This is a genomic window from Thermogemmatispora argillosa (genome assembly GCF_059696725.1).
This window is the reverse complement of the sequence record NZ_AP019377.1, coordinates 1,668,086-1,783,428: the sequence shown is the minus strand read 5'-3', so window position 1 is coordinate 1,783,428 and position 115,343 is coordinate 1,668,086. Positions and strand designations below refer to the sequence as shown.

Genomic DNA, 115,343 nt, shown 5'->3' with positions numbered 1-115,343 from the left:
GATGCTGGCGGCGTGACCTCACACCCGGCGGTCGTCTCGCGCGAATTCGGCATCCCGGCGGTGGTCGGCACCTCTGACGCCACCCAGCGCATCAAGACCGGCGATCGCCTGCGCGTCAACGGTGCCACCGGCGTAGTGGAGGTTCTTGCTTGACGCTGACACGTAAAAGCCTGCGTCAGCAGATCAAAGAGATCCTGCTGACGCGCATCCTACAAGGGGAATACCGGCCCGGCGACCGCCTGATCGAGCTACAGATCGCCCAGGAATTCGGCACCAGTCAAGCGCCCGTGCGCGAATCCCTGCGCGAGCTAGAAGCCCTCGGCTTCGTCGAGTCGGTCCCCTACCGAGGAGCGCGCGTCCGCGCCGTCTCACAGCAGGAGCTGGCCGAGGTCTACCCCGTGCGCGCCGCCATCGAAGAGGTGGCGGCGCGAGCAGCGGCGGCCCGCCTGGCCGGCAATGTCGCAGCCCTGGAGGCCGAGATCAGCGCCATGCACCGTGCCGCCGACGACGGCGACCTCTACGCCCAGGTCTGCCACGATGTGGCCTTCCACCGCCTCATCGTCGACGCCTGTGGCAACCGCGTCCTGCAAGAAGTCTGGCGCTCGCTGCGCATTGAGGCCCGCACCCTCATCAGCGTCGTCAAAACTGAAATCGAGCCGCATCACCTGGCCGAGATGCACCGCCCCATTCTGGAGGCGCTGCGCGCCGGCGATGGCCCCCTGGCAGGTCGTCTGCTGCGCCAACATGTCGAATTCTTCGGGGAACTGGTCCTGAAAGGAGAACATGCATGACTCGCCTTGTCGATCTCTCGATGCCAGTGCACAAAGGCATGATGACCTTTCCGCGGGTCGTCCCGCCAGCCCTGCTGATGTACGAAACCTGGCAGGAGTTCGCCGAAGGCATCGGCGCCGCCCAATACGGCGCTACCTGGTTGACCGCCTCCTACGTGGTCATTCAGGGCGACCACATCGGCACCCACTGCGATGCCCTCAAGCACGTGCGCGGCCCCGAGGCGCCCGGACCCGAGGGCATCCCACTGGAGTATTGCTACTCCGATGGCGTCGTTCTCGACTTCCGTGATAAGCCCTACGGCTACGGCATCACGCGCGCCGATATCGAAGAGGCTCTGGCCAAGATCAACTACACCCTGAAGCCGCGCGACATCGTCCTCATCCAGACCGGGGCCTCAGCCTACAACACCGAGCCGCGCTATCTGACCGACCACTGCGGCATGACCGCCGAGGCTACCCGCTACCTGATCTCGCAGGGTGTACGCATGATGGGCACCGATGCCCCCACCTTTGACCCGCCCGTGTGGGCCATGTTCGAACGAAAGCAGTTCTGGGAAGCCCACCTGGTCATGAAAGAAGAGGACTACTGGCATCTGGAGAACCTGGTGAATCTCGATCAGCTGCCGCCCTGCAACTTCAAAGTGGCTGTCTTCCCCATCAAATGGGTTGGCACCACTGGGGCGCCCGTGCGCGCCGTCGGTATCATCGAGGATGAGGGCTAGCGCCTGCTGCAAGCGAGCGACGAGAGAGAAGGAGTGCATGTATCATGCGACAGCAAGTGCAGGGGGCTATTCTCTGGTTCGACGAAGCGGCCTGCTGTGACGTGCGCCAGGCTGGCGGCAAAGGGGCCAGCCTGGCAGCCATGACCGCCCGTGGCCTGCCCGTGCCGCCCGGCTTTGTCATCCCGGCCTATATTCTGGAGCAATCAGTCGACCGTGAGCGCCTCCTTGCCCTGGCCCTGGACCAGCGCCACGCCGAGGCCCAGGCGCTGGTACGCCAGGCCGAACCGCCGCGCGAGGCCATCATTGCCGCCTACGAGCGCCTCGCGCCCGGCAATGGAGCGGTGGCCGTGCGCTCCTCGGCCTGCGCCGAGGATTCCGAGGCCGCCAGCTACGCTGGCCAGCAAGAGACCTATCTCAACGTGCGTGGGGCCGACGAGGTCTGTCGGCGCGTCGTCGACTGCTGGGCCTCCTTCTTTAGCGAGCGCGCCCTGTTTTACCGCGCTCGCAAAGGCTCGCTCCACGACCTGGGCATGGCCGTCGTCATCCAGAAGATGCTTGCGCCCGAAAAGTCCGGCGTCCTCTTCACGGTTGACCCCGTCAACCGCCGCCGCGACCGCCTGATCATCGAAGCCGTCTTCGGTCTTGGGGAGCAGGTCGTCTCGGGCGAAGTCACCCCCGACCACTATGTGGTCGATCGGGCCGGCAGCCTTAAGCGCGAACAAATTGTCGGCGCGCGGCGGGTCCTGGAGCCGGAGGAGATGCGTCGCCTGACGGAGCTGGGCCTGCACCTGATGGAGCTGTTTGGCGTCCCCCAAGATATCGAGTGGGCGATCGAAAATGGACAGCTCTACCTGCTCCAGTCGCGTCCCATCACGACCCTCTGACTCGCGACTGTGCGGCTCTTCTTCTTCTTCGTTCTTGCCAAGGCTCGCCCGCCGTGCGCGGCGCCTTGCCTGGGTCTGGCTGGCCCAGCGCGACAAGGCGGGCGAGCCGGGACAATCAAGCCCAAAGCGGCTAACAGCCAGGCGTCTGCGCCATCCCAGAGCGCAGCAGGCAGCGACTGAACCTGCAGACCAGTCGCCGCGTAAGGTAAGAGAGAAGAGAGAGCCAGTCAGCGAGCGAGCTAGAAAGAAGCAGAAAGCCCTATGGCCAGACACATTCCTGTGTGGCTCGCACCGACATCCCTGGAGGAGGCCCTGGAGCTGCGTGCCCGCTACGGCGAGGAGGCCACGGTTGTGGCCGGCGGGACCTTTGTCGGCATCCTGATGAATCAGGGACTGCTGCAGCCGGCAGCTCTGCTGAGCCTGCGCCAGATCCCGCAGTTGACCTATCTGCGCGTCGAAGACGCCCAGGCCAGTGGCCAGCCGCTGTTACGCATCGGCGCCATGACCACTCATCGCGCCCTGGAGCGCTCGCCGCTCGTCCAGCGGGGCTGGCCCGTAGTGGCCGCCACCTTTGCCCTGGTCGCCAGCCCGCGCGTGCGCAATCAGGCCACCGTTGGGGGCGTCCTGGCCGATGCCGACTACGCCTCTGATCCGCCGGCCCTCCTGCACGCCCTCGAAGCCAGCGTTGTCGCGCGCAGCCTGCAGGGTGAACGGCTGATCCCCGTTGAGGAGCTGATCATCGGCCACTACGAAACCAGCCTGCGCCCCGATGAACTACTGATCGAAATCCGCGTTCCCGGGGCCATTGAAGGCGCCGTCTATCGTAAATTCCGCTCGCGTTCCAGCGAAGACCGTCCCTGTGTGGCCGTCGCCGCCGTGCGTCGCGGGGGCCGTCTGCGCGTCACAGTGGGAGCTGTCGCTGAGCGCCCACAGTACTTTCCCGGGATCTGTGCCCTGGCTGAGGGGCAGGCCTTCCTTGAGCCAGCCCTGGCGCGCGAGATCGGCGAACGCTACGCCGCGGCCATCGAGCCGATCAGCGACGCCCGTGGCTCGGCCCACTACCGACGGCGCGTCATCGCCGTCGAGGTGCGCCGCGCCCTCGAAGATCTCAACCGGATGCTTGCGACGGAAGGAGGGAGCCAGCGCCATGCCTGAGCCTGAGATGCCAGCCGTTACCGCCGGCACGAACCACACCTATGGACCTGAGCCTGACCCGCGCGTGACCGGGGCCATCCGTTATGCCCAGGACGTCGAGCTACCCGATATGCTCTACGCCTGCGTTGTGCGCTCGCCCTACGCACACGCGCGTGTGCTGCGTGTCGATACCTCGGCCCTACCCGCCGACGTTGTGGCCCTGACCCCCGATGACGTGCGCGCGCTCGGCCTCTACGGCTGTCAGATCAAAGATCAGCAGGTACTGGCCGTTGAGCGCGCCCTCTATATCGGCGATCCGGTGGCCGCCGTGGCCGCTGCCACACCACGGGCCGCCCGCGAGGCCGCCGAGCTAATCGAGGTCGACTACGAAGAGCTGCCGGCGGTCTTTGATGCCGTAGAGGCCATGCAGCCCGGGGCGCCGCTTCTCCATCCAGAGTTGACCATCTCCGATAACGATGCGGCCTACTTTGGCATGCGCCCCGAGCCGCAGCGCAACGTCTGCCACCACTTCCGCATTCGCCACGGAGACATCGAGCAGGGCTTTGCCGAAGCCGACGTCATTGTCGAAGAAACCTATCATACGCCTGGCGCCCAACACGTACCGATGGAGCCACACGCCTGCCTGGCGCGCTGGACTGCCGACGGGCGCCTCGAGGTCTGGACGGGGACACAAACGCCCTTTAATCTGCGTATGGACCTGGCCGGCATCTTCGGTCTGCCGCAAGAACGCATTCGCATCATCGCCCCACCGATGGGCGGCGCCTTTGGCTCTAAAACCTTTGTGCGCTATGAGGCCATCGTTGCCTGCCTGGCGCGCAAAGCCGGGCGCCCCGTCAAGCTGGTGCTGCGGCGTGATGAGGAATGGCTGACCCTCAACCGGCACCCGGCGACCATCCACGTCAAGCTTGGCGCTAAGCGCGATGGGACCCTGGTCGCCAAGCAGGTCACCTGTTGGGCCAACACCGGCGCCTATGCCGACTGCGGCCCCGGCGTTGCCCAGAAGATGGGCTTCGCCTCGCCCGGCCCTTATCGCATTCCTCACGTGTGGGTCGACTCCTATTGCGTCTATACCAATCTGCCGTCTAACGGCGCCTTCCGCGGCTACGGGGCCACTCAAGCCGTCTGGGCCTCGGAGCGGACGATGGACCTGCTGGCCGCGCGCCTGGGCCTGGACCCGCTGGAGCTGCGCCTCAAGAATGTGCTCGTTGACGGCGATCGCTACTGCACCGGTGAGGTCATGCACGATGTCCATTTCGCCGACTGCCTCAAGGCGGTGGCCGAGCGCATTGGCTGGCAGCAGGGGCGGCGTGGGAAGGGCCTGGCCGTGCTGCTCAAGGGTATGCAGACGCCAAGCCGGGCCTCGATCGTGGTCGAAGCTAACGACGACGGCAGCTACACGCTCCATTGCGCCACCGCCGAAATGGGCCAGGGAGCCTGGCGCGCCATCCGCATGCTGGCCGCTGAACAGCTCGGCGTCCCTGTCGAGCGCGTCCACTTCCCTGTACCGGATACCGACATCGTACCCTACGATACCCGCACCACCTCCAGCCGCTCGACCTACATGATGGGGCGGGCCCTGGTGGAGGCCGTGCGCCAGCTCAAAGAGAATGGCGAGCTGGGTTACGGCGAGTGCGTCAACGAGGGCGGCCTTGATCCTGACACCGGCCAGGGCATCGCCTCGACCCACTGGCATCAGGGAGCCGCTGCCGCTGAGGTGCGCGTCGACGAAGAGACCGGCAAACTGGAGGTCGTCCATCTGCACACGGCCATCTACGCCGGGCGCGTCGTCAATCCGCCGGCGGCCCAGCTACAAAACGAAGGCTCTATGATCATGGGCCTCGGCAGCGCCCTCTTTGAAGAGATCACCTTTGCCGATGGTCAGGTCACCAATGCCAATCTCTCTGACTACAACATTCCGGCGGCGGATGACCTGCCGCGCATCAGCTACGATCTGATCGAGCGCCCCGGCGCTGAGATCCACGGCCTGGGCGAAACCGCTCTCCCGCCGGTGCCCGCCGCCATCGGTAATGCGCTCTTCTCGCTCGGCATTCACGTCTGCGACCTGCCGCTCACGCCCGAGCGCGTCCTGGAAGCCAGCGAGCGCCGCAGCATACCCAAAGCGATGCCGGTCTGAGCCACCAATCAGCCAGCCAGAAGCGAGAGGAAAAGCGAAGGGAAGGAGCGCCATCATGGCTGCAATGGAGATCCATTTCACGCTCAACGGCCAGCCAGTCGCGGTGCAGGCCGAGCCAGATGAAATGCTGCTCGAGGTCCTGCGGCGCGAGCTGGGTCTACGCAGCGTGCGCGAGACCTGCGGGCTGGGCATCTGTGGCGCCTGCACGGCGCTGCTCAATGGCCAGCCCATCTCGACCTGCATTCTGCTGGCGCCGCTAGCTGAGGGCTGTGACATCACCACGGTCGAAGGCCTGGGCGGTCGCCACCCTGTCCAGCGGGCCTTTGAAGAGGTGCAGGCTTTTCAGTGTGGCTACTGCACCCCCGGCATGATTCTGACCATCACGGCTCTGCTGGAAGAGCAGCCGGAGCCAGACGAGGGGACCATCAGGCGCGCCCTGGGCGGCAACCTATGCCGGTGCGGCTGCTATCTCAAAATCATCCAGGCCACACAGCGCGCTGCCGCCCTGCTGGCCGAAGAGCGGCAGCGCCAGACGGGGCCCAGTGCGACCTCGATCTCATAAGATCGCTGTGCTATCCTGAGCTTACGGATGGAGAGCATCAAAGGAGTCGCCGACCATGAAATTTGTGACCTATGATGCCGGCCAGGGGCCGCGCGTTGGCCTGCTGGAAGGGGAGCAGATCTTTGATGTGGGCTTCTCCGGCGATATGGTGGCCTTCATTGAAGCCGGGGCCCCCATTGCGCAGCGGCAGCCCGTCAAAGGGGCACGCCTGCTGGCGCCACTGCGTCCGCGCTCACTGCGCGATTTCCTGGCCTTTGAGGGCCACCTCAAAAACGCAATGACGCGCCTCGGGCGCCCCATCGCCCCCGAATGGTACACGGTGCCTGCGTACTACAAAGGGCTGCCTGATACGGTCATCGGACCCGACGAAGAGATCCCCTGGCCGGCCTACACTGAGCGTCTCGACCACGAACTAGAGCTGGCGGCCATCATCGGGCGGCGCGGCAAGGACATTCCCAAGGAAGAGGCCATGCACTACATCTTTGGCTATACCATCTGGAACGATGTTTCGGCCCGCGACGTGCAGACGCGTGAGCTGCCCGTTAATATGGGGCCGGGCAAGGCCAAGGATTGGGATGGCTCGAATGTGTTGGGGCCGTGCATCGTGACTGCCGATGAAATCGATCCCGGCAATCTGCGCATGGTCGTGCGCGTCAATGGCGAGGTCTGGGGTGAGGATAACTCTGGTCACATGCACCATACCTTTGCCGATATGATCGCCTATGCCTCGCAGGCGCAGACCCTCTACCCAGGCGAGGTCTTCGGCTCCGGCACGGCCGCCGGCGGCTCCGGTCTGGAGCTGGATCGCTGGCTGCGCGAGGGCGACCTGATCGAGCTGGAGATCGAGGGCATCGGCGTTCTGCGCAATCGCGTCGGCAAAAAGCAGCAACAGCAGAGAGGAGTGTAACGCAAGCAATGGCCTACATTGTGGCTGCCTATTGGCGTGCAAAACCCGGTCAAGAGGAGACCATCCGCCGCGTGCTGGAGATCATGACGCCCCTGTCGCGCCAGGAGCCTGGCTGTCTCTTCTACCAGCCGCATCGCTCACCGGATGACCCGCGTCTCTTCTTTATCTATGAACAGTATGTCGACGAGGCGGCTTACGAGGCCCATATGGCCACACCCCATTTCGAGCAGTATGTGAAGGGCGAGGCCATTCCCAACCTGGAGAGCCGCGAACGCCACTTTTTCTGGACGCTTTGAGCTGCCCCTGTCCATCCTCCCTCAGCCCGCTGTCACACACACAAAGGTAGGGAGGATGAAAGCCAGAGCGTCGCGTCAGCCTCACGTGTCTGAAGAGCAGCGGCACGGCACCAGCGCAGCGGGCGAAGAAGCAGCGCCCACCAGCAGGCTTGCCCGCCTGACCGGCGCGCGGGCCTGCTGCTCATCCCGGCTAATTACATAAAATAAGGAATCCATTGAGTGCAACGAAGGCGAGGCTATGACCAAGATCATCGATCTCACGCCCGCGGTCCCCGAAGGCTTCAAGGGGCCGCCGTCGACCAACATCGGCGTTCACTTTGAGGTACGTACCAGGTTTGGCGAGGGGGCCGTTGGTGAGCGCCCCTACTGGCAATCGGGCCAGGTGACGATGAGCCTGCATACAGGCTGTCACGTCGAATCGGCCCTGCACTGCTTCGAGCGCGGCGAAGCCATTGATCAGGTGGCCCTCGAGCGCGTCATCGGCAGCGCCGTCGTCCTCGACCTCACGCCCGTTGAGGAGCGCATGCTCATAGACGTGCCCATGCTAGAGCGGGCTGTCGAGCGGTTACGCGCCCAAGGGGAAACGATCCGTCCCGGCGATATCCTGCTCCTGCGTAGCGACTGGGCCCAGCGGGCCATCGGCACGCCCATCTACTTCCCGCGCTCACCGGCCCTCACCGAGGCGGCGGCTCGCTGGCTGGTAGCTCAGCAGCCCAAGAGCATCGGCTGTGACTTCTTCGAGGAGCCGGCGGCCCGAGAGCAAGGCTGGACTGCCGATCAATTCGTGGTCCATCGCACTATTCTGGGGGCGGGTATCCCCCTCATTGAGGGCCTGGTCAATCTGGCGCAGTTACCGCCGCGCTGCCAGTTCTTCGCGCCCTTCTACCACTTCGCCGGCATCGACAGCGCCCCAGCGCGCGCCTTTGCCGTCATCGCTGACGAAGAGCGGACGGAGGTCCGGCCATGAGCGAGCGGCCTGCGCCGCTAGCCATCCACCTGATCCGTCACGGGCGCGTGGCCTCTCACCGGGGCGATGTGCCGATCACCCCAGAAGGCCGGCAGGAGATCGCCCACCAGGCGGAGGCCCTGGCGCAGCATCTTCTGCCCGGCGAAGAGGTCTTTATCCTGCATGCCGCGCCCCGGCGCGCCAGCGAGACCGCCCAGGTTCTCTACGCGATTCTGGCCAGGGCAGCGCGCGCGCCCGACCTTGCCAGCAAGGGCCTCCGCGTCCACCAGCCGCAGCGCTGCGACGCTCTGCGCACCCCCGATCTCTACCTGGCTGGCACGCGCGTCGAAATGGTCAGCAGTGCCACCGCCCTGGTAGAGCAGCTACCACCTGAGAGCGGCCTCAGCGCCGAAGACGTCGCGCGTCATCCCTTCTGGCAGGGCTTCTGGAGCACGCCCGACCGCATCGGCTACTGGGTCAACCTACCCGATCCGCCGGGCGAAGACTCGCTGAGCGCGGCGCGGCGCCTGTGGTCCTTTGTGCGCAGCCTGGCCGATCTTCCCCGCCGCCAGCCGCGGCGCTATCTCTGCGTCTCCCATTCGCCGCTCCTGCGCGCCTTCCTGCGCCACTACCTTTGCGAAGGCGACGACCCCGGCGAACCCGGCTACGGCGAAGCCATCGAGATCGAAGCCTTGCCCGAAGGGACCTTCGCCGTGCGCTATCGCCAGCAGCAGCGTCACCTGAGCTGAAGACTCGCCCCGGCACGGCAAGCCATTCCCGCGGTCAGCGAGTCCACTTCAGCCCGGCCCGGCCTGCGCTCCCAAGCCATGCGTTCAGGCAGGATCAGCATGGCGGGCAACGGACAGGCCGGACCGGCCCCCCGGTGCTAGCACGTGGGCGCCTCGGGGGTAAACTCGACCACCCCATGCTGACCGCCGCTCTTGCGGGCGACATAGGCCTGCTCCAGCGTAATCGTATGATCGACCGCCTTGCACATATCGTAGATCGTCAGGGCCGCTACTGTCGCCGCCGTCAGCGCCTCCACCTCGACGCCCGTCTTGTAAGTTGTTCGGGCGCTGGTCTCGATCAGAATCAGCCCCTGCTCGCGCTGCAGCTCAAAGTCTACTCCCACATGCGTCAACGGCAGCGGATGGCAGAGCGGAATCAGTTGCGGCGTGGCCTTGGCCGCCATAATGGCGGCAATGCGCGCCACCTCCAGCACATTGCCCTTAGCGATCTGGTGCTGCTCGATCAGCGCCAGCGTTTGGGGCCGCAGGCGCACGCGAGCGCGGGCAATAGCCTCACGCAGCGTCTCCGCTTTCTCGCTCACATCGACCATGCGCACATGACCGGCGCTGTCTACATGGCTCAACTCAGGCGGCCTCTCCTCCGGCGAAGACATCGCAGCGCTTCCCCCTTTCTGGAAGAACTCTTCTCTTGTCTGACCTACCTTAGCTTGCCTGCCAGCCCGAGCAGCAACGAGCCTCGTCCCTCGGGCAGCCCGCTTCTGCCGGCAGTATATCATCACGGTCTACAGCAGAGCCAGCAGTGGAATCAGCCTGCGACCAGCGGCGCTGGCGGGCCGGGCCGCGATTCTAACATTTCTCTAACACAATTCCTACGGAACTCTAACGCTTCTCTTGTGTTGTTCTAACGGCGGATGTGGCATCTAGTATAGGCGGAGAGAACCCAGGACAGGACAGCAAGCCAAGAAAGAGACTTCCTAAACGGTCGAGGTCGAGTAACAAACGGACGGTGAGCGGCGGTCAAGACCCTGTGGCGTGCCGTCCTGAGTGGAGCCACGCCGAGGCGAGCCGGGTGGCAGTCTGGCAGGCCCGGCAACGCGGACGGTGCGGGCGCTGCCCGGAGCGGTGCGACAGGTGGCGAGGCTGCGCAGCCGTCCTTTTGTGAGCTTACTTCTTTCCCTGACCGGAGTTCGCGAACGAAGAGCGAAGGGAGTGTGTGCGCATGGCGAAGATTCGTCCCGTAGGCGACCGCGTCGTGGTCAAGCCGCTTCCGAAGGAGGAAGTGACCAAGAGCGGGATCGTCATCCCCGATACAGCCAAAGAGAAGCCGCAGGAAGGCACGGTGATCGCCGTCGGCAGCGGGCGCCTGCTCGATAATGGGGACCGGGTGCCCATCGAGGTGCGCGAGGGCGATCACGTCTTGTTTGCCAAGTACGGCGGCACCGAATTTAAGCTCGACAACGAAGAATATCTGGTTCTCAAAGAGAGCGATATTCTGGCTGTGCTGAGCTAACCAGGGCTGCCCCTCCAGTGGACAGCTCCGAGCGAAATCGCGCTCATCTCTCTTCTCATCCGTCTCATCTGCTCTGCTGAGCAATAGAAACCTGTTACTTCTTGCTGCTGTACTGAGAAAGGCTTGTCCGTCGGTCAGCGCCTGTTTGCCTCAGCGCAGCGCAGCACACGGCAAGCCCTTGACGAGTAGAGAAGGCTGTCGGGATAGGTAGGTAGGTAAGTAAGTAAGTAAGCAGGCAAGTAAGTAAATTCATCAGAAGAAGGACGCAGTAGTAGTAGTCGTCGTAGTTGTTTGAAAGCGAGGTGGAGTACAGCGATGGCGAAGCAGCTGGTTTTTGACGAACAGGCGCGTCATGCTTTGAAGAAGGGTATCGACGTATTGGCGGAGGCCGTCAAGGTCACCCTTGGCCCCAAGGGACGCAATGTCGCGCTGGATAAGAAGTTTGGCGCGCCCAGCGTCACCCACGATGGCGTTACCGTCGCTAAGGAGATCCAGCTAGAGGACCCCTTTGAGAACATGGGTGCTCAGCTCCTGAAGGAAGCGGCGACCAAGACCAACGACGTCGCTGGCGATGGTACGACGACCGCCACCGTGCTGGCGCAGGCCATCGTGACTGAGGGTCTGAAGAACCTGGCCGCCGGTGCTAACCCGATGCAGCTGAAGCTTGGCATCGACAAGGGTACCGAGGCCGTTGTTGAATATATCCGCTCCAAGGCTATCCCCGTCGAGGGCAAGAAGGAAATCGCCCAGGTCGCTACCATCTCCGCTGCGGATGAGACCATCGGTAACCTGATCGCCGAGGTCATGGAAAAGGTCGGTAAGGACGGCGTCATCACGGTCGAAGAGTCCCGCGGCATTAACTTCGAGACCGAGTATGTCGAGGGTATGCAGATCGACCGCGGCTATATCTCCCCCTACTTCGTGACGAACTCCGAGAAGATGGAGGCCGTTATCGACGAGCCTTACATCTTGATCACCGATAAGAAGATTAGCGCCGTCCAGGATATCCTGCCCATTCTGGAGCAACTGACGCAGCAGGGTAAGCGCGAGATTGTGATCGTGGCCGAGGATGTCGATGGCGAGGCCCTGGCGACCCTGGTAGTCAACAAGCTGCGTGGTGTGCTGAATGTGCTGGCTGTCAAGGCTCCGGGCTTCGGTGATCGCCGCAAGGAGATGCTGCGCGATATGGCCATCCTGACCGGCGGTCAGGTGATTAGCGAGGAGATGGGCCGCCGCCTCGATAGCACGACGCTGGCTGATCTGGGTCAGGCTCGCCGCGTGGTGGCCACAAAGGATAATATGACGATCGTTGAGGGCCGCGGTAATCCTGCCGATATCCAGGCTCGTATCCGCCAGATTAAGGCCCAGATCGAGGAGACCACCAGCGACTACGATCGCGAGAAGCTGCAGGAGCGCCTGGCGAAGCTGGCCGGCGGCGTGGCGCTGATTAAGGTCGGTGCCGGTACCGAGGTGGAGCTGAAGTATCGCAAGACGCGCGTCGAGGATGCTCTGTCGGCGACACGCGCCGCGGTCGAGGAGGGCATCGTCCCCGGTGGCGGCGTGGCTCTGCTGAACGCGATTAAGGCTCTCGATAATGTGAAGCTGGAGGGCGATGCGGCGACCGGTGTGTCGATCCTGCGCCGCGCTCTGGAGGAGCCTATGCGCCAGTTGGCGATCAACGCGGGCCGCGATGGCTCGGTGGTTGTCGAGGGCGTGCGCCGCGCTCAGCAGGAGCAGAAGAACGAGAACGTTGGTTACAACGTGCTGACCGATCGCTATGAGGATATGGTCGCCGCCGGTATCATCGACCCGGCCAAGGTGACCCGCTCGGCCCTGCAGAATGCGGCCAGCATCGCGGCCATGATCCTGACAACCGAGGCGCTGATCACCGATATCCCAGAGAAGGAGAAGGCGCAGTCGACGCCGGCTCCCGAGTACTGATCGCCCTCGGTCAGCCAGGCTTCAAAGCGTTAGCGCTTCCGCTTCTGGATACCTCAAGGAGACTCCCTAAAGCTCATTGCCGTGCCCCTTCCCCACGCCGCGGCGTGAGGAAGGGGCTTGCTTTTGGGTCACCTTCCTTCCTCCCCTCCCTATCGTCGGCCTGCTCCTTAACCGGCTTCTCTCCTTACTTAGCGCTGCTCAGCTCCCCGCCTTGCTTGCCTCCCCGTCTCGCCGCTTGACGCGCTTCAGCGTTGGCGGATAGACTAAGCGTGTCAGCAGGCTGCCACGTTATGCTAAGGCTGTCTGCACATCCTGTCAGTTCTATCCCAAAATGCGCTTACAGCTCCCAACTCAGAGGCTGTAATCCTTCCCCCCGATGGAGAGAGGGAGCAGCGCCCTGCCTGTCTTTCTGGCCGATTGATTGGCTGATTGGCTAACTGACTGGCCATAGCCTGTACAGGCAAAAGGGAAGAGGAAAGGACAAAGGTGTGTTATGGCTACGGTTGTTCTGGTTGGCACCCTCGATACGAAGGGCCACGAGTACGCCTATCTGCGTGAGCGCGTGCGAGCTGAGGGCTGCGATGTACTGCTGGTCGATGCCGGCGTCAAAGGTACGCCGCTGACGCAGCCGGACATCAGCCGCGAGGAGGTAGCGCGTGCTGCTGGGGCGGAGGTAGCAGAACTGGCGGCCCGGGGTGATCGCGGCGCGGCGGTCGAGACGATGGCGCGTGGTGCCACAGCCATCTTGACCGACCTCTTTGCTCAGGGGCGTTTGCACGGCGTTCTTGGCTTGGGCGGCTCTGGTGGCTCAGCCCTCGTGACTCAGGCCATGAGGGCCTTGCCCATCGGCGTCCCCAAGCTGATGGTCTCCACGCTGGCCTCGGGCGACACCCGCCCCTATGTCGGAGCGGTCGACATTGCCATGATGTACTCGGTCGTCGACATTGCCGGCCTCAATCGCCTCTCGGAGCGCATCTTGAGCAACGCCGCCGCCGCCATTGCCGGCATGGCGCGCGCCTATGCCTCCTTCCAGCCGACGCCGAGCACGCGGCCCCTCATCGGCGCCACCATGTTCGGAGTCACCACGCCCTGCGTAACGGAAGCGCGGCGCTACCTCGAAGAGCATGGCTACGAAGTACTGGTTTTCCATGCCACAGGTACTGGCGGCCAATCGCTCGAAGCGCTTGTCAAGGGCGGCTTCCTGGCTGGCGTCCTCGATATCACCACGACCGAGCTGGCCGATGAGCTGGTGGGCGGCGTCCTGAGCGCCGGCCCTGAGCGGCTGGAGGCTGCTGGCCAGGCGGGACTACCGCAGGTGGTCTCGCTCGGGGCCCTCGACATGGTCAACTTTGGCCCCATAGAGACAGTCCCCGAGAAATTCCGCCATCGCCGCCTCTACAAGCACAATCCGACCGTTACCTTGATGCGCACTACTCCCGAGGAATGCGCGGCCCTCGGCCACATCATTGCCCGCAAGCTCAACCAGGCACGTGGCCCTACGGCCCTCTTCATCCCACTGCGCGGCGTCTCGCTCATCGACACCGAAGGGCAGCCCTTCTACGATCCCGAGGCTGATCAAGCCCTCATCAGCGCTCTCAAGGCCGACCTGCAGCCCCATGTCGAGGTCCATGAGCTGGACATGGACATCAACGACCCACGCTTCGCCCAGGCGATGGCGCGCCGCCTTGATGAACTGATTCAGCGGCAGCAACAACAGCAACAACAGCAGACTGTCTCGCCAGCAAAGCAAGAATCTCAAGCGCCCAATGAAGAAGGAGGAGCGGCATCATGAATCGAGCAGAAGCACTGGCACGCTTGCGAGAGACCGTCAAGCAGGGGGGAGTGATCATCGGAGCCGGTGCGGGTACCGGCCTGTCGGCCAAGTGCGCCGAGGCCGGCGGCGCCGATCTCATCATCATCTACAACTCGGGTCGCTACCGCATGGCCGGACGCGGCTCACTGGCGGGCCTGCTCCCCTATGGCGACGCCAACGCGATTGTTGTCGAGATGGCCGGCGAGGTCTTGCCGATCGTCAAGCAGACGCCCGTCCTGGCCGGCGTTTGCGGCACTGATCCGTTCCGGGTCATGCCCTATTTCCTGCGCCAGCTCAAAGAGATGGGCTTTGTCGGCGTCCAAAACTTCCCCACCGTCGGTCTCATCGACGGCGTCTTCCGGCAAAACCTTGAAGAGACCGGCATGGGCTTTGCACTGGAAGTCGAGATGATCCGCCAGGCGCACGAACTGGACCTGTTGACCGCGCCCTACGTCTTCGATCCCGAGCAGGCGCGAGCGATGGCCGAAGCGGGGGCCGATGTGCTGGTCCCCCACATGGGACTGACAACGAAAGGCACAATCGGAGCCCAGACGGCCCTGACGCTAGACGAGTGCGTCGAGCGCATCCAGGCTATGCACGATGCGGCGAAGGCCGTCAATCCCGATATTCTGGTGCTCTGCCACGGTGGCCCGATCGCCGAGCCGGAGGATGCCGCCTACGTGTTGGCGCGCACGCGCGGCGTGGTCGGCTTCTTCGGCGCTTCCAGCATGGAGCGCCTGCCGACTGAAACAGCCATCACCGAGACCACCCGGCGCTTTAAAGCCTTGCGTCCCGGTCAGCCTGCCTGAACTAGCACAGCTTCAGGCTAGCCTCCCCGCCAGACAGCGCTGAGGGAGTCAGGACAGAAAAGCAGCGAGCCGACCCAACTTCAAATGATCAAGGGCCGGCTCGCTGCCGTTCTGCCTGCTGCTGGGCACCGGTCAGCACCTTTGCGCAGCAGCAGGCTGAGTTAGAGGCGGTAGACGCGGCGCGCGGTCTCGGACCACAGCAGGCGCTGCTCAGGCACCGGATAGGCGCTTAGCATCGCTTGCAGCGTCTCATACCAGCGCCGATAACTGGAGGCCAGCAGAACTACCGGCCAATCGCCACCGAAGAGCAAGCGCTCGGGACCGAAGGCCGCCATGACCGTTGCCAGGTAGGGGACCAGGTCGGCGACGCTCCAGCGCTCGTGGTCGGCCTCTGTGACCATACCGCTCACCTTGCAGACCACGTTTGGCAGCTCGCCCAAGGCCCAAATGTGCTGCTGCCACGGTTCGCGCTCGCCCGTGCGGATCGGGGGCTTGCCCAGATGATCGAGAATAAAGCGCGTATCGGGACAGCGCCGCACCAGCTCAACCACGCTCGCAAGCTGCTGATGACGCAGGCACAGATCGCAGGAGAAACCATAGTCGGCGAGCAGGCGCACGCCGTCGATGAAGGCCGGACGCAGACAGAAGTCGTCTTCTGCCTCGTTCTCGATGTTGCGGCGTACGCCCTTGATCAGAGGAGAAAGCGCGCGCAGCGCCTCCAGATGCTCGCGCACCATCAGGCCCTGTTCTAACGGCGCCGCCGCGACAATAGCCTTCAAGCGCGGCTCCGTGCGCGCTAGCTCGACAATCCAGGCCGCCTCACGTAGCGCCTCCTCGGGCGCGACCACCACCTCAACGTAGACCAGAGCCTCGATCGGCAAACCCTGCGTCTGCTCGCGGTAGTCCGCCGGCCCAAAGGCTCGCTTTAGCTGTGGGACAGCTTCCAGCCAGGGCATGCGAAAGCGCTGCGGGTCCCAGAAATGCACATGGGCATCAATGATGGAGAGCTGCTCATCTGCTCCCATCTGAGGGAGAACATCGCTCATCGAGGCTCTTGCTCCTTTCTGCAGGCCCCCTGTAGCCAGCGACCTGCTGACCTCTCTCTTTGTCTGCCTGTCCGACGATGACGGCACCTGGCCTTAAGCCAGCCAGATGAGGCGAGGTCGGGCCAGACCAGGGGTCAGGCGCTCTGGCCCTGATAGATGGCCTCCAGCTCCTGCCATAGCGCATCAGGGACGGGCAGCTGTGCCAGGGCCAGCGTCTCCGCGATGCGCTCGGGGCGCGTCACACCGACGATCGTCGAGACAATGCGTTCATCGCGCAGCGAGAACTGCAGAGCCGCCGCCGCTAACGGCACCCCATAGCGCGCACAGGCCGCCTGCATACGGCGAGCCTTCGCCAGCAGCTCCGCGCTGGCCGCGCCGTACATATAGCGCGGATAGGCCTCCGGCCCCTTTGCCAGCAAGCCGCTGCCGTAGGGAGCGGCGTTCAGCGTGGCCACCCCGCGACTGCGACACAGGTCCCAGAAGCGATCAGCTTCGCGGTTGAGCAGGGTATAGCGATTGTGCGAGATGGCCGCCTCGAAAAGACCAGTTTCCACAAAGCGCGTCATCATCTCGATCGGGCCGCCGGCGATCCCCAGGTGCTCGATCAGACCCTCCTCTTTCAACTGGAGCAGGACCTCAACCGGGCCGCCCGGCGCCATCATGACCTCAAACGGGTCCTGCGAAGGATCGGGAATGTATTCGGGATCGTGCAAATAGACCAGTTGCAGCCGCTCCAGGCCAAGCAGCCGTAGACTGCGCTCAACACTGCGGCGCATCTGCGGACCACTGAATTCACCCGTCTGCAAGTTGCGGTCGGCCTTGGTCGCCAGGACAAAACCGGCGGGCAGCCCGCCCAACTCGCGCAGAACGATACCGATGCGGCGCTCGCTCTCACCGTCACCATAGGCCGCCGCCGTATCCACAAAGTTGATCGGGCTGGCAAAGACCGCGCGGATCGTCGCCAAAGCCCGGTCCTCGGGTACCTCATAGGCGAAGGTCTCCGGCATATTGCCCAGAGGGGCGCAGCCAATACAAAGCGGAGTCACCTGCAACCCCGTCGTGCCCAACGCTCGCCGTGGTAGTGAAGCCGCAGCACCCGTTTCAGACGACATAGCCACAAACAGACCTCCTCTGAATGCGCTCAACACTCTCAAATTCAGACGCGGCATAGGCCCGGGCAGAGCCGGGCAGGCCTCAGTCCCACCTGCGCGGTCCGCCCCTGCTGCGGCGGAGCTGGCCAGGCGCACGCACGGCCTGCGCTCTCCTCGCAGGGGCAAGAGCAAGCGAGCAGAGTTCAGATGGCCGTCCAGCCGCCATCGATCACCAGCGCAGAGCCGGTCACAAAAGCCGCCTCATCCGAGGCCAGGTACAGGGCCGCCGCCGCGATCTCCTCGGGCCGCCCCATGCGTCCTAGCGGCTGGCGGGCGTGCAGTTGCTGGCGTACCTCAGCCTCACGGCCCGCGAAATCGCGCGCCAGATAGCCCTCCACAAACGGCGTATGTACCGTGCCCGGGCAGATCGCATTGCAGCGAATACCCTGCTTCACGTAGTCGGCGGCAATGGTGCGCGTTAACGCCAGAACCGCCCCCTTGCTTGCGCTATAGACCAGGCGACGCTCAACGCCGATCATCGCCGCCACCGAAGCCATATTAATGATCACCCCGCCGCGTGGCTGCTGGGCCAACATCTGACGCACTCCCTCACGAGCGCAGAGAAAGACGCCGCGAGCATTGACGCGCATCACCCGCTCCCAATCCTCTAGCGAGGTCTCCAGCACACTGCCCACATGGCTGGTGCCGGCGTTATTGACCAGAATATCCAGCCGGCCCTCGCGGGCGGCCATCTCCGCCATCGCCGCGCGGACCTGCCCCTCCTCGGCCACATCCAGCGTCGAAGCGCGGGCCTGGCCGCCAGAGGCGACAATGGCCGCCGCCACGCGCTGCGCCGCCTCTGGACGCACATCGGCCACCACCACGCGCGCCCCCTGGCGCGCGAACAGCAGCGCAATCTGCTCGCCGATCCCCGAGCCAGCGCCCGTGATCAAAGCCGCCTTCCCGTCCAGGCGAAAGACCACGCTCGTTCCTCCTTTCCGATCGTCTGAGGCAAGATCTTCCATCTCAGTCTGATAGAGCGCATCTCTGCATGGCGCCGCGACAGCCCTCGCTAGTCTGTATGGAAGACCTCGCGCATCGTAGCCCACCACTCGCCGGGCGCACGCGGTTCCACAGGCTCCTGGAGGGGATCGGTCAATTTCCACCACTCCTGAGTTTTCGGATCGGCAGCCATCTTCGCCATATCGGCCTCGTAATCAGAGCCGACATACTCAAAATAGGCGAAAAGTAGCGTGCCGTGGCGGAAAATCGTATAGTTGCGGATATTGCAGGCGTGAATAGTCGCCAGCACCTCGGGCCAGACAGCGGCATGCAGCCGCTCGTAGGCCTCGATGGCATCTGGCTTGAGGCCGATGATCTGTCCGACTCTGCGCATAACTGGTAATCCTCCTGATATTGTAGCGCGCGCGGCAGGCCCAAAGAAAGCCTGCCCTCGCCGCTGCAGACGCGCCGCGCACTCAGCCAGTCCGCTGGCCCCACATGTGCGCCCCCTCATTGTCCCTCAGCGCCCGCCCCATCGGGCCAGGAGCGACGGGCCGCCGCCCAGACCGGTCCGTCAGGAAAAGAGTAAGCGGCAAGCGAATCCGCGCGCATAGTCGCGCTGTAGCCCGGCGCCAGCGGCGGCAGATAACGAGCATGGCGCATCACCACCGGATGGACGAAATGCTCATGCAGGTGAGGCGTATATTCGATCATGCGCCCCTCCAGCGAGCCGCTGACGGCAATATAATCGAAGATCGCCAGGTGCTGCACATACTCGGAGAGGCCTACACCGCCGGCATGGGGGCAGACCGGCACCCCATACTTAGCGGCCAGCAAGAGAACGGCCAGCACCTCGTTAACACCGCCCAGGCGACAGGCGTCGATCTGGCAGAAACCGATGGCCTGGGCCTGGAAGAGCTGCTTAAAGATAATGCGGTTCTGCACATGCTCGCCCGTTGCCACACGCACCGGAGCGATGGCACGCGCGATGGCCGCATGCCCGAGAATATCATCAGGACTGGTCGGCTCTTCGATCCAAAGCGGCCGGAACTCGGCCAGCTCCTGCATCGCGGCGATCGCCTCGTCAACCTCCCAGACCTGATTAGCGTCCATCATCAACGTGCACTGAGGGCCAATCTCTTCGCGCATAATGCGAGCACGCTGACGATCGCGCTCGGGACCAAGGCCGACCTTGAGCTTGAAGTGGCGCCACCCTTCGGCCAGCGCCTGCCGACAGAGGACCCGGAGCTGCTCGTCGCTGTAGCCTGACCAGCCGGCGCCGGTAGTATAGGCAGGGTAGCCCACACGCAGCAATTCCGCCTCACGCTCAGCGCGCGTCGGCGCCAAACGCTCAAGCATCTCGACCGCTTCCGCAGGGGAGAGTACATCGCTGAGGTAGCGGAAATCAATACAGGCTACCAACTGCTCGGGCGACAGGTCAACCAGTAGCTTCCAGAGCGGCTTGCCCTCCACTTTGGCCCATAGATCCCAGACTGCGTTCACCAGAGCCGCCGTGGCCATGTGGATGACGCCTTTCTCTGGCCCAATCCAGCGTAGCTGGCTGTCGCCAGTCATATGCCGCCAGAAAGCTCGCATGTCGCTGGTGAACTCTTCCAGCGCGTGCCCACGAACCCGCGGCGCCAAGGCCCGAATGGCGGCCACACAGACCTCGTTGCCGCGCCCGATAGTGAAGGTGAAGCCGTGGCCCTCCAGTCCATTGGGATGATCGGTTCGCAGAATAACGTAGGCCGCCGAGTAGTCGGGATCGGCATTCATGGCGTCGGAGCCGGCCAGCGTGCGTGAGGTGGGGAAACGAATGTCGTAGGCCTGGACATCAACGATGGTTACTGTCAATACACCACTCCTTTTTACCTGGCTGGCAAAAGGCGCTGCCAACACCTCAGAGAGGGCTGTGTGAGCCGCCCTGCATTGGCCGAGCCACAATGACGCGCGATCGATTGAAGGCTCACCGTGCATGGCGGCAGGGCTGGCAATCCCAGGAAGGCAGCGCTTGCCTTGACGCTGCACCGCCTGAAGGTATACTATATTCTGTATTCAGAATACAGTACCGCGGGCAACAAAGTCAAGCAGACTAGAGCGGCGCAAGCCACAAAGTGAAAAACTCTCAAGAAATGCTGCGAATCGGAGGAAGCCCTCATCGCCGAGAACGAGGGCGCCAGATGAGCCAGGCGATGATCGCCACCGCTTACGACCTGCCCGGGCTGTGCCGTGCCTGATCATGATGAGGAGTGAAGTTCCCCAACTGATCGCGAACAGCGTCACCTAGTAGACCCGCTAGACTGAGGTGAAAACGGACCGGGACAGGTGACGTCCGCCTTGACCGCTGCCGCCGCTTCTGGGTATACTATATTCTGTATTCTGAATACAGCACACCCTTTACAAAGTTGGGCGGGCGCGCCAAAATAGAGGAGCGCACCGCGGACAGGCTCGGAGCGAGCCAGGCCAGAGCAAGGCGACGTAGGCAAAGGCGGGCCGCTGGAGCCGCGAGGTGCGTCGGGCCTGGTCCTCTCTCCAACCGGGAGAGCACGCGCGTCAAGCGGTGGAGAGGCGAGAGAGGGGAGGGCCTGGCGAGACCAGCAAGACCAGCAGAACAGGAGCGAGCGGGAATGATGCACTCGGAAGCCGAGACCAACCATCGGCAAGGCGCGGCGGTGGCCAATGTCGTCGATGAACAATTTGTCAGCGAACTCTTTGACCTGCTCTGGGGGCAAGAGCGCACCGCCACCCCGACTGTTGCCGACTATGCCTACGAGCAACTCTGGAAGCGAGTCATTCTGCTCGGGGGCAGCGAAGAGCAGCGCCTCTCGGACGTGGCTCTTGCCGAGCAACTGGGTGTTAGCCGCACGCCTGTGCGCCAGGCGCTAGAGCGGCTGGTCCAGGAGGGGCTAGTACGCTCCGATCCGCGGCGGGGCTACTGGACGCGCACCTTTACCGCCCAAGACATTCACGAGATCTACGACCTGCGCGAGGCGCTGGAGGTGCTGGCTCTGCGGCTGGCGGCGCCTCATCTGAAGCGCGAAGAGCTGCAGGCTCAACTTGACGAGCTGGAGGCCATTCGCTCAGAGCTAGCGAGCAATCCCTTTCTGCGCTTTCTCAAGGTCGACCTGCTCTTTCACCTGCTGATCACGCGCGCCTCGCGCAACGGGCGCCTGATCCACTGTCTCTCAGAGCTGCGCAGCCAGCTCTGCATGTTCCAAATGCGCGATAGCTTTTATCCGCGCCGCATCGAAATCGCGCTCAACGATCATGAGCAGATCTTGCGGGCCTTACTCGCCGGCAAGCTGGACGAGGCGACGGCCCTCTTAGCGGCCCATATTCGCCACTCCAAGGAGGGAGTGCTTGCCGATATCTTTGCCGAAGAGAGCCAGCTTTCCTCGTAGTCAGCGGCGAGCGGGCGAGGCGCTCGATCCGTGGCGTGGCGCGCTCGCCGTCCCTGCTGGTCGCGCCGGGACCGGCGAGCAGGCAGCCAAAGAACAGGTTTCGCTCGATTGCGCTCCCACGAGGAGATGAAAGCGCTGCTTCTCAGTCGATCAGTCAGCCAGGCAGGCAGAGAAGCAAGCGCAGTCTCCCGCGTCCCCGATCGGCGTGGGAGTAGCGAGGCGGGCCTGAAAGCCAGCTCAGCAAAAGGAGAGGGGTGGGAGGTGCGCGGTTCAGGAGGGCAGGCGGGGCCATGTATGCAGCCACTGCCATACTCGCAGGGAGGTCGTCATGCCTTCGACTTCGATGGAGACAGCGCAGTCACCGATCATTCGCCTGCGCAAAATTACCAGGCGCTTTCCGGGCGTCACTGCCGTCGCCGAGGTTGATCTTGACATTTATCCTGGCGAAGTGCACGTCGTGGCTGGTGAGAACGGAGCCGGCAAATCGACCCTGATGAAAATTCTCTATCAGGTAGAGCGCCCTGATGCTGGAGAAGTCTATCTCAACGGCGAGCCGCTCAGTTTTCGCGGGCCACATTTTGCCCGTGCCCTCGGCGTCGCTATGGTGCATCAAGAATTTGCCCTGGCGCCGCATCTCTCCGTCGCCGAAAACCTCTTTCTGGGACGCGAGCCGCTGCGCTTCGGCTTCATTCGCCGGCGCCGCGAGCTAGAAGAGGCGCGCCGACTGCTGGCGCAGATTGGCCTGGACCTGGACCCGCGTCGCCTGGTGGCCTCGCTCTCCGTTGCCGAGCAGCAGCTTGTCGAGATCGCCCGCGCTATTAGCTTCAATGCCCGTGTTCTGATCCTCGATGAACCGACCGCTACCCTCACCGAACAAGAAATCGCCCGTCTCTTTGCCGTCATTCGCCAACTCACCGCCCAGGGTGTAGCCGTTCTCTACATTTCGCACCGTCTCGACGAGATTTTCCAGCTTGCTGATCGCGTGACCGTCATGCGCGATGGGCGCGTTGTTGCCACCCTGCCGCGGACCGAACTGAGCGAGCAGAAGCTTGTCCAGCTCATGGTGGGGCGCGCCATCACGAACCTCTATCCGCGGCCCGAGACCCATCCTGGTTCTGTTCGGCTGCGCGTCGAAGGGGTGAGCCGTCGCGGTTTGCTCTACGACTGCTCATTCGAGGTGCGGGCTGGCGAAATTCTGGGCTTTGCCGGTCTGATCGGTGCGGGGCGCAGCGAACTGGCGCGCGCCGTTTGTGGAGCTGACCCCATTGACAGCGGGCGCATCGTGCTCGACGGTCAAGAGCTGCAGATCCGTCGGCCTGCCGATGCCATTCGGGCCGGCCTGGTCTATGTCACCGAAGACCGTAAGCGCGAGGGGTTGGCGCTCGACCTGGGGGTTGACCAAAACATCACGCTGGCCAGCCTGCCTGTCCGTCTGGGCCTGCTGCTCTTGCGGCGCGAGCGCACCGTAGCCGTGCAAGCCTGTCAGCGTCTCAACATCCGCACCCCTTCGGTGCGCCGAAAGGTGCGCCTCCTCTCGGGCGGCAACCAGCAGAAAGTTGTGGTAGCCCGCTGGCTAGAGACGCAAGCCAAAGTCATCTTTTTCGACGAGCCGGCGCGCGGCATCGACGTAGGGGCCAAGGCCGAGATGTTTGCCCTCATTGGTCGGCTAGCCAGCGAGGGGCGGGCCATTGTTCTCATTTCATCCTACCTCCCCGAGCTGCTCAACATGTGCGATCGCATCGCGGTGATGCGCGAGGGGCGTATCGTCGGCACGCTCTCGCGGGGACAGTTCAGTGAAGAGCGCATCATTGCCCTGGCAACTGGGGCCAGCGAGGTGACCATTCCATGAAGGAATTTCTGAGCAGGAACATCGCGGATGAGCCGGGGATGGAGGCCGGCCTGTCCTGGCGGCGCTTACTGCCGGTCCAGCTCTCTGATCTTATTTCTCAATTTGCGGCGGCGGGGGCACTGATCGTCATCTGTATCGCGCTCTCCATCGCCTCGCCGGTCTTTCTCACCCTCGACAACCTCTTCAATATTGTCTCGCAGACCGCTGTCACGGCTATCATTGCCCTGGGTATGACCTTTGTGATTATCACCGCCGGTATTGATCTCTCGGTCGGCTCAGTGGCCGCGCTGGCTGGGGTGCTTGGCGTCAAAATGATGGTCGATCTGGGCCTGAGCTGGCCGCTGGCGGTACTCGGCGGCACCCTGGTCGGCGGTCTGGCCGGCCTGGCCAACGGCCTGCTGATTACCCGCGCGCGGCTGGCGCCCTTCATTGCCACGCTGGGCATGATGAGCGTCTCGCGCGGCCTCGTGAATCTTGTCACCGGGGCTACGGCTGTCTTTGGCGTCCCGGACTCCTTCCGCCTGCTTGGGCAAGGTATGATCGATGGCGTGCCCATTCCGCTGATTACGCTGGTGGTGCTGGCCGTGGCGGCTCACCTGGTGCTGAGCCGCACGCGCTTGGGGCGCTATGCCTACGCTATCGGCTCAAATGAGGAGGCGGCACGCCTGGCGGGCATTCGCGTCGGCGCCTATCTGGTGGCGGTCTATGTTCTCCAGGGCCTGCTGGCCGGTTTCGGCGGCATGGTGGCGATGTCGCGCGTGGCCTCGGGGCAGCCGAATTTTGGCGATGGCCTGGAGCTGGATGTCATCGCCGCCGCAGTGATTGGAGGCTGCAGCCTCTTCGGCGGCCAGGGCACGATTCTGGGAACTCTCATCGGCGCCTTCTTGATGGCAGTGATCCGCAACGGGGCGGTGCTGCTCAATATCGATACCTTTACGCAGAGCGTCATTATCGGAGTCATTATCTGGCTGGCGGTGATCTGGGACCAGTTTCGCCGCCGCCGCTTTGCGACGAGCACGCGCTAGCCTGGCTCGGCTCGCATGCTGGCTTGCCCGCAGGCAAACCCAGCCCGGCGGCGGCTCAGGCACCGGGCTGGTGGGAGGTGCCCTGCGCTGCCAATGCCACGAAACGAAAGGGGGTGGCCGCTCTTTACGTCCACAGTCAGCCTGCTCTGGACATGGCTGGGCAGCGCTCATGACGGAGCTGCCTGTCTGTCTCTCTCTCTCTCTCTCGCTCTGCTTCTGAGCGGGGGAGCTGAGCAGCTAGTGCTCTTGATCTGGAAAAAAGGACCTGCGGTATGAGGCGCAGCGCTCTGAAGAGAGGGCATCAAGGATGATGAGCAATCGGCGTGGCCTGTATTTGAGACAGCAAGAGGTCCGCCGCTTCAGTGAGGAACCGGGCGACCGCGGCGCGCCGCGGTCAAAGGCAAAGGAGGCTGTTCTGATGCGACAATTTCTGCGCAGATTGGTGCGGGATTGCGTCTTTCCTCTCTGGCTGCTGCTGGTGATTTTGCTGGTCACGGCTTGCGGCAGCGTTACTGTACAGTCATCAGGCAGTAATAACAACACAACTGCCTCTGGACCGCTCAAGATCGCCGTCATTCCGAAAGCCATTGGCTTTGACTTCTGGGAGCAGGTGCACAAGGGGGCGGAGTGCGCTGCCTCGAAGCAGCAGCAGGTCTCAGTGATCTGGAACGGCGTCACTGCGGAGACCGACGTGACTGGGCAGATCGATCTGCTGACCAACTACATCACGCAGCATGTCAACGGTTTGATCTACGCTGCCACCGATGCGCGCGCGCTCTACCAGGTAACGCAGCAGGCTCTAAAGGCCAATATTCCCGTGGTCAATATCGACTCGGGCACCTATCCGCAGCCGGCCAATGTCCCCCTCTTCGCGACCGACAATGTTGCCTCAGCGCGCAAGGCTGCCGATCTGCTGGCCCAGCAGCTCAACGGGCATGGCAAGGTCGCCCTGATCGAGTTCCAGCCGGGCAGCGCCACCAACGATCAGCGCGTCCAGGGCTTCAAGCAGGAGCTGGCCAAGTATCCTGGCATCCAGCTTGTGGCCGACCAATCCAGCCGCAGCGACTATAACCAGGCGCTCAGTGTGGCTGAAGACATTCTGACGGCTCACCCCGATCTGAACGGAATCTTCGCCGCCAATGAGCCGAGCGTACTCGGGGCGGCGGAAGCCGTACGCCGTATTGGTAAAGCTGGCCAGATCACTATCATTGGCTGGGATGCGGCTCCCGATGAGGTGAAAGGCGTTCAGCAAGGGACCATCTCAGCGCTGATCGTTCAGAACCCCTTCAGGATGGGCTACGATAGCGTGAATGCAATGGTGCGCATCTTGCGCCAGCACGCCACCGTTCACAGCGAGGATACGGGCGTGACGATCCTGACGAAGGCCAACCTCAACGACCCCAAGGTGCAGGCCGTCCTCAATCCAAGCTGTCAGAATCCCCCGCTGTGAGAGAGGCTGAGCTGCGTTGTGCTGAGCTGAGCTGTCTGGACCTGGCGGTGGCTGAGGCAAGCAAGGGCGATCGGATCGCTGAATCAGCGGCTGTCTCGCGCCACAATCCGCCGGGTCTCAGGTGACCAGAGAAAAGGCCAGCGCCCAGGGGGTGGGCAATGAGCAGGGGCAAGGCTGGTAGATGTCCTGCGCGTGCTCCTGCTTGCCCATAGGCTCCCGCTGGGCCTGGCCCCTCTTGGCGCTTGTGCGGTCAGCTAGCCCGCTGTTGTATCCTTGCGTTTGTGCTCGCCTGGAAGCACAAAGAAGGCCGTTACCCGCGATAGGCTGGAGCGCAGCGGACGAATGGTAGATTGCGCCCACTGGCCGGCTGCCAGGGGCGAACGCGTGGGCTGCTCGACGTTGATGGCCCTCCTGCAGGCTGAGCAGACTGTCGGTCAAACAGTCGGACAGCCAGGCCAGATGATCAATCTTTGATCAGGCTGACCGGCTTCGCTCTCGCTGTGCTTGTGAAGCCCTGCGTGTGCCTGCACTGTCCGGCACAGGCATGACGTTCCTTGGTCGTTCGCCCACCAAGGGGTGAATACCTTGAATTGACGGTACGCGACACCAGGCTGTGTCAGACTTTTGCCAAAGCAGACGCCCATTCAAAGCAGATAGGCTGAGCGCTGTCTTGCCCGCTTCCTCTCAAAGAAAAGGCGAGCGGCAACATTCTTGGCGCTCAAGGGCCACGTGCCAACCAGCCAGCCAGCTACTACTCAGCCACTCCTGACCCGTCAGTGACTCTCCAGTCGCTCGCTGCACAGCGATCGTCGCTGCTGGACGCGGACCGGTCGCAGTCAGTCAGGTCCGATCACGATTCAGACGCGAGATTGCCGTTGCTTGCCGTACTGGCTTCGGTCTCTGCTGGGCTACTAAGCGGTCAGACCAGACAGGGCTATCCGAGTAAGGATGGCCTGCCCGCACACGCGCTCAGGGCTTAATCAGGGCCTCGTAGTAGTCTGCACAGTCGTCGCAGAGGATGGTCGTCATCTTGGTAATGTAGTCACGAGTAGACTGTTGATGCTCAGGGCACACGGGCATCTGGCAGCGCGCACATAGAGCTGTCGCCTTGGCCCCACACACGTAGCATTTCGTTGGATCGACCTTACCGCCCTCATTCTCGGGGGGGATCTCCGTGATCTGCTCTTCTAACATGGCTCCTCCTTCGTGTCCATGATGACGCGCTGTTTCGGCTCGTTGCACTGACCGACCCAACCGCCCTGCGTCCTGACTGGCAGGCGCAAAAAAAAGCCCTAACTCCTATCGTTGTACGCGAAAATCTGCTCTTCTGTCAAGCTGCTGCAAGCTGTGCCATGACGGTTCTACTGTGCCCGCGGGCCATGCCCCTCACCGGCTGCTGAGAGCGCCGCTCGGGCCCACCTCCTCCCGGCCACTCCCCCAGCCTCGCGCTGACGCAGCTCTGCCCCTATTGGTAGGCAGCGAGGCACTGGGGCGCCGTGGGCGCAGCAAGATGGTGCGGCGGAGAGCACTGTCGCCGGTGTTACCCTCTTATTTTATACCGTGCTTTCAAGCATCCGAGTTTCAGCCTCGCTAAGGCCATAGAGGTCGAACACCAGGGCATTGATACGGGCTTCTAACTGCAGGCGTCGCTCTTCCAGGAGCTGGCGCTCTTCGCCACAGCGCGCGGCGGCCAGTTGGGCCTGTAGGGCCATCATCGCGCGGGCGGCGGCAATCAGTGGCTCCTGGTGCGCGCTCAGACGTCGCGGCAGGGGGAGAGCGGCCAGCGTCGTCTGATTAAGCTGGGGAAATAATCGCTTATAGGCCGTGAACGTCTTATAGAGGTAATAATCGATCAAGCGACTATTGAGAATGGCCAGTAGCGCCTCATAGGAGAGACGCCTGTCGAGCAAGTGCAGATTGTAGAGCGACTGCATCGTAGCCAGACCGGCGGTTTCCAGAGCTGCCACGCAGCGCCGGCCCGTTTTGACCACCACGATTTTCGGCGCCTGGTAGAAGCTGGTGGGCTTTGTCAAAGCGGAGACGAAGCGCGTTGGCGGAGCGATATAGTAGCGAGCCACGTTATCGCCGGCCAGAATCGGCAGCGAACCTGTCGTTGTCACGTGCCGCTTACCGATCTCCTCGCCGCGCGAAATATGGACATATTGGCCGAGCGGCTCCCCCTCGCGCTCAAGGCGGGCCAGCAAGGCCGCCTCTTCATCGCTGACATGCACTAGCAAGCGGTGACGGCTATCATCCAGAAAGCGTCGGCGGCTGCAGAGAGCGCGTGTCTGCACCGGCAAAACTGGCAGGCCTGCAAGGCCGGCGGAGGCTGGCGCGGGCACATCGCAGGCAATCAGGGACGGCTGAGCGCCGCGCTCGACAACCAGCACAGCGGCGGAGACACAGGCCCGAAAGACCGGGCCACAATGGTAGACGCGCAGCAGGCCCTCACGCAACAAAGTGGCGCGGGCCTGACGTGCCTCATCGCGTGCCAGCAGGGCATCGGGCACCACGAAAGCAAAGCGCCCGCCGGGGCGAGTCAGCTTGAGGCCCTGCTCAATAAAGAGCCAGCACGCGTCGTACTGCCGGCGGGCCAGACTAAAAGCCGCCTCCAGATAGGGACGGGCCAGTTGTGGACGCTGCTCACCGAACAAATAGGGCGGATTGCCGATCACCGCATCGAAGCCAGCGGCCTCTGCTCCGGCTGTCCCCCGAAAGACCTCTGGAAAGGCCGCCTGCCAGTCGAAAGGGGCAAGCTCAGCCTGGCTTGCCCTGGCTGCCGCTACGCCTGAGCCGAAGGCACTACCTAAGGCGTTACCGCAGCGGATAGTCGCCTCCAGACGCGGCAGCACCCTGCAAACCTGCGCTCGCTCGCGCGCGCTTCCCTCGCACTCCTCCAGGAGCAGCAGAAAGAGCGCGAGCCGTGTCACCTCGACCGCGCAGCGATCGAGGTCTACGCCGTAGATCTGCTCTAGCAGAATACGGCGGCCCTCCGCCAGAGTCAGACGCCAGCGACCCTGAGCATCGCGACGCAGCGCCTGCGGGAAGCGCTCCGGTCCCGCCGCCACATACTGCTCACGAAACCAGAGCAAGAGCAGACGGTAGAGGCGCGTCAGAAAGGAGCCGGCGCCGCAGCAGGGATCAAGAACACGCAAGCGGGCCGCACGCGCAATCTCTCTCTCTCGCTCAAGCAGGGCCGCCACGCTATGGGCGAGAATATAATCGACGATCGGAGGGGGCGTATAATAGATGCCCTCAGCCTTCTTAGCTGTCCGCTCCTCGCTCAGAACCAGGTGACCAGCGGCATCCGTGGTCAGCGTCTTCTCCAAAAAGTGCTCATAGAGGCGACCAAGCACAGAAGGCGAGAGGCGAGCAAAATCGCAAGGAGCTGCGGGGGGATAGAGGGCCTGCAGGAGCTGGCGCAGCGTCTCATCGTCCAGTGTTAGCGCTGACAGTTGCTCCTCTGTCAGCGTGGAGAGAGAGCCAGACTGACCCATTGCCGCCATATTGGCCGTTGCCGCTGGCCTGACACAGAAGAGGCCGGCGGCATAGCGTCGCGCCGCGGCCTGAAAGCGCCGCTGCAAGCGCCTGTAAATCATCCGCTGCTTGCTCAGGCGATGGAAGCTCCCCGCTGGCTCCAGACCGCGCTCCTCGCAGAGGCGGAGGAACAACAGACGGGCTAACAGCAGCTGCACAGCGCGATTGAGATCATCCGGCGCCAGAGCGGCATTACACCTGGCCAAAGCCGTGCTCAGCCACAGGCGCCACTCCGTTGCCGCACGCAGCAGCGCCTCCTCCGCCGCTGTGCGCTCCGCATCCTCTGCCAGCAGAGGAGCCATCAGGGCCATAGCCGGAGTAGGGACTGACGACTCTCTCCCAGACCCCGAGAATGGCTGCGAGAGGCTTTGCAGCACGCCTTGCTCTTCCTCCTTCTCTCGCTCTCGATTCTGGGGCAGCACAGCACAGCGAGCGCAGCCCCGCTCTTTCAGGGCCGCTGCCTCGTCTCGGGGTCGGCGCGAGCGAGGCAGTACCTATGCGCGCCGCCAGGCCCGGCCCAGCCCGGCCAGACCAGAGCATCCAGCCAGTGGCAACAGGCGGGAGGCTGGCTAGCGTCCACGACGAGCCTGAGCGCGGCGAATCAGCGCGTCGGCGGCCACAGCGATCACCAGGACCACGCCCTCTACCATCTCTTTCACATCGGTGCCCTGGCTCTTCAGATCAAGGCCATTTTCCAGGCTGCCGATAATCAGCGCACCAAGAATCAAGGACCAGACCGAGCCTTTGCCACCGAAGAGGCTAACACCACCAATCACCGCCGCCGCGATCGCATCGAGAAGCAGCGTCGGATCAATCTGGCTGGCTACCGCCAGACCGCGCGAAGCGGCCAGCACTCCGCCGATCGCCGCCAGCGTTGAACACATCGTAAAGACCGCCACTCGGATGAGCGGTACATTGATGCCCGCGCGGCGCGCGGCCTCTGCGTTACCGCCGACGGCATAGACGTAGCGACCAAAGGGCGTCTTCGTCAGTAAGAGCCAGCAGAGCAAAATCAGCCCGATCAAGAAGACGACAGACTGAGGCACGCCCAGGTAAGACTCAAAGAGAGCCACCGCCCCCTCCACGATCACCGCGACGATCACAATCTGCAGCAGCAAACGTGGCAGCGGCTGCGTCCGTAGACCCGCGCGCTGGCGGCGCACATAGTTGAGCACTACGAACCCAATATAGAGGAGAAGCACCAGCGTTGGCAAGCCGATGCCCAGGACATCAGGAAGGTAGTTATTCGCCAGCGACACAATGAAAGCATCGTGGATAATCAGCGTGCTCTGTCCAGCGAGCAAGTACAACAGCAGACCGGAGTAGCCGATCGAGGCCGCCAGCGTCACGATAAATGAGGGGATGCGTACGAAGGCGACCAATAAGCCATTAATGAACCCGGTAATTGCGCCCGTAACCAGCGCTGCCAGGATAGCCCAGCCCGCCGGCACGCCATGACGCTCGACCAGCACGCCCATCACCACCGCACAGAGCGTGCTGACTGCCGCCACCGACAGATCGATCTCGCCCAACAGCAGCACCAGCGTACTGCCCAGGGCCAACACACCGATCTGCGTAATCTGCAAAACCAGATTCGAGAGATTGCGAGGCGTTAGAAAGAGACCGTTGGTCGTTAAAGCAAAGTAGGCGGCAATGACCAGCAATGTCAGCAAGACAGGCAGAAAGCCCAGATCGGTGCGCAGGAGCTGGCCCACTGTGGGACGCGGCAACCTGGAGGGCACCTCAACGCTGGTCGCCGGAGCTGGTTGCTTCTGCTTCACAGCTTCACTCATGACTGTGAACCTCCTCCATTCGAGCCATTCGCGTCCACCTCAGCGCCAAACTCCGCGCCGGTGATGGCCGCCACCACGCGCTCGGGCGTCGCCGACTTCACATCGAAGGTTGCCACGCGCCGCCCCAGGCGCAGCACAATCACGCGGTCCACGACCTCGAAAACATCAGCCAGATTATGCGAGATCACCACGACCGCCAGGCCCTGCTCACGCAAGCGCTTAATCAGATTGAGCACCTGGCGCGTCTGAGCCACCCCCAGGGCTGCCGTTGGCTCGTCCAGGAGCACCACGCGCGCCTGACGCAGGATCGTCTTGGCGACCGCGATCGACTGACGTTGACCGCCCGAGAGCAGCGAAACGGGCACGCGCACCGAAGGGATTTTGACATCGAGCACGCTCAGCACGCGCAGAGCCTCGCGCTCCATCTCTATCTCAGAGAGCACGGGCCACAGGTCAAGCTCCTCGTGTCCGAGGAAGAGATTAGCGACCACGTCGAGATTATCACAGAGTGCCAGATCCTGATAGACTGTCTCGATGCCGAGGCGCGTCGCCACGCTGGGGCCGGTGATCTTGACCGGCGTGCCCTCCAGGAAGATCTCGCCGCTATCGGCCTGCTCAACGCCCGAGATTATCTTGACCAATGTCGATTTACCGGCGCCATTGTCGCCCACGAGGCCGACGACCTCGCCGGCATAGACTTCGAAATCGACATTCGAGAGGGCCTGCACAGCCCCGAAGGCCTTGCTGATACCGGTCAGGCGCAGACGTGGCTCAGCAACGCCCGTCTGGCCGGGCCGAGAAGGTGCAGTTGGTGTGCTGGTAGAAGAACTGTCTGCCATGTGGCCTCCACAATGAGAGAACTAGTCATACACACGGCTCATCGGCGAGCAAGAGGAGAAGCGGAAGGAAGACAGGCCGACCAGGTGGTCAGCCAACCGGGCGCCCCTGCTCACCGATGAGCTGGTGATCCTGCCCGTTTCGCCTGCCGGTGATTCACGCCTGCGATTGCTGTCTGTACTGCTATTATATAGCAGCGCCAGGATCAAAGGCAGGCGGAATCACTGACTGGCCTGAGCGGCAGGCGGCCAGGGAGAGGAAGATTAGCAGATACCTCCGGTCCCAGGCGGGAGACCCTGACAGATCTGCTCTTTGGTCACAAAGCCATCGGCCAAGACCGTGGAAGCAATGTTTGACTTATCGACGGCCACGGGCGTCTCCAGGACCGACGGAATATTGCCACCGTCCTTGGTCTTGGTATGGCCGTTGATGAGCGAAGAGGTGTCCTGACCCTTGCTGATAGCCGCCACGAGCTGGGCGGTAGCGTTCGCCTCCTTAGTGATGGCCTTATAGACCGTCATGGCCTGCTCGCCCGTCAGGATGTTCTGGATACCGGCGACAGTGGCATCCTGGCCAGTCACCAAAACCTTCTTATCCAGATGCTGAGCCTTCAGAGCGGCGATGACCGAGTTCGCCATGCCATCATTGGCCACATAGGCGATCTGGATATTGTTCTGATTGGCGGTCAGCGCCTGATCCATCTCGGTGCGAGCTGTATCGTTGTCCCAGCCAGGCGTGTAGGTCTCATAGACCAGCTTGAGTTCACCGCTCTGGAAGAGCGGGTCAAGCGCCTGATGGGCACCCTGGCGGAAGAGAATGGCATTGTTATCGGTCTGCGAGCCGTTGATCATCACCACGCGGTCGCCCTTGTGATGATGCTGAACGATGTATTGGCCCTGCAGATAGCCCACGCGCACGTTATCGAAGGAGACATAATACGATAGGTCCTTGGACTGGATCAGGCGGTCGTAGGCAATGACCGGGACGCCCTGCTGCTTGGCCTTGAGGACGATAGCGGCAGCCGCGTCGCTATCGACGGCACCCACCACCAGGATGCAGTCGCCACGTGTCAGATCGGCCTCGGCCTGGTTGAGCTGCTCGTCCTTATTGCCCTCGGCATTGTTGTAGTCAACCGTGGCCCCAGGCAAAGCCGCCTTGATGCCATTGATCAGGGCCGGCTTGTCTTTGGCATCCCAGCGCTCGGAGGTGGCTGTCTCCGGCAGGAGAATGCCGATCTTCATGCACCCTTTGCCATTGGCGGCGCCAGAGGAGGTACCGCCAGTACTGCCGCTGCTGCCGCAGGCGGCCAGCAAAAGAGATAAGAGCAGAGTAATCGCTATAGCAGTAAATCTGCTCTGTCGACTAAATAACCTCATCGTTCGCACCCTATCCTTTCGTAGAGAACTCCATGCAATGAGTTATGCACCATTGCTTGCTGGTAAGGCAGGCTGCGGCGGGTGAGAGTACCAGGCTGCCTGCCCCATTGAAGATGACTCCTCGCTGCCCCTGAAGGGGTAAGCGAAGCGCGCCGACCCTGGCTATGACCGCGGCGCTCGCGCCAGACGCATGAGCGAGAGAACGGCGCTCATGCATTTGTCCGTTTGTTTGCTCGTATGCCTGTCCTCACTTGAATACAACCAGCCAGCCAGCCAGATCAGCGAGGAGGAACCCTGCGGTTCCCCCACCTGTCTGGGGGGCCTAACGCCGACCTCCTTTCATCTCAGCGCGCCGGCGGCTGCCTGGCCTGCCTGTCTGCCTGGACCGTAGCGGCGGCCAGCCTGGTCGCCACCTTAGTGAGAGCGACGACCAGCGGTCCGCGCTAGCGGCTCACTGGGCTACGGCGGGCCGAGCTGCCGACCGCGGGCGTAGTTGCCGCCACGGCAGGGCGCTCGCTTTCGCCGCGGGCCGCTGCCTCCTCGCGGGCGATCAAAATGCGTTCCCAGGCCTTAAAGAAGGGATAATAGAGCACAGCGGAAACAGCGAGATCGAAGAACTGCAGGAGGCTGCCACGAATATCGCCTCCGGTAGCCACGAAGCCGCTGATCCCGACGGGAACGGTGAAGGGCTGCATGACCATCGGCACATGGACCAGACCGAAAGAGAAGGCCAGGTAATTGATGGTCACGATGGTCACAGGAACCAGCACGAAGGGGATCATCATCAGCGGATTGAGCGCCATTGGAACCCCGAACGTCACTGGTTCATTGATATTGAAGATCGCCGGTCCCAGCGCGACCTTGCCGACGGTGCGTAGCTGGGCCGAGCGTGAGCGTAGCATATAGATCACCAGCGGCCAGGTTGCTCCCGAACCGCCCAGGTGGGCGAAAATATGAAAGAACGGCTCGGTCACGATGCCGTGGGCGTGAGCCGGACCGGCGGCGGCGTTCGCGGCCAGCGTGCTGAACCAGAAGGGGGCCGCGATAGCCGTCACGATATTCATCCCGTGGATGCCCACCGACCACAGCAGCATCATCAAGATGATCTCCAGCAGCGCCGCCGGATAGCTATCCTGCACCACAACCAGCGGCTCAAAGACCTTCATCAGCAGAATCGGCAGCGTCAACTGCAGCGTCACGCGGTGGCCGCTGCTATCGGTCGTCGTTACCGTATGCGAGCTGACGAACCACTCTAGCAGCCAGATTGCTGTGATGAGCAGCACGGCAGGCACCAGCGCCTCGAAGGCGCGCTTGACATTGGCGGGCACGCTCTTCGGCAGGCGAATGGTGAAGCGAGAGCTACGGAACCAGCGCATGACCTCGCTGGTGAGAATGCCGATCAGGATGGCGATGAGCAGCCCCTGACCGCCAAGGTAGGGCAGAATGGTCCCCAGCGTGAGGCTGTTGAGGTTGGTGACCGGCAGGCTGGCTATCAGGAAGAGGACCATCGCCAGGACGCCCGGCTGTACTGGCTCGGTGCGCCGGTACTGGGCGACGCTGTAGGCTACGCCGAAGGCCAGGAAGAGTGCCATTAGCCCAAAGGACAGGTTGAAAGGGACCAAAATGGCATTCTGAATGCCAGGATGGGTCTGCAGAAACTGGGCAAAGGCCGGAATAGGCGGATTGGCGATGATCAGAAAGATGCTGCCCGCTATGATCAGCGGCAGCGTGAAAATGATGAAGGCGTCGCGAATAGCCTGCAGATAGATATTGCTGGCGAGCGCGCTCAGCGGCGGCACCAGGTAGCGCTCAAACCAGGCGCTGCCTTTCTCAATCATCGCATTCATGGCTGGGCCTGACCTTCCTGCGTCCCTTGCAGGAGCAAGAGCACTTGCTCCAGCACGGCTTCTCCGTTCATCGTTGCATAGTGAAATGGCTCAATCAATGCCACGGGCTTGCCGGCTTCCTGCGCCAGCTTCTCGATGCTCTTGCGCAGATGGCGAATCTGCGGAGCTATGAGTACGACATCGCATTCGTCCAGCCGGTCCATGTATTCTCCGGCGCTCAAGGCCTCAACGCTGAGTGTGTAGTTGCGTGCCGCTGCCGCTTCGAGCATGCTTTCCACCAGCAGGCTGGTGGACATGCCCCAGCTGCAGACAATCAGGACTCGGATCATGCTCGCTCCTTCCCGCCGCACGCCGGCTCGCTTCTCCCCCTCCTTCCCTCTCTGGCCTGCTCCTGACCTGTTTGCTGGCTTGAGCGCCTGGCGATCTGCCGCCCCGCCGACATTGGCGCTCACGCCGATCATCAGGCGCCCTTCGCTGCATACGGTCGGAAACAGTGCTTGCTTGCTCGCGTGATAGAAGGAAGAGAGCCAGAGCGAACCACCGCGCTGCGGGGTCACTCTTCTCCTTAGCAAGAACTATGCCAGAAATGTGTGTAGCACAGATAGCACACTAGCGGGGCGCACTCGCCTCGATCGGGCCACGCGCAAGACATAGCGGGGGACCGGGTGAATATGAACACCTGGCGATCAGCACGCCCCTGGCTCCCTTGTAAACGTCGCTCGCTACAATCAGAAGATGCGGTACTCCCTTTTGCCCTTATTATACGTAGCCTGGCAGGGACCTGCCGCATGGTTCGGCGGTGAGCTGGATGGACGTCGACCGGAGGCCAGGGTAGCCAGGGCGGCGAGCGCTGCCAGACCCCGCCTGAACTCTGCTGCTGGTGCGCAGCCAGGCCAGGCCAGGGTCAATGCCTGATTGCGATAGAAAGAGAAAGCTGGAGGGCTAGGAGCGGGCGGCGAAAATATCGAGCTGGCGCAAGATACAGACAATATTGTAAGCCTCTTCATCGGGGAGAAAGCGCCCGACCTGCTCGCCGAGGAGCTGCAGGGCATGCCGGCAGATCGACAGATCGCGCGCGAACTGCTGTTCGACCTGGTGGCGCACTGCCTCACTGACCAACATGCCTTTGTAGGGGACGCCGCGCTCCAAAATACAGGCAAGGTGCAGCATCAGCCCGGCCAAGACCTCCATAGGAAAACTCTCGCCGACCTCGACTTCGATCAGCTCGATCATACGGTCAAGCAAGGGCATGATGCGCGCCGGGTTAAGGAAGATCATGCGCTGGCTAAGGGTCTCTGTAAGCTGGCGCACCAGATCGGCGCGGCGTGAGAAAAGCTGAACCGGCCGTGGCTGGGGCTGGCTGTGATGACCATCGTAGCCGGCCTGCTCTGGAGACCTGGCGTCTGAAGCGCTGACCATCGGCAACTTGAGCGGCGCCGGGTCCGGTCGTACCTGATCGCCTTCAACCTGCAACAGCGCTGGATCGATCAAGGTCTCGCCGAGCAGCGTACGCAGACGGGCCAGCCCGTCGCCGAAGAGCAGATCGGTCAGCGGGATAAAAGGATAATCGTCCAGATGCGGGTTAATCGTGCCTACGACAGCAATCACCTGGCGATTGCCAACGAGCTGCCGGATATCCTCGCGCGTTTTATAGGACAGGGTAATATCCATGCACAGGATATCGATGCCCTGTTCGCGCAAGCCGGGCAGAGCGTCACTGATCAGCTCGGCGATCTTCGCAGCGCTACCGAAGCCGGTCAGACAGACCGAGAGAATGACGCGCCCGGCCTCACGGCTGGAGCGTCCTAAACCGGAGCTGGCAGCGGGCAGCGGCTCAGTATGGCGCTCGCGACTACCGCTGCGGTTACTGAGTGCACGCGTCATCGTCAAGCTCTCGGCCAACTGATCGAGGCTCAAATCGCGCGAGCGCTGGGCCCGACGCACGGCTTCGATCACCAGCGGAGCACTCACATCGGAGACTGCACGCACACGGACCCCAGTCTGTTGCTCGACCAGCTCGCTCAGAGAAAGCAGGGAGACGAAATCGACGAGCAGCAGAACGCCGGCCCCCTGGTCGGCGACGCGTACCCAGCTTGCTACCTGAGCCACCAGCTCATCGGGCGACTGCTCAAGTGACAGCTCAACCCAGCGCACTGTTCTGACACCAACCAGCGTATTGGCCAGCTCTGCCAGGCCAGAGGCGATGCCACGACCGTGGGCGGCGACCACGATGCCGACGCCGGGCTGCTCGCTGCTGAGCAGGCTGTCGGCGTGAGCCAGCAAGACGGCCAGGACATCAACCTCGCTGTCGGGCAGGGGGGCCTGGAGGGCACCACGTAGCTGGGCCAGTGCGGCACGTGCCACCTCATATTCGCGTGGATAGGTATCGGCGACCGATTCGATCACAGAAGCCGGAACCTGGTGCCCACGGGCCAGATGTTCCAGCGTACTGGTCACGTGCATGGCCAGGACCAGCGCCAGCTTTTCGGGCAAATCGCGCTCCAGGCGCTGAGCGGCGTAGTCGACGACGGCGCGACAGGCGGCGGCCACCTGCTCGTCGACCAGGTGAGGAACCGCCTCCTGACGGGCACGCGCCACCTCGTCGGCGAAGCGTTGGAAATAGTGCTGAAGCTCCAATTGGAGCAGGCGATTGACCTCACTATCGGTGAGGCCGCTGCGGCGCAGAGCGCGGATCTCCTGGCTGATGGTCTCGTAGAGGTCGCGCGCTGAGTGGGGCAGGACATCCAGACTGAGGCCGGTGGGCGTGAAAATATGGGTAACCCTGAGCACGTCAAGCAGCGGCTCCAACGAACGCTGTAGCTCGGCGGTGCGCAGCAGGCCGCGGCGCACGTGGTCGGGCAGCATACTGACGTCAATATGCAGCTCGCTCAGGTTATGCGTGCGGTAGTCCAGGTAGGCGCGCGCGCATAGCAATTGGATGTCGGTGCGCAACTGGCCGATATTGCCCGGGCACTCGTAGAGCAGCAAGGCCTGGATGACCTGCGGCTCTACGTGAATGTTGGCGCCGATGCTGCTGCATTCGGTCGTGAAGAAGGCGCGGATGAGGGCGTAGCGCTCCTGCATGGAGCGCTCGGCCAGGCCGGGCAGCGTAATCAGCATCGGAATGCGCCGGCGGAAGGTGGGCAGCAGCGTCGTATTGGGGTCCTCGGTAGTGGCAGCGATAAGCAAAATGCTGGCCTGGCGCTCCTCGACGTCGCCGAGGCGGCGGAAGCGCTCGCGATCCATCAGGTAGAAGAGCATCTCTTGCCCCTCGGGTGGAAGGCGATGCACTTCGTCGAGAAAGAGAACGCCACCGTTGGCCTGCTCGACGAGGCCCGGGCGGTCACGCTCGGCTCCGGTGTAGGCGCCGCGGACGACCCCGAAGAGGTGGGCCATCAGCAGTTGAGGATTGCCGGCGTAGTCGGCACAGTTAAAGGAGACGAAGGGGGCATGAGGGGGCAAGGCCCCAAATTCGACGGCAAAGGCATGCATGAGGCGGGCAAAGGTCGTCTTCCCCACGCCGCTGGGACCGCAAATAAGGGTATGCAGCCCGTGGGGAGGATAGAGCATTGCCGCCTTGGCCTGCTGAATAGCGACCTTCAGTCCTTCGTCGCTTCCGACCAGCGTTTCGAAGCTGGTAACTACGGCTCCACTCTGCATGGAGGCCACCACCACCGGCAGCTTGTTAGGAGCCTCCGATCTGACCAGCTTCGGCAGGTCTGGCTGGCGGCTGGTCGCCGCCGCGCTTGTCTGGGCCTGCTGGACTTCCCGAGCCGGCTGTGGCTGTGCTCCGACCGACGACGGTGGCGGTTGGGGGGCGAGGCTCCTGACGGTAAACAGGACGGGGCGGCCTGGAATACGCTCGACCTTCCCCTCCTGGGCTAACTGGTTGAGGTCACGGCTGGCATTCGTGCGGTCAATGGCGGCGCGTTCCGCGACTTCTTCGGCGCTGAACCCTCGCTTGCGCCTGAGCGCCGTGCCTTCGGGGGCGGCAGCGGCCTCCGCACACATGGCGCGCAAGATTTCAAAGACGCGATCTTTGCGCAGCAAGCGATGTCTTCCTTCTGACTGACCAGCTCAGCGGTTGTCCTGTCTGTTCAGTGTTCAGTTTAACATCACTTGCCCGTAAATACAACCGGGCGGCATTGTTGTCCCGGAACAGGGACGATCGCGCTCTTGGCTGCCCTTGCCTGCTGCTAGCTGCCATTGCGCGAGAGAGACGAGAGAGCCGGCCGGGTCTGGTTCACCGTTGGCTGGATGTCGGGCTTGCTGGATCGCACGGAAGCGGTACCGTCCAGGCCGGCCAGTGCGGGCTCTCTGGGTGCTGACCGAACAGGTCCCGGCTGAGCGCACCGCTGGAGCCTGGTGTGCCAGCACTGGAGCGCCGTTCTGTCAGCTTATCATTCCTCGCAGAGATTGTAGAGCTGCCTGAGCGCCTGGCGGAAGGCGGGATCTGTCGGCGAGACATTGTGATCCGGCGTAATCACGACCATCAGTTCCCAGCCGGGCACCGTGGGAAAGCGTTTCAGCGTGTAGCGCCAATGTTTTTGCTGCAGTGCCTCTACAATAGCTGGTTGGCTATTATTCTGGCGTACAAAGAGCAAAAGCGCATAGTGAGCTGCGTGGAGCACTCTCTGACTATATTCCGGCAAGCGCGCACGTGGCTCAGTTACCAGGATCTGCTGATTAGTGATGAACGTGATAGGATTGCCGACCCAGGCGGTTGCCAGCGCGTAACTGATCTGCTGTTGGCGCAGATAGGTGATGATGGGTGTATAATCGCCCGGGGCCTTCACGCAACCGGAGGTCTCGAACGTATTATGAGTGTTCGCCACAGCGTAGGCCGAAAATTGCGTGCTAAAGTAGCAGGCCAGCAGTAGGAGCAAGAGGGCGGGGCGCAGCAGAGACTGCCAGATGGGCCGCTGCTCGCTGACTGGTCGGGGCGCCGGCGGCTCGGCTTGCGGCTCTGAGGGAGGCGGAGCCAGGCTAACAGACGAAGGCTTGTTCTCGATCGCGGCGGAGCCGTACCAACAGAGCGTAACAGCTGAGGCCAGGAAGAAAGGCAAGACGATGACCAGCGGCACCACATAGCGCCCGGTCAGGTCCCACGGGCCGCAACCTGAGTAGACGCTTGCCACCGCCAGCGGATCGAGGCAGTAGATCACCGTCAGACAGAGCGCGAAAAGAATGGGCAGCAGCGTCAGGCGGCGCAGGCAGAGCAGCGTTGGCCGGGGCCAGATCCGTGAGAGGAGCAAGGCAATGACAGCTAAAGCCATCGCCAGGCCGTTGATGACCAGCCCGGGTGTAAGAACGGCGGGATGATTTTGGGTAACATAAGGCTCAGTTGGCAAAGTGCCGCCGATGACGCGCGGAGCAACACAGCGGACGTAGAAAGTGACGACTTCGCGCAAGACGTGGAGACGGCTGCCGGGGGCGGAAATAGGATGCCCGCCTTGCAACATATAGAGAACGTTCGCCCAGTTATGCTGTGCACCATAAATAAGAGCTGGCCCCAATCCCAGCAGCAGAGAAGGAAGCGCTACCGGCGCTGCCAGGAGGCCTTCCTTGAGGCGTGTTTGGGGTTCGCTAGCGGGCTGGTGCTTCTCTCCTTTCCCGGGCTGCCGGGGCCGAGACTGCCAGAGGAAGGCGGCGAGCCAGAGCGTCATTGTTGCCAGGGCATAGACGATCAAAGGATCGATCCAGAGGCCCAGCCCGATGAGCAGGCCGATGCCCGCCCAGCGCCAGGCCAGCTCATGCCGACTGGCGCCCTGGCGCCAACGCTGGGTCAGACGCAGCGTGGCCCAAAGGAGCCAGAGCATCACGATCATGGCCTCAGTATAGCCGCCGTAGGAGCGCAGTTCCAGAACGGTGTCGTAGAGAGGAGGCAAGGCAGCGATGGCTGTCGCTACCGTTACAAAGAGTCGGCGCGGTCCTGCTCGCAAACCGGCCTCATCAGCGAGCGCTTCACCGCAGCCCCAGGTGAGCCAGACCAGTAGCAGCGACGTGCAGGTCATCGCAATGCGCAAGACCAGCACCGATGGCCCAGCGATGGCAAAAAAAAGGGCGATGATGTAGGCTTCCAGGCTGCCCATGTAGGGCTGACCGTAGTAGTAGATTGGCCACTCGCCGCGCAGGATGTTCTCCGCCTGAATGCCGGTGAGGGCCTCATCTCCTTCGATGACCGGATTGTGACGAATGGCTAAAAAAAGGCGCACAGCCAGCGCCAGCGCCAGACAAAGCCAGAGTGGCCAGCTTGCTGCCAGGCTCTGGCTCGTGGTACGAAACAAGATCAGAAGCCGCTGGCTTGACCCTCTGCTCTGGAGCTGCTGGGGCATCTGTGAGGCCTGAGTACCTCCCGACAACATCGGGGCTATTGCTCCTTACCACGTTTCTCTACTGTCAGTGCTGTTGACAAATATACTCAGTAGCAGCTAGATTTGGCAATATTGATCACTATTCTTGACTAAATATATGTGCGTAAACGCCTCTCTTCCTATCTCCGGGCCTCGGAAGGGAACATCTCAGAGATTGGTATGCCTGCCAGGGCTGACGCAGCATGGCCTGGCGGGCGAAATCTCTGCTCTGTGGCGGAAGTGGCGCTAGCTGCTCTGTTCGCATGGGCGAAAGGAGTCACAGATGACGGCCTATGTTGCCTTTTTTCGCGCGCTCAACGTCGGCGGACACGGCATGATTTCCATGCCGGCCCTGAAGGCCATGCATGAGGCTCTGGGGTTGCGGGAGGTCAGCACCTATATCCAGACTGGAAATGTGCTCTTCGGTAGCGACGAGGGGGATACCGTTCGCCTTGCGCATCAGATCGAGGGGCGCTTTCTAGAGGAGTTCGGCTTTGCCTGCCGGGTTGCCCTGCGCTGCGCTGCTGACCTGGGGGAGACCATTGCGGCGAATCCCTTTCCATCAGAGGCCGGGCAGGCACCTGAGCGCCTCGTTGTGCTCTTCCTGGTCGCGACCCCGGTGGCAGAGGCAGCCTCGGCCTTGCGGCGACTCGCTGCCGCAGGACCCGAGAAGCTGCAGCTCTCGGCGCGCGGTCAGGAACTGTATCTCTGGTATCCCAATGGAATCGGGCGCTCGAAACTGACGCCTGCCGCGCTTGAGCGGGCCCTTGGTTGTCCGGCTACGGGACGCAATTGGAAAACGGTACTGCAAGTCAGCCAGCTTCTCCAGCGAAAGCAGGAGGGAGAGCGGAGTAAGCGGCGTAACTCATTCTCTTAGGTGATCGCCGTCTGCAGAGCTGAAAAAGCAGCTCGCCCGCCCCGCTGTCGGCGGAGTGCTGGGAAGGGCGTTGCCGAAAAGCGGGTGCGGGCGAAACAGAGCTGGATGGGACAAGTCTCCAATGCTGGCTGGCGTTGGGGCTGTCTCAGGCTGTTCCCAGGCGTGTCAGCAGGTTGTTCAGCCGATTGACGAAGCTGATAGGGTTCTCCAACTGGTCGCCGCTGCTGAGCACGGCCTGATCGAAGAGGACCCAGGCCCAGTCAGCGAAGCGCTCCTCATCCTGCTCATGGCGCAGGCGCTGAATAATCGGGTGCTGCGGGTTAATCTCCATGATCGGCTTATCGGCGGGCACAGCCTGGCCAGCGGCCTGCAGCAGGCGTTTCAGGTTCGGATCGATGCCGCCCTCGTCGACCACCAGACAGGCGGGCGACGTTGTCAGGCGGCTTGTTGTGCGCACATCCTTGACTTTTTCGCTGAGCACCTTCTTGAAGCGCTCTAACAGGTCGCGGGCCTCATCGGCGCTCTTCTGGCGCTCCTCCTGCTCCTGTTTATCCTCCAGTTTGCTTAGATCAACCTCGCCGCGGGCGATTGACTGGAACGGCAGGCCACCGTATTCGTGCAGCTCATGTTGTACGAAGTGGTCGATAGGATCGGTCCAGATCAGGACCTCGACGCCCTTCTGCTTAAAGATCTCCAGCAAGGGGCTATCCTTGGCTGCCTCATAGCTTTCGGCCAGCAAGTAGTAGATCTTATCCTGACCTTCCTTCTTGCGCGAGACATAGGTTTCCAGCGAGACCGACTGCTCAGGGCCGCTGGTAGTCGACGCGAAGCGCAGCAGGCGGGCGATCAGATCACGATTGGCCTTATCCTCGACCAGGCCCTCCTTGAGCACGCGCCCGAACTCGCGCCAGAAGATGGCGTACTTGCCCGGCTCCTTCTCGGCCATATCGCTGAGCAGGCCCAGGATCTTCTTCGTTGCTGTGGCCCGCATCGTATCAATCAGGCGGTTCTGCTGCAGCATCTCGCGCGAGACGTTGAGCGGCAGATCGTCGGAGTCGATGATACCGCGCACGAAGCGCAGATAACGCGGCAGCAGTTTATTCTCTATATCGTCCATGATATAGACGCGGCGCACATAGAGTTTGACGCCGTGATGGCGCTCGCGCAGCCAGAGATCGAAGGGCGCCTGAGAAGGGATGAAGAGCAGCAGGGTATACTCGTGGGTGCCCTCCATATGGCTGTGGACCCAGGCCAGCGGATCGGCGAAATCGTGGGAGACGTACTTGTAGAAGTCCTTATACTCCTGTTCGCTGATCTCGCTCTTGGGGCGGGCCCACAGGGCCGAAGCTTTATTAACAACCTCCTCTTCGTCTTTCCCCTCGACCTTCATTACGATCGGTAGCTGGATATGGTCCGAGTATTTACGAATAATCGAGCGCAGGCGATAGCCATTGAGAAGCTCGTCCTCGCCTTCGCGCAGATGTAAGATGACCTCGGTCCCGCGTGTTGGCTTCTCGATGGTCTCGATTGTGTACTGGCCCTGGCCATCGGACTCCCAGCGTACGCCTTGCTCGGGGGGTAGGCCGGCGCGGCGTGTCAACAGGGTCACGCGGTCAGCCACGACGAAAGAGGAGTAGAAGCCGACGCCAAACTGACCGATGAGCATGGCGTCCTTGCGCTGGTCGCCGGTCAGCGACTGGAAGAATTCGCGTGTGCCTGACTTCGCAATGGTGCCGATATTCTGAATGACCTCCTCGCGCGACATGCCGATGCCGTTGTCGCTCACCGTGATGGTGCGGGCGTCGCGGTCGTAGGAGACGCGGATCTTGAAATCGGCGTCGCGCTCGTAGAGGTCGGGATTCGAGAGCGCGTCGAAGCGCAGACGGTCGATAGCATCTGATGCATTAGAGATAAGCTCGCGCAAGAATATCTCTTTATTGCTATAGAGAGAGTGAATCATGATGTCAAGCAGTTGCTTGACTTCTGCCTGAAAGCCCAGCGTTTCCTTATGCGTTTCAACTGGCATGGCACACCTCCATGTTAGCTACGCAGGTCCCCGGGAAGCTTGGTGAGTCGCGTCGGTCGTCCGAGTCAAGTGATGTGTGGCCTCTTCCGCTCTGCGGTGGTATGGTACATCTCCCCACGGTACATATGATGCCATAGGCTGTGTTAGAAGAGTGTGGGAGGAACGTTAGAATTTTGTTAGCACCTGGGGCAAGGGTCAGGGGTGCCGCCCAGGCACTAGTGAGCTGGGCACAGGCTCACTCTGGCCCGTGAGCGCCGTTCGTGCGCCTGTGATGTTGTCGTACGGGGCAGGCGGCCATTCATTCAGTGGCTGCACTCCTCTACCGGCGGTGCTCTGCTCTCAGGAGACATGTTGGCAGAGATGAGCTGAAGCCAGAGGAAGATGAAGGATGTACTACCAGCGCGAAGGTGGCGATCGATCTCTGGGTGCCCTGGTGGCAAGGTCCGCCGCGTGAAGAGCATAGCCATCGGCCGCTCGGGGATGGTTTTCATCCCGCTGCGGAGAGAAGCCTGATTTCTTCCAAGGAAGAAAACGCGCTGGGCGGGGGGGCTAATTCCGAAGATGGATGGGGTCATCTGTCTTCTGAGGCGTAGTGTCAGGTGGGGCCGGCTTTGAGCAATCCGATGAGCTGGTGCAGAGCGTTGCGGCTGAAGCCCTGGATTCCGCGGCTCTGGCAAGAATCTCCAGGCTCGAAGGTGGGGCATACAGGTCGGGCTCATAGGCGCGGGTGAAGCAGAAGTTGAAGTCACCGGAGCCATAGCGGTAGCTGGTGTTGCCTGAGCTGAGGAAGATGGGAGGAAGTCGCCAGGTCAGGAGGTCCTCGTGGATGGGAGGTTGGAATAGGGTGGCGCAGGGCAGTGGTTTGACGGGCTCCTGTAAAAGGTTTTCGAGGAATTGGGCGACGAGCGTGAGACGGTGGGGAGAAATAGTGAGATAGCCGGCCCTGGCTTTGGGAGAGGTTCAGCCTGAAGAAGGCGATATCGTTGGGGAGAGGGGGTCAAGTCGTTCCTGGTCCATACTGTGCTCCTTACTCGAGAAGTGGGCCGTAACTAAGTTAGCGCTTTGCCCGAGTTACGAAGTCTATTCTTCCTGGCTGTGGCTGCTTTCTAGATAGCGCACTGATGCTGGTAGTTCCTAGGGGTGGGGGTAGGCTATAGAGTGCTACCGGCTAAGGCAGTTTCTCTGCCCATGTTGACTGGCCTGGGTGCCTCTTCCATTTGCGGGCGGGCCTGCGTCTGACCAGGCCCGCCCGCCGGTTTTTGGGGGTTGGGGGGCTGCCAGGCCTGATCGTAGTTAGGGGTGCGAAGGGGAGAGGAGGGAGCCGACGGGCCAGAGGTCGACGGAGAAGGGGGAGAGGGAGGCGAGGAAGGAGCCGTCGGGGGACCAGGCGCAGGGGGAGGAGGCAGGGAGGAAGAGGAGGGGGAGGCCGGAGCGAACGGAGCGGAGTTCGAGGCCGTGGGGGCCGTCGAAGGCGAGGAGGGAGCCGTCGGGGGACCAGACGGGGGGGAGGGAAGAGTGGCAGGGCCAGCGCTGGAGGAGGTGGCCCGAGGAGGGGTCCCAGAGGTGCAGAGAGTCGAGGGAGGAGGAAGCGAGGAGGGAGCCGTCGGGGGACCAGGAGACAGAGAGGATCTCCTGATCGAGGCCGTGGTAGTGCAAAAGGGGCTGAGAGGAGTCAGTAGGCCAGATAGAAACGGTGGGAGGGGTCAGATGGGAGCGGAAGGCGATGGCGAGGCGAGAGCCATCGGGGGACCAGGAGAGGGAGGGGGACCAGTCTTCGGGATTGGGAGGCTGGGTGAGGAGCCTTCTCCTGGTGGGGAGGTCCCACAGGTAGATCGGACCATCCCGGAAGGCGATAGCGAGGCGGAAGCCGGTGGGGGACCAGGCGAGAGCGGAGATGGGGCGAGGAGTATGCTGCGGGGCGAAGGCGATGCGCTGACCAGAGGTGGTCTCCCACCACCGGTCTTGAATGAAGACGACGGGGTGGGTTTGCCAGATGGCGATGGAGCCGTCCTCGGAGGCGGAGACGGCCTCCGAGCCGTCGGGGGAGCAGGCGAGAGCGGTGATGGGCTGGGAGTGGAGGCTGAGGAGCAGGGGGGGCTGAGTATCGTGAGGGTGCCAGAGGTGGAGGGAGCCGTGCCGGTCGGCGGAGAGGAGGCGGGAGCCATTAGGGAGCCACAGGGTAGTGGTGAAGTGGTGGGAAGAGGGAGGGAAGGAGAGTATTGGCTGCTGAGAGGGGAGGGACCAGACGGAGAGGGAGGGGTCCTTGTGGGAGGAGGCAGCGAGGAGGGAGCCATTGGGAGACCAGGCGACGGACGAGATAGGGGCAGGGGTAGGGAAGGAGAGGAAGTGGAGGAGGGAGCCATCGAGGGACCAGATGGCGATGGAACCGGTCTGGGAAGCAGCGGTGAGGAGGGAGCCATTGGGGGACCAGGCGAGCGTAGAGATGGGGGAGAAAGTAGGAAGAGAGAGGCGTAGCAGGAGCTGGCCGGAGGAGGGGGACCAGAGGGAGACGGAGCCGTCGGAGGAGGCAACGGCGAGGAGGGAGCCATTGGGGGACCAGGCGAGCGTAGAGATGGGGGAGAAAGTAGGAAGAGAGAGGCGTAGCAGGAGCTGGCCGGAGGAGGGGGACCAGAGGGAGACGGAGCCGTCGGAGGAGGCAACGGCGAGGAGGGAGCCGTCAGGGGACCAGGCGAGGGCAGAGATGGAGGAGGAGGAAGGAGAGGAGAGACGGGGCAGGAGCTGGCCGGAGGAGGGGGACCAGAGGGAGACGGAGCCGTCGGAGGAGGCAACGGCGAGGAGAGAGCCATTGGGGGACCAGGCGAGAGCGGTGCAGGAGTGAGGGAGGGAGAGCCGCTGGAGGAGGAGGCCGTGGCGGGTGTCCCAGAGGAGGAGGGAGATGGCAGAGGCGGCGGCGAGGAAGGAGCCGTCAGGAGAGAGGGCAGAACAGGCGGGTTGAGCAGGGAGGCGGAAGAGGAGCTGGCCGGAGAGGGGGTCCCAGAGGTGTCCGGAGCTGGAGAAGAGGAGGGAGCCATCAGCGGACCAGGTAAGCTGTGAGGCAGCGGGGGAGGGCCAGGAGCGCAGGAGGGAGCGGGAGGAGAGGTCCCAGAGCTGGAGCTGGTCGTGAATGGTGGAGAGAGCGAGCAGAGAGCCGGAGGGAGCCCAGGAGCAGGCGGTGACGCCGGAGGAGTGAGGGCCGAAGTAGCGGAACTGAGGCTGAAGCATAGGCAGAGGCTCCTTTCTTGCTTGGTTGGTTACTAGAGGAAAAAAGAGCGACATGCCAGAAAGGCCGCGGGGGCCAATGAGTCCCTCGTGACCAGGAAGAGCGCGAGCAGGGAAGGGAGCTGGCCAGAGAGAGGATACGGCGTGTGGGGGAGAAAATCAAGGGGAGGGGAAGGAAGAGGAGAGGAGGGAGCCGACGGGCCAGAGGTCGACGGAGAAGGGGGAGAGGGAGGCGAGGAAGGAGCCGTCGGGGGACCAGGCGCAGGGGGAGGAGGCAGGGAGGAAGAGGAGGGGGAGGCCGGAGCGGACGGAGCGGAGTTCGAGGCCGTGGGGGCCGTCGAAGGCGAGGAGGGAGCCGTCGGGGGACCAGACGGGGGGGAGGGAAGAGTGGCAGGGCCAGCGCTGGAGGAGGCGGCCCAAGGAGGGGTCCCAGAGGTGCAGAGAGGCGGTGTTAGGATCGTAGAAATCGCTGTCTGAGACAGAGGCAATCAGGGAGCCGTCGGGAGACCAGGAGACAGAGAGAATATCGTAGTTATGGCCAGAGTAGTGTAGGAGGGGCTGGAAAGAGTCAGCCGACCAGATAGAGATCGTGGGGGGGAATAGATCGGAGGAGGCAGTAACAGCGAGGCGAGAGCCGTCAGGGGACCAGGAGAGCGAGGGGGACCAGCACTCGTGCTCGAAGGGCTTGGTGAGGAGTGTCTGTCCAGTGGAAGGGTTCCAGAGATGGATAAGGCCATCGTCGTCGGCAGAGGCGATGCGGGAACCGTCGGGGGACCAGGCAAGGGAGACGACGTCGGCAGTATGGGCGGTATAGCGGCGGAGGAGCTGGCCCGATGAGGTGTGCCAGATGGCGACAGTATTGTCCTTGGAGGCGGAAGCGAGGAGAGAGCCATCGGGAGAGCAGGCGAGAGCAGTAATCGGCTCTGTGTGGGCACGTAGGCGGAGGAACAGCTCACCAGAGGAGGGGAGCCAGAGATGGAGGAAGCCAGCTTCATCTGCAGACGCGATGAGGGAGCTGTCGGGCAGCCAGAGGGCAGTAGTAGGATAGCCGCCGTGACTAGGGAAGTGGAGTATGGGCAGACCAGTGGGAAGGTGCCAGACGATAGCTGAGCGATCGCCGTAGATGACGGCGATGTGCGAACTGTCGGGAGACCAGATAAGGGTATGGACGGGGGAACGCTGCTCAGGCAGGCGGAGCAGGGTTTGGTCGGTCTGGGGCTGCCAAAGGAGGACGGTGCCGGTTTGATCGCCGGCAGCGAGGAGGGAGCCATCAGGGGACCAGGCGAGGGCAGAGATGGGAGAGGGAGTGAAGGTACGGGGAGGAAAGTGATGGAGGAGCTGGCCGGAGGAGGGGAGCCAGAGGAGGAGGTGGCCGTGGCTATCGGCGGAAGCGAGGAGAGAGCCATCGGGAGACCAGGCGAGAGCGGAGGGAGAGCCGACGTGGTCGGTGAGGCGGCGGAGGAGCTGACCGGAGGGGATCAGCCAGAGGAGAATGGCTCCGTAAGGGTAATTGAGAGAGATATAGGAGGCCAGAAACGAGCTGTCGGGGGACCAGGCGAGGCTATGCACGGGGCTCGGGTGTGGAAGACGCTGGAGGAAGAGACCACGGTGACTATCCTGCAATAGAATAGCAGTCCTGGAAGGAGCGGCGATGAAGGTACCATTGGGAGAGAGAGTTGCTCGGTGGCCAGGACAGCGGGAAAGAAGCTGGCCGGAGAGGGGGTTCCACATCTCTCCTGAGCCGGAAAGCAGGAGGGAGCCGTCGGGGGACCAGGTGAGCTGTGAGGCAGCGGGGGAGGGCCAGGAGCGCAGGAGGGAGCGCGAGGAGAGGTCCCAGAGCTGGAGCTGGTCGTGGATGGTGGAGAGGGCGAGCAGGGAGCCGTCGGGGGACCAGGAGCAGGCGGTGACGCCGGAGGAGTGAGGGCCAAAGTAGCGGAACTGAGGCTCAAGCATGGACAGAGACCTCCTTAAAGATCCTTAGACTTTGGGTTCTAGATCTCTACACTTTTTCTGCGTCCACATAGGCTTGATTTCCAAATATTCTCTGGATATCCGCTAAGTATTTTCATACTATTAAAAATTAATATCGCTCAAATTCATCATATAGTTCTTTTTTGCTCGACTCTCTGGCATCTTCCTCTCTAGCCCCTTGGCAGAAGAGGCCAAGAACTTCTCCTGACCTGGTTCTATCTCCTCCAATAGAGGATCACTAAGAGATAGTCCAAAGATCTCCTGCTGTAGGACATTAGGGGAATAAAAGATGACCACAGCCTTATAAAGGAATCTCCGAAGTCAGAGGCGCGATCCTTCATCCACGTCTTTAAGCAATGCGGCTCCTTGAAGGCTACGACAGATTAGGATCTATGCTGCCCCCATGACTCATTGGGGTAGACAGCGCCGCTCGGCCAAAGCAATGCTCTCCTCTAGCTGGGCCATCACAAAATCACTAAGATGACGATGCCACCAGTCGAAACGAGGCTGGCGCGGATCATCCAGATGGCCGTACACAGGAGGGTCTTCCCCCTCACTCAGACGGAAAAAGCCGAAAGCCGACTCATAGCGCTGATAAAAGACAAAAGCATCATCGGGCAAACGAATCGGCACACGATCTGCTTGCAGCCAGGCCCGCGCCTGCTTTTGCAACGGCAAGAGCGTGTCGGTCGAGATCGCCAGCTCGCCCAACAGACCACTGTGATGATGACCAAGCCAAAGGAGCAGCTCGCGATAAGCCGCCGGTAAACGGCGCCGCAGTATGCGCTCCAGCTCGGCTATTTCCTGCTCAGAACATCCCTCAATAGGACCCGGAAGTAGCCCTGCCATCGCCTCATAGCGCGCACGCACACGCCCCAGATAACCGCCCGGCGGTAGGGTACGACGGGTCAGCGCTTCCTCCAGCGCAGCCCGACGCCTCAGCGCCTGCTCAAGCTCTTGCTCTATAAAGGTCACAAAGCTCTTCCCCGTAGGCTCCCAGGCACTTGGCTTGTCGGCCAGACGCTGCCAGCTATAGACAGGCGGATCATCTCCCTCACCGCTGCGGAAGAAAGCAAAGCGGTCATAGCCCTCGCGCCAGAAGATCAGCGCGTCTGGTGGCAGCGCATTCACTAGCGTCGGCAACCGCAGCGGCTCTTGCTCCACAAGATCGCCCCGTGCCCAGCGCTGATTAAACTCAAGATGCATCCAACAGCAAGAGATACCATCGAGCAGCCCACCGCTCCAGTGCCCAAGCCAGAGCAGAAACTCACGATAGGCTGGCGGAAAGCGCAAACCTAGCTGCTGCTCTAGCCAGTTTGCCCACGAAGGATAGCAAGGCTGCCAGCGCCCGTAAAGCTGCGGATACTGCCTCACACGCGCCTGCACTCGGTCCAGATACATTCAGCAACGACTCCTTTCCTGACCAGCACTCAGCAGACGCCACTTGCTCATCGCAGGTCGACTCATCCACCTGCCACGACCCCGCTCCATCAATTCAGGCAAAAAAGAGGAGACGGCCACGATAACTGGTGCTGGAGGATGTCTGGCGACTCCTCTGATCGACTCGCTTGGTTCACGGGCTGGCTGCCCAGCTAGAAAACTGGCTCGAAATCGTAGTTTACGGTCAGCTCAACGTGAGGAAACATGCGCCGGAACTGCCTGATCAGATCCTCGCACGCTGAGCAGGGCTGACGCTCACTGTAGAGGTGTACCCTGGCTTTGACAGAACAGACCGGCTCGCGGCGCGGATTAAAGCGACGAGCCAGCTCATTCAGCAGCTTATCCTCAGCATCGGCCTCGTGAAGAGCTGTCCCAACCGTGTGAGCCAGACGGATGGGAAAAAAGTAGCGCGCCTCGGGAGCTGGCGTCGGTACCGTGCCCGGCAGATCACGCAGGCTGCTCTCTGCCACCAGCGTCCCGCGCTGACCTGGCCCTAGCTCGTACTCGGCAAAAGCCCAGTTACGGCGCGGCCACGAATCAGGCCGGTCCCCGGCTGACTGCGATGAGCCTGCCATCACCTTTCCTCCTTAGCCTGAAAGGCACTGATCAATCGTTCCTCTCTATTCTAGCTCGCTCTCGCTTTGCACAAAAATAGATCCCTTCCTGCCTGACCAGGCAGGTCATCCTATGACAATCGTCATTGCTACCTTTTCCCTGCTTCGCTGCTCTTCTTCCCATTATAGGGTAGCAAAACGGGAGAGAAATGACAAGCAGACAGTGGAGGGACAGAGCAGCGCCTGGGAGTCCAGGCCCAGGCGCTGAGAACTATCAGACGACTGCTGATGCAGCTCAGCGCTGCGCCAGAGGCACTTCAATCAGCAGCGGGCGTGCCTCCCCCGGCGGCAAAGTCAACCGCATGCGCAGCAGCCCAGCCAGCTCCTCGGGGGTCGAGACGCGCTGACCCTCAATGTGGAAGGCCCGGGCCAGGGTCACGAAATCGGGCGGCTCCAGCGTCGTCGCAATGCTGCGTCCGGGAAAACGCTGCAACTGATCATTCTTCACCGCCGTGTAGCTTGCATCGTTAAAGACAAGGGTAATCACCGGAATACGCTCCTGGGCCGCCGTCGCCAGCTCACCCACATTCAGCAAGAAGCCCCCGTCACCGCAAAGTGCCACCACCGGACGCTGTGGCGCCGCCAACTGAGCCCCCAGCGCCAGCGGCAGGCCCGTCCCAATGGAACAAAGCTCAGAGGCATGAATGAAGCTTCGAGGCTCATAGACCGGAAAGGCCTGGGCGGCAGCATAGCCAGCCAGCGTCATATCGGCTACCACGATCCCCTCACGCGGCAGAGCTGTCCGCAGCGCCTCCAGCCAGGGCATGACCTCGCCATAGATCTGCTGCGTTCGCTTGCTCAGAGCGGCGCGCACAGCAGCCACCTCCTCCCGGCGATCTTCGTAGGTCCCCGCCCTTTCCTGTAGTCCTGTCAAGAGGGCGATCAGGGCCTGACGCGCGTCGGCGACCAGGGCCACGCTGACCGGGTAACGGCGGCCAATCTCGCCCGCATCAATATCGATATGGATCAGCTTCTCTGGCAAAGGCAGACGGCCTGTTTCCGCCTGCCCGCTGCGGCTACGCTCCAGGGCCGGCAGCGTCGTGCGCTGCATACCCAGCTTGCTGCCCACAACCAGCGCCAGATCGGAGCGGCTCAGCAGTGGACCAAGCGTACGCGACGGGGCGCCGCGCGTTGTGATGACCAGTGGGTGATCATTAGGGAGCACATCGTGGCTTTTGCCGCCGAGCAAAACCGGCGCCTGCAACAATTCGGCCAGGCGCAGCAGCTCATGATTGGCGCCGGCGGCGCTCACACCGGCCCCAGCCAGAATCACCGGTCGCTGCGCCGTTCGCAGCAGCTCCAGCGCCGCCCGCAGCGCTTCATCAGCGGGGGAAACGGCGGGCGGCTCCTCTCTCTCCTCCAGGGCAGGCAACGGAATAGTCTCCTGAGATTCAAGGACGTCTAGCGGAATCTGCAGAAAAGCCCCGCGGGCCCGCCCGGTGCGCATCTGACCCAGAGCCTCAGCGATGGCCTCGGGGATCTCTGCCACACGCTGCACTTCATGACACCAGCCGACCAGTGCGCGCGCCAGCCCAAGCTGATCCTTGAGTTCATGCAGGCGTCCCCACGAGCGCCCGCCGGTCTCGCCCGGCAAACTGGTCGCGATCACCAGCAGCGGCAGCGAATCAGCATACGCATCGGCCAGCGGCGTAGCAATGTTAGTCACACCTGGTCCCGTGATCACCAGGGCCACCCCAGGACGCCCGCTAATCCGCGCATAGCCATCAGCCATGTAACCGGCACCCTGCTCATGGCGCGCCAGAACGTGACGTATCCCCGGCTCGTCGTAGAGCGCATCGTAGATCGGCAGATTGTGTACGCCAGGAATGCCAAAAACAACCTCAATATGGTGGGCGCGCAGGCTGGCGACAACGGCCTGCCCGCCAGTGAATGATACCATTGGCCGCATTGCTCTCTTGCTGCTCCTCAGTGATCTTCCTTCGCGCCCCGTTGGTTGGATCTGGCCGCTAGAGTCTTCTATCCAGCAATACGCGTGCGCCAAGCAGGCCCCGAAACGGCCTCATAGTAGAGCTTCCTTGCTCGCCCAGGCGGTGAGAGCAGACTGCAGCCTCATAGCGGCAACAAGCCAGCTCTTCCCTGGTCTCGCCTGCCAGAGACGGAGCGCTACGCTCTTTATCATAGTACAGGCCGCTCCCCGCTGCCACCCTGGCCGATGCTCTTCCCTCGGGTAGAAAGGCAACATAGGCAGACGCTGCCCCATGCTGTATAATGAGCAACAAGCTAGCAGCTCTAGCAACATTGACCTGCCTTCGTGCATTCGGGAAAAGATCGAGCAGTCCTTAACCTCAGTAGGCCTTCCGCAAGCGAGAGGAAGGGGGGACCGGCATGAGCAGGCGCCTGGCCCAGGTAATCGTATTGCTTGCCCTGATCGTCATTCTTTGCTTGTTCTGCTACAAAGCGAGCGGCTCCGCTCAACTTACGACCTTTATCGGGCTAGCCAGCGGCATCATCGGCATTGTGCTCCAGTTTCACGAAGCGCGCGGCGGTCTCATTCGGCTCCTGAAGGCACTCAGAGAAGACCTGGCCACGCTGCTCGCCCAGACGCGCTTTTGGGTGATTGTGACGGCGATGCTCCTGCTGGTCTTTATCGGCTGGAACATTCTCCCACGTGTCTGGCCACACACACCCGCGACCCCAGGCTGCTCCCTGCCACGCAATAATCTGGCAGGCTCGGCCTATATCGGCGTAACCAGCGCCCCCGATGGACAGCTCATCGGCATCAGCGATGGCTCCGCCATCTTAGACAGGAACTTGCCCGATCTGGCCCGCAAGCAGGAGGCGGCTCAGTTGTATCAGGCCGGCAACCTCTCCGAGGCCCAGTCTCTCTGGCAGAACGCCACCGAGCAGGTGACCAACGATGCCGAAGCACACATCTACGCCGAAAATGTGACCGTTGAGCAGAGTGGCCTGCCGGCTGTTACTCTGGTGGTGGCCACCCGTTTCACTCCCCAATACCTCGGCGGGGCGCGCGATATTCTCCAGGGGGCCTATATCGCTCAGCGCATCTTTAATGAGACGCATACGCTGCGCGTGCGTCTCCTGCTGGCGAACGCCGGCAGCAGCGACGCTGCGCAGGTGACTTGTCAGATCATCCGGGCAGCCGGAGCCACCGCCCCCTCTTCCGGCGCTGGGCCCCTGGTGGGCATCATCGGCTGGGAACTGAGCCGGGATGTCAGCGAGAGCGTCACGCTGGTTGATGAGGCCCATCTGCCGATGCTCTCGCCGACCGCCTCGGGCAATGACCTGCGCAACTTGCCCTACTTTGCGCGCATCGCGCCACCTGATGCTCTCCAAGGAGAGGATGCCGCCCTCTATGCCCGCCAGACGCTGGGAGCGCACCGCGTGGCCCTCTTTGAGGACCCGCGCGACAAATATAGTCAGAGCCTGGCCTCCTCCTTTCGTCTGGCCTTCGAAGATGCTGAGCATAAGGTGACGGCCACCGAAGAATACCGCGTTGGTCAGCCCGATAACCTGCCCTATCTGCTCCTTCAAGCGCTACATACCCAGCCCGACCTGATCTACTTCGCGGGCTATTCTGCTGATGTCAGCGTGCTGCTGGAGGCGCTGCCGCCCTGCCAGCCCCCCGCAGAGAGAGCGACAGTGGCCTGTCCTCTTGTCCTGGGAGGCGACGCCCTCTACATCTATGGCAACTATGCCCAGGAGGCGCGTCCCGTCTTTCGCAGCGGGCGGCTCTACTTTACAGCTTTCGCCTTTCCCGATGAGTGGCAGGGGCAAGCCTTGCCGCAAATGCAGACCTTCTTGCAGACCTACGCGGCCAGCTTCGGACCGCAGCCGCCCGGTCGCAGTCCCTATGGCTATACCCGGCCCGATGCCGATAGCATGCTGGCCTATGATGCCGTCTCTGTCCTGGCAGAAGCCTGCTATCGCCTCTTCCAAGAAAACCAGCCCTTAACAGGGGCGCGCGTGCAGCGAGCACTGCTCCAGATCAGCGGCGGGCAAGCCTGGCAAGGCATTACCGGGATGATTGCCTTTGGCAGCGATGGCAATGTTCTCAATAAGCCAGTGCTCTTGCTCCATCTGGACCAGGCCGGTCATACGCAGGTCAAGCGAGTCTGGGGCTGCCTGCTCCGCGAGCGCTGCTCAGCCTGAGCGGGCCGAGGGAGGAGGCTCGCGGCGAGCGCCGTCAGGTGAAGCGCTCGCCCTCGGCACTCCGGCTGAAGCCCGCGCTCAGCGGGGAGCGGCTGACAACAGCTATGGCGGCGGTGCCCGGTCCAGTGTTGAGAGCCAGGGCGGCTCCCAACGGATACAGCGGTAGCTCGCCGGAATAGATGGCCTGCAGCTCGCTGCGCAGCTCGTCGGCGGCCCCCGGACTGGACTCGCCCAGGATGACGCGCTCGATGGGGCGCATTGTTCTGACCAACTGGGCGATTTGGTGGCAGGCGCGCCGCCGACTCCGGGCCAGGCCCGCGGCGACGATGTCCCCGCGCTCCAGAACCAGGATCGGTTTCAGGTCAAGCAAATCCCCCAGGGTTGCCAGCACCCCATTGAGGCGTCCGTTACGGCGGGCGAACTCCAGCGTGTCGAGGACCCCCAGGAAGTGAGTGCGCGCCAGCACTTCTTGAGCATGGGCGCGGATCTCGGCCAGCGTGTGCCCCTGTCGCGCCTCCTCGGCGGCTTGCAGTACGGCGGGCAGCATGCCAATGGCGGCGCTCTGCGAATCGATGATCTCGATCGGCACCTGACGCAGCTCATCGGGCAGCAGCTCGCGGGCTAGCTGCGCCGTCTGATAGGTGCCGCTCAGGCGCGCGGACAGCACAATGACCAGAATGCCCTCGGCTCCCGCGGCGATCAGGCGACTATAGGCCTGGACAAAGGCGGCGGGCGAGGGCTGAGAAGTATGGGGGAAGACCGGCGCCGCCTCCAGGCGGCGGAAGAGGGCCGCACTGTCAAGGTCGACGCCGTCAAGGACTGCCTCCTGATCGAAGAGAATGACCAGCGGCACGATGGTGATGCCGAGCGACGCAGCCACAGCCGGCGGCAGCCCCACCGTGCTATCGGTGACGATCCCTATCATTGTTCGGCTCGCCTCTTCTCAGCTCCTTCTTGCGGCAGGTGGCGGGCTGATCGATCCTCTCTCCCTCTCTGACCTGGCTGACCGACGCGAGACCGGCTAGCCTGCTTGCTGAGAGAGCCTTAGTCGGGCGTATTGCGATCGTAGAGCAGGCGGTAGAGCAGGGCCGAGGGCCGGCGCGCAGGACCGTGCTCGGCGTCGTCGGGCAGCGGGGCGGTCAGGCGGCGGAGCAGGAGTAAGGCGGCCAGCAGGGGCGGAATGAGCTGCTGGCGCTGGGTGCGCTCGTGCTCGCGCAGGCAGACAAGGGTAAAGAGCAGGATAGCGGCCAGACCGCTCAAGGGTACAACCTTGCTCCGGGTGGTCGTGGTGCTGAGGCCGCGGCCAGTCCAGGACCAGTGAGCGGTGTGCAGCGGCGCACGATGGTGGGAGAACAGCGACCAGAGTCGCCAGAGGACGCCGCTGGCCAGGGTCGAGAGGGCCAGCAGGCCGGCGCGGCGGTTGATCTGCAGGGAGGCCCCCAGAAAGGCGCTCAAGCCGCGTCCGCCGTTGAAACGCAGGAAGAGCGGCCAGCACTGACCCATAACGCCGCAGACGCCAGCCAGTTCGGCCACCTCGCGCGGGTAGCCCAGGCGGCGGCAGATGCTGATCGGCAGATAGCCCTTGGAGGCGTCGAAGAGCGCCGCCGGCACCGCCCAGCGGCGACCTCGCTTGCTGCTGCTGAGCAGATTGGAGACGCCGACATTGCCCGAACCGCTCTGGCGCAGATTGACGCCGCTGCGTCGTCCGAGCCAGTAGACGAGCGGTAGTGAGCCGTAGAGGTAGGCTGTCAGCCAGGCGAGTACGTAGCGTGGGAGAGCGGAACGCCGCCAGGCGGGAGCCCGTTGGCGCGTGACCTGGACTGCCCGCCGACTGGCGCGGCCCAGGGTGCCAAGGTAGCGAACGTAGCGCACATAGCGGGTCGACCGGCCCTGTCTGAAACGGCTGGTCCGAGGGCGACTGCGGCGGGCGGGGCTGCGGACTTCTCTGATGAGAGGGCTGCTCACAGGTTCGCGGACCTCCTCTCCTGCTGCATGCATGCATGAGCCATGATGCATGACTGACTGACTGGCTGGCTGGCTGGTCCTTCAACGGCCAGCCAGGCGCCTGTGGCCGGGCTGCTCCGCTGCGCTGACGGCGCTGTCATGAGTGAGCTGGGAACAGGATGGGATCAGATCGGTCATGAGTCCAGATGTGTGCTTTCTTGCTCGCTCGCTTGTTTGTCTGTTCTGCCGTTCATGGAGGCCGCCGGCGCTGTGCAGCCTCACAGGCCGCATTTTCTATCATTGTACCGGTAGAGGCCGCTTCCCTGCAAGCGTCGCTGTGCTGCAGTGAGGAAACGCTTATTCTCAGTTCGTCGTGAATCTGCAGACGTTTCTTGCTAGCGGGAAAGGGCAAAAAAAGACGACCAGGTTGAAAGCAGCCGCGGCTGCCGCCCCTGACAGGTCATAGTCCTGCCAGCCCACGACGGACACGCCCGGTACCAACCTGGCCGTCTCCCCTCGCACAGAAAAGGGACGAGCTGCGAGTATACACTAGCTGAGGAGACTGAGGTCGCGATGATGCGCCCTCACCTGGGAAGAACTCTGCTCTTCTGTTCTACTTCCTGTCCTTGACAGGCACACGACGGAAGAGCCTCCCCATTGGTTGCCCCTCTTTGCGCGCCTTCTTCTTTCTATGATGAAGGACGAATAACAAGACCGACAGTAACAGTCTCTAATGTGCCCTTCCTGTTACACAAGCAAAAGAGAAAAGACAAAGAAGCGGCCTGACTAAGCCGTCCCAAAAGTCACCCCCAGACGGCGCAGCCAGCGGCGATACGCAATCGCCGTGCGATCCGAGCGCAGATGCAGCTCCGCCTGCAGATCCAGCGGCAGCAACTCAGGACGCTGCGACTCGATCACCCGAATATCCTGCTGCATCACCATATCCTCAAAGCGCCGGATCTCCTCGTCAGTCTGCTCCCCATAATTCAAGGCCACATACTGCCAGGCAATGCAGCGGCGCTCGCTCACCGGCGTCACCGTAAAGAACATGGCAAAACGGGGCCCCTGCGACGTCTTCACAAAATAAGCCGTCAACGGGCGCAGCACCCGATAGGTATAGGTCACCTCAGCGCCCTGACCACTGCCATCAGGGTTCGGCTGCCAGACCGTAATATCACGCGCCGTAATGCCATCCTCACCCGTCTCCACCGTATAATCATTGATCGCCGCATGGCCCGGGTCGCCCAAGAGGCCCGCATGCACATAAGGGAAATGCGCCACATCAAGAAAATTCTCGATAGCGCGCGGCCCACTGGTCTCAATAGAGTACGGGCCAGTATGCACCTTGCGGAAACTGGCATCATCCCACTCGGGAAAAGCCGGCACATCATGCTGAGGCTCACCCAACGTCACCCACACCCAATCATAACGCACACAGCTCCGATAGACACGCGCATGCGCCGTCGCCGGCGGCTTCTGCTCAGGATGCGCCGGGAAGCGCACACAATGCCCCTCCTCATCGTAGGTCCAGCCGTGGTACGGGCAGATCAAACACTCCCCCTCAACGCGCCCCAGCGAAAGCCGCGCCCCACGATGCACACAGAGATCGCGCCAGACATGCACGCGACCATCAACCTTCCACAGGACCAGATCCTCATCGAGCAAGCGCGCCGCCACCGGCTGGCGCTCGGGTAAGGCAGGCGCATAGGCCACCACATGCCAGTCGTTGAGCAACACAGGATCGTTCAACATAAAGCCTGCTCGTCGCTCCTCCTTCCCTTGCAAACTCGCTGCTGACCAACGCCAGCCAGTCAATACCTGGCCTGGCCAACTGACATGCTTCAGTATACCGGGTGACCACCGTCAGCGACAACTGGCGGCTGTCCCCCTGTCAGACAAGCGAACGGGCGACAAAACCAGTGCCATAAGTACTATTTTCTCCCGTTCAATGGGACTTTTGTCCCGAAAAAAAGGGAGCGTACGCTATAATAAGCCCGAGGAGGGCGGGAAGGCGGCTGCGCTGGCAAAGCGCAGCACAGCGAGACAACGCGAAGCAGCACAAAGCAGAGCGAAGCACACAAAGAAAGCAGGCAATGCAACCATAGGATAGGGTTCGAGACGGGCCGATGATAGACTATGCAGGGCAACGACTCGGTAACTACCGTCTACTCAAGGTACTCGGCAGCGGCGGCTTTGCCCGCGTCTACCTGGGCGAACATATCTATCTGAAGACGCCGGCAGCGATCAAGGTACTGCAGACGCGCCTGACGCAGGATGCGCTGAACCATTTCCTGGCCGAGGCGCGCACTATCGCACGCCTCTCGCATCCGAACATTATCCGCGTGCTAGAGTTTGGCATCCAGGACGAGACTCCCTATCTCGTCATGAACTATGCCCCCTACGGCTCACTACGCCAGCGCCATCCGACCGGCAGCGTACTGTCGCCGGGGCGCGTGCTCTCCTATGTGCGCCAGATGGCGGCAGCTCTGCAGTATGCCCACGAGCGCCAGATTATCCATCGCGATGTCAAGCCGGAAAATATGCTGCTCGGCGATAATTTTGTGCTCCTGCTAAGCGACTTCGGCATCGCTATGCGGGCGCCGGGGGCCGGGGTGACCCGCACACCCTACGCGCCACCCAATGCCGCCGGCACGACAACCTATATGGCGCCAGAGCAGATCGATGGGGCCCCAACGCCGGCCAGCGATCAGTATGCCCTGGGTGTGGTGGTCTACGAGTGGCTCTGCGGCAGCCCGCCCTTTGTCGGCGGGGAGATGTTGGTCGCCCTGCAGCATCTGCAGTCGCCACCGCCACCGCTGCGCGAGAAGCAGCCCTCCCTCTCACCGGCGATTGAGGCGGTGGTCCTCAAGGCCCTGGCCAAGGACCCGCGCGAACGCTTTGCCAGCGTTGCCGATTTCGCCCGCGCTCTGGAAGCCGCCCTGGCTCAGGCCGCTGACGAGCCAACGGTTGAGGTTCCGGCAGCCCGCCTGTCCGTCTCCGCTACTCCCTCGGCTGCCAGCACGGCAAGCGCTGGACCCGAAGCAGAAGCCTGGCGACCAGGCCGGCCCCTGCTCTTGCCCGCCCGCCTGACGGCAGCCAGCGATACCGGACGCCAGCCAGCTCAGCCCCCAGCTCCGGCAGTCGTGGAACGCGCAGAGCGCATAGAACGAGCAGAATACTCAGAACGGTCAGGGCCGGAGGGCAGCGAGCCGCCGGCGGAAGGCGGGCCGTCCGCCGCGGCCCAGGCGGCGATAGCATCACCCGTCAGCGCCGAGGTCAAGGCGGCCAGTAACGGCGCCAACGCCAGCCAGCCAGGCACAGCCCTGCTGCCAGCCGCCCCTGTGACGCCCGCGCCTGTCTCGCCGACGCTGCCGTACCTGCCTCGCTGGCTACAGGCCTCGCTGGAGGCGCTGCCCCTCGGTAAGCCGCTGCCTCCGGGTCAGCCGCTCTCGCGCCGGCAAGCCCTGCTCAGGCTCGGCGCTTTGGCCCTGCTCGGCGCTGCCACCTGCGATCTCGCTGCGACTTCGCTGGCCGAGTCATTCGCCTCGCTGCGTAATCTGGGCCAGCATCCCAACAAGCCGGCAACGCCGCCGCGCCCTAGGGCTACTGCGCAGGCCAAACCATCGCCTTCGCCAACCAGACGCCCCGCTAGCCCCACGCCGGAGGCCCAGGCTACCGCCCAGGCCCTCATTATGGGCATTAATAGCCGACCGGCATTGGCCTCCTGGGGCGTGCGTCAGCTCGACCTCTTTATTCGGGCCGCGGATAATACGCTCTGGCATCGCCATTTCGATGGGCGCTGGCATGCCTGGGAGCGTCTCATCGGCTCGCTGGCCTTCGATCCCGTGGCCGTGGCCTGGGGACCCGAGCGCTTCGATCTCTTTGTGCGCGGCGTCGATAATAGTTTGCTGCATTGCTGGTTTGATGGCTCCTGGCACGATTGGGAAAGCCTCGGCGGCTCGCTCACTTCTAATCCGGCTGTGGCTTCCTGGGGCGCCGGGCGCCTGGATGTCTTCGCCCGCGGGAGCGATAACGCCCTCTGGCATAAGTGGTACGATGGCCTCTGGCATGAGTGGGAGTCGCTCGGCGGCGTGATTACCTCCGCCCCGGCTGCCGTCTCCTGGGGGCCAGGCCGCCTGGATGTCTTCGCCCGCGGGAGCGATAACGCCCTCTGGCATCGCGCCTTCGAAGCTCGCTGGGGACCGTGGGAGTCCCTCGGCGGGAGCTTCATCTACGATCCTACCGCCGCTTCCTGGGGCAGCCGACGCCTCGATGTCTTCGCTTGCTCGCCTACCGGCTCGCTCTGGCATCTGGCCTACGATGGGCGCTGGCAGTCCTGGGAATCCTTCGGCGGGCGCCTGGCCTCGTCGCCTACCGCCCTCTCTTGGGGTCCTGCCTATATTGATGTATTTGCTCGCAGCGATACTAATGCACTGCAGCACCTGTGGTTTGACGGAAGCTGGCACCCCTGGACCGTGCTCAACTAGCCCGGCGTGCCAGATCTGCCTATTCTGCCTTCCCTGACGCCTCTGCCCGCTTGACTTGCTCTGCCTGATGGTCTATCCTGAGTCCTGTCTTCCGTGGCTGGGTGGCTTGGGGTAGGGTGAGGTGGGTTGGCCACTGACTGGGCTGTCTGGGTCGTCTGAGATGCCGCGCCCCTCTGGCCTGGCTGCTGGCCCGCCGGCCTGGACTGGGAGCGTGAGCGCGATCACGAGCGCCGGGTCTCGCCCGCCTATCTGCTGGCTTGCCTGCCTTCGATGTGCTGCGCCGCGCCATACCGCGCTGCGCCCACTCTCAGCGTTCGCTGCACTGCACCGGAGTTCTAGAGAAAGGACGGAACGGAAACAGAATGGCTGCCTCTGATCCTGCTGTCTCCTCCTCCAGGCCCTCAACGCCGAGCCTGTATACGATCGATGCCGAAAATGCTGCCGAGACCTCGCGCCTGATTATGCAGGACCAGTTGCTGACGCAGGCGATGGGGGGCCTGCTGCCCGAACTGACAGCAGAGGAACTCAGGAGCGTGCGCCGTGTCCTTGATATCGGCTGTGGCCCCGGTGGCTGGGTGCTGGCGCTGGCGGCTGCCTACCCCTCTCTGGAGGTCGTCGGCTTCGATATCAGCGAGACGATGATTCGCTACGCCATCGCTCAGGCCCGCGTGCACGGCCTGACCAATGTCTCTTTCGAGGTGATGGATGCCCGGCAGCCCCTGGCCTTTCAAGACGCCTCCTTCGACTTGATCAATGCGCGCTGGATCTTCGCCTTTATGGATCAGGCAAGCTGGCGCTCGCTGATCGCTGAGTGCTGGCGCCTCTTGCCCCCCGGCGGGCTGCTGCGCCTCTCGGAGCCCGAGCTTACGGTGACCAATAGCCCCGCTTTTCAGACGCTGATGGGCTATTTCTACGAGGCCCTGGCTCGCCTGAAACGCACGTTTTCGGTCGATGGCCACAGCAGCGGCGTGCCCTCGCTGCTCGGCAAGCTGCTGCAAGAGGCCGGCTTTGTGGCCATCCGTAAGATCCCCTATGTGGTCGATGGCTCCTATGGCACCGAGATGTATGCGATCAGCGTCAAGGATGCTGAGGTGGCTTTGGCCCTGACAAAGCCGTTTTTGCTGCGCCACACTTCGCTGAGCGAGACCGAGTTTGAGGCTCTCTATGAGCGCATGCTTGTGGAGATGCTCAGTGAGGAGCATGTCGGCCTCTGCTATGCGCTGACCGTCTGTGGCCGCAAGCCTGGTCAACTGCATGAACCAGCCAGGCGCGGCGCAGAGGGGCAAGGTGAGGCTGACGGCGCAGGAAGGAATGGGAGGTCCGACTATGGCTGAAATGAAGGCCCTGGCGATTGAAACCCGTAGTAAGGATCAGATTATCGATATCACCGATACGGTGGAGAAGTATCTGCATGATGTGCAGCAGGAAAGCGGCCTCTGTACGATTTTTGTGCCGCATACAACCTGTGCGGTGGCGGCGATGGATCTCGATCCGGGCACCGATCTCGATTTTCTAGAGGCCCTGCGCCGGCTCTTGCCGCCGATGCGCTATCGCCATCCGCATGATCCGTCCCATACGCCCGATCATATTCTGGCGACGCTGATCGGGCCGTCGCTGGTGGTGCCCTATGCGCACCGGCGCCTGTTGCTGGGTACCTGGCAGCGCGTTGTTCTGGTCGAATTGGACGGGCCGCGCCGCCGCACACTCCATTTAACCTGCGCCGGCTGAGGCCTCGGCTGGCCGCACCGCCTCGCACCAGCGCACCGAGAGGAAAGGCGGCGCACTCTCTGGGGCCGCCTCTCCTCTCGGTGCGCCTTTCCTCACTCTGGCGTTTTTTAGTAAAAATCATGTAGTGTGAGCTGCGCTAGCTTCACTGCAAGAGTAAGCGTGCGCTTGAAGAGCAAGCGCTGCTATGCTATGCTACTAAAGTAAGCTGCCGGCAGTACAATAGAGACATGTTTGCGTTGCAATACAGATGAGCGTGCAGGGTCACTCTAGTGGACTGGCTTCCATTGGGCGGCCACATCTCCCGACCCTGTCCGTGGGAGGTGTGGCTAGCCGGCGGTGCGTCCTGGCGAGTGCTCTGCTCTGAAGGCGAGAGAGGTCCAGTCATGGAAATCGATGGCGAGGCGCTACTTGGCCAGCAGGTCGGTCCGTATCGACTGGTCGAGGTCCTGGGCAGCGGCGGCTTTGCCTGCGTCTATCGTGGCCGATGGGGGACGGGTCAAGAGGTAGCGATCAAAATCAGCCGACGCTCGCTGGATTCGTTGGAGAGCCGGGAGGACTTTGAGCGCGAGGTGCGCATTATCTCGCGCCTCAGCCATCCCAACATTATCCGGCTCCTTGACTATGGCATCTATGAGGTGGAGCTGCACGGGCAGTGGCTCGCGTTGCCCTATCTGGTCATGCCCCTGGCTCCTGGGGGGAGCCTGCGTCAGCTTGTCCCCCGGGGCCGGCGCCTGCCGCTAGAAGAGGTCGTACGCTATGTACAGCAGGTGGCGGCGGCGCTGCAGTATGCCCACGACTTCCGCGAGCCTGACGGGCGCGAGAATGCGATTCTGCATCTCGACGTCAAGCCAGCCAACATGCTCATTGGCGAGCGGGGGCAGATCTGGCTCAGCGACTTCGGCATTGCCATTATCGGTCACAAGACGCTCCGGGTCAGTGATCCGCTGGCTGCGGCGCAGTCGGTGGGGAACACAGCGGTCTGGGGCTCGCCCGAGTACATGGCGCCCGAGCGTTTTGAGGGCCTGCGCCGTCGCGCCAGCGATCAGTATGCGCTCGCTGTGACCTGCTACGAGTGGCTGGCCGGCGCTCCCCCGTTCAGCAGTGCCGCCCCAGACCTGCAGGCGCGCCAGCAGGAGCTGAGGCGGCTCCATCAGACCCAGCCGCCGCCCCCGCTGACGGCGCGCTTTGGCGATATTCCCCCAGCGGTGGAGCGAGTCATTTTCAAAGCGCTGGCGAAAGATCCCGATCAGCGCTATCCGACAGTCAAGGCCTTCGCCGAAGCGCTTGAGCAGGCGGTCAGCGAGCAGCGTCGTCCGCCGCAGCCGGAACCGGGTCACGAGCCAGCAGCCGCGTCGAGGTCCGCGCCGGGCTTCACGCCGGCATTTACCCCCGGTCCGGTGCCAGCGAAGCTCTTCCTGGGGGGGCGATCGTTCTCCCCAGGCGGGAGCCTGGCCTCAACCACGCTTCCCAATCTTCCCACGCACTCCTCGGCTGCCCTCCTGGGTCCGGCCTTCTCGCTCAAGTCGCCGCCAGCCAAACCGCCCCATCTCTTCAGCGGTCACCGCTCCTTTCTCTACTTACCTGAATTTCGTCTGTTCCGCTTTACACATTTCGTGCTAATTATTCTGGCCGGGATTCTCCTCCTCACTGCTCTTCGTGGGCTGTGGTGGCTGATCTTGCTCTCCATCCCTCTGATGATGGCCCTCTTCCTACTGGCCATCAGCCGTCGGCAGCCACTCGTCGCCCAGGCGTTGGGCCTGCTGGTGGCTTGCTATTACGGGCTGAGCGGTTGGGTGTGGGCTTACAGATTCATCGCCCACGTTGGGGGCGATCGCCTCCTTGGAGGCGTGATCGCCAGTCTGCTGGCTCTGGCTGCCTGCGCTGCCTGCCTGTATGCCAACTATCGCTATGTCAAGCTGCGCCTCCGCTGGTGATTGAGGAGCGAGATGAGGTAAGGGCGGCTGCCGGCCCGGTAATGTAAAAATAGGCAAAATCGTCGAGTATCTGGCGTTCTCCCAGTAGAGTGGCTCCAGTGTAACAGCAAGCGGTGAGAGAGGAGCAGGATTGTTATGCCATATATGCAGCCCTGGAGCAGCCGCCAGCCTGGCTGCCTTATTCTGCTACTTGATCAATCGGGATCGATGAATGAGCCATTCGGGTTGCAGCAGGCTGGAGGTGGGCGACGCAAATGCGAGATGGTAGCGACAGTAGTCAATGGCTTCCTGAACGAGCTTATCACGGCCAACACAGTCATTGACAAGGAAGGCATTCCCGAAGTACGCCCGCGGGCGGAAATTGCCGTTCTGGGATACAGTGGCACGACGGTGACGTCGGCCCTCAAGGGGGGACTTGGGCGGAAAGAGTTTGTGACCCTGGGGGAGCTGCAAGATCAGCCCCTGGCTGTGGAGCGGCGCAAGAAGCGCGAGCTTGACGAGACGGGCGCGGTCTATGAGCTAGAGGTCTCTTTTCCGATCTGGGTCAAGCCGGTCTCCAGAGAAGGCACGCCGATGTGTGCCGCATTGCGGTATGCTGCCGAGCTGGCCCAGCGCTGGGCTGCGGCCCATCCCAACAGCTACCCGCCGGTTGTCATCAATGTGACCGACGGGATGGCCACCGATGGCGATCCGACGCCGATCGCGCAGGACCTCTGCCGGGTGGCCACCGCCGATGGCAACGCCCTCCTGTTCTCCGTGCACATCACCAGCCTCAATTACGCGCCGGTGGAGTACCCGGCAACGGAGAGCGAGCTGCCCAACGATCCCTACGCCCAGCTCCTGTTTCGAATCAGCAGCCTTGTCCCCGAGACCAGTCGGGCGCAGCTAGCGGCCATGCTGCAGCGCGACATCAGCCCACAGGCCCGCGGCCTGATCTTTAACGGTGACGCTGTTTCCGTGCGCCTGATGTTTAACTTCGCCAGCCTGCCAGCCACTCAACTGCTGGACCCGAATCGCTGAGAGGTGAGGCGGAGCGCCAGCGAGAGGGTCAATTGGCTGCCTGTCTGGTCGACTGCCGCAACCGTCCGCTGTGAGGTCCTTGTCGGTAGCCGTGAGCTGGAGACAGGGGAGAGACCTGCCGATGTTTGCCGAGATCAGCATTCTGGAGTACTGGAAATCGGAGCATGAACGCGAAACCAACGAGGATGCCTGTGCGCTGGATGCCGGGCGTGGGCTGTTTGCCGTAGCCGATGGGGCCGGTACGACCTTGTTCGCCCGTGAGTGGGCCCTGACGCTGGCGGAGCTGTTCGTGACCTATCCGCTCTTGAGTGCTCACCCCTTCGAGGTAGAGTGGTGGCTAGACCTGGCGCGGGCCCGCTACGCCAGCTATTTCTCGCCAGCGGAGCAACTGCCGCCGGAGCTGCGCTACAAGTGGCTGCGTGAAGGCAGTCAGGCGACGCTGGCGACACTGCGCGTGGTCGAGTCGGGACCAGAGCGTGTGGTGGCCAAGGCGCTCGCTATCGGCGATAGCTGTTTGCTCTGGCGCCGGGCGGGCAGCGAGCTGGTCGAGTCCTTTCCTCTGCGCTCGCCCGCCGAGTTCGCAAAGCCGCCGCTCTGTCTGCCTTCGCGGGCGGCCCTTTTCCGCCGCTCCTTTCACCGCGTCCAGGAGCAAGAGCTGACGCTTGGACCGGACGACTGCCTGATGCTGGCGACCGATGCGCTGGCGCACTGGGTCTTGGCCGGCGGCGATGGGAGCCTGACTCCAGGCCAGTGCTTTAGCCTGGTGGCCCAGCAAACGCCATCTTCCTGGGAGTCCTTTGTCGCGAGCTGCCGGGCCGATCAGGGGCTGGCCGATGACGACTGCACCGCGCTGGTTCTGACCTGTCGCCGTGCGGCGAGCGCGCGGGTCTTCCTGCTGGGCGCAACGCAGTCCTATCAGGGCGAACTTGTGCAGCAACGCCAGCGCGAGTTCGAGGCGGCCCGCCGCGCTGGCGACCGTCGACGGATGGCCGTGCTCTACGGCGATGGAGGCGCTTTTCAGCAGCCTCCGGGCCTGACCACAGATGAGGAAATCGCCCAGGCGCGGCGAGTGGCCGAGGCCCTCGATGAGCTGCTCTGGCAGCTCCGCCCGCTCCTGAATCGCGCCGATGCTGCCTGGCAGGCGGCTCGCCTCTGGGAGAGCTATGCGCCGCTGCTGGCTGCCGAGCCATGTGCCGCATCGCTGCGCCGGACGCTGAGCGCCTTGGGCGTGCGCGGGGTCGAAGCTGGCGATGAGCCGGAGCAAGCGCTTCCGATCCAGGGAGAAAGGACGGAGTAGCCTCTATGCCCGGGCGTCTGGCTTTCGATGAGGCCATGCAGTTTGCACGTAGCCGTCTCCTGGTGCCTGATCCTGATCTGCGCGAAGGCCAGGTCGAGATGGTCGAGATTGCTACGCGCCGGGGTCCCATCAGGCGCCCCTGGGGACTGGAGGGCGGCTTTGCCGTTGTCTACAAGTTCCGCACACGCAGCGGAGAGATGCGCGCGCTGCGCTGTTTCCATGTAGACATGAAGCCCGATACCGAGGAGCGCTATCGCCTGATCGCCGACTACTTCGCGTCGCAGCCGGCGCTGAGGGCCATTACGGTCTCTTTCACCTATCATCGTGAGGGCATCCTGGTGAAGGAGCAGGACCGCAGCGAGGTCTGCCCTCTAATCGCAATGGAGTGGGTCGAGGGGCGCACGCTCTGCGAAGCGGTCCACGACTATGCTCTCCAAGGCGATCGCGTGGCCCTCAGCCGGCTCAGCCAGCGCTGGCAGGAGATCGTTTGGGCCATGCGCAGAGCACACATGGCACACGGTGACCTCGCTGGCAGCAATGTGCTGGTCCGCGAGGATGGGCGGCTGGTGCTGGTCGACTACGACGGCGTGTATATTCCGCCTCTGGCCGGCTATCGACCGGTGCTGGCTGGCCAGCAGGACTACCAGCATCCGCAGATGTATCTGCGCCCGTTTAGCGAGGAGACCGACGCCTTCTCGGCCCTCGTGATCACAACTGCTCTCGCCGCTCTGGCTGGTGATCCCTCGCTCTGGCGACGCTACGCCCGCATCGATGAACGCGGCAGGCCGCCTGAGTCGCTGCTCTTTACCGCTGAGGACTTTGCCGACCCCTCACACTCGCGCCTCTTCCAGGAGCTGGGGAGCTGCCGTGATCCGGTGGTTCGCCAACTGGCGCGGGAGCTGCAAGCGGCCTGTCTCCAGCCTATCCAGGACGTACGCTTTCCGTTCCGCCTGCTCGACTCCAAGCACGAAAAGCGGCAGGCCCTGAGCGAATTGAGGGAGGCCATTGCTCGCGACGATGATGAGGCCATTGTCCGCGCCTGGCTGCCGCTGCTGGAGCAGTATGGGCCGGCCCAGTCCTATCGAGAGCGCGCGGAGCTGGCGCGTCGGCGTCTGGAGGCGCTGGCCCGTCTGCGCCAGGCCATTGCTCAGCGCTCCTCGCTGGGGGCCATTCTGGCCAGCTACGAAGCTGTGCTTGATGGCTGCAGTGCTCTGACCGAGCGCGAGCGGCTCCTGATCACTGAGGGGCGGCGCTTCTGCCAGGCGCTGCAGGACCGCCGTGACAAGGAGCTACTCGCCGCGGCGACAACCTTGATCTCGCTCTATGGCCCCACGATTCTCAACGCGCAGGAACAGGCTCAGATGCAGGCTGCCCGCGAGCGCTACAAGGCGGCCCGGGCCTGGGCTCAGGCGCGCCGGAGCGGTGAGGTTAAGGCTCTGGCAGCGGCCTATGAGCAGTTGCAGCGCTGTGAACTCTCCCTGCCGCCGGAGGAGGAGATGATCGGCTGCCAGGCGGCCCGCTTCTGTGCCCTGGTGGCCGATCCCGAGGCCGACGACGAGGCCCTGCTTGCGGCCTATGAGGCTCTGGCCCTTGGTCCGGCGGGGGCCCAGCTCTCCTTTAGCGCCGAGCAGCGCGCGCGCGCTGAGCTGGCCGAGCGCCGTCTGGCGGCCCTGGCGCGTCTGCGTATGGCCCTGCGCAGTCGCCGTCTGCGAGCCGTGGCCGAGGCTGATGACCCGTTGCTAGAGGGGAGCACGGCCCTGACGCCCGAGGAGCGCGAGCGGCTGGACCTGGCGCGCCGCTTCTACAAGGCCCTCGCGGAGGGCGACGATGCCTCTCTTGTCATGCTGAGCGAGCAACTGGACCAGGAGGCCGCCGCGGAGGACGGCCTGCTCCTGACCAGCGAGGAGCGCGCTCTCCTGACGCGGGCCTCTCAGCGCTGGCGCTGCTATAGCTGTTTCTTGAGCACCCTGCACTCACACCAGCCGCGCCTGATCGCCGCCGCGGCTGATCCCCTCTTGCAAGAAGTCCGCCTCAGCAAGGATGAGCGCGAGCTGCTGGAGCTGGCTCAGGAGTTCGTCGCTGCCTATGACGATGATCAGCGCCTGCTCGCCTTCTATGAGCGCTTGCTCTCCAGCCCGCACAGCGCCTTTTTCCAGTTTTCGCCGGAGGAGCAGGAGCGTCTGCATTTCCTCTGGAAGCAAGAGCAGCAGTGGCGGGCCTTTGAGCAGGCGCTCATGACGGCCTCGCACGAGGCTGGCGAAGCGGGGCCGCGCCGAATACTGGCGGCCTATAACGAGCTGCCACAAGCTTTGCTTGGGCGTCTCACGGCTGACCACAGGCGCGCGCTCGCCGAGGCGCGCCAGGCCCTGGAGCTGCTCCACCTGCTGAGGCAGGAGCACGCGGATGAGCAGCTAGCCTCGGCCTACAAGCCGGAGCTGCTGAGGGTCTTTCCTTTGCTGCTGACAGCGGCCCAGCTCCAGCGCCTGGAGGTGATCCGGCTCATCAAGGAACTGGAGGAGGCCTGGCGTGCCTGCGATTACCGACGCATGCTGCTGATTGCCAGGAGCATCCCGCAGCCGCAGTCCCTGGAGCGCTATGCGCTGCAACTGCGGGTCGCCAGCCGGCGCCTGGCGGAGCAGCTCCAGCCGGCGGACGTGCGCCTGAGCCTGCGCTCAGCCGGCGGGGGCCAGCGCCTGATCATCGCCTGGCGCTGGACTGCCGACCCCTTGCTACGCTATCTCCTGATTTGCTGGAGCGTGCAGGAGTTGTCGCCTCTGCCGCAGCCGCTTCGCTGGTGGCAACTGGAGCGGCTGGCTCACTACCGCGTGGTGAGCCACCCCGAGGCGGTTGGCCAGGGCCCGGCCTCATTGGACCTGCCGGTAGGCTCCTGCTCGCGCCTCCATGTGTTGCTCTGTGCCCTACTGCCCGAGGACTGGTATGGCCAGGGAGAAGGCCGGTGGGCGCAGCGCGATGGATATCGGACAGAGGAGCAGGCGTCAGACGCGCTCTGGTGGCCAGGGCGTGCCCTGAGCGCCGTCCTGCTGCCTGAGACGGAGGTGGTTCTCACCTGATGACGGGGCGGAGTGCAGGCCCTCCGTCCCGGCTACGCCTGGGCAGGCCTGACCTGGCCTGGCTGGAGCCGGCCCATTCTATGCGAGGGAGCACCCATCATATGAGCTTGAGGCAGATTCTGATCGCTGCAATCAGCTTTCTCTGGAAGATGCTGACCTCCCTGCTCTACCGCGGGCGTGTCGCCATCTGTCCCTCGTGCTGCGAGCGCATCTATCCTGGAGCCTGCGCCATTGTCAGCCTTCCTGATCTGCAGTCACTCGCTACGCTCGTCCCGCTGCAGCAGGAACCGTCTGGCCTCCGGCGCGTCTTCTCTATTCTCTTCCCCAGGTCGCTGCAGAGTGAATGGTTTGTCAGGCGGCAGGCGGTGCGCATCTGCTCGCACTGTCAATATCCCTTGCCGTACAATATTGAGCGCACACGCCAGGTAACGATCGCCATTATTGGTGATGTCAGCTCCGGCAAGAGCGTTTACATTGCCGTGCTTCTGCACCTTCTGGAGGAGGCGGCCTTTATTCCCAGTCATCTGCGATTCCGGTGCCATTGCCTGACGCCCGAGGCGCGCGAGCGCTACGAGCGCGACTACGGGAAGCCGCTCTTTGTCGATAGGGTGGTGCCGCGGGGGACGCCGCGCGCAATTGAGATGACTCACCAGCCGATCATTTACGAGATTGCCATTCGTCTGGAGCCGGACCTGCCCCCGGTGCGCTTTAATCTTGTCATCTATGATACCTCTGGAGAAGATTATGTCATCCAGGCCAGGCAGGTCCGCTATGCTCCCTATGTGCTCAATGCGGACGCCGTAATCTTCATGCTTGATCCGGTAGCTGTTCCCGCGATGCGCGCCAGTCTCCCGAGCGATCCCCATTTTCGCTATGGCCATAGTCTGGCTCTGGGGCACCCGCTCGATAGTTTCGGCAAAATAGTCCTGCCGCTGGCTCAGTCCGGCGTGCGGCGTCCGCGGCCCCTGGCGATCGCGCTTTCTAAAGCAGACCTGCTCAAAAAGCTGCGGCCTCTCGGCCAGCAATTGAGCTTTCTCAGGCGTCAGCCGGATTACCGCGGCGGCCTCGACCTGACCGATCTGGCCAGCGTTGATCAGGAAGTGCGGCAACTGCTCTATGAATATGACCTTGGGCGCTTCCTGGAGGCCGTCGAGTTTTATCGGGGGCAGCTCTTTGACCCTGTGTGCTACACGGCGGTCTCGGCTATTGGCTATACCCCAGACGAGCAGGGGGGCATTCCGGCGATCAATCCCTGGCGTTGTCTCGATCCTTTTCTTTGGGTGCTACACGAGCTCCGCCTGCTCCCGGCTCGTCCCACTTTCGCAGCCGCGGCGCCAGCGCACGGGGGCCAGGGTCTCCGGGCCGGAGCTCCGTCAGCTCAAGCCTGGCAACTCTCTCAGTGGCGGGCGCAGCCCTGAACTGCCTGCCTGCAGGCGGTAAGGGAAGCTGAGGGGAAAGAGAAGATGGGTGGGCTTCTGAGGAGGTGGTGAGAGGGAGCGCAGTGGGTGGGTGGGCCGACAGGGACGGCAGCGCCGTTCTATCAAGCACGGAGGAGCGGACGATGAACGATCAAGCAGCCAGTTCGCAACAGATTGAGCAGCTCTGGTATACCTGGTCTGAGCGTGGCCTTGAAAGCTCACTTGCCGCTGGCTATCGTGTGCGGGCCTGCTCGCCGGCGTTGCATAGTGAGAGGCGTCTTGAGCAGGTGCGGCCCTATCTTCGCTATCAGCTACCTGCCGATGCCAATGTGACCAGCCTGACGGTCGAGGAGGCGCCGCGGACGCTGGCGCTGGTCAAGAGCGGCAACGAGTGCCTGTTACTGCACAAGGTTTACGCGGGGCGCGATGGCGCCGGGCGCCCCGGGAACTATTTTGTGCATCTGCTGGCCGGCTTAGAACCCACCTTCGGCCCCGACCGTGCGATTTGCTTCTGGCGTTATCAGGATGCCTTGCTCTGGCGTACCAGCGACGACCCCGGGCATGGGGTCATGCTCCCTCCCATTCCGCGCGAGGAGCTGGAGCGGCGCCTGCGGAAGCGCTGGGAACGGGCCTGGAGGCCCGAGGCTGTGCCGCGCGGCCCGGACTTTTTCCAGCTCAGCGAGAGCGAGCGCAGCGCAGCGCTGGAGTTCTTGCCCCTGCTGCTGCTGGCCTTCTTCGATCAGCAGCAGCACAGCGATAGCCTGCAGGCTCAGCGTGAGGCGGAGAAAACCTCCTCGCAGATCAGGAGGGGCGGCAGGGAGGTCCTGGCCGGCGAGAGCCAGAGCGAGGCGGACATTCCACTCATCTGCCTGGTTGCCACTCCCGATCAGGCTGCCTGGCTGGTCTGGGCCCTGGCGCGGCTCCTGCCGCCTGTGTTGCGCCCCCGGCTGACCTTCAGCACCTACGAGGAGAGCGGCGATTTGAGCAGCTCGCGCCTCATCCGGCGCACATTCGCGCTGGTAGCCACCTGCCCGGCCCAGCCGCAGCATGCCGCGACCTTCGTCAGTGAACGCTTCTATCGCGGCGCCTTGGCCTTCAATCTCTTTACCGGTCTGCATTCGTCGCCTCGCGAATGGCCCGAGGTCCGGGATTTTGTGGAGCTGGCCTGTGCGGCCTTCCGCGGGGGGGACCTCAGCTTCATCGAGCAGCTTCATCGCGATCTGGAGGGAGGGGCCAGCACGATCGACGGCTTCCTCCGCGAGTACCAGCGCTGGCGGAGCAATCAGGGCAGGCTGGGGCTTGAGCAAGTCGTCGAGATTATCAGTCGCTACCCCGAGGACTTCTCTCAGCTCATGGTGCGCCGTCACATTCTGGAACGGCTCTGCGATGACCAGCAGGGCGAAGCGCTGCTCGACCGCGTGCTGCCGGACCTGAGCCAGCTTGCGCGGCTACGGCTGGAGCAGCGACGGCTCGATCACTCCCTGGTGCTCTTTGAAAACGAGGTGCGCAGGCAGTGGCAAGAGGCCAGACTCTCTGCCGCGGCTCGCGTGCGTCTCCTGCTGACGCTCGCCTCCCTGGGGGCCGGGCGCGAGCTGCTAAAGGAGGCCATCAGGGCCTTGCTCGATGATCCCGCGGTCTATCCTGTCCTGCTGGCGAGGCCAGACCGCTGTAGCAAGCTCCTCAGCTTTGCCGCTTCCGCCCTGACCAGCCGCGAGGCGGAGCACTACCGCGAGGAGGTGGGCAGGCTCCTGCAGGGATATCGAAGCTGGGAGTCCTGCCGCTCGCTCCTATCGCTGGACCTGCCGCCCGCCTGGCGTGAGATGCGCTTACGCCTCCTGCTGAGCGTGCTGGAGAAACTGCTGCGGCCCACCGACGGGGCGCCGCTGCCGCTCGAAGAGCGAGACTGGCAACGGCTGCTCCAGCTCCTGGACCAGGCGCAGGACGCGGGGAGCCGCGCTGTTGCTCTGCGCCTGGCGGCTCTCTTGCTGAGGGATCAAGCAGCTCCGGCCTTCGATCTGCTGATCCGCTGCTGCCAGCTCAGTCCGCCACCCACCGAGAACGAGATGGAGGAGCTGCTTGCCGGCTCAGCCCTACTGCGAGAGCTGAGCGATCTGGAGCGGGGGCGCGTCGCCGCGAGCTATCGCCGCGAGCTTCTGCACAGGTATAGCCGGCAACTACGCTACTACGCGCCAGTCTATCTGCAGATGCGCCTGCCGGCCCTGGAAGAGCTGTGTTTGCGCCTCTTTACTCTGCTCTGCCTCACGTCGACTGCTGCTGAGATGGAGGAGCTTCTGTCGCTCTTCTTTGCCCAGGCCTCGAACTCTCTGCGTGAACGGCTGCTTCTTGTGTGGCCAGCAACGGAGACCAGGGCCGTGGCTTCCCTCATCAGGGCGGGCGCCCAGCAGGGCGATCTCTTCTTCCTGCGCACTCGCCCCGGCGTCTTCTTCTATCGCAAGGCGGTCGCTTCGCTCCCCTTCGATGAGAAGCTGCAGCTACTGGAAGCGTGGTTGCGCCAGCAGCCTGACCCCCTTGATCTGCACGTGCTGCTGACCTGCAGTGCGCTGACCCCTGAAGAAGGCGCCTGGCTGCTGGAGCAGTATGGTCCCATCTATCTCGCTCGCCCCGACTACGCTCGCTGCTGGGAGTTGACCCACCTGACCCATCGCTACCTGCTGAGCCTGACGCCAGAACGGCTGAGACAGCCCGAGACGAGAAGCCTTCTCAAGACGCTGGTCGCTCCCAAAGCTGCGCTGCCGGATTCCTTGATCCTGCTGGCCTGGAGCTGGCTGCGGGTCGCGGAGGCCCTCGAACAGCGCCAGACCAGACCAGAGCTGGAAAAGGCCCTTGACTACCTGCGACAGGCGCTTGATGATCAGCACTATGCAGCGCTGTCTAAGGAAATAGCCAATAAATTGAAGCTCAAGCACCTGAAGCCAGGGCAAAAGAAGCCGCAGGGGAAGCAGTATGCCCTGGAGGAGCTGAAACCCGAGGGTTTCCCCGGGCAAGACGCTCGCCCGCGCGGCCTGCCCTGGCTCGGCTGGCGTCTGCCCTGGCTCGGACGGCGCGGTCTGCGCCCGCGTCGCTGAAGGCCGCCGATAACCGACATCTTCCAGCATACAGATCAGATATACGATAATGATCACCTTTTCCATCTCTCTTTTTCTGATGTGTTCTTTGCTTCTATTAGAGGATACGCATGTTGAGTATACAGAAGATCCAGGACGAGCTAGAGCACCTGGAACAAGAGGTCAGGACCTTTGATGAGGCGGGGGCCGAGCGTCTGGCGCAAGTGCAGGCGGCGCTCTCCGGCTCCGGTCAGAGGACGGGGATGGCCTGGACCGGTCTGGACCTGCGCGCCTATCTGGCGCCCGACCTGATTGTCGCCGCCTATCGTGAGCAGCGGCAGCCAAAACGACTCCTCTTCCGTCTGGTCGAAGGCGCGCGCAATGTGCTGATCTTTCTGCCGATCATGGTCACCTGGTTGGGCATTGCCCAGGCCAGCGCAGCCTACCAGGCCTTCCTGAAGCCTTGTCTGCAGCAGCGCAGTCTCTGCCCCCCAGATGCGGCGCAGTCCTTCCTCTATCTCTGGCAACAAGGGTTTGATGATCGTCTGGCCCCCATCTGGCGCCTGAGCAGTGTCGGCCTGATTGACGCCTCGCTGCTGCTGATCGTCTTACTGCTGACTCTGTGGGCGCTGCTGCTGGAGCGCCGCGGGGAGGAGCAGCGCGAACAGGAGGTGAGGCTCTTTGAGCGCCGACTCGTCCACGCCGTCAGCGAGGCGACGTTAGCTCTGCGCAACCAGCGCATGGCCCTGGCGCCGGGCGAGAATCTGGCCGACGTGGCCCTGCGCATCGAACAGATGGCCGATACCGTGCTCGCTACCTTTGAGCGGCTGGCGGAGCGCATCGGACAGAACTTCTCCGAGGCCAGCGACCGCTTTAAAGCGGTGGCCGAGGAGCTGGCGCGCTCCGTCGAGGGGATCAACCAGCGTTTCGCCCAGCAGTTTGATCTTGGCCAGAAGCTGCTTGAGCACCTGGCTGACCTGCTCGACGGGAGCGGGCGGCTGGCCAGCGAGCTGCAAGGAGCCGCCAGGACTCTGCAGGAGGCCACTCTGACCATCGCCCAGGGTCTCCAGGGGATCGCCGGGCCAGTGCAGAGCCTGGAGAAGCGTCATGTGCGCCTGCTTGAGGAGTTCGTCGACGCCAACGACCGGCTCCAGAAGGTCTCGACCTCACTGGAGCCGCTGGCTCAAGGCTGGCAGCGGCTGATGAACAGCATCGATGCCCTTGATCTGGCGGTAGGTCAATTGGCCAGTCTGGCCACCAGCCTGGAGAGCACCGCCCAGGCCTGGCAGGGCTTCCTGAGCGCGCTCTCCCAGGAACGCCAGGCACAGGAGATGCTGGCCCTGCGGCTGGGCGAGGCCCTGACGAATCTCCACGACGCCATTGGTGCTCTGGGCCAGGGGGCCATCTACCTGCGCAGCATTGCTGTCGATATGCAGGATACGCTGCGCCTGCAGGCGGCAGCCGTTCAGGACGGGCGCCTGCCCGCGCCCGGCTCTCCCGGCAGCCTGAGCGAGGCGGTCCAGACGCTGCGGGAGGGTGGCAACGAGCTGCGGCAGGCGGCGACGCTCATCGCCGATCTGGCGCGCATGCTCGGGAATCTGGCTGCTCCTCACTCTCGCCCGAACGCCAACGCCGCTGACCCGCGCTAAAGGGCCAGCCGCTGCCGTCCCCTTCTATCTAGCTAGAAGAAGGAAGACCCAACAGCAGAGAAGAGGAGTGCTGGACAATGTTCGGAGTCAATCGCCCTCCCCGCATGCGCGAAAGCACCTTGCTGGCCGGCTGGCTCTTCGCCGATCTGCTGCTCGGCCTGGCGGTGATCTTTCTGGCCGCCACAACCTATGCGCGCCTCCCGCCCCCGGCGACGCCAACGCCAACCCCCACGCCGCCTTTGGGGACGCCGACGCCGACGGTGCTGCCGCGCCTGGAACTGCACCATCATCGCTTTACTGTGAACGTCGATGCGAACGGCTTGCTGACCAACGATGCCGGGGCCATCGCCTCGCTCAAGAGGCAGGTGCGCGCTCAGAGCTTCCTGCGCGGACGCACCGCCGGCCTGGTGATTGTCTATGATGGCGCTCCCACCGTGGACGCCATCGGAACGGCGCTGGATGTCTCGCGCAAGGTGATGGGCCTGCTCGCCGAGATGGGCCGCCAGGAGCGCTTTGCCTTTACCTGTACCTCCTTCTACGATCCGCTCTATACGCTGGGCCAGGATCAGGCCACGGTGACTATCGATGTCTATCTGTTTACGGAGCACCTCCAGACTTGCCCGCCAGCTCTGTTCTAGCCACACGCTGGCGCGCTGCGCGGCTCCGCGTCGGGCCTGGCTGCTCTCAGCGGGGCGAGCAAGCGGGAGCCTCACGCCGCTCGGACGGCCTTGCCCCTTAGCGCTCGCGCTCGCTGCGCACAAAGAGGATGGTGCCCACCACCAGGCAGAGCAGCGTCAGCGCGCAGACGACCACCAGGTTGATGGCCGGCCCTTCCAAGACCACTTTCCCATATTCAGGCTGGCCGCTGTAGACGACGTTGCGCAGCAGGTCGACGGCGTAGCGCATCGGGATGATCTTTGAAAGCAGATCCAGGTACCAGGGCAGGTCTCGCATGGGGATGAAGATGCCCGACAGGAAGAACTGCGGGAAGAGCAGCAGGGGAATGGCCTGATTGGCGCTGCGTTGGCTGTTGAAGAGCGAGAGCAGCAGCACCCCAAGCGCCCCACCTGAGAAGCAGATCAGTAAGGCTACCGGTATGAGCAGGAGCAAACTCCAGAACGAGACCGGGAAGCCGAAGAAAAAGATCCCCAGGAGCAGCACCAGCAAGCCCTGTAAGAGGGCAACCGCAGAGGCCCCCAGGATCTTCCCGAAGATCAGGGCGTAGCGCGAGACGGGGGCGATCAGCAGCTCCTGCGTAAAGTCGCTCTCGCGGTCCTCCAGCAGTGAGAGGATGCTCTGCAGGGTGTACTGATAGAGGGTCATGGCCAGCATGCCGGTGACGGCGAAGCTCATCAGGCTGTAGCCGGCGGCCTGGCCAAAGTTGCTCTGGAGCGGCCCCTCCAGGCCCAGAATGAGCAGGATGGGCATGATGATAGAGAAGAGGAGAAAGGTCCTGTCTCGCAGATAGCGCATGATGTCGCGCGCCGCGATGGTCACGATGGCGTTCCAGGTGTGATTGAGAGGGCGCTGCGCTGGCTTTGGTTCCAGGATGTGGCGCAGCAGCTCGTCGCGCCGGCTGGCTTCCGTGGCCGTGGCCGCGCTGGGCGTAGGAGTCGACTGATGGGAGAGCGTTGCCATGCTGGTTATTCCTCCTCACTGTCCAGGGTCTGCCGACCGATGATCTGTAAGTAGGCCTCTTCCAGGCTGGGGGCACGGGTCTGGACCAGGCTGAGCGGCGTCTCCAGGCGCTTGAGCAGGCGCTGCACGTCGGGGCCGGCGATGGGCAGCTCGAAGCGGCCCCCGGTCTCGCTGAACGGCACGCCGAGCTGTTGTAGCTCCTGGCGCAGGCGAGCCCGCTCGGGCGTGTCGAGGAACAGGCTGGCCTGGGTGAGGCTGGCCTTGAGCTGGCTCGGGGTGCCGGCGGCCACGATCTTGCCGTGGCTCATGATGCAGACCGCATCGGCCTCTTCAACTTCTTCAAGATAGTGGGTGGTCAAAAAGATGGTCGTGCGCCCGGTGGCGCGCACGCGCCGCAGGTAGTCCCAGAGACTATGACGGCTCTCGGGATCAAGCCCGGTCGTTGGCTCGTCGAGAAAGAGGACGGCGGGGCGGTGCAAGAGGCCGCGCAGGATCTCTAGTTTGCGCTTCATACCGCCCGAGAAGGTCTTGACGGGCTTGAAGAGGCTCTCGCTGATGTCAAGCAGCTCGGCCAGGGCCTCGACCTGCTGTCGGTAGGCGGAGGGCATGAGGCGAAAGGTCGGGCGGTAGGGGTAGAGGCCGTAAAGGGCAACATGCAGGCGAATATTCTCTTCGGCGGTCAGGTGCTGGTCCAGGCTCGGTTTCTGGAAGACGATGCCGATCTCGCGCCGGATGCGGGACGCCTCTTTCTCCAGGTCGTAGCCGGCGATGCGCACCCGGCCCGCGGTCGGGCTGAGGGTGGTGGTCAGGATCGAGATGACCGTAGTTTTGCCGGCTCCGTTCGGTCCGAGCAGGGCGAAGAGGCTGCCGGCGGGAACGCTAAAGCTGACGCCGTCGACGGCGTTACGCTCGGCTTTCTTGTAGCGCTTGACCAGATCCTCAACCTGAATGACGGCCTCCCCCGCGGCACGCTCTTCCTGGCCGGTCTGGCTCTCTGCCCTGATGATGGTTTGCATTGGTGTGTTCCCTTCTTTCTTCATGCTGCTTTCTTTATATTTATGACATAACTTTATATCGGTCTGTATCATACTTTCTTCCTTTCTTCATACATGAAGAAGAGAAGAAGTGTTGTCAGGCCTGTGACGGCTGGCGGCTGGCTGGCTGACTGACTGACCGACTGCGGATGCTGCGATGGTGGTCGCCTGGACGAGGCCCGACGCCCGCGCCAGGCCCGGCCCGCTGCCGTCGCGCTCGCTCTGGCCTGGGCCGGGCCGGCTGCTGTCGTTGTTAGTGTAGCGCACGCGAAAAGGTGAGGGCGTCATCCTTCTGGATGATTGCCGGGGTGATTCGGCGGCTGTGCGCTGCCCCGGATGGCGCTCCTTAGATGAGGCTGTAGCGGCGGGCGGCGGCGATGGCGCGGTGACGGCTGTGGACGTTGAGCTTTTGGTAGATGTGCCGGACGTGGGTGCGCACGGTGTTGACCGAGACGACGAGTTCGCGGGCGATCTCGGCGTTGCTGTAGCCGAGGGCCAGCAGGCGCAGGACGCGTAGCTCCTGGACCGAGAACGGCTCGGGCAGGGCCGCCTCAACGATGGTGATGACGGGCGGCTGCTGGCTTTGGCCGGCGGCGAAGTCCTTCAGAAGGCTCTCGGCATAGGCGCGCAGAACTTGCCCGCGCACGCGCGGGAGCAGCTCGCGTAGAAGGGCGGCCAGGGGCTGGCCTTCGTCGAGGAAGAGGCGGCGATGGCTCTCGACTTGCCCCTGTTCAAGGGCGCGGCAAAGATAGAGGCCGGCAAGCACAGGGTCACGCTGCTGGGCATGGGCGCGGGCAAGTAAGAGACGCGCTTGCAGCAGGCTGCGCCCACGCCCGTATTGCTGGGCGCGCCGCTCGATGGCTTCCAGAAGCTGGAGGGCCCGGCGGGCCTCGCCGTTGGCGAGCAGGAGCCGCGCGCTGAGAAGCTGGTATTGTTCAAAGAGCAGGCCATACGGTCCCTGGGCGATGGGCGCAAGCTGATCGCCCTGGCGCTGGCTCTCGTTGGGGGCGGCGCTGGCCTCGGCGGCCAGGAGGCGCGGCTGCTCCTCCTGGTGGGCGAGCGCTTCGGCGAACCGTTCGGGTTCTTCGGTGAGGTCGCTCGCCGGCAGCCCGCAGAGCCGCCCGATTTCATAGAGGCTGTCGCGGACGGCCTCAACGTTGCCGCGCTCCAGTTCCAGACGCGCCAGCCAGACCAGCGGGTCGCCGAGCAGGTAGCGCTTGAAGTCCGTGGCGGGGAAGGCCTCGTTGACCGCCAGGAGGAGAGCGCGCAGGCGGGCACAGGCCTCGTCAAGCTGACCGCGCGCCTGGCTGATGAGGGCCTGCACCTGGGCGGCGAAGAGGTTAAAGAGAGAGACTATCAGGGTTTTGCGCGCGTCGTCGTGGTCTTCGGCCTGGGCCTGTAAGGCGCGCAGCTCTTCCTCTAGCAGGCTGAGCTGCTCGGCGGCCCCGGCCAGATCGTTCCAGTCGTAGAGGATCTGGGCAAGGCCCAGGTGGGCGAAGAGGCTGAGCGGCGGCTGCGAGCCGTTCAGCCTGATGAGCTGGCGGTAGTGATGGGCGGCCTCGTGAAGCTGGCCACGCAGGTTGAGGACGAGGGCGCGCAGGCCGCCAAGGCCTCCCGACCATGCGTCGGCTTCGGCGCTGCTCCCGCTCTGCGGCATGAGGCTCACAATCTGCTGGCTGAGCCGATCAGCTTCGTTGAGATCGCCACTCTGCAGCGCCTGGCCGAAGAGATGGCCAAGGCAGAAGAGGCGCCAGTCGCTCTCGTCGGGGGCCAGGTGTTCCAGGGCGGCGCGCGCGTAGACGGCGCTCTTGTAGAAGTGTCGGGCGGCCTCCTCGGGCCGGGCGGGTAGGCGCTCCTGGACGAGGAGGCGGCAGGCGTAGAGGCGCGCCAGTCCCTCCCGGTAGTTGCTCTGGCGCCATAGCTCTTCGGCGCGGTTGAGCAGGGCATTGAGGCGCGCCTCTTCGGCGGGCGTCAGGTGGCGCTCTTGCTGGCGGCTGCGCCGCTCGTCAAAGAGATCCGCCAGGATGCCCAGGACGCTGAGCAGGCAGAGCTGAGGCCGGCTCCAGATGAGCGCCTCGGGCAGGGCCGCCAGCCAGCGCCGCAGCCGCTGCAGGCTTTGATCGTCGCTCTGCAGGCGTAGACGCAGGGGAATGGTGCGGCGCTCGATCAGGTCGGCGGTCCATTGGGCGACGCCGGCTTGCAGCGCCAGCTCCGTGGCCTCGTCAAGCTGACCGCAGGCGGCGTACCAGCGGCTGGCCTGGTAGGCGATGAGGCGCCGCTCTTCGGACGACAGGCGCTGCTGCGCGGCGTGCTGCAGGGCTTCGGCGAAGAGGGGATAGTAGCGATAGCTCTCCTGCTGCGGGTCAAGCGGCTCGATGAAGAGGTTGCGACGCGCTAGCTCGGCCAGGATGGCCGCGCTCTCCTGCTGCCCGCTGACGAGGCGACAGAGGTCGGGCTGCAGGCTCGGCAGCCAACAGGTGCGCAGTAGGAAGTCTTGCAGGTGCGCGGGCAGTCCCTGCAGGACTTCGCTGCTGAAGTAGTCGAAGAGGGGGAGCTGACTGCCGCGGAAGGTGCTCAGGAGCTGCTCTAGCCCGACAGGCGAGCGTTCCCCGTCGGCGCCATCCGCTCCCTGGCGCTCGCCGGCGAAACGCGCGCTCTCTAAGAGGAGGCTGAGCAGGCGCAGACCAGCCGGCCAGCCGGCAAGGAGCTGGTCGATCTGCTCGCAGTGCTCGGGGGCCAGGGACAGGCCGCGGGCGGCGAGAAAGGCGGCGGTCTCGGCCTGCGAGAAACGCAGCTCGGGGGCGCGTAGCTCTAGCAAGCTGCCTGCAGCGCGCAGGCTGGCGAGGGGGAGCGGCGGCTCTTCGCGTGTGAGCAGGACCAGGCTGAGGCCGGCGGGCAGGTGGCTGATCAGGAAGCTGAGGGCCTGGTGAATGGCTTCGCTCTGGATGAGGTGGTAATTGTCAAGGATGAGCAGGCCGCGGGCCGCGCGCTCGTTGAGCAGGTTGAGCAGGAGGATGAGCTGCTGCCTCTGCTCGTCGCTGGCGACGGTCATGCCGGCGAGGCCGCTGAGGCCAGGGCCGGCGGTCAGAGGATGGGCCGGCGCCGCGCTGAGCCGCTGGCACTCGTCCCGCGAGAGCCAGGGCGCACAGGCGGCCACCAGGTAGCGCCAGAAGCGCTGCGGCTCGTTGTCGCCGGCATCGAGGGTCAGCCAGGCGACGGGCAGGGCCTCCGCCCCCGGCTCAGGCGCGCCGTTGAGGTGGGCCAGCCACTGGCCTACCAGGCTGGTTTTGCCGCTGCCCGCCGGCGCACAGAGCAGGAGCAGGCGCCGCTCCCGCCCCCGGTCAAGCAGGCTCAGCAGGCGCTCGCGCCGGATGAGGTCGCTGGCCAGCAGCGGCGGCCTGAGCTTGGTGAGCAGCAGCGGCTCACTCGCCGCGCGCTCCACCTGTTCGTGTCGCGCCCGCATGCGCTCGCGCAGCTTGCGACAGCTCAGCTCTAGCTCGGCGGCAACCGCTTCGAGCCGCTCCAGGGTCAGGGTGCCGGTCCTGCCGGCGTACTGCTTAAAGGTGCGATGCAGACAGTGCCGGAAGGCGTACCAGTAGATGGGACGGCCCTTGCGGGTCTCGCGTCGGAGGGTCATCTGCCCGAGACGCCCTTTGAAGTGAAAGGCGCTCTGGCTCTCTAGCCAGAGCCGCCAGGCTTCGCCGTGACGCGGTAGGGGCTGCACGGTGCAGCTCAAGCGGTTGCGTAGAATGTAGTCCTGTTCCTCGGGTAGCCAAATGATCTCGGTCTCGGTGTGGACTCCTGGTGATGTCGATCGTGCTGATTCGCCGCTGTGCAAGGTTTCCTCTCCTCCCCCAGGCCGACGCTGGTCGCGCGCAGCAGGGCGCTCGCCGGTCGCCGACCCAGGCGCTCCCTAGAACCACGGTAACGATGCTCTTGCTCCCCTCGGCGAGGTCGCTCCGCTCTTCCTGTGAGGCTTGTTTGTTCGTTTGCTCGCTCGCTGCTGTGAATGGGGCGGGCGGACGCTTCCCGGCGCCTCCCATCTTCCTCGGTCTCTCCCAGTATATCAAAGATCAGGGGCGCTCTGCTACTGCCAGCTCAGCTTGAGGCCCCCGGGCCGACGGGCAGAAGCGGCGCCCGCGACAGGTGATCTCTCTGCTATGATGGGGGGCATTTGGCTGGTTGGTATAATGAAACAAAGGCGGAGCGAGCCGCTGCTGATAGAGTCAATCACCTCGCTCGCTCAGCTCCTGAGAAGCTGAGTGGAGCAAGAAAGGAGGAGAGAACTTGTCTGGTCAAGGCCGGCTGTGGCCAGTGGCGCTCGGCCTGGGGCTGGCCCTGCTGGTGCTGACCATCTTCGTCTATGGGGGCAGCGGCCTGCTGGTCTTCTCGCCACCACAGGTGCGACAGATGCCGTTTGAGTCACTGTCGACTCTGAGCTGCCTGCTGACGGCTCTGGCGCTGGCGCTGCTCGCCATGCTCTGGCGGCGCACCCGCTCTCTGCCCTGATCCAGTGAGCAGTGCGCCCGGCTCGCTACCGGCTCTATCGGCGCCTCTGGCCCGCTCAGCCTTGAATGGGTGCCTGTTTCCCTCACTCTCTTCTAGCTGAGCGCTGCCTCAAGCAAGTATTGCCAGTAGTTCTGACGATCTTGACAGAGGCTACGCTTTGCTCTATGCTACTCCTACCTCCGAGTTTCAATGTGGCGCGCCTGGTCCGCGGTTTGCCAGTTCCGCGGATCAGGCGCGCTTTTGTCTCGCTCTACCGCTATCCCTTGGAGGGGCTAGCGATCAGGAATTTCCTCAAGGAGATCCCCCATAGAGACATGTAAAGCGCGGGCAATTTTGGCTAGCGTTGATGCGGGAGGCATGTAACCCGGATCTTTGAGCATGCGCTTGATCGTTGTCTCAGGCACCGAGGCAAGTTGTGCCAACCGCTCGGCGCTCACTGCTTTCTCTCGCAAGACTCTATGCAACCGGAGGCGGTACACCTTTTATCTCTCCTTGCCTTGTGACCCGTGACAAAGACAAAACAAGTCCGTTGCTCATCCAGACAACCTGACTGCTCTAGCTCCGTATGTCAATCAGTAGCGGGTATAGCTGCTGAGCTGCGGACTCGCCTTGTCTGAGTGGGTCGCTCTGGCAGAGAGTTCGAAGGCTCTAGAGATCTGGGAGCGAAAGGCGGCGGATCAGGGATCTCCTCGATCAGATCATCAATGTGGACCTGCAATGCTTTCGCGACCTTGGCCATCGTGGCGATTGAGGGGAGATATGAGGGGTCTCGTACTAGTCGCCGTACCATTGCTTCAGTTAACGTCGTGTGCCGTGCGAGCCATGTCTGTGTGACGCCCTTCTCACGAAGGACTTCCTTGACTCGTAGACGGTACATCCTCTACTCCTTCCTGTTTGTTGCCCTTCCTTGTGTAATTTGAAAACCCCAAGAAATGGCCCCTCTGAAGGCAAACAACTGCCTCTGATCCAGACTGCAGAAGGCTGATTCAAGGGGATGCGCTTGAGCGGTATAAACTACCTGCTCTGCTTGCGCCGCTAAAGCAATTATAGGTGTATAAATCCCTGCAAAAAAGTCACGTAATGACATCTATGCGAGAAGATATATCAAATAGGCGGGGTATAAAAAGACCTATCTGATCAAATAGGTCTATTTGCTTCGAGGAAGGGAAGCGAGGCCAATCCTAGACTAGTCTGAGGTGGTCTGGCTTCCCTTCGTCTGAGAGGGGACTGAGATGGGGAAAGAAACAGAGCATGGGAAGCGCCAGGACTTTATATCTCCTCGTCCTCATCTGGGCTGTACTCTATCAGATCCTCCACGCTGCATTTTAGCACTTTGGCAACCTTCATGAGGGTCGACGCCTGCGGGTCATAGTTGGGATCTTTGACCATTCTTCTCACGACTGAATGAGACAGGCCGGCCTTTCTTGCAACCCATCCTACTGTCTTGCCCTGGCCTTTAATAACATCTTTTACTTTTAGTCTAAACATATCCTCACTCGCAAATAAGCCTCATTGATAATGTTTGCTTAGGAGTATAGCGGGATCTGCGGTCTTATGGGGAGTCTCTAGATCAAGTCACTTAATTAAGTGACTTGATCTCGTTACCTATTCAAGTGATTTATCTGGATGATTTTTTAAAATCACTTAATTACATACTGGAAATATTTTAAGATCAATGCTAACCTTGTAGAAGAAAAAAGCTCCTGTGCTGTAAACGAACTCGGAGGTGAGAGATGGGCCTGCCGCCGGGAGGGAGGAAGAGGGCGCCGTACCTGGTCATCTGCTATTGCGAAGAGGTGGGGGATCTCTTCCTGCTACCAGCGACCTGTGAGCGCTGTGTCCTGCAGATTCTCAAGAAGCTGAGCGCCGAGCCGGCCTTTGACCCCTTCACCATCGTAGTAGAGCGCGAGGGGAAAGAAGTGCTGCGCCTGGGGGCGAGGCGTATTGTGAGGCCGTTGGGGGAGAGCGCGGCAGAGACGGAACCTGGAGAGGATGGCCAGCCCTGTAGTGAGCCGCTATAGTGATTAAAGACTGACAAAACATGCATAAAGAACACCGATTCATTGCTATTGGCCTGCGAGTACAATGAACTTAAGAGCACCGTGAACAATGGCATACGAACTAGAGATTGTCTATCCGAGACGGACGGGCCTCAGCCAGCCAGCGGCGCTAGCAGGAGCATATCGCTGGCCCTATCAACTGATCGCGCACTGTCGGCGGCTGAAGCGCTTCGTCATCGTACCAGTGGAGGTGCAGATTTGGTACCGGGAGCCTGGCGGCAGCCAGCGCGAACTACTCTATCGGTTTCGCCTGCTGCCACCTGTACCTATAGCGCGCGCGGTGGGAGAGGAGCGCCAGCCAGTGACGAGCAGACGGGACGTTGCGCCCACCCACCCGTCAGCGCGGGGGGAACGATCCCGGTTCATTGCCTTTCCTTGAGATTCTTCCTTGCTCAACTGGATGCACCTGTGGCCAACTCGCCCGGGTGGAGGCCTGGGGGAGGATCTCGTCGGGAGGCGCCCGGCCTGGCTTTATTGAACCGAGCCCGGCCAGGCCGGGGCCGAGCGGCGGGGTCAGCCTCCGGGCCGGCCACCGCGGGGCGAGCGGCATGAGGCGCAACCTTGGCAAGGCCCGGAGGGACCCCGGGCGGATCGTGGTCGCGTACCGACGCTCCTTTCCTGCGAGCCATCACCCCCGGCCCGCTCGCTGCTCGCTCGCGCGGCGTGCGGGCGGGCCGTTGGGGCGCAGTCTGGCCTACCCGATTGGCCGGCTTGATGAGCTGGCGGCCCGCGCCGGCCCTATCTCTGCCCTGGCACCGGCGTCACGGCGGCCCGCTCGCCGACTGGCCACGGCTCAGGCTGCGCCAGCTCCCCGACTGCGCAGGTGGGACCCGTCGTCGACCCGGCCACGCCCAGTGCGGTAGGGGCCGCGCAGAGGCGCGGCATCAGGGATGGTGGAAGGGAGGAGCAGGAGAAGAAGCAGGGAGAGCATGCGGGCGGACGGGTCGAGACCGGTCGCTACGGCTAACAGGCCTTCGCCTGGCCCGGCTGCTGGGCGCCAGCCTCTGCGGCCAGGGCGCCTGCCTGATCAGAGCGGCCAGCGAGCGCGGCAGGTCACCGGGCATCGGGGCACCAGGTACCGCGGGGCTTGCCGTCCGAGGCTGCCTGGCCGGCACGGTCGCCACTACCGACCCGGCCCGTTCGCCCTTCCGTCACCTCATCAGAGTAAGGCTGTCTGCAGTGTGAGAGATCTGAAGGAGCAAGTACGTCATGCAAGAGCAGACAAAGCGCGCCGCGCTCATCGGCGAGGCCGGCCAGCCGCCCCAGGAACAGGCGCCGCTGGCCGCCGCGGTCCCGCCCGCTGCCGAGGGGCCTGCCCAGGGCGCCGCGGCCCCCTGTATTTGTGGCCGCCTGACCAGCCATCGCTATGGCCTGCGCATGCCCGCCCGGCTGGCTCAGGAGCTGCGCGACTACGTCTTCCACGAATACCAATATTTACCTGAAAAATGGCAGTTGCGCATCATCAGCGATCTCTGCCTGCATAAAGTGCTTGAATACGCGGCGATCGCTTTCACCGCCTGCTCCCTCGACTGCGCGGAGCGCATCCATCAGCGCGACTACCCGCAGCTTGACGGTGAGCCGTGGTGCATTCTGTAGCAACCAGCGACGAAGCGAGAAGAAGCCCGACGAAACGAAATGAGAAGAGAGAGGAGAAGCAATGGCGAGCGCTCAGCAGACGTCTGGTGCAGTTGAGAGTGACCGCGTGAGTGCGGGCGCGTGGCGCGGCCCCGCTCGCTTCTGCCAGGCGAGGTCTGGTCGTACCTCGCTGCACAGTGTTCACGTTGTGAGCAGTTTCTTTCACAGCCAGCAGATACCTCTCTCCTGTTTCACTTTGTCTGTTGCCCTTCTTTGTAGCGCCCTCTTCTGATCCGGGCGCGGCGACGGGTACCGGGCAAGCGCCGTAACCCCCTTCACGGCGCCCGGGCCCGTCGCTGTGTCCTTTCTGGCCAGATGCGCGCGCTCTCCTCGCCTGGCTGTCCCCCCTGCTAAGTCCCGCGCCTCTCCCAGCAGAGCACCACTGCTGGCTGTTCCGCGTAGCTTGTGATAGCGCAAGCAGCCTGCCTATGCTATGAGCATAGTATTGCAGATCAGACAGGGGAGGAATGCGCCTATGCGCGTGCTTAAGAACGGGCCAGCGTGGCACTATAGCATACGCACAGAACCAGGGATAGACTTCTGCCTCTGGATGCTGAGGATCGATGGACTACGGGTGACCCCCTTCGATACTCATCCAGACGGGGCCCATCGCCTGCAAGCGGCGGGCCTGACCCCGGAAGCGTGGCGAAGCTGGTTTCTGCGGGTCCTGGCCAAACGGAGAGATTTACAGGCTAGAGAAGATCCAGATGTATGGGTAGCGGAGGCGACAGCGAGCTATAGCCCGATCAGCCTCTGGCCTGGCTCGGAGCGCCTCAAGGAGCGGCTGCAGGAACTCTGGCAGCTCTATGAGCTGCTGGCCACCCAGCTCAGCGAGCCTGCCGCGCCGCAGGCAGATTTCATAGGAGCGCATGCTACCGCCCAGGGAAAAGCGCAGACTGTGGAAAGACTTGACCCCCTTTCAGCGGCGCCTGCCCCCTCTCGATATCTACCTGGAGGATTACCCAGACGCCCCGCTCTTCGTCTATCCACCAACAATGCTGGTCATCGGGAACCGTGAAAGGAAGCTCAGAGGCGAAGCCTTGAGGCAGCGCATCTTGCAAGGAGCGCGGGAGCTTGCCGCCGCGGGCGAGAACAGGCCTGAGCAGCTCCCCGGCTCGTAAGCGAGCCTCCTGCCCCGAGCCTGAGCTGAGCAACGGCAGCGCTGGGAGCGTTCCCGCTTGACAGGGCCAGCGCCCTCTGTTACCCTTTCCTCTAGAGCACGCCCGGGGCCGACCTTTGAGGCGTGCGAGAGAGCAAGCCAGACCCGGCCAGGCGCAGCGCCGCGAACAGAGCGGCTGAGAGCATCTCGCTCGCCCTGCCTGGTCGCCGCTGCACCAGCCAGAGAGGAGCGCAGTGCAAACCAGACCCAGGCTCATCATCGTCGGAGGCTTTCTCGGAGCGGGCAAAACCACCCTGCTGCTCCAGGCTGCCGCCATCCTGCGACAGCGCGGCCTGCGCGTCGCCCTCATCACCAACGACCAGGGGCAGCACCTTGTCGATACCGCCCTGGCCGCCGCCGGCCTCGAGCCCGAAGGGAGCGGGGCCACAAGTGCGGAATGGGACCCCGCCGTAGCCGAAGTCACCGCGGGCTGCTTCTGCTGTCGCTTCAGCGACCTGCTAGAAGCCATCGACACCCTGGAGCGGCGGATAGCGCCGCAAATCATCCTGGCCGAACCCGTCGGGAGCTGTACCGACCTGCAAGCCACCGTCATCCTTCCCCTGCTACATCTCTACCGCGAGCGCTACAGTCCGACCTGCCTGAGCATCGTCGTCGACGGGCCGCGCCTCTCCCACCTGATCCGTCACGGCGACCTCAGCCTGCTCAGCGACGACATCGCCTATCTGTTCGCGCGCCAGATCGAAGAGGGAGATCTCCTCCTGATCAACAAAAGCGACCTGCTCAGCGCCGACGAACAGCTCTTTCTGCGCAACTGGCTGCGGGCCTACTGTCCCAGCGTTCCCGTGCTCTCCACGACGGCACGGCGGCGCGAGAGCGTAGCTCTCTGGCTCGATACACTGCTCCAGGCCTTCAACGAAGCCCAGATCAGCGCCGCCGCCGCCCATCGCCTGAACGACCTCGACTATGGGCGCTACGCACGGGCCGAAGCGCGGCTTGGCTGGCTCAACGCCAGCGGTCGCCTGCAGCGCGCCCAGCCGCCCAGCGCCGCCAACGGCGCCGCCAGCCAGGTCCTGAGCTGGGCCACAGCCCTGCTCAACCAACTGCAAGAGCGCCTCACGCGCGAGCGGCTGACCATCGCCCACATCAAGCTACTCGTCGCCCCGCAGGCCCTGCAGCGCCTCGTCAGAGAGCCGCCGGCGGCGAGCGAGCAGGCCGAGCTAGCGAAGCGCCTCATCAAAGCCAGCCTCTGTGGTCCCGGGCCGGCGACCATCAGTTGGGACGCGCGCAGCGCCCACGTCGTCCCTGAAGACGCCGTCTGGCTGCTCAATGCGCGCGTCGACTGCCCGCCCGCCGTACTCGAAGAGCACGTTCGCGCCGTACTGGCGACGGCCCCCAGCGGCCTGCAGGCCACCATCGACGAACTGAGCGCCTTCCAGCCGGCGCCGCCCCGACCGCAATACCGCTTTGGCGCAGGCAACGGCGGCCCCGCCGCCTCCTGAGCGGCGCATCGCAGGCGGAGCGACCGGAAAGCGCCCGTACCTGCCCAACCCAACCGACCGACCCAACCAGTACCCAACGGCCAGACCAACCCGACCGAGGCGCAAGCCTGAACAGCCTGGCTGACAGGAAGCAAGAGGAGCAAGGAAAGCGACCATGAAAACCACAGCGCGCACGCGAAGCAAGCGAGGAGTAGCCCCCCTCTCTGGCATTCCCCTGGGAGGACTGGGCACCGGCAGCATCGAAATCCGCGCCGACGGCGCCCTACACGAATGGCAGATCTTCAACAATCCCCCGTGGAGCGGGCAAGGCGCCCCGTGGAATCCGCCGGTCGCCTCGCCCATCCGTCCAGGCGACACCCTCTTCGCCATCCGCGCCCGACCCAGCCGGGCCACCGGCGCCAGCGGAGAGAGCGCGCCGGCGGTCGTGCGCATCCTGCGCGAACGCAGCGAGAGCGAAGCGCGCTTCACCTACATCCTGTCGTACGTAGAAAGCGTCCAAGAGATCCACTTTAACGGCGAATTCCCCTTTGCCTGGCTGGACTACCGCGACCCGGCCCTCCCGCTGGCCGTCAGCCTCGAAGCCTGGTCCAGCTTCATCCCGGGAGATGTCAAACATTCGGCCCTCCCGGCGGCCTTCTTCACCTTCCACCTCAGCAACCCCGGTCCAGAAGCCGTAGAGGTCTCCCTCCTGGGCATCATCCCGCACATCTTCACCCTGGAGGCCCTCAGCCAGGGGGCCGGCCAGCCCCAGACGCGCAGCGAGCGGGCGCCCGGCCTGAGCGCCCTCCTCTTCAGCGCCGACGGCCTGCCCGCCGAACATCCCCTGGCGCGCGGCTCGCTCGTCTTTGCCCTCCTGGAGGACGACGCCGAACTCGTGCCGGAGCTGCGCGAAATCGGCGACCTCAACGCCTGGCAGAGCTGGGCCCACAGCGGCCACTTTCTCCCTGATCCCGTCGGAGGCGACCCCCTGCGCGCCCTCCTGGAGCGCATCATCCGCGAAGGGCTGGACCCGGCCAGCGCCTACGGCCAACTGCCCAGCCTGCTGCGCGGCATGGTTGACAGCGCCCTCGTCCCCGACCGCAGCGAGCTACAGGCGCGCATCGCCGCCGACCCCATCCACTACCAGGACCCGCGCTGGCGCTGGGCCTTACTGCTCGAACTCAACCTGACGCCCGCCGAGCGCGCCCAGTACGAGCGCGAGCGCCAGGAGCGGCCCGAACTACAGAGCGATCCGGCCCAGGCCGCAGCTCGCCTGAGCGAGCTGGGAGCCTTGACGCGCCTCCTCAGCGAGCAGGCCCCGAAGCTCTTCAACACCCGCGCCAGCCGCCCGACGCGCGCCGTCATCAGCAGCCCGCCGCTCACCCTGGACCCCTGGAGCGAGCGCGACCTGACCTTTCTCCTCACCTGGTACTTCCCCAACCATCGCGGCGAGCAGGTCGGCGACGACCTCGGCCACCGCTACGAAACCTGGTTCAGCGACGCCCTCGACGTCGCCCGCTACGTCGCCGAGGCGCGGCCCGCCCTCTACACCCGTACCCGCGCCTTCCACGACCTGCAGTACGCGGCCTCCGTCCCCTACTGGCTGGCCGACGCCATCAATGCCCAACTCACCACCCTCGTCAAATCCTCCTGGCTCGTGCGCGACGGGCGCTTTGGCATCTGGGAAGGCCTGGGCTGCTGCGGCCTCCAGACCCTCGACGTCTCGTACTACGGCTCCCACGCCGTCGCCCTCCTCTTCCCCGAACTGGAAGAGCGCCAGCTCCAGATGACCGCCGACTTTCAGCTCACGCCCGCCTCACCGCGCTACGACGAATACTTCTTAGCCTTCGCCCCCAACCGAGAGCGCGTCTGGCGCCAAATCGAGCGCGAGCCGGAGCTAGCCCGCGATCCCCAGCGCCGCCAGGCCCTCTACCGCGCCGTCGCCGCCGAGACCGGCCTTGACGCCAGCGGACGCATCCCGCACCTCTTCCCCGGCAGCTTTGCCGTCGTCGACGCCTACCACATGGTCGACCTGATGCCCAAATTCGCCCTGCAGGTCTGGCGTGACTACCGCTGGACGGCGAACCGCGCCGCCCTCGAACGGCTCTGGCCGGCAGTCAAGGCCGCCATAGAGCACGCCCGCCGCATCGACGAACTGCAAGTCGGCCTCCCCTACCACTACGACCACGCCCCCTCGGAGACAGCCATCTCTTCCCAGACATACGATACCTGGGACTTCATCGGCTACTCGGCCTATGTCTCAGCGATCTGGCTGGCGGCCCTCAAGGCCACAGCCCAGATGGCCCGCCTGCTCGGCGATGAGGACTACGCGCGCGACCTGGAACGCCAGTTTAGCGAGAGCCAGGCCAGCCTGGAGCGCCTGCTCTGGAACGGCGAGTATTACGATCTGTGGTTCGACCCGCGCAGCGGACGGCGCAATCAGGCCTGTATGGCTGACCAGCTCAGCGGCCAGCTCTACGCTACCCTGCTCGGCCTGGGGGACATCCTGCCGCGCGCGCATGTCCTGTCAGCCCTGCGCGCCATCTATCGCTACAACTTTGTCCCCGGGCGCGGCCTCGTCAATGGCGTGCTGCCGCCCGGCAAGCGCGCCGACCAGCCCGATCACTGGACCCTCGGCGACCCACGCCACCAGGCCGACAGCGTCTGGTCGGGAACCGAATACGCCGTCGCCGTCCAGATGCTACTAGAGGGCCTCGTCAGCGAAGGATTGACAATCATACACGAAGTCTACCGGCGCTACGAGCGCGCCGGCCAGACCTGGGACCATCAGGAGTGCGGCGGCCACTACTATCGGGCCCTGAGCATCTGGCTGGCCTGGCCAGCTCTCGGCGGCCTCAGCTACGACGCCCCACGCCAGGCCCTGCGCCTGCAGCCGCGCCGGCTGCCCGCCGACGGCCACTGGCAGCAACCGCTGACCCTGCCCGGCTGCTGGGGCAAGATCGAATATCGCGCCGGCGAAGGGCGCCTCCTGCTCCACCTGCACGAGGGGCAGCTAAGCCTGCGCGAGCTTACCCTACCCGCCGGGGCCGGCGCAGGACGCACCCCCCCAGGCGAACAAACCGTCTGGCTGGCCGCCGTGCCCATTGCAGGCCGCCGCGAAGGCGAACGCTGGCACTTCGATCCACCCGTGCTCATCGAAGCCGGCCAGACCCTGGAAGTGCGCCTCTAGCCCCGCTGCCCTGCCTGCCCGGCCCCCGCGCCGCGCGCGGACTGGCGGGCGGGCCGCCGGCAGCGCCACCACTCAGTTGACCAGCCAACGAACGCCCGAAGCAAGCCAACGAGAGAGAGCGAAAAGGAGGAACCTCTCCGTGCAGCCCCAGCAGCGCTACGAGCAGCAGGAAGCGCTCAACGAGATCGATCGCCTGGCCAGGATCGGGCCCTTTGCCCCCGACTGGCAGGCCCTGCGCGCCTACCGCGTACCGGCCTGGTACGCCGGCGCGCGCTTCGGCATCTTCATCCACTGGGGCCTCTACGCCGTCCCCGCCTACGACAACGAATGGTACCCGCGCAACATGTACCTGCCCGACACGCCGGCCTACCGCCATCACCTGGCCACCTACGGCCCGCCCGACCGCTTCGGCTACAAAGACTTCGTACCGCACTTCCGCGCCGAGCGCTTCGACCCCAGCGCCTGGGCCGCCCTCTGCCAGGAAGCCGGCGCCCGCTTTGTCGTACCCGTCGCCGAGCATCACGACGGCTTTGCCATGTACCGCTGCAGCTTCTCGCGCTGGAACGCCGTCGACATGGGACCGCAGCGCGACGTCATCGGCGAGCTGGCCGAGGCCGTGCGCGCCCGCGGCCTCACCTTCGGCCTCTCCTCGCACCGCGCCGAACACTGGTGGTTTTTCAACGGCGGCCGAGCCATCCCCAGCGACGTCCAGGACCCGCAATACGCCGACCTCTACGGCCCAGCCCGACCCGAAGACGAGCCGCCCGACGCCGCCTTCCTCGCCGACTGGCTGGCCCGACTCTACGAACTGGTCGAACGCTACCGGCCCGCCCTCATCTACTTCGACTGGTGGATCTCACGGCCCGCCTTCCGTCCCTACCTGGCCCGCTTCGCCGCCTACTACTACAACCGCGCCGCCCAATGGGGCCAAGAAGTCGTCATCACCTACAAAGAAGGCGCCTTTGACGAAGGCTGCGCCGTCGAAGACATCGAACGCGGACGCCGACCCACCATCAGCCCACGGATCTGGCAGGCCGATACCAGCGTCGCCCGCAACTCCTGGGGCTACACCACCGCCCAGGACTACAAGCCCTTCGGCACCCTGCTCGACGACCTCATCGACACCGTCAGCAAAAACGGCGTCTTCCTGCTCAACATCGGCCCGCGCGCCGACGGCAGCATCCCCGAGCCGGAGGCCGACCTCCTGCGACGACTGGGGCGCTGGCTGGCCATCAACGGCGAAGCCATCTACGACAGCCAGCCCTGGCACCTCCACGGCGAAGGCCCCACCGCCAGCGCCGCCGGCGCCTTCAGCGAGAGCCAGCAGGCCGCCTTTACCGACCGAGACCTGCGCTTCACCCGCCGCGGCCAGACCCTCTACGTCCTCCTGCCCGTCTGGCCCCAGCAAGGCCGGATCACCATCCAGGCCCTGGCCGCCGGCAGCCCCCACTACCCGCAGAGCATCGGCGCCGTACACCTGCTCGGCGCCGGCGACGCCTCCCTCCCCTGGACGCGCGACGACCGGGGCCTGCACGTCACCCTCCCCAGCGCCCCGCCGGGCGAGCGCGGCGGCGCCCTCAAAATCCTGCCCGCCAGCTAGAGAGAGGAAGCGAGCGGCTCCGCCAGAATAGCCACCTCCAGCCCGGCCAGCGTCAGCGCCTCCCTCAGCCGACGGCCCGTCAGCAGCTCCTCAAACGTGCGGCCCGCCGGCAGCCGCACCGTCGCCGGCTCCCGCCCATGATTGAGCACAAACAGCAAGCGCTCGCGGTCCGTCTGGCGCAGCGTCGCCTCCACCCCCGGCGGCGTCTCCAGCACCGGCGCGATCCCCAACGTCGCCAGCAGCTCCCCATAGAACATCTCCAGAAAAGCCGCCTCCGGCTCACAAGCCAGATAGAAAGCCTGACCACGCCCCACGCGATGGCGCGTCAGAGCCGGGCGCCCCGCATAGAAATCCTCGCCATAGCGCCCCAGCACCTCGGCCCCCTCACTATGGATCAGCGCGCACAAATGGCCACAGACGAAAGAGCGCCCATCGTGCAACACCAGGCGATTGGTCTGCCCCGGCGGCAGCGCATCGATCTCCTCATTCCAGATCCCCAGCACATGGCGCAGCGGCCCCGGATAACCATCCTCGAAAGCCAGATCGCATTCATCCACCATCCCAGACAGATAGGTCGTCACCAGCGTTCCCCCATCCTGCACAAAAGCCGCCAGACGCTCGGCCAGCCCCTCCTTGAGCAAATAGAGCAGGGGCGCCACCAACAAACGATAGCGCCCCAACTCCGAATCCCAAAAGACCAGATCGACCGGCACATTGCGCCGCCAGAACGGCGCATAATGAGCGCGCAGCGTCTCTAAATAGCGCTTCTCGCGCGTCGGCCCGCTGCAATCCTCCAGCGCCCACCAGTTTTCCCAATCGAAAAGCAGCCCCACCTGAGCCGGCGTCACCCCGCCCAGCGTACGCGCGCCCAGGCGCTCCAACTCCTGGCCCAGGGCGCGCACCTCCTCAAAGACGCGCGTATCGCTGCGCCCGCTATGCTCGATCACCGCCCCATGCAGCTTCTCAATACCACCGCGACTGCGCCGCCACTGAAAGAACATCACCGACTCCGCCCCGTGAGCCAGCGCCTGATAGCTCTGCAAACGCAGCTCCCCGGGCCGCTTCAACCTATTGTACGGCTGCCAATTCTGGCTACTGGGCGACTGCTCCATCAGCAAGAACGGCTGCCCATCGCGCAAACTACGCATCAGATCGTGAGCCAGCGCGATATCAAGCGGCTCATCCTCAACAGAAGGATAGCAGTCCCAGGCCACCACATCCATCTCACGCGCCCACCGGCGATAATCGAGATCGCGATAGAAGCGCATCAGGTTCGTCGTAATCGGCACATCGCGCGAAAACTGACGAATGGCCTCGCGCTCCAGCTTAAAGCACTCAAGCAACATCTCATTCTGAAAGCGGCGGTAATCCAGCGTCAGCGCATGGATCGACCCCTCACCATTGGCATAGGGAGGCTCAATCTGCGACCAATCCGTATACGTATGGCTCCAAAAGCGCGTCCACCAGCGGCGATTAAGCTCATCAAGGCTGCCATAGCGCGACCGCAACCAGTCGCGGAAAGCCGCCGCACACTGCTCACAATAACAGGCCGGCGCATACTCATTCGAAACATGCCAGGCCACCAGCGCCGGATGAGCATGGTAGCGCTCGGCCAGCTTCGCCGCCATCTGCGCGGCCAGGCGCCGATAAACGGGCGACGTCGGGCAATAATTGACGCGCCAGCCATGATGGCGCCGGCGGCCCGTCGGATCGGCGCGCAGCACCTCGGGATAGCGCTGCGACAGCCAGGCCGGCTGCGCCGCGCTGGGCGTGGCCAGACAGACCTTGCAACCCGCCGCCGCTAACTTATCCAGCACCTGATCAAGCCAGCCGAAAGTAAAGCGCTCCTCCGCCGGCTGCAGCGCCGTCCAACTAAAGACGCCCACCGTCGCCACCCGAAAACGGCACTCCTGCATCAGACGGAGATCCTCATCCCAGATCGTCCGTGGCCACTGCTCAGGATTATAATCGCCACCGTACCAGATAAAAGGAGCACGCGGATTCAACGGTGCAAAGGCCTCCATACTTCTCCTCCTGGGCATGATGCCAGACAGGACGAATCTCAGAGAACCATCGTCACCTGCATGCCACCATCGGGCAGGGGGAACCAACACGAAGCCGAGGCCTCGGCCAGCGCCGGAGCCGCCGCCGCCGCTCCCGGCCAGCGCGGACACACCCGGCCATTAAGCAGCACACGCTCTACAGGCGGCTGCCCGGCCAGCTTCACCAGACGCAGCCCCAAACGGCGCTTCACCCCCAGCACCTCAAGCGCCAACGTCGTCCCCTGCAAACGCGCCGTCACCGTCGTCTCCCCATCCAGATCGCAGAGCGTAAACGAGCCGGCCCCCTCCGACAGCAGATAGGCCTCAAACGTCACCGCGCTAAACGGCTCCTCACGCACAAACGGCACAGGCTCCGTCATCGGGATCAGCGCATTGGCCCGCACATAGAGCGGCAACTGCTCCAGAGGGGCGTGAACCTGGAGCGTCGTCGGCCCCCGCAGCACCGCATGGCTCCAAAAATCGACCCAGGCCCCGGCGGGCAAATAGACCGGACGCTCCCCCCCGGCGCGATAGAGCGGCGCCACCAGCAGCTCAGAGCCAAACATATACTGCAGATCCAGCGTATAGGTTGCAGGATCATCGGGGAACTCCAGCACCATCGCCCGCAGCAGCGGCAGGCTGGTCCGTGCAGCGATACAAGCATAAGTATAGATATACGGCAGCAAGCGATAGCGCAGGCGGGCATAGAAGCGAAAGATCTCCAGCGCCTGCGGGCCGAACTCCCAGGGGAGGCGCGAACTATTGCCGTGGGCGCGCGTCAGAGGAGAAAAGAAACCGAACTGGGCCCAGCGGATATACAGCTCAGGAGAAGGATGGCCGGTAAAGCCGCCGATATCGTGGCTCCAGAACGCATGCCCGCACATCCCGATACTCAGACCACCGCGCAAAGTCGAAGCCAGGGCCGTAAAAGTCGCATTCGGGTCCCCGCTCCACTGCGCCGCATGGCGCTGGCCGCCGGCGTAGCTAGAGCGGCCCCAGACCAGGCCCGCGCGGCCCGTCTCGCGCGCCGTCACCTCAGCCACCGCATCGTTATAGAGCAGCGCATACAAATTATGCAAGCGCTCGCCCGCAATCCCACTATAGGCCACCACATCCGTCGGAATGCCCTCCCCGAAATCCGTCTTAAAGACATCCACCCCCAGGCGCAACTGTTCGCGCAACAGCCCCTGAAACCAGGCCACCGCCTCCGGGTGCGTCACATCCAGCATCGCCACCGGCGGATGAAAGCCGCCCCACAGATCGGCCACATACGGCTCACCGGCAGCATTCTTCAGAAAATAGCCGCGCGCCGCCCCCTCCGCAAAGCGCTCGCTGGCCGTCCCCAGATACGGATGAATCCACAGACAGACCTTAAAGCCCTGAGCCTTCAACTGAGCGATCAAGCCCGCCGGATCAGGAAAGCGCTCCTCATCCCACTGCACCTCTGACCAGCGCCCGAAGCGCTGCCAGTAGCAATCGAGATGCAGCACATCGCAAGGAATATCGTACTCGCGGATCAAGCGCGCCCGCTCCAGCACCTGAGCGGCGCTATCGCGCTGGAAGCCCGACGAAATCCAGGTACCCAGCGCCCACTTGGGAGGCAGAATCGGAAAGCCCACCAACGAAGCATAGCGCGTAATAATCGTCTTCAGATCCGGCCCGGCGATCACATAATAATCCAGCGCACTATCGCGGCTGATCAGCGTAAACGTCGCCGTATTGCTAGCGACCATATCGAAATCGACCGCACAGGGACTATCGACAAAGATCCCATACTTGCGCGAACTGACCACGAAAGGCACATTCTTATAAGCGCGCTCGCTGAAGGCCCCCCCACAATCACAATTCCAGGTCGTGATTCGCTGCCCGCGCTTATCGAAATCCGTGAACTTCTCGCCCAGCCCAAAGAAATGCTCATCGGGCTCGGCCGTAAACGTATCGTGGAAGGCCACGCGCCGGCCCTGCACGCGGCTCAGCCCGAAGGGCAAAATCGTCAACTTCATGCGCACATTGGTCAACTCGCTATAATTCTGGGCCAGCAGCGTCCGGCCAGAAGCATCCAGGAAACGCAGGCCGAAGGGGCGCAGAGAGGCCTCCAGGCGCAGCGAAGGGGAGAGCAGAGCCAGGCCCGAGGCCTGCTCCTGGATCAGCAGAGGAACCTCAGCCGGGGGCGGAGGCAGATCGCGCGCCAGGCGGATGCGCGTCGGATCAGGCTCCTCCTCCAGCACGACGCGCACAATACCATCGGCCACCAGACTGAGCGTCACCAGGACCGTTCCACCGCTGAGCGTGCGCCCCTGCAGCCGCACGCTGCGCTCAGCGCGCTCCAGCAGCGAGGCCTCCACCACATAATCGGGGCCGCCCTCGTCGTCCGGCCCGCGCACCGGCAAGCGTGGCGGCTCAGTCATATACAGATTGTACGGAAGCAAAGGAACCGGCTCTGCCATGAAGACTACTCCTTCTTCCATGCATGCATAGTCGCTTTGTCCGATAGTGCCGACATCCTGTCCTCAGCCAGCCCGTCCATCCGTCCATCCGGCCCGCCCGCCGGCTGCTGCCTGACCGGAGCCAGAGGGCAGAGCGAGCGCACGAGCAAGAGCATCACCCCTTGACAGGAAGGAGGAGGATCGGGTAAGCTTGCACATAGCAACGTCATGGGAGCGATCCCACGAGGTATTGTACACGATACTTCAACCAAAAGTAAACGTGTAACTGCCCTGAACACGCGCAGGTTGGCTCATGTCGCAATTAACGATTGAAGATATCGCGCGCATTGCCGGGGTATCTCGCTCAACAGTTTCGCGAGTCCTGAACGGGCAGCCCAACGTCAGACCGAGCGTCAGAGACCGCGTGCAAGAGGTCATCAACAGCTATGGCTACGCGCCACAAGCGGCGGCGCGCCAGCTTGTCATGCGCAAGACGCGCCTGATCGGCCTGATTCTGCCCGACAATGCTCATCATCTTTTTGGCAACCCCATCTTTGCCGAGATCGCGCGCGGCGTGAGCCAGGTATGCGCCCAGCGGGGCTACACCCCGATGCTCTTCATCGGGCGGCAGGACATGGACGAGGCCACCTTTTTCAGCCTGCTGCGCGGGCGGCACTTCGATGGCGTCGTCCTCATCAGCAGCGATCGCCAGGACCGCAGCGCCGCCATGCTGCGCGAGGCAGGTATGCCCTACGTCCGCGTCGGTCATGACCCCGAGGACGACCAGGACCTGCAGTACGTCGACGTCGATAACGTAGCGGCGGCGCGCGTGGCCGTCGAGCATCTGATCGCCCTGGGGCACCGGCGCATCGCCATGCTCAAGGGGCTGGCCAAAGATGTGTGCACCCATGCGCGCCTAGAAGGCTATCGGCAGGCCCTGGCCGCCGCCGGCCTCCCCTTCGATGAGGCCCTCGTCGGTGACGGGGACTGGACCCCTGCCAGCGGCTACGCCTGGACGCGGCGCTTTCTCGACCTGCCGCAGCCGCCGACCGCCCTGTTTTCATCCAACGACATGATGGTCGCCGGCGTCGTGCGCGCCGTCCAGGAGCGCGGCCTCAAGGTGCCCGATGATCTGGCCATCGTCGGCTTCGACGACCTGCTCCAGACCACGATGATCTTTCCCGAGCTGACAACCATTCGTCAGCCCTGCGTGGAGATGGGCACACGCGCCGCCGAGCTGCTCCTTGACCAGTTGGAGCATAACCGTCGCGAGCGCGCGCAGATTATTCTGCCCACCACCCTCATCATTCGCGAATCCTGCGGCTATCGCCGCCGGGCCGCCGCCAGCGCCGAGGCTGGCGCCCCCTCGCCGCCAGCGGGCGAGGCGCAGCAGTCTGGCTAGCCAGCCAGGGCGCCAACCCGAGCCGCCCGCGAGAGAAGCGCAGTCCAGACAGAGTCAGCAGCTCGCTCGCAGCCCCGTCAGAGCCGGCTTCTCTCAACGGCGCACAGAGAATACAGAATACAGAATCTCAGCCATGCAGCCAGCGCCGCGCCGCAGTTGGCGCCTGACCTGACTGACTGGGGGCCACAGAGAGGGTCTGGAGCCAGCAGAGAAGAACAGCGCGAGACGAAACCACGGAACAGAGACAAACAGAAAGGAATCGCCGGGAGTCGGCCTCTGGGAAGGGCGACAAGGGCAAGGAAGGAGAGAGCGGCCCGCGCCGGGCCGGCCCACCGGGTAGCTCAGGGAGGAAGGAAGACAGGCATGACCAGCCTGCGACTGGAACACATCGTCAAGGACTACGACGGCCCCGGGGGGCGCCAGCCGGCCCTACGCGATATCTCTCTGGAAGTAGCGGACGGCGAGACCCTGGCCATTGTCGGCCCCTCCGGCTGTGGCAAAAGCACCCTGCTCAAAATTGTCGCTGGCCTCGAATTCCCCACCCACGGGCGCATCTACTATGGCGACATGGACATGACCGACATCAAGCCCCAGGATCGCGGCGTCGGCATGGTCTTTCAGGACTACGCCCTCTACCCGGCCATGAAAAGCAAGGGGAACCTGGCCTACTATTTCGAGCACCACGACTACACCCGTGACCAGATGGAAGAGCGCGTTCGGCGCACCGCCGAGCTTATGGGCGTCGACTTCCAGCACCTGCTAGGACGCTTCCCCGAGACCCTCAGCGGCGGCGAACAGCAGCGCGTGGCCATTGCCCGCTGCATTGTCCGCGACCCCACCATCTTCCTTATGGACGAACCCATCGTCAACCTTGACGCCAAGCGGCGCGAAAAGACGCGCATTGAAATCAAGAAGCTCCTGCGCACCTTCGGGGTCACCACGCTCTACGTCACCCACGACCAGCAAGAAGCCATCTTCATGGGCGATCGCCTGGCCGTCATGCGTGCGGGGCGCATCGAGCAAGTGGGCAGCTTTGACGACCTTTACTACAGTCCCGCCAATCTCTTTGTCGCCACCTTCATCGGCAGCCCGCCGCTCAACGTCCTGCCCGCCGCCGTCAGCGAGGGCCGCCTGCACATAGCCGGCCAGAGCTGGCCGCTACCCCCCGAGCTGGCCGGGCGGCTGCCGCCGGGTCCCCTGCGGCTGGGAGTGCGCGCCGAGCACTGGCTACGCGACCAGCCGGATGGCTTGCCGCTGGAAGTCAGCCACAGCGAGCGCATCCCCACCGAGCGCATCGCCATCGTCCACGGTCAGTGGCTCGGCCAGCGCGTCACTGTCTCCCTGCCGCTGGAGCAGGCCGAGACCAGCAGCGGCCTGGCGCGTCTGCGCCCCGACTGGGAGCAGCTTCTCTACTTCGCCGCCGACGATGAGCGTGTCCTGGCCAGCCCAGGCCCACCCGAGCTATTCTGACGGCATGCCCTGAGCGAGCAGTCAGCGCCAGCCACGGACGAGCAGACGAGTCAGCAGCAAAGGCGCAGCGACCGACACTAACCGCGCACACCCAGCATAATCAGCCACCCAACTCAGCCAACAGAAGCAAGCGAGAGAAGGAAAAAAGGAGAAGCCTATGGGACTGGCCAGCGGAGGCATCGTCATCGAGCACCTGGTGAAACGCTTTGGCGAGCGGGCCGTTGTCGACGACCTCACTCTCCACATCCAGCCAGGCGAACTCTTCGTACTTGTCGGCCCCTCCGGCTGCGGCAAGACCACCACCCTGCGCCTGCTGGCCGGACTGGAGCCGGTCAGCGAAGGGCGCATCTACTTCGGCGAGCGCCTGGTGAACGACATTCGTCCGCGCGACCGCAATGTCGCGATGGTCTTTCAGGACTACGCCATCTTCCCGCATCTGACCGTCTTCGAGAACATCGCCTACGGCCTGCGTGCCCGTCATGCGCCGCGCAGCCTCATCCGCGAACGCGTCACCAGCGCCGCCCGCCTCTTCCGCATCGAACATCTGCTAGAGCGCAAGCCGCGTCAACTCAGCGGAGGCGAGCGCCAACGCGTTGCCCTGGCGCGGGCGATGGTGCGCGACGCCGCCCTCTATCTCTACGATGAGCCGCTGGCCAACCTTGACGCCCAGCTCCGGCACCAGGCGCGCGAAGACATCCTGACCCTGCACCGCCAGAAAGGGCAGCCGGCGGTCTACGTCACCCACGACCAGGCCGAAGCGATGGCCCTGGGCGACCGCATTGCCGTCATGCGCGACGGCAAACTACAACAGGTCGGCAGCGGCCTCGACCTGTACGAGCGGCCCTGTAACCAATTCGTGGCCTTCTTTATCGGCACCCCAGGCATCAACCTCTTTGAGGTCGAGGTCCGTCCCGACGAGCATCCCGAGCGCGCCGGACGCCTGCGCCTGGTACATACGGCCTTCAGCCTGCCCGTGCCCGAAGAATTTCAGGAGCGCGTCGCCCCCTATAGAGGGCAGCGCCTCACCCTGGGCATCCGCCCCGAGCATCTACAGCCGCCGCGCCGCGCCGACTTTGCCGTCAGCGAAGACAGCACCATCCGCGGCCTCGTCAACGTCATCGAACCGACCGTCAGCGGCTGCACCGTCTACCTGAGCACCCTGGAGCCAACGCCGCGCGACTTCGTCGCCACCCTCAAAGCGCGCCTGCCCGGCAGCTACCTCGGGCGCGAGATCCCACTAGCGGTCAACCTGCGCAAGATCCACCTCTTTGATCCGGCGGACGGACGGGCTTTGCTGCACGGCGCCACCGCCTCCACGGCGAGTCCCAGCGCCGTCGGCGGCGAGCCGGGCGAAGAGGCAGCCGACGGCCATCTCAAGGTCCAGACGGAGCAGCCAACCGGACAAGCCAGCGAGCAAAGAACGAGCAAAGCCAGCACACAGAGGGAAGAGCAAGCGTGAGCACACTCGAAGTACAGGATCTCGTCAAGCGCTACGATGGGCGCAGCGTCGTCGACCACGTCAGCTTTCGCATCGAAGACGGCGAATTCTTCGTCCTGCTCGGCCCCTCGGGCAGCGGCAAGACCACCGTCCTGCGCATCATCTGCGGTCTGGAGCGACCCGATGAGGGGCGGGTCCTGCTAGGAGGAGAAGACATCACCCACCTCAGCCCGCGGCAGCGCAACGTCGGCATGGTCTTCCAGGACTACGGCCTCTACCCGAGCATGGACGTCTACGGCAACATTGCCTATGGACTGGAGAACCGCCGCCTGCCGAAAGAGGAAATCCAGCGCCGCGTACTGGAAGCCGCCGAGAAGCTGCAGATCACCCCGCTGCTAAGGCGCAGCATCGACACCCTCAGCGGAGGCGAGCAGCAGCGCGTCGCCCTGGCGCGCATCCTGGCCCGCGACGCCAACGTCTTTCTCTACGACGAACCGCTAGCCAACCTCGACGCGCGCCTGCGCCATCAAGCGCGGCGCGATGTCCTGGCGGTCCATCGCCTGCGCGGCGTGCCCAGCCTCTACGTCACTCACGACCAGAGCGAGGCCCTGGCCCTGGCCGACCGCCTGGCCATCATGGCTGAGGGCCGGCTGCAACAAGTCGGTAGCCCCAACGAGCTGCTGGAGCGACCCGCCAATCTCTTCGTGGCTCGCTTCCTGGGCAACCCACCCATGAACCTGCTGGAGGGCCAGATCGTCAACGAAGAGGGAAACTACTACTGCGCGCTCGGCGGGCTGCGCCTCCCGCTCGCAGCCGCCTGGCAGGGCGAGCTGAGCGCGCGCCAGGAGCCGGCCATCATCGTCGGCCTGCGCCCGCGCGAGATCGTGCCGCCCTGGGAGCTGGAGCAGGCCAGCACCTCCGATCAGCTCCTCTGCCGCTGCACAGCGCGCGCTCTGCTGGTCGAGGCCCTGATCGGTGAGATCGAAGTCACACTAGAACTGGAAACAGCGCAGGAGCCACCACCACGCCTGGTGGCCGTCTGGCCTGAGCCGGAGGAGCTGACTGACCTGCCGCAAGAAGGGACCAGACTGGAAATCGGACTTGATACGCGGCGTCTAACGCTGTTCGATCCGCACTCTGAGCGAGCGCTACAAGCTGAGTAGAGTGATGCCATAGAGAGCTTGACAGTTATCCTTTTGTCAGGTACACTACTACTAGAGTTATGGGAGCGATCCCAACACTGGGACTTGAGTTTCCGCCCCAAAAAAGAGGGGTCAGCACACTTGACCGCTCACACGGTTGATCTCATGTACGACAGCCGTGAAGGAGCGGCGCTGGCGAAGCCGGCGAGGAAGAGGCCGCTTCGCCGCGAAGGCAGGCGAGCAGCAACGATAGCTGGAAGGGCGGGCGGAGCGGAGGCAGGCAGACAGCGCGCGCACAATGGAGGCTTGAACGCACGAGGAGGCAACGTACAGGCTTCAGATGCAGAATGACCGGATCGGATGGACCCATATTACTACACCAGCTTCCGAAGAAGGAGAAGACATCATGGCTGACGAAACGCGCATCCTTCTTGAGCCGCTGCTCTCGCCTGAGAGGACCCTGACGCGCCGGCAGCTTCTGCGCAGCGCTGCTGCGGGGACCGTAGCCCTGGCGGGTGGGGCCTTGCTGGCCTCCTGTGGAGGGAGCAGCTCCAACACGGTAGTCAACGTGACCTTCCTCACCAATGGCTGGCCGGGCGATGCCATGCCCACTGCTGAGCAGCAGAAAGGCAACATCACCCTCAAAGCCTACGCTGACGCTCTGGCCGACTGGCTCAAAAAGAATCCCGGGGTAAAGATCAAGCACACTGACACCAACATCTGGAGCCAGTCCGCGGTGACACAAGCCATTGCCGCCGGCACCGCTCCCACCTGGTTTGAGGGCAACATTCTTGGCTCCTTCATTAACAACGTTGTACGCAGCGCCTTCGCGCGTGGCCTGGCGGCGGACGTGACCGACCTGGTGATCAGCACCAAACTAGAGAGCCAGCTCACCGATATTTACCTGCCTGTTTATCGCAGTTGGAAAGTCAACGGGCGCTACTACGGCACGCCGGGCGGCTACGGCGCCGGTGACGGCATGTATTTCCGCCGCGACCTCATCGAGCAAGCTGGCCTTGTGGAGCCGACAGCGGGATGGACCTGGAGCGACTTTCGCAAGCTAGCCAAAGCGCTGACCACCTCCAAGATGAAGGGAGCGGCCTTACAGTTCTATGTCTTTGACCAGAGTCTACAAGCCAACGGCCTCAACTCTGGCCCCACCGGCTACGGCATGCTCGGCCTGGAGCCAACGCCCTCCAATTCCTGGCCCTGGCGCTACAACCTGACGCCCTGGCTGAGCCAGTACGAGCAGGTCATCGAGAACTGGCGCGGCATGTACTTCACCGACAAGTCGATCACCTCCTCGCTGTCGACGGGTGACAGCGACGTGGCCCAGGCCTTTGCCCGTGGGGATGTAGCCATGATGGCCAACAACACCGGCTTCTTCACGCGCCCGGTCACTGATCCGACGAGCGCTGTCAACATCGCCGTCAAAGTCGGCAAGCCGTTTGAAGAAGTGGTCGGCTGGATCTCGCATCCCATCGGCTATCTTGGCTCCTTTGGGGCCACGCAGGCTGGTTCTGCCATTGGCTCTATCGATCCTCATCTCCAGCGCAACAAGCCGGCCCTGGCCAAAGCCTTCGATTTCCTGGTGCAGTTTATCATCGGCGAAGAGCTGGTCAAGCAGCGCCAGGAGATCTACAAGGTCACCCATGACCTCAAAGATGTCTTCCTGGAGATCCCGCCAATGTCGAAGCTGCAGATCAACTACGGCATCAAGGGCACGGCTGAAGAGGCCTGGGGTAAGCGGACAATGCAAGCGGTCAACGCGGCGGCGGCGATTCCGCAGTTGCCTGATCCAGGCATCTACTTCCCGGCGGAGCAGAACCCCGGTCCGACTGGCGACGCCTGGAACGACGCTAACTCGGGTCTGGCCTATACGCAGGACAGCATTCCAGCGGTTCTCATGAAGCTGCAGAACGTCCAGAACGCGCAGTTCGCCTCGCTCACGTCGAGCGTACCCAAGGATACCTTCATTGCCAGCGCCAAAAAGTTCTTTGCCGATCTAGACGCCTTCTGGGCCAAGTATGCGCCGCTCTACTCGGCGGAGCTATTCCACCCCTGGTATGTGCAGAAGGTCCTGCCGGCCCTGGGCGGCTGAGCCAAGGTGAGCGAGCCGCAAGCGAGCAGATGACCCTCCCCCGGCCTCCTGCGCAGGGCCAGTGTCGCTGTGCTGGCTGGCAGGGCTGGCGAGCCGCGCCCCGACGGACGCCTCAGCCCTGCCAGCGCCCGCCGCCTTCAGCGTCGCGTCTGCCGTTCCCTGGCTGACCACAGGAGAGAGGGCGGGCCGGCCCGGATCAGGCTGCTGGCCTCTCATGCCTTTTTGTGCCTTCTGCCGTGACGCTGAGCGGCGAAGGCGGGAGCCGCCCGGCCTCTGGGCTGGGAGAAGGTCGGCCCGCGCTCAGGCGAAAGGCGAGCGCTTGAGCGCAACAGGCCTCTCAACCATAAAGAAAGCTACTGGTGTATGGAAGGAAGGAAGCGCACGAGCGATGTCTGAACCGATAACCGAGGTAGCGGCGCCTGTCGGTGGAAGCGAGGCGGCCCAGCCGGCTCAGGCCCCGCGCCTGCGCCGGCGCAGTCGGCTAGAGACCTGGCTCTTTCTACTGCCGGCGGCTCTCTTTCAACTTGTTTGGGGCTGGTATCCGCTGCTGATGGCCTTTCTGATCAGCCTGACCGATGCTCAGCCGATGCTACCCAGCCGTTTTACCGGGCTGGAGAGCTACATTCGTGTCTGGAATGATCCGCTGGTGGGACAGGCCTTTCGCGTCACGTTTATCTATGGCGCCATGCTGGTGGCTCTGACCTTCATCTTCCCCCTACTGATCGCCATTTTCCTGATGGAGCTGCCGCCGCGCCTGATGCGCTGGATGATGATTCTCTGGTTCCTGCCCATCAGCGTGATTGCCAACAGCATCCTGTGGCGCTACCTCTACAATGAGCAGTATGGGCTGCTCGAATACATCGCCACCGACATTCTTCATCTGCCGCATCAGCCATTTCTCAATGATCCGCATCAGGTGCTTTTCTGGCTGGTCTTTCCTTCGGTCGTGGTAGCGGGGCCGGGCGTCGCTGGTCTGGCCTACATGGCGGCCCTACAGGGGATTCCGCGCTCCTACTTCGAAGCGGCGGAGATCGAAGGGGCCGGCTTCTGGCGCAAGATCTGGACGGTCTCCTTGCCGCGGCTGCGCCCGGTGATCGCCGTCATGCTGGTCTATGGCATCATCCAGGGGTTGCAAGACTATACCTGGCCCCAGATCCTGACGGGGGGCCAGCCCGAGGGGGCCAGTCGCACGGTCATGCTCTACCTCTTCTCCTACATTCAGAACCAGCGCTACGCTGACGCCACTGCCCTTTCAGTCTATCTCTTCCTGGCGATCTTTGCGATCGTGGTGCTCTTTCGCACCTTCTTTAAGGAGGACCCGGATACCTAGGCTGGCCTGGCTGCTGGCTGGTGTCTGTCATAGGTAAGCAGGTAGCAGAAGGAGTGTGTTTGTTGTGTCTATGCTCTTTCCGAAGGTGGGCCGAAAGCAGCCCTTGCTGAGACTGGGCTGGTGGTTGATGGTGATATTGCTCTCGCTGGGCGTGCTGACTCATCTCTTGCCTTTCTACATCATGATCGTCACCTCGATCACGCCGGCGCAAGACACGCTGTCGACGACGCCGGTGCTCTGGCCGCTACATCCGACGTTGGCGGCCTGGAAGCTCGTCTTTCAGTGGGCTGAGAACAGTGGGGCCGGGGCCTTGCTGGCCGGATCGGCAGGAGAGCCGTTCTGGGTCTATTTCTGGAACTCCTTCTTTATGACATCCGTGACCCTGCTGATCTCGATCCCGGTGACCTCGATGGCCGCCTATGCTACCAGTAAGCTGCTGCGTGGGCGGCGTGCTCGCTGGGCGTTCCTGTTCTTTATTGGCACGCTCATGATCCCGCTGGCGGTGCTCTTGATCCCGATGCTCTTTCTCACGCTCAATTTCCCGTTTGCCCTGCCTGGCGGCTCCATTCCCACTATCCCGGGCACGGACGAGCCTTTTCCGACGCTCTCGCTCTATGATACACCGTGGGCCATTATTGTGCCGGGCATCTTCAACGCCTACAACTACCTGATCTTCAAAGGCTACTTTGATACGATCCCTGACTCGGTGCTGCAAGCGGCTCGCGTCGATGGCGGCTCAGAATTCAATATCTTCCGGCGCATTGTCTTCCCGATGAGCATCCCGGTCTACTCGGTGGTGGCCTGGATTCAGTTCTATGCCGTCTGGGATAGCTTTCTGTGGCCGCAATTGGTGATCCAGAGCAACGACAAGGCTCCGACAGCGCTGGCGGTCTATACAGTCATGAACAATTTCATTAATTCGGGGGTAATGGACCGCGCCACGGCGCTGAGCCAATCGGCGGCCATGCGTTCGGCTCTGGCGGCGGGCCTGTCGTGGAATGGTCTGATGGTGCTGGCGCTCCTGCAGACGTTCCCGATCTTTGTGATGTTCATTCTCTGTCGCGAGTATTTGCTGCGCGGCGTTCGCATCCAGGGATTGAAATAATCGGGCTGAGCGAGCTGTCCTGATCGATCCGGCCTGCTTGGCCATGTGGTCAGCCGGTGCGGGGGAAGACGTCGGCGAGTCACCGGCTGGCCGGCGTGAATGGGTACCGCGGGGCACGACGGGTATGGGAAGGCAGGGGGAAACCTGGGGCCGACTGGCTCGCAAGTCGGTCCGTGGCGCAGGCATCCACCTGGTTACCTGCCCGCCGTGCCGGTGTCATGCTGTTGCCTTGGATTGTGCTTTTGTGTCTGTCTGTCTGCCAGAGGGAGAACAGGGACGATGGCATTGTTTGAAGAGTTTGAGGCTGATGTCCTGTCGGAGGAGACCCTGCGCCGTCCGATCTGGGGAGCTTTCGCCCTGCTGCGCGACCAATTAGAGCGGCTGGTAGCGCTCAATGTTGGCTGGGCGCTGCAGTTGATGCCGGCGCTCATAGCTCTGGCCTGGCCGGCGCTGCCACTGGGGCTGCGGCTGCTGCTGGTGGCCTACAGCGCGCTGGCACTGATGCCGGCGACGGCTCTGCTCTTTAGTGGGGTCGTGCGTCTGAATCGTCAAGAGCCGCTCGATCTGGCGACGCTGCGCGATGAGCTGCGGCGCCTGGCCCTGCCGAGCCTCTGGACGCTGGCGCCGTTGCCTGGCCTCTGTGGTCTGCTGTGTCTCCTCATCGTTGTTGTGGGGCCGCTGCAGCTCTTGCTGTTAGACGTGCTGTTGCGTCTGGCCCTGCTGGTGCTGCTCTTTAGTGGGGTCTATTGGGGGCCGCTCTTTGTGGCGGAGCCACGGCAGGGGGCCTGGTCTCTGCTACGGTGGGCGTCGCGGCTGGCCTGGCGCTATCCATTGCCGACGGCCTGCTCACTCTTGTTGGCGCTGGCGGTGATGCTCATTGGCTATCTCTCGGTGGCTGGCTTCTTCCTGATTGCCCCGGTACTGGCGGCGTTGTTGCTTTGGCGGCGCACGCTCGTGCTGCTGGCGCGTCGGGGTGAGTTGAAGGTGGGCGTACCATGACGATGATGAGGCCGCGTGATCCGCGAGACGTCACGACTGGCTATCGACTGGCGGAGGCGCGGCGGCTGGTGGCCGAGCTGAGGCGGGTGGCGCAGCAGCCCTCGCTGATCCTCTTGCCGCGGGCCCTGCGGCTGCTCGTGCGGGGGGTTGATCTGCTGGCCCGGCCCCTGGCGCTGACTTTAGGGCCGGCGCGCACGCTGGTCCTCAACGAGCGCAACCGCAGTGAATGTGAGGTCCTGGCCGATGCCAGCACGATTGCGCGGCGTGTCATTGCCCTGCGCCGGCGCAGCGACAATCTGGGGGCCATGCTCTTGCGCAAAATGGCGCTGGAGCTGCACGAGCGCTATGGAGATGGGGCTGCCCTGGCGGCGGTCATGGTGCGGGCCTTAGTGCACGAGGCCTGCCGCCTGCTGGCGGCGGGGGCCAGTCCGGCGGCTCTGGCGCGTGGTCTGCAGCGGGCTGCTGCAACGGTTGAAGTGGCGCTAGAGCGGCAGGCGCGTCCGCTGACGCGTTGCGAGGAGGTGCAGGCTCTGGTCCTGGGGGTGACGGGCGATGAGGGGCTGAGTGAGGTGCTGGCGCGCATGTTCGAGGTGCTAGGGCCGTGCTCGACCATTGTTACGGAGGAGCTACCGAGGCCAGGTCTCGACCACGAGTATATTCGCGGTGGCAAGTGGGACGGCTATATTCCGGCGCGCGCGCTCTTGCCGGAAGGCGAGGCCGCCCTCATCCTGCGCCAGCCTGCGATTGTGCTGGCCGATGAGGAGCTGCGCGAGGTTGAGCAGGTCCTGCCTATGCTTGAGCTGGCCCTGGCCGAACCATGTCGCCCGCCGTTGCTGCTGATTGCGCGGGCCATCGACGGGCCGGCTCTGACGCTGTTGACGGCCAACCATGTCCGTGGCGTGCTGACGCTCGGGCTGCTGGTGCTCTCCAGTGGGGCGACACTGGTACACGATGATCTGGCCGACATTGCGGCCCTGACGGGGGGCGCGGTGCTCTCGGAGCTAACGGGGACGCTCTGCCGCCATATTCGGCGCGAGCACCTTGGTCGCGCGCAGCAGGCTATTTTGACGCCGACGGGGGTGACCATTGTCGGTGGCCAGGGGCGCACGCGTGAGGTTCAGCAGCGTATCGCGGCGGTGCGCGCTCAGCTTCGCGAGGCACCGCGCGGCAAAAATAGCGAATGGGAGTTTTTACGTCTGCGCCTGGCGCGTCTGACGGGCGGGATCGGCATTCTCAAGATCGGGGCGGTCAGCGAGCACGAGCTAGAGCTGAGGAAGGAGCAGGCTGAGAAGGCGCTGCGCGTGCTGGAGGCGGCCTATGAGGCGGGGCTAGTCCCCGGTGGCGGTGTGGCTCTCCTGAACTGCCTGCCCGCTCTGGAGGAGGCACGCGCCGCCTGCTGCCATGACGACGAGCGCTGTGGGGTTGAGCTACTGAGGGTTGCGCTGCAGGAGCCGTTTCTGCAGATTGTGCGCAATTATGGGGGGGTCCATCCGCCGCTGGTGTTGGAAGAGGTACGGCGGCGGGGGGCTGACTATGGCTTCGATGCCCTGCGCGGTGAGGTGGTCTCGATGTGGGAGCGGGGCATTCTTGACTGCTGTAGCATTGTGCGCGGAGCTGTGCGCGCGGCGGTTAGCCTGGCCACCATGCTGCTGACGACCGATGCGGTGGTCTTTAACGCTTGAGGGACTTCTGTGGCTCCTGGCCTGCTTGCCTGTGGGGGGATGAGAGGGCTTGCAGGCTTGCGGCCCTCTGCGATAATGACAAGAGGCCCGGGCATCTGTGGCGGCGTGTCCTGAGATGCCTGGCGATGGCTGCAAGCCAACAAGCAAAAAGGAAGGAAGCGAGGAAGAAGGAGGTGTCTGCCTTTGAGCTGGACGACAGAAGAGATGGGACAACACTCAGGCGAAGGCTCAGGAGGGGGAGCAGGCGGACAGGTATGGCGCGAGCTGGTGGCGCCAGCTCTACCGACGCCGGTCTATGCGCTGGCGCCGGCGCCGGGACGACTGTGGGCCGGCGGTCTGGGGGGCATCGCCTGTTATCGGCTCGCTGCTGAGGCGCAAAGCGAGGAGGCCGGGAGTTGGGAGGCGGGGCCGGTGCTCTTGCCGCCGGCCCCGGTGACGGTCCTGTGGGCCTATGGCAATCTACTGCTGGCGGGTGGCAACGGCGGACTGGCCTATTCGCTGACCGGCGGGGCAGGCTGGCAGCGCGCTGAAATCGAAGATGGAAGTGTTGGCGTGACCGTGCTGGCACCTTCGCCCGGCTTTGCCAGCGACAATACTCTGCTGGCCGGAACGCTTGCCAACGGCGTGCTGCGCAGTAGCGATGGCGGGCGCACCTGGCGCAACGTCTCTTTTGGTTTGCAGAGTCAGGAGATTACCGATCTGCTCTGGCTGGACAGGCTGACGGTCTTGGCAGCAACTGATGAGGGCGTCTATCGCTCGCGCGACGGTGGCCGCGGCTGGCGGCGCGTGCTGGAGAGCAGTGAGGGGGTTGTAGAGGCGCTGACGCGTCTGCCCGCTGGGGGCGTCCTGGCGGTGCTGGAGAGCGGCGCCCTGTTGCAGGCCAATGCCGAAGGTGAAGGCTGGCAGCCGCTGCCGGCAGCGGACGGCCTGGAAGGGGCGCAGCCGCTCTCGCTCTTCACCACCGAGGCGGGAACGCTCCTGCTGGGGACGCAGCGCGGCCTGCTGCGCTCGACCGATGGGGGGAGCCATTGGGAGGCGGTCGATGGGCGCCCGGTGCATATTTGTCGTCAAGGGCCGGGCCGGCTCTACGCGGGCAGCGATGGGGGGGTACTGGTGAGTACTGACGATGGGCAGCGCTGGCAAGAGCTGCCGCTCCCGCCGCTGCATGATCTCTTGCGTCTGCAGCCCCAGGGTGAGCGCTTATGGCTGCTGGGGGCCCATACGGCGCCGCTGCAGGTCAGGCTGCCGGCAGATGGGGCTACTGAGGCGGCAGAGTGGCGCCGCCTGGAGGGATTAACCTTGCCGCTGACAGGCTGGGCTGCCCTCGATGAGGAGGCGCTGCTTGTGGCAGGTCCCGAAGGGCTGCTGCGCCTCTGGCCGGCCAGCGGGGAGCATCAGCTCTTACTGGCGGAGCCGTTGGAGGGCAACACGCTGATCACCTGGGCGGGCGCGGGGCGGTCCCGGCACATCTGGGTAGCCAGCGGCGATGGCCGGCGTCTCTGGCACAGTGCGAACGATGGGGCAAGTTGGCGCCAGTTGACGCCGCCATTCGGGGTAGCGCTGCTGGCGGCTCTGCAGGCTACTCCTGAGCACCTGGTGGCGGCGACCTACGATCCGCGGCAGTACCATGTCTGTCTCTGGTATTCAACCGATGATGGAAGCAACTGGATACGCGGGCTGGAAGCCGATACGAATTGGCCGCTGGTAGCCAGTTGCGGCGAGCCGCTGGCGCTGGGGGTCGGCAATATCTTGCTGCTGGCAACGCCCGACGGGAACTGGCGCCGCAGTGCGGTGGGGCATGGTGGTGGAGGCATTCGCCGCGTGGTCTCGTGCCAGCAGGCAGAGCGGCGCCTGCTCTTTGTGCTGGCGGGTGGGGGGATCTTCCGCTCGGATGATCTGGGACAGAGCTGGCAGGCTCAGCATGAGGGGCTGCCGCTGGTGCGTATTGCCGATATAGCCTGTACCTCAACGACGCTTTTGGCCTTGCTGAGCGGAGGGGTGATCTGTCAGCGAAGCCTCTAGGGAAAGGAGGCCCGAGCGAGCGATGACAAGCCACTACGATGTAGTGATTGTGGGCGGCGGGCCGGCGGGCAGCACGGTGGCGGCCCTGACCCGCCGCTATGCGCCTCAGTTGCGCCTGCTGCTGCTGGAAAGGGCGCTTTTTCCCCGCCATCATGTGGGAGAATCCCTGCTAGCGGGAGCCTCGCCCGTCTTGGAGGAGATGG

General features: G+C 63.6%; 83 protein-coding genes (2 of these 83 running past the window's edge). 51 read left to right on the top strand and 32 right to left on the bottom strand.

The features are described 5' to 3' along the window. The 11 genes from AC6H1L_RS06915 to AC6H1L_RS06865 all read left to right on the top strand — a co-directional run. Positions 1 to 153, top strand: the 3' end of a protein-coding gene (locus AC6H1L_RS06915) for a PEP-utilizing enzyme (RefSeq protein WP_497600795.1). 1,581 nt of this gene lie to the left of the window's left edge; the window shows 153 of its 1,734 coding nt (coding positions 1,582-1,734); its start codon lies beyond the left edge, outside the window; it ends in the stop codon at positions 151 to 153. After that, positions 150 to 791 (top strand): GntR family transcriptional regulator, encoded by a 642-nt coding sequence (locus AC6H1L_RS06910; protein ID WP_497600794.1) that lies wholly within the window; start codon positions 150 to 152, stop codon positions 789 to 791. Before AC6H1L_RS06915 ends, AC6H1L_RS06910 begins: the two co-directional genes overlap by 4 nt. After that, positions 788 to 1,513: a cyclase family protein gene (locus tag AC6H1L_RS06905; RefSeq protein WP_497600793.1), complete on the top strand. Its 726-nt coding sequence runs from the start codon at positions 788 to 790 to the stop codon at positions 1,511 to 1,513. Before AC6H1L_RS06910 ends, AC6H1L_RS06905 begins: the two co-directional genes overlap by 4 nt. A gap of 44 nt (positions 1,514 to 1,557) precedes the next feature. After that, complete coding sequence (locus AC6H1L_RS06900) at positions 1,558 to 2,397, top strand: PEP/pyruvate-binding domain-containing protein (protein WP_497600792.1); 840 nt, start codon at positions 1,558 to 1,560, stop codon at positions 2,395 to 2,397. Positions 2,398 to 2,658: 261 nt separating this feature from the next. After that, positions 2,659 to 3,552 carry an FAD binding domain-containing protein gene (locus AC6H1L_RS06895; protein WP_497600791.1) on the top strand — a complete coding sequence of 298 codons (894 nt, stop codon included), beginning with the start codon at positions 2,659 to 2,661 and terminating at the stop codon, positions 3,550 to 3,552. Then, complete coding sequence (locus tag AC6H1L_RS06890; RefSeq protein ID WP_497600790.1) at positions 3,545 to 5,686, top strand: xanthine dehydrogenase family protein molybdopterin-binding subunit; 2,142 nt, start codon at positions 3,545 to 3,547, stop codon at positions 5,684 to 5,686. Before AC6H1L_RS06895 ends, AC6H1L_RS06890 begins: the two co-directional genes overlap by 8 nt. Before the next feature lie 55 nt (positions 5,687 to 5,741). Continuing rightward, positions 5,742 to 6,248 (top strand): (2Fe-2S)-binding protein, encoded by a 507-nt coding sequence (locus AC6H1L_RS06885; protein ID WP_497600789.1) that lies wholly within the window; start codon positions 5,742 to 5,744, stop codon positions 6,246 to 6,248. Between the two features lie 55 nt (positions 6,249 to 6,303). After that, entirely contained in the window at positions 6,304 to 7,155 is an 852-nt protein-coding gene (locus AC6H1L_RS06880; RefSeq protein WP_497600788.1) for a fumarylacetoacetate hydrolase family protein, read from the top strand. 8 nt (positions 7,156 to 7,163) lie between these two features. Beyond that, a complete protein-coding gene (locus tag AC6H1L_RS06875; protein ID WP_297160624.1) occupies positions 7,164 to 7,451 on the top strand; it encodes a putative quinol monooxygenase in 288 nt (95 codons plus the stop codon). Positions 7,452 to 7,689: 238 nt separating this feature from the next. After that, positions 7,690 to 8,418, top strand: coding sequence for a cyclase family protein (locus AC6H1L_RS06870; RefSeq protein ID WP_497600787.1), 729 nt, complete (start codon positions 7,690 to 7,692; stop codon positions 8,416 to 8,418). After that, a complete protein-coding gene (locus AC6H1L_RS06865; protein WP_497600786.1) occupies positions 8,415 to 9,146 on the top strand; it encodes a hypothetical protein in 732 nt (243 codons plus the stop codon). Before AC6H1L_RS06870 ends, AC6H1L_RS06865 begins: the two co-directional genes overlap by 4 nt. A gap of 137 nt (positions 9,147 to 9,283) precedes the next feature. Here AC6H1L_RS06865 and moaC read toward each other — a convergent pair whose 3' ends face one another. Beyond that, complete coding sequence (moaC, locus tag AC6H1L_RS06860) at positions 9,284 to 9,799, bottom strand: cyclic pyranopterin monophosphate synthase MoaC (protein ID WP_497600785.1); 516 nt, start codon at positions 9,797 to 9,799, stop codon at positions 9,284 to 9,286. A 566-nt stretch (positions 9,800 to 10,365) separates the two neighbouring features. Here moaC and groES point away from each other — a divergent pair. The 4 genes from groES to AC6H1L_RS06840 all read left to right on the top strand — a co-directional run bounded on the left by groES (position 10,366) and on the right by AC6H1L_RS06840 (position 15,219). Next, positions 10,366 to 10,656 (top strand): co-chaperone GroES, encoded by a 291-nt coding sequence (groES, locus tag AC6H1L_RS06855; RefSeq protein WP_069805481.1) that lies wholly within the window; start codon positions 10,366 to 10,368, stop codon positions 10,654 to 10,656. A gap of 315 nt (positions 10,657 to 10,971) precedes the next feature. Beyond that, entirely contained in the window at positions 10,972 to 12,597 is a 1,626-nt protein-coding gene (gene groL / locus AC6H1L_RS06850) for a chaperonin GroEL (protein ID WP_297160629.1), read from the top strand. A 493-nt stretch (positions 12,598 to 13,090) separates the two neighbouring features. Continuing rightward, complete coding sequence (locus tag AC6H1L_RS06845) at positions 13,091 to 14,389, top strand: Tm-1-like ATP-binding domain-containing protein (protein WP_497600784.1); 1,299 nt, start codon at positions 13,091 to 13,093, stop codon at positions 14,387 to 14,389. Beyond that, entirely contained in the window at positions 14,386 to 15,219 is an 834-nt protein-coding gene (locus tag AC6H1L_RS06840) for a phosphoenolpyruvate hydrolase family protein (RefSeq protein ID WP_497600783.1), read from the top strand. Before AC6H1L_RS06845 ends, AC6H1L_RS06840 begins: the two co-directional genes overlap by 4 nt. Before the next feature lie 161 nt (positions 15,220 to 15,380). Here the strand turns inward: AC6H1L_RS06840 and AC6H1L_RS06835 are convergent, their stop codons facing one another. The 5 genes from AC6H1L_RS06835 to AC6H1L_RS06815 form a co-directional block, all read right to left on the bottom strand. Beyond that, positions 15,381 to 16,265 (bottom strand): amidohydrolase family protein, encoded by an 885-nt coding sequence (locus AC6H1L_RS06835; RefSeq protein WP_497600782.1) that lies wholly within the window; start codon positions 16,263 to 16,265, stop codon positions 15,381 to 15,383. Between the two features lie 134 nt (positions 16,266 to 16,399). Then, complete coding sequence (locus tag AC6H1L_RS06830; protein ID WP_497600781.1) at positions 16,400 to 17,377, bottom strand: aldo/keto reductase; 978 nt, start codon at positions 17,375 to 17,377, stop codon at positions 16,400 to 16,402. A 182-nt stretch (positions 17,378 to 17,559) separates the two neighbouring features. Next, positions 17,560 to 18,381 carry an SDR family NAD(P)-dependent oxidoreductase gene (locus AC6H1L_RS06825; protein WP_497600780.1) on the bottom strand — a complete coding sequence of 274 codons (822 nt, stop codon included), beginning with the start codon at positions 18,379 to 18,381 and terminating at the stop codon, positions 17,560 to 17,562. A 47-nt stretch (positions 18,382 to 18,428) separates the two neighbouring features. Beyond that, positions 18,429 to 18,752 carry an L-rhamnose mutarotase gene (locus AC6H1L_RS06820; RefSeq protein ID WP_497600779.1) on the bottom strand — a complete coding sequence of 108 codons (324 nt, stop codon included), beginning with the start codon at positions 18,750 to 18,752 and terminating at the stop codon, positions 18,429 to 18,431. A gap of 116 nt (positions 18,753 to 18,868) precedes the next feature. Then, positions 18,869 to 20,212, bottom strand: a complete 1,344-nt coding sequence (locus AC6H1L_RS06815; RefSeq protein ID WP_497600778.1) for an L-fuconate dehydratase — start codon at positions 20,210 to 20,212, stop codon at positions 18,869 to 18,871. A 773-nt stretch (positions 20,213 to 20,985) separates the two neighbouring features. Here AC6H1L_RS06815 and AC6H1L_RS06810 point away from each other — a divergent pair. The 4 genes from AC6H1L_RS06810 to AC6H1L_RS06795 all read left to right on the top strand — a co-directional run bounded on the left by AC6H1L_RS06810 (position 20,986) and on the right by AC6H1L_RS06795 (position 26,083). Further along, positions 20,986 to 21,759 carry a GntR family transcriptional regulator gene (locus tag AC6H1L_RS06810; RefSeq protein WP_497600777.1) on the top strand — a complete coding sequence of 258 codons (774 nt, stop codon included), beginning with the start codon at positions 20,986 to 20,988 and terminating at the stop codon, positions 21,757 to 21,759. Between the two features lie 328 nt (positions 21,760 to 22,087). Next, the gene (locus AC6H1L_RS06805; RefSeq protein ID WP_497600776.1) at positions 22,088 to 23,608 is read left to right on the top strand and encodes a sugar ABC transporter ATP-binding protein; all 1,521 of its coding nucleotides are present in this window, start codon (positions 22,088 to 22,090) and stop codon (positions 23,606 to 23,608) included. 38 nt (positions 23,609 to 23,646) lie between these two features. Then, positions 23,647 to 24,633 (top strand): ABC transporter permease, encoded by a 987-nt coding sequence (locus AC6H1L_RS06800; protein ID WP_497601518.1) that lies wholly within the window; start codon positions 23,647 to 23,649, stop codon positions 24,631 to 24,633. Between the two features lie 418 nt (positions 24,634 to 25,051). After that, on the top strand, positions 25,052 to 26,083 hold the full coding sequence (locus AC6H1L_RS06795; protein WP_497600775.1) for an ABC transporter substrate-binding protein: 1,032 nt from the start codon (positions 25,052 to 25,054) through the stop codon (positions 26,081 to 26,083). 969 nt (positions 26,084 to 27,052) lie between these two features. On the opposite strand, the gene AC6H1L_RS06790 is transcribed toward AC6H1L_RS06795, so the two are convergent. The 9 genes from AC6H1L_RS06790 to AC6H1L_RS06750 all read right to left on the bottom strand — a co-directional run bounded on the left by AC6H1L_RS06790 (position 27,053) and on the right by AC6H1L_RS06750 (position 41,760). Beyond that, the gene (locus AC6H1L_RS06790) at positions 27,053 to 27,277 is read right to left on the bottom strand and encodes a hypothetical protein (protein ID WP_297161168.1); all 225 of its coding nucleotides are present in this window, start codon (positions 27,275 to 27,277) and stop codon (positions 27,053 to 27,055) included. A gap of 359 nt (positions 27,278 to 27,636) precedes the next feature. After that, positions 27,637 to 29,931 carry an Eco57I restriction-modification methylase domain-containing protein gene (locus AC6H1L_RS06785; RefSeq protein WP_497600774.1) on the bottom strand — a complete coding sequence of 765 codons (2,295 nt, stop codon included), beginning with the start codon at positions 29,929 to 29,931 and terminating at the stop codon, positions 27,637 to 27,639. A gap of 258 nt (positions 29,932 to 30,189) precedes the next feature. Then, positions 30,190 to 31,413: a sugar ABC transporter permease gene (locus AC6H1L_RS06780; protein WP_497600773.1), complete on the bottom strand. Its 1,224-nt coding sequence runs from the start codon at positions 31,411 to 31,413 to the stop codon at positions 30,190 to 30,192. Then, positions 31,410 to 32,252, bottom strand: a complete 843-nt coding sequence (locus AC6H1L_RS06775; RefSeq protein WP_497600772.1) for an ATP-binding cassette domain-containing protein — start codon at positions 32,250 to 32,252, stop codon at positions 31,410 to 31,412. The genes AC6H1L_RS06780 and AC6H1L_RS06775 overlap by 4 nt, the downstream gene beginning before the upstream one ends. A gap of 261 nt (positions 32,253 to 32,513) precedes the next feature. Next, positions 32,514 to 33,626, bottom strand: a complete 1,113-nt coding sequence (locus AC6H1L_RS06770; RefSeq protein WP_497600771.1) for a sugar ABC transporter substrate-binding protein — start codon at positions 33,624 to 33,626, stop codon at positions 32,514 to 32,516. Positions 33,627 to 34,069: 443 nt separating this feature from the next. Continuing rightward, a complete protein-coding gene (locus tag AC6H1L_RS06765) occupies positions 34,070 to 35,473 on the bottom strand; it encodes a PTS sugar transporter subunit IIC (RefSeq protein ID WP_497600770.1) in 1,404 nt (467 codons plus the stop codon). Beyond that, positions 35,470 to 36,030 carry a PTS sugar transporter subunit IIB gene (locus AC6H1L_RS06760; RefSeq protein WP_497600769.1) on the bottom strand — a complete coding sequence of 187 codons (561 nt, stop codon included), beginning with the start codon at positions 36,028 to 36,030 and terminating at the stop codon, positions 35,470 to 35,472. Before AC6H1L_RS06760 ends, AC6H1L_RS06765 begins: the two co-directional genes overlap by 4 nt. A 385-nt stretch (positions 36,031 to 36,415) precedes the next feature. Beyond that, positions 36,416 to 39,523 carry a sigma-54-dependent transcriptional regulator gene (locus AC6H1L_RS06755; RefSeq protein ID WP_497600768.1) on the bottom strand — a complete coding sequence of 1,036 codons (3,108 nt, stop codon included), beginning with the start codon at positions 39,521 to 39,523 and terminating at the stop codon, positions 36,416 to 36,418. A gap of 350 nt (positions 39,524 to 39,873) precedes the next feature. Then, positions 39,874 to 41,760, bottom strand: a complete 1,887-nt coding sequence (locus AC6H1L_RS06750) for a hypothetical protein (protein ID WP_497600767.1) — start codon at positions 41,758 to 41,760, stop codon at positions 39,874 to 39,876. 349 nt (positions 41,761 to 42,109) lie between these two features. Here AC6H1L_RS06750 and AC6H1L_RS06745 point away from each other — a divergent pair, with 349 nt between their 5' ends. Continuing rightward, a complete protein-coding gene (locus tag AC6H1L_RS06745) occupies positions 42,110 to 42,703 on the top strand; it encodes a DUF1697 domain-containing protein (RefSeq protein WP_497600766.1) in 594 nt (197 codons plus the stop codon). Positions 42,704 to 42,848: 145 nt separating this feature from the next. Here the strand turns inward: AC6H1L_RS06745 and htpG are convergent, their stop codons facing one another. From htpG to AC6H1L_RS06715, 6 genes are all read right to left on the bottom strand, one after another. Then, on the bottom strand, positions 42,849 to 44,729 hold the full coding sequence (htpG, locus tag AC6H1L_RS06740) for a molecular chaperone HtpG (RefSeq protein ID WP_497600765.1): 1,881 nt from the start codon (positions 44,727 to 44,729) through the stop codon (positions 42,849 to 42,851). A gap of 1,293 nt (positions 44,730 to 46,022) precedes the next feature. Continuing rightward, positions 46,023 to 47,951, bottom strand: a complete 1,929-nt coding sequence (locus AC6H1L_RS06735) for a WD40 repeat domain-containing protein (RefSeq protein ID WP_497600764.1) — start codon at positions 47,949 to 47,951, stop codon at positions 46,023 to 46,025. Positions 47,952 to 48,107: 156 nt separating this feature from the next. After that, on the bottom strand, positions 48,108 to 49,901 hold the full coding sequence (locus tag AC6H1L_RS06730; protein WP_497600763.1) for a WD40 domain-containing protein: 1,794 nt from the start codon (positions 49,899 to 49,901) through the stop codon (positions 48,108 to 48,110). A 426-nt stretch (positions 49,902 to 50,327) separates the two neighbouring features. Then, complete coding sequence (locus tag AC6H1L_RS06725; RefSeq protein WP_497600762.1) at positions 50,328 to 51,320, bottom strand: SMI1/KNR4 family protein; 993 nt, start codon at positions 51,318 to 51,320, stop codon at positions 50,328 to 50,330. A 191-nt stretch (positions 51,321 to 51,511) separates the two neighbouring features. Further along, the gene (locus tag AC6H1L_RS06720) at positions 51,512 to 51,934 is read right to left on the bottom strand and encodes a deaminase domain-containing protein (protein WP_497600761.1); all 423 of its coding nucleotides are present in this window, start codon (positions 51,932 to 51,934) and stop codon (positions 51,512 to 51,514) included. A 274-nt stretch (positions 51,935 to 52,208) separates the two neighbouring features. Beyond that, entirely contained in the window at positions 52,209 to 53,873 is a 1,665-nt protein-coding gene (locus AC6H1L_RS06715; protein WP_497600760.1) for a thiamine pyrophosphate-binding protein, read from the bottom strand. Between the two features lie 446 nt (positions 53,874 to 54,319). On the opposite strand from AC6H1L_RS06715, the gene AC6H1L_RS06710 reads away from it, so the two are divergent. Beyond that, positions 54,320 to 56,104 carry an ABC transporter substrate-binding protein gene (locus tag AC6H1L_RS06710; RefSeq protein WP_497600759.1) on the top strand — a complete coding sequence of 595 codons (1,785 nt, stop codon included), beginning with the start codon at positions 54,320 to 54,322 and terminating at the stop codon, positions 56,102 to 56,104. Between the two features lie 34 nt (positions 56,105 to 56,138). Here the strand turns inward: AC6H1L_RS06710 and AC6H1L_RS06705 are convergent, their stop codons facing one another. From AC6H1L_RS06705 to AC6H1L_RS06695, 3 genes are all read right to left on the bottom strand, one after another. After that, positions 56,139 to 57,029 carry a DegV family protein gene (locus AC6H1L_RS06705; RefSeq protein ID WP_497600758.1) on the bottom strand — a complete coding sequence of 297 codons (891 nt, stop codon included), beginning with the start codon at positions 57,027 to 57,029 and terminating at the stop codon, positions 56,139 to 56,141. A 119-nt stretch (positions 57,030 to 57,148) separates the two neighbouring features. Then, entirely contained in the window at positions 57,149 to 58,069 is a 921-nt protein-coding gene (locus AC6H1L_RS06700; protein ID WP_497600757.1) for a glycerol-3-phosphate acyltransferase, read from the bottom strand. Positions 58,070 to 58,834: 765 nt separating this feature from the next. Further along, positions 58,835 to 59,800 (bottom strand): aromatic ring-hydroxylating dioxygenase subunit alpha, encoded by a 966-nt coding sequence (locus AC6H1L_RS06695; protein ID WP_497600756.1) that lies wholly within the window; start codon positions 59,798 to 59,800, stop codon positions 58,835 to 58,837. A 374-nt stretch (positions 59,801 to 60,174) separates the two neighbouring features. Between AC6H1L_RS06695 and AC6H1L_RS06690 the strand changes: the two genes are divergently transcribed. From AC6H1L_RS06690 to AC6H1L_RS06640, 11 genes are all read left to right on the top strand, one after another. Then, positions 60,175 to 62,535 (top strand): DUF8189 domain-containing protein, encoded by a 2,361-nt coding sequence (locus tag AC6H1L_RS06690; RefSeq protein WP_497600755.1) that lies wholly within the window; start codon positions 60,175 to 60,177, stop codon positions 62,533 to 62,535. Between the two features lie 362 nt (positions 62,536 to 62,897). Continuing rightward, complete coding sequence (locus AC6H1L_RS06685) at positions 62,898 to 63,869, top strand: class I SAM-dependent methyltransferase (RefSeq protein WP_497600754.1); 972 nt, start codon at positions 62,898 to 62,900, stop codon at positions 63,867 to 63,869. Next, positions 63,862 to 64,263 (top strand): secondary thiamine-phosphate synthase enzyme YjbQ, encoded by a 402-nt coding sequence (locus tag AC6H1L_RS06680; protein ID WP_497600753.1) that lies wholly within the window; start codon positions 63,862 to 63,864, stop codon positions 64,261 to 64,263. The genes AC6H1L_RS06685 and AC6H1L_RS06680 overlap by 8 nt, the downstream gene beginning before the upstream one ends. A 383-nt stretch (positions 64,264 to 64,646) precedes the next feature. Beyond that, complete coding sequence (locus tag AC6H1L_RS06675; RefSeq protein ID WP_497600752.1) at positions 64,647 to 66,197, top strand: serine/threonine protein kinase; 1,551 nt, start codon at positions 64,647 to 64,649, stop codon at positions 66,195 to 66,197. A gap of 135 nt (positions 66,198 to 66,332) precedes the next feature. Continuing rightward, complete coding sequence (locus AC6H1L_RS06670) at positions 66,333 to 67,217, top strand: VWA domain-containing protein (RefSeq protein ID WP_497600751.1); 885 nt, start codon at positions 66,333 to 66,335, stop codon at positions 67,215 to 67,217. 121 nt (positions 67,218 to 67,338) lie between these two features. Beyond that, positions 67,339 to 68,514 (top strand): hypothetical protein, encoded by a 1,176-nt coding sequence (locus tag AC6H1L_RS06665; protein ID WP_497600750.1) that lies wholly within the window; start codon positions 67,339 to 67,341, stop codon positions 68,512 to 68,514. A 5-nt stretch (positions 68,515 to 68,519) separates the two neighbouring features. Beyond that, the gene (locus AC6H1L_RS06660) at positions 68,520 to 71,585 is read left to right on the top strand and encodes a protein kinase family protein (RefSeq protein ID WP_497600749.1); all 3,066 of its coding nucleotides are present in this window, start codon (positions 68,520 to 68,522) and stop codon (positions 71,583 to 71,585) included. A gap of 101 nt (positions 71,586 to 71,686) precedes the next feature. Then, positions 71,687 to 73,003: a TRAFAC clade GTPase domain-containing protein gene (locus AC6H1L_RS06655; protein WP_497600748.1), complete on the top strand. Its 1,317-nt coding sequence runs from the start codon at positions 71,687 to 71,689 to the stop codon at positions 73,001 to 73,003. 143 nt (positions 73,004 to 73,146) lie between these two features. Then, positions 73,147 to 76,089: a GAP1-N2 domain-containing protein gene (locus AC6H1L_RS06650; RefSeq protein WP_497600747.1), complete on the top strand. Its 2,943-nt coding sequence runs from the start codon at positions 73,147 to 73,149 to the stop codon at positions 76,087 to 76,089. A 110-nt stretch (positions 76,090 to 76,199) separates the two neighbouring features. After that, positions 76,200 to 77,717: a hypothetical protein gene (locus tag AC6H1L_RS06645; RefSeq protein ID WP_497600746.1), complete on the top strand. Its 1,518-nt coding sequence runs from the start codon at positions 76,200 to 76,202 to the stop codon at positions 77,715 to 77,717. A 77-nt stretch (positions 77,718 to 77,794) separates the two neighbouring features. Next, on the top strand, positions 77,795 to 78,355 hold the full coding sequence (locus tag AC6H1L_RS06640; protein WP_497600745.1) for a hypothetical protein: 561 nt from the start codon (positions 77,795 to 77,797) through the stop codon (positions 78,353 to 78,355). Positions 78,356 to 78,452: 97 nt separating this feature from the next. Here the strand turns inward: AC6H1L_RS06640 and AC6H1L_RS06635 are convergent, their stop codons facing one another. The 3 genes from AC6H1L_RS06635 to AC6H1L_RS06625 form a co-directional block, all read right to left on the bottom strand. Beyond that, positions 78,453 to 79,355 carry an ABC transporter permease gene (locus tag AC6H1L_RS06635; RefSeq protein WP_497600744.1) on the bottom strand — a complete coding sequence of 301 codons (903 nt, stop codon included), beginning with the start codon at positions 79,353 to 79,355 and terminating at the stop codon, positions 78,453 to 78,455. Between the two features lie 5 nt (positions 79,356 to 79,360). Continuing rightward, positions 79,361 to 80,371, bottom strand: a complete 1,011-nt coding sequence (locus AC6H1L_RS06630) for an ABC transporter ATP-binding protein (protein ID WP_497600743.1) — start codon at positions 80,369 to 80,371, stop codon at positions 79,361 to 79,363. 364 nt (positions 80,372 to 80,735) lie between these two features. After that, on the bottom strand, positions 80,736 to 84,227 hold the full coding sequence (locus tag AC6H1L_RS06625) for a winged helix-turn-helix domain-containing protein (protein ID WP_497600742.1): 3,492 nt from the start codon (positions 84,225 to 84,227) through the stop codon (positions 80,736 to 80,738). 449 nt (positions 84,228 to 84,676) lie between these two features. Between AC6H1L_RS06625 and AC6H1L_RS06620 the strand changes: the two genes are divergently transcribed. Then, positions 84,677 to 84,898 (top strand): hypothetical protein, encoded by a 222-nt coding sequence (locus AC6H1L_RS06620; RefSeq protein ID WP_497600741.1) that lies wholly within the window; start codon positions 84,677 to 84,679, stop codon positions 84,896 to 84,898. Between the two features lie 272 nt (positions 84,899 to 85,170). Here the strand turns inward: AC6H1L_RS06620 and AC6H1L_RS06615 are convergent, their stop codons facing one another. The 3 genes from AC6H1L_RS06615 to AC6H1L_RS06605 form a co-directional block, all read right to left on the bottom strand. Beyond that, positions 85,171 to 85,350 carry a helix-turn-helix domain-containing protein gene (locus tag AC6H1L_RS06615; RefSeq protein ID WP_497600740.1) on the bottom strand — a complete coding sequence of 60 codons (180 nt, stop codon included), beginning with the start codon at positions 85,348 to 85,350 and terminating at the stop codon, positions 85,171 to 85,173. Between the two features lie 116 nt (positions 85,351 to 85,466). Further along, positions 85,467 to 85,775: a helix-turn-helix domain-containing protein gene (locus AC6H1L_RS06610; RefSeq protein ID WP_497600739.1), complete on the bottom strand. Its 309-nt coding sequence runs from the start codon at positions 85,773 to 85,775 to the stop codon at positions 85,467 to 85,469. A gap of 392 nt (positions 85,776 to 86,167) precedes the next feature. Then, positions 86,168 to 86,386 (bottom strand): helix-turn-helix domain-containing protein, encoded by a 219-nt coding sequence (locus AC6H1L_RS06605; RefSeq protein ID WP_497600738.1) that lies wholly within the window; start codon positions 86,384 to 86,386, stop codon positions 86,168 to 86,170. A gap of 245 nt (positions 86,387 to 86,631) precedes the next feature. Between AC6H1L_RS06605 and AC6H1L_RS06600 the strand changes: the two genes are divergently transcribed. The 7 genes from AC6H1L_RS06600 to AC6H1L_RS06570 all read left to right on the top strand — a co-directional run bounded on the left by AC6H1L_RS06600 (position 86,632) and on the right by AC6H1L_RS06570 (position 95,981). Then, positions 86,632 to 86,919 carry a hypothetical protein gene (locus AC6H1L_RS06600; protein ID WP_497600737.1) on the top strand — a complete coding sequence of 96 codons (288 nt, stop codon included), beginning with the start codon at positions 86,632 to 86,634 and terminating at the stop codon, positions 86,917 to 86,919. Positions 86,920 to 87,007: 88 nt separating this feature from the next. Then, on the top strand, positions 87,008 to 87,337 hold the full coding sequence (locus tag AC6H1L_RS06595; RefSeq protein WP_497600736.1) for a hypothetical protein: 330 nt from the start codon (positions 87,008 to 87,010) through the stop codon (positions 87,335 to 87,337). 830 nt (positions 87,338 to 88,167) lie between these two features. Further along, entirely contained in the window at positions 88,168 to 88,554 is a 387-nt protein-coding gene (locus AC6H1L_RS06590; RefSeq protein WP_497600735.1) for a hypothetical protein, read from the top strand. Between the two features lie 589 nt (positions 88,555 to 89,143). Continuing rightward, the gene (locus tag AC6H1L_RS06585; RefSeq protein WP_497600734.1) at positions 89,144 to 89,611 is read left to right on the top strand and encodes a hypothetical protein; all 468 of its coding nucleotides are present in this window, start codon (positions 89,144 to 89,146) and stop codon (positions 89,609 to 89,611) included. A 335-nt stretch (positions 89,612 to 89,946) separates the two neighbouring features. Next, positions 89,947 to 91,212, top strand: coding sequence for a GTP-binding protein (locus AC6H1L_RS06580; RefSeq protein WP_497600733.1), 1,266 nt, complete (start codon positions 89,947 to 89,949; stop codon positions 91,210 to 91,212). Positions 91,213 to 91,366: 154 nt separating this feature from the next. Beyond that, positions 91,367 to 94,381 (top strand): GH116 family glycosyl hydrolase, encoded by a 3,015-nt coding sequence (locus AC6H1L_RS06575; RefSeq protein WP_497600732.1) that lies wholly within the window; start codon positions 91,367 to 91,369, stop codon positions 94,379 to 94,381. A gap of 139 nt (positions 94,382 to 94,520) precedes the next feature. Beyond that, positions 94,521 to 95,981: an alpha-L-fucosidase gene (locus AC6H1L_RS06570; protein ID WP_497600731.1), complete on the top strand. Its 1,461-nt coding sequence runs from the start codon at positions 94,521 to 94,523 to the stop codon at positions 95,979 to 95,981. Here the strand turns inward: AC6H1L_RS06570 and AC6H1L_RS06565 are convergent. Together AC6H1L_RS06565 and AC6H1L_RS06560 are read right to left on the bottom strand one after the other, a co-directional pair. Continuing rightward, positions 95,978 to 98,005: a beta-galactosidase gene (locus AC6H1L_RS06565; RefSeq protein ID WP_497600730.1), complete on the bottom strand. Its 2,028-nt coding sequence runs from the start codon at positions 98,003 to 98,005 to the stop codon at positions 95,978 to 95,980. The genes AC6H1L_RS06570 and AC6H1L_RS06565 overlap by 4 nt on opposite strands. Before the next feature lie 38 nt (positions 98,006 to 98,043). Beyond that, positions 98,044 to 100,470, bottom strand: a complete 2,427-nt coding sequence (locus AC6H1L_RS06560; protein WP_497600729.1) for a TIM-barrel domain-containing protein — start codon at positions 100,468 to 100,470, stop codon at positions 98,044 to 98,046. Positions 100,471 to 100,762: 292 nt separating this feature from the next. On the opposite strand from AC6H1L_RS06560, the gene AC6H1L_RS06555 reads away from it, so the two are divergent. From AC6H1L_RS06555 to AC6H1L_RS06505, 11 genes are all read left to right on the top strand, one after another. After that, a complete protein-coding gene (locus AC6H1L_RS06555) occupies positions 100,763 to 101,851 on the top strand; it encodes a LacI family DNA-binding transcriptional regulator (RefSeq protein ID WP_497600728.1) in 1,089 nt (362 codons plus the stop codon). A gap of 363 nt (positions 101,852 to 102,214) precedes the next feature. After that, positions 102,215 to 103,321 carry an ABC transporter ATP-binding protein gene (locus tag AC6H1L_RS06550; RefSeq protein WP_497600727.1) on the top strand — a complete coding sequence of 369 codons (1,107 nt, stop codon included), beginning with the start codon at positions 102,215 to 102,217 and terminating at the stop codon, positions 103,319 to 103,321. Positions 103,322 to 103,478: 157 nt separating this feature from the next. Further along, the gene (locus AC6H1L_RS06545) at positions 103,479 to 104,780 is read left to right on the top strand and encodes an ABC transporter ATP-binding protein (RefSeq protein ID WP_497600726.1); all 1,302 of its coding nucleotides are present in this window, start codon (positions 103,479 to 103,481) and stop codon (positions 104,778 to 104,780) included. Continuing rightward, positions 104,777 to 105,922 (top strand): ABC transporter ATP-binding protein, encoded by a 1,146-nt coding sequence (locus tag AC6H1L_RS06540; protein ID WP_497600725.1) that lies wholly within the window; start codon positions 104,777 to 104,779, stop codon positions 105,920 to 105,922. The genes AC6H1L_RS06545 and AC6H1L_RS06540 overlap by 4 nt, the downstream gene beginning before the upstream one ends. Before the next feature lie 385 nt (positions 105,923 to 106,307). Next, the gene (locus AC6H1L_RS06535; RefSeq protein WP_497600724.1) at positions 106,308 to 108,002 is read left to right on the top strand and encodes an ABC transporter substrate-binding protein; all 1,695 of its coding nucleotides are present in this window, start codon (positions 106,308 to 106,310) and stop codon (positions 108,000 to 108,002) included. Positions 108,003 to 108,390: 388 nt separating this feature from the next. Further along, positions 108,391 to 109,332 (top strand): carbohydrate ABC transporter permease, encoded by a 942-nt coding sequence (locus AC6H1L_RS06530; RefSeq protein ID WP_497600723.1) that lies wholly within the window; start codon positions 108,391 to 108,393, stop codon positions 109,330 to 109,332. A 70-nt stretch (positions 109,333 to 109,402) separates the two neighbouring features. After that, a complete protein-coding gene (locus AC6H1L_RS06525; protein WP_497600722.1) occupies positions 109,403 to 110,437 on the top strand; it encodes a carbohydrate ABC transporter permease in 1,035 nt (344 codons plus the stop codon). Between the two features lie 279 nt (positions 110,438 to 110,716). After that, a complete protein-coding gene (locus AC6H1L_RS06520; RefSeq protein ID WP_497600721.1) occupies positions 110,717 to 111,436 on the top strand; it encodes a hypothetical protein in 720 nt (239 codons plus the stop codon). Next, positions 111,433 to 113,118 (top strand): TCP-1/cpn60 chaperonin family protein, encoded by a 1,686-nt coding sequence (locus AC6H1L_RS06515; RefSeq protein WP_497600720.1) that lies wholly within the window; start codon positions 111,433 to 111,435, stop codon positions 113,116 to 113,118. The genes AC6H1L_RS06520 and AC6H1L_RS06515 overlap by 4 nt, the downstream gene beginning before the upstream one ends. A 183-nt stretch (positions 113,119 to 113,301) precedes the next feature. Next, positions 113,302 to 115,140 (top strand): WD40/YVTN/BNR-like repeat-containing protein, encoded by a 1,839-nt coding sequence (locus AC6H1L_RS06510; RefSeq protein WP_497600719.1) that lies wholly within the window; start codon positions 113,302 to 113,304, stop codon positions 115,138 to 115,140. Positions 115,141 to 115,162: 22 nt separating this feature from the next. Next, positions 115,163 to 115,343, top strand: the 5' portion of a protein-coding gene (locus tag AC6H1L_RS06505) for an NAD(P)/FAD-dependent oxidoreductase (RefSeq protein ID WP_497600718.1). 1,526 nt of this gene lie beyond the right edge of the window; 181 of the gene's 1,707 nt are visible here — the first part of the coding sequence; it begins with the start codon at positions 115,163 to 115,165; its stop codon lies off the right edge, out of view.

Bases quoted from the DNA above. Each gene is read 5' to 3' on its own strand.
- AC6H1L_RS06635 (WP_497600744.1), bottom strand. From the start codon at position 79,355: ATGGCAACGCTCTCCCATCAGTCGACTCCTACGCCCAGCGCGGCCACG.
- AC6H1L_RS06680 (WP_497600753.1), top strand. From the start codon at position 63,862: ATGGCTGAAATGAAGGCCCTGGCGATTGAAACCCGTAGTAAGGATCAG.
- AC6H1L_RS06575 (WP_497600732.1), top strand. From the start codon at position 91,367: ATGAAAACCACAGCGCGCACGCGAAGCAAGCGAGGAGTAGCCCCCCTC.
- AC6H1L_RS06900 (WP_497600792.1), top strand. From the start codon at position 1,558: ATGCGACAGCAAGTGCAGGGGGCTATTCTCTGGTTCGACGAAGCGGCC.
- AC6H1L_RS06790 (WP_297161168.1), bottom strand. From the start codon at position 27,277: ATGTTAGAAGAGCAGATCACGGAGATCCCCCCCGAGAATGAGGGCGGT.
- AC6H1L_RS06720 (WP_497600761.1), bottom strand. From the start codon at position 51,934: ATGGCAGGCTCATCGCAGTCAGCCGGGGACCGGCCTGATTCGTGGCCG.
- AC6H1L_RS06695 (WP_497600756.1), bottom strand. From the start codon at position 59,800: ATGTTGAACGATCCTGTGTTGCTCAACGACTGGCATGTGGTGGCCTAT.
- AC6H1L_RS06735 (WP_497600764.1), bottom strand. From the start codon at position 47,951: ATGCTTCAGCCTCAGTTCCGCTACTTCGGCCCTCACTCCTCCGGCGTC.
- AC6H1L_RS06745 (WP_497600766.1), top strand. From the start codon at position 42,110: ATGACGGCCTATGTTGCCTTTTTTCGCGCGCTCAACGTCGGCGGACAC.
- AC6H1L_RS06515 (WP_497600720.1), top strand. From the start codon at position 111,433: ATGACGATGATGAGGCCGCGTGATCCGCGAGACGTCACGACTGGCTAT.
- AC6H1L_RS06660 (WP_497600749.1), top strand. From the start codon at position 68,520: ATGCCCGGGCGTCTGGCTTTCGATGAGGCCATGCAGTTTGCACGTAGC.
- AC6H1L_RS06595 (WP_497600736.1), top strand. From the start codon at position 87,008: ATGGCATACGAACTAGAGATTGTCTATCCGAGACGGACGGGCCTCAGC.
- AC6H1L_RS06655 (WP_497600748.1), top strand. From the start codon at position 71,687: ATGAGCTTGAGGCAGATTCTGATCGCTGCAATCAGCTTTCTCTGGAAG.
- AC6H1L_RS06805 (WP_497600776.1), top strand. From the start codon at position 22,088: ATGCCTTCGACTTCGATGGAGACAGCGCAGTCACCGATCATTCGCCTG.
- AC6H1L_RS06865 (WP_497600786.1), top strand. From the start codon at position 8,415: ATGAGCGAGCGGCCTGCGCCGCTAGCCATCCACCTGATCCGTCACGGG.
- AC6H1L_RS06895 (WP_497600791.1), top strand. From the start codon at position 2,659: ATGGCCAGACACATTCCTGTGTGGCTCGCACCGACATCCCTGGAGGAG.
- AC6H1L_RS06665 (WP_497600750.1), top strand. From the start codon at position 67,339: ATGTTTGCCGAGATCAGCATTCTGGAGTACTGGAAATCGGAGCATGAA.
- groL (WP_297160629.1), top strand. From the start codon at position 10,972: ATGGCGAAGCAGCTGGTTTTTGACGAACAGGCGCGTCATGCTTTGAAG.
- AC6H1L_RS06905 (WP_497600793.1), top strand. From the start codon at position 788: ATGACTCGCCTTGTCGATCTCTCGATGCCAGTGCACAAAGGCATGATG.
- AC6H1L_RS06630 (WP_497600743.1), bottom strand. From the start codon at position 80,371: ATGCAAACCATCATCAGGGCAGAGAGCCAGACCGGCCAGGAAGAGCGT.
- AC6H1L_RS06715 (WP_497600760.1), bottom strand. From the start codon at position 53,873: ATGGTATCATTCACTGGCGGGCAGGCCGTTGTCGCCAGCCTGCGCGCC.
- AC6H1L_RS06610 (WP_497600739.1), bottom strand. From the start codon at position 85,775: ATGTACCGTCTACGAGTCAAGGAAGTCCTTCGTGAGAAGGGCGTCACA.
- AC6H1L_RS06705 (WP_497600758.1), bottom strand. From the start codon at position 57,029: ATGATAGGGATCGTCACCGATAGCACGGTGGGGCTGCCGCCGGCTGTG.
- AC6H1L_RS06725 (WP_497600762.1), bottom strand. From the start codon at position 51,320: ATGTATCTGGACCGAGTGCAGGCGCGTGTGAGGCAGTATCCGCAGCTT.
- AC6H1L_RS06590 (WP_497600735.1), top strand. From the start codon at position 88,168: ATGCAAGAGCAGACAAAGCGCGCCGCGCTCATCGGCGAGGCCGGCCAG.
- AC6H1L_RS06585 (WP_497600734.1), top strand. From the start codon at position 89,144: ATGCTGAGGATCGATGGACTACGGGTGACCCCCTTCGATACTCATCCA.
- AC6H1L_RS06600 (WP_497600737.1), top strand. From the start codon at position 86,632: ATGGGCCTGCCGCCGGGAGGGAGGAAGAGGGCGCCGTACCTGGTCATC.
- AC6H1L_RS06535 (WP_497600724.1), top strand. From the start codon at position 106,308: ATGGCTGACGAAACGCGCATCCTTCTTGAGCCGCTGCTCTCGCCTGAG.
- AC6H1L_RS06845 (WP_497600784.1), top strand. From the start codon at position 13,091: ATGGCTACGGTTGTTCTGGTTGGCACCCTCGATACGAAGGGCCACGAG.
- AC6H1L_RS06830 (WP_497600781.1), bottom strand. From the start codon at position 17,377: ATGTCGTCTGAAACGGGTGCTGCGGCTTCACTACCACGGCGAGCGTTG.
- AC6H1L_RS06545 (WP_497600726.1), top strand. From the start codon at position 103,479: ATGGGACTGGCCAGCGGAGGCATCGTCATCGAGCACCTGGTGAAACGC.
- moaC (WP_497600785.1), bottom strand. From the start codon at position 9,799: ATGTCTTCGCCGGAGGAGAGGCCGCCTGAGTTGAGCCATGTAGACAGC.
- AC6H1L_RS06780 (WP_497600773.1), bottom strand. From the start codon at position 31,413: ATGAGTGAAGCTGTGAAGCAGAAGCAACCAGCTCCGGCGACCAGCGTT.
- AC6H1L_RS06800 (WP_497601518.1), top strand. From the start codon at position 23,647: ATGGAGGCCGGCCTGTCCTGGCGGCGCTTACTGCCGGTCCAGCTCTCT.
- AC6H1L_RS06690 (WP_497600755.1), top strand. From the start codon at position 60,175: ATGATAGACTATGCAGGGCAACGACTCGGTAACTACCGTCTACTCAAG.
- AC6H1L_RS06525 (WP_497600722.1), top strand. From the start codon at position 109,403: ATGCTCTTTCCGAAGGTGGGCCGAAAGCAGCCCTTGCTGAGACTGGGC.
- AC6H1L_RS06605 (WP_497600738.1), bottom strand. From the start codon at position 86,386: ATGTTTAGACTAAAAGTAAAAGATGTTATTAAAGGCCAGGGCAAGACA.
- AC6H1L_RS06835 (WP_497600782.1), bottom strand. From the start codon at position 16,265: ATGAGCGATGTTCTCCCTCAGATGGGAGCAGATGAGCAGCTCTCCATC.
- AC6H1L_RS06650 (WP_497600747.1), top strand. From the start codon at position 73,147: ATGAACGATCAAGCAGCCAGTTCGCAACAGATTGAGCAGCTCTGGTAT.
- AC6H1L_RS06550 (WP_497600727.1), top strand. From the start codon at position 102,215: ATGACCAGCCTGCGACTGGAACACATCGTCAAGGACTACGACGGCCCC.
- groES (WP_069805481.1), top strand. From the start codon at position 10,366: ATGGCGAAGATTCGTCCCGTAGGCGACCGCGTCGTGGTCAAGCCGCTT.
- AC6H1L_RS06670 (WP_497600751.1), top strand. From the start codon at position 66,333: ATGCCATATATGCAGCCCTGGAGCAGCCGCCAGCCTGGCTGCCTTATT.
- AC6H1L_RS06825 (WP_497600780.1), bottom strand. From the start codon at position 18,381: ATGGAAGATCTTGCCTCAGACGATCGGAAAGGAGGAACGAGCGTGGTC.
- AC6H1L_RS06730 (WP_497600763.1), bottom strand. From the start codon at position 49,901: ATGCTTGAGCCTCAGTTCCGCTACTTTGGCCCTCACTCCTCCGGCGTC.
- AC6H1L_RS06775 (WP_497600772.1), bottom strand. From the start codon at position 32,252: ATGGCAGACAGTTCTTCTACCAGCACACCAACTGCACCTTCTCGGCCC.
- AC6H1L_RS06765 (WP_497600770.1), bottom strand. From the start codon at position 35,473: ATGAATGCGATGATTGAGAAAGGCAGCGCCTGGTTTGAGCGCTACCTG.
- AC6H1L_RS06645 (WP_497600746.1), top strand. From the start codon at position 76,200: ATGTTGAGTATACAGAAGATCCAGGACGAGCTAGAGCACCTGGAACAA.
- AC6H1L_RS06675 (WP_497600752.1), top strand. From the start codon at position 64,647: ATGGAAATCGATGGCGAGGCGCTACTTGGCCAGCAGGTCGGTCCGTAT.
- AC6H1L_RS06770 (WP_497600771.1), bottom strand. From the start codon at position 33,626: ATGAGGTTATTTAGTCGACAGAGCAGATTTACTGCTATAGCGATTACT.
- AC6H1L_RS06875 (WP_297160624.1), top strand. From the start codon at position 7,164: ATGGCCTACATTGTGGCTGCCTATTGGCGTGCAAAACCCGGTCAAGAG.
- AC6H1L_RS06870 (WP_497600787.1), top strand. From the start codon at position 7,690: ATGACCAAGATCATCGATCTCACGCCCGCGGTCCCCGAAGGCTTCAAG.
- AC6H1L_RS06810 (WP_497600777.1), top strand. From the start codon at position 20,986: ATGATGCACTCGGAAGCCGAGACCAACCATCGGCAAGGCGCGGCGGTG.
- htpG (WP_497600765.1), bottom strand. From the start codon at position 44,729: ATGCCAGTTGAAACGCATAAGGAAACGCTGGGCTTTCAGGCAGAAGTC.
- AC6H1L_RS06880 (WP_497600788.1), top strand. From the start codon at position 6,304: ATGAAATTTGTGACCTATGATGCCGGCCAGGGGCCGCGCGTTGGCCTG.
- AC6H1L_RS06640 (WP_497600745.1), top strand. From the start codon at position 77,795: ATGTTCGGAGTCAATCGCCCTCCCCGCATGCGCGAAAGCACCTTGCTG.
- AC6H1L_RS06685 (WP_497600754.1), top strand. From the start codon at position 62,898: ATGGCTGCCTCTGATCCTGCTGTCTCCTCCTCCAGGCCCTCAACGCCG.
- AC6H1L_RS06565 (WP_497600730.1), bottom strand. From the start codon at position 98,005: ATGGAGGCCTTTGCACCGTTGAATCCGCGTGCTCCTTTTATCTGGTAC.
- AC6H1L_RS06555 (WP_497600728.1), top strand. From the start codon at position 100,763: ATGTCGCAATTAACGATTGAAGATATCGCGCGCATTGCCGGGGTATCT.
- AC6H1L_RS06560 (WP_497600729.1), bottom strand. From the start codon at position 100,470: ATGGCAGAGCCGGTTCCTTTGCTTCCGTACAATCTGTATATGACTGAG.
- AC6H1L_RS06530 (WP_497600723.1), top strand. From the start codon at position 108,391: ATGTCTGAACCGATAACCGAGGTAGCGGCGCCTGTCGGTGGAAGCGAG.
- AC6H1L_RS06885 (WP_497600789.1), top strand. From the start codon at position 5,742: ATGGCTGCAATGGAGATCCATTTCACGCTCAACGGCCAGCCAGTCGCG.
- AC6H1L_RS06820 (WP_497600779.1), bottom strand. From the start codon at position 18,752: ATGCGCAGAGTCGGACAGATCATCGGCCTCAAGCCAGATGCCATCGAG.
- AC6H1L_RS06890 (WP_497600790.1), top strand. From the start codon at position 3,545: ATGCCTGAGCCTGAGATGCCAGCCGTTACCGCCGGCACGAACCACACC.
- AC6H1L_RS06520 (WP_497600721.1), top strand. From the start codon at position 110,717: ATGGCATTGTTTGAAGAGTTTGAGGCTGATGTCCTGTCGGAGGAGACC.
- AC6H1L_RS06840 (WP_497600783.1), top strand. From the start codon at position 14,386: ATGAATCGAGCAGAAGCACTGGCACGCTTGCGAGAGACCGTCAAGCAG.
- AC6H1L_RS06710 (WP_497600759.1), top strand. From the start codon at position 54,320: ATGAGCAGGCGCCTGGCCCAGGTAATCGTATTGCTTGCCCTGATCGTC.
- AC6H1L_RS06785 (WP_497600774.1), bottom strand. From the start codon at position 29,931: ATGGCCCTGATGGCTCCTCTGCTGGCAGAGGATGCGGAGCGCACAGCG.
- AC6H1L_RS06795 (WP_497600775.1), top strand. From the start codon at position 25,052: ATGCGACAATTTCTGCGCAGATTGGTGCGGGATTGCGTCTTTCCTCTC.